This is a genomic window from Micromonospora sp. NPDC050686, assembly GCF_040654475.1.
Taxonomy (GTDB): domain Bacteria; phylum Actinomycetota; class Actinomycetes; order Mycobacteriales; family Micromonosporaceae; genus Micromonospora.
The window spans coordinates 1-115,343 of record NZ_JBFAID010000009.1 but is presented as its reverse complement, the minus strand read 5'-3'; the positions used below and the strand labels follow the sequence as shown (position 1 = coordinate 115,343).

Annotated in this window: 88 protein-coding genes, 2 pseudogenes and 1 riboswitch (1 of these 91 running past the window's edge); of the genes and pseudogenes, 36 read left to right on the top strand and 54 right to left on the bottom strand. The window is 73.3% G+C overall.

The window, feature by feature from the left end; all coding sequences use genetic code 11:
- The 5 genes from AB0H57_RS10150 to AB0H57_RS10130 form a co-directional block, all read right to left on the bottom strand.
- Positions 1-1,000: the start of a ThuA domain-containing protein gene (locus tag AB0H57_RS10150; RefSeq protein ID WP_357504679.1), read on the bottom strand. The gene continues 3,047 nt to the left of window position 1, outside the view; 1,000 of the gene's 4,047 nt are visible here — the first part of the coding sequence; its start codon is at positions 998-1,000; its stop codon lies beyond the left edge, outside the window.
- Positions 1,001-1,087: 87 nt separating this feature from the next.
- Positions 1,088-2,284: a multicopper oxidase domain-containing protein gene (locus tag AB0H57_RS10145; RefSeq protein WP_357504677.1), complete on the bottom strand. Its 1,197-nt coding sequence runs from the start codon at positions 2,282-2,284 to the stop codon at positions 1,088-1,090.
- Entirely contained in the window at positions 2,281-3,246 is a 966-nt protein-coding gene (locus tag AB0H57_RS10140; protein WP_357504675.1) for a sugar phosphate isomerase/epimerase, read from the bottom strand. The genes AB0H57_RS10145 and AB0H57_RS10140 overlap by 4 nt, the downstream gene beginning before the upstream one ends.
- Positions 3,247-3,266: 20 nt before the next feature.
- Positions 3,267-6,386 carry a family 16 glycoside hydrolase gene (locus AB0H57_RS10135; protein ID WP_357504673.1) on the bottom strand — a complete coding sequence of 1,040 codons (3,120 nt, stop codon included), beginning with the start codon at positions 6,384-6,386 and terminating at the stop codon, positions 3,267-3,269.
- A gap of 769 nt (positions 6,387-7,155) precedes the next feature.
- The gene (locus AB0H57_RS10130; protein WP_357504671.1) at positions 7,156-7,593 is read right to left on the bottom strand and encodes a VOC family protein; all 438 of its coding nucleotides are present in this window, start codon (positions 7,591-7,593) and stop codon (positions 7,156-7,158) included.
- Positions 7,594-7,737: 144 nt separating this feature from the next.
- On the opposite strand from AB0H57_RS10130, the gene AB0H57_RS10125 reads away from it, so the two are divergent.
- Positions 7,738-8,691 carry a YafY family protein gene (locus AB0H57_RS10125; protein WP_357504669.1) on the top strand — a complete coding sequence of 318 codons (954 nt, stop codon included), beginning with the start codon at positions 7,738-7,740 and terminating at the stop codon, positions 8,689-8,691.
- A gap of 22 nt (positions 8,692-8,713) precedes the next feature.
- On the opposite strand, the gene AB0H57_RS10120 is transcribed toward AB0H57_RS10125, so the two are convergent.
- From AB0H57_RS10120 to AB0H57_RS10105, 4 genes are all read right to left on the bottom strand, one after another.
- Positions 8,714-9,385, bottom strand: a complete 672-nt coding sequence (locus AB0H57_RS10120; protein ID WP_357504667.1) for a hypothetical protein — start codon at positions 9,383-9,385, stop codon at positions 8,714-8,716.
- 39 nt (positions 9,386-9,424) lie between these two features.
- Positions 9,425-10,009, bottom strand: coding sequence for a TlpA disulfide reductase family protein (locus AB0H57_RS10115; RefSeq protein WP_357504665.1), 585 nt, complete (start codon positions 10,007-10,009; stop codon positions 9,425-9,427).
- Positions 10,006-10,440: a hypothetical protein gene (locus AB0H57_RS10110; RefSeq protein WP_357504663.1), complete on the bottom strand. Its 435-nt coding sequence runs from the start codon at positions 10,438-10,440 to the stop codon at positions 10,006-10,008. The genes AB0H57_RS10115 and AB0H57_RS10110 overlap by 4 nt, the downstream gene beginning before the upstream one ends.
- A gap of 72 nt (positions 10,441-10,512) precedes the next feature.
- Positions 10,513-12,567: a M6 family metalloprotease domain-containing protein gene (locus AB0H57_RS10105; RefSeq protein ID WP_357504661.1), complete on the bottom strand. Its 2,055-nt coding sequence runs from the start codon at positions 12,565-12,567 to the stop codon at positions 10,513-10,515.
- Between the two features lie 293 nt (positions 12,568-12,860).
- On the opposite strand from AB0H57_RS10105, the gene AB0H57_RS10100 reads away from it, so the two are divergent.
- Positions 12,861-14,096 carry a helix-turn-helix domain-containing protein gene (locus AB0H57_RS10100; RefSeq protein WP_357504659.1) on the top strand — a complete coding sequence of 412 codons (1,236 nt, stop codon included), beginning with the start codon at positions 12,861-12,863 and terminating at the stop codon, positions 14,094-14,096.
- 40 nt (positions 14,097-14,136) lie between these two features.
- Here the strand turns inward: AB0H57_RS10100 and AB0H57_RS10095 are convergent, their stop codons facing one another.
- Positions 14,137-16,056: a Xaa-Pro dipeptidyl-peptidase gene (locus AB0H57_RS10095; RefSeq protein WP_357504657.1), complete on the bottom strand. Its 1,920-nt coding sequence runs from the start codon at positions 16,054-16,056 to the stop codon at positions 14,137-14,139.
- Positions 16,057-16,440: 384 nt separating this feature from the next.
- Between AB0H57_RS10095 and AB0H57_RS10090 the strand changes: the two genes are divergently transcribed.
- Positions 16,441-18,888 carry a M14 family metallopeptidase gene (locus tag AB0H57_RS10090; protein WP_357504655.1) on the top strand — a complete coding sequence of 816 codons (2,448 nt, stop codon included), beginning with the start codon at positions 16,441-16,443 and terminating at the stop codon, positions 18,886-18,888.
- Positions 18,889-18,930: 42 nt separating this feature from the next.
- Here AB0H57_RS10090 and AB0H57_RS10085 read toward each other — a convergent pair whose 3' ends face one another.
- Positions 18,931-19,857: an ion transporter gene (locus tag AB0H57_RS10085; protein WP_357504653.1), complete on the bottom strand. Its 927-nt coding sequence runs from the start codon at positions 19,855-19,857 to the stop codon at positions 18,931-18,933.
- Positions 19,858-20,108: 251 nt separating this feature from the next.
- On the bottom strand, positions 20,109-20,885 hold the full coding sequence (locus AB0H57_RS10080) for a nucleotidyltransferase domain-containing protein (protein WP_357504651.1): 777 nt from the start codon (positions 20,883-20,885) through the stop codon (positions 20,109-20,111).
- 152 nt (positions 20,886-21,037) lie between these two features.
- Here AB0H57_RS10080 and AB0H57_RS10075 point away from each other — a divergent pair, with 152 nt between their 5' ends.
- From AB0H57_RS10075 to AB0H57_RS10060, 4 genes are all read left to right on the top strand, one after another.
- Positions 21,038-22,456 (top strand): hypothetical protein, encoded by a 1,419-nt coding sequence (locus tag AB0H57_RS10075; RefSeq protein ID WP_357504649.1) that lies wholly within the window; start codon positions 21,038-21,040, stop codon positions 22,454-22,456.
- Between the two features lie 161 nt (positions 22,457-22,617).
- The gene (locus AB0H57_RS10070) at positions 22,618-23,247 is read left to right on the top strand and encodes a hypothetical protein (RefSeq protein WP_357504648.1); all 630 of its coding nucleotides are present in this window, start codon (positions 22,618-22,620) and stop codon (positions 23,245-23,247) included.
- A 33-nt stretch (positions 23,248-23,280) separates the two neighbouring features.
- On the top strand, positions 23,281-23,589 hold the full coding sequence (locus AB0H57_RS10065; protein ID WP_357504646.1) for a hypothetical protein: 309 nt from the start codon (positions 23,281-23,283) through the stop codon (positions 23,587-23,589).
- The gene (locus AB0H57_RS10060; RefSeq protein WP_357504644.1) at positions 23,582-24,820 is read left to right on the top strand and encodes a styrene monooxygenase/indole monooxygenase family protein; all 1,239 of its coding nucleotides are present in this window, start codon (positions 23,582-23,584) and stop codon (positions 24,818-24,820) included. Before AB0H57_RS10065 ends, AB0H57_RS10060 begins: the two co-directional genes overlap by 8 nt.
- A gap of 40 nt (positions 24,821-24,860) precedes the next feature.
- Here AB0H57_RS10060 and AB0H57_RS10055 read toward each other — a convergent pair whose 3' ends face one another.
- Positions 24,861-25,559 (bottom strand): DUF998 domain-containing protein, encoded by a 699-nt coding sequence (locus AB0H57_RS10055; RefSeq protein ID WP_357504642.1) that lies wholly within the window; start codon positions 25,557-25,559, stop codon positions 24,861-24,863.
- 214 nt (positions 25,560-25,773) lie between these two features.
- On the opposite strand from AB0H57_RS10055, the gene AB0H57_RS10050 reads away from it, so the two are divergent.
- Positions 25,774-26,535, top strand: a complete 762-nt coding sequence (locus AB0H57_RS10050) for a L,D-transpeptidase family protein (RefSeq protein ID WP_357504640.1) — start codon at positions 25,774-25,776, stop codon at positions 26,533-26,535.
- Positions 26,536-26,667: 132 nt separating this feature from the next.
- On the opposite strand, the gene AB0H57_RS10045 is transcribed toward AB0H57_RS10050, so the two are convergent.
- The 4 genes from AB0H57_RS10045 to htpG all read right to left on the bottom strand — a co-directional run bounded on the left by AB0H57_RS10045 (position 26,668) and on the right by htpG (position 32,207).
- The gene (locus AB0H57_RS10045) at positions 26,668-27,390 is read right to left on the bottom strand and encodes a transglycosylase family protein (RefSeq protein WP_357504638.1); all 723 of its coding nucleotides are present in this window, start codon (positions 27,388-27,390) and stop codon (positions 26,668-26,670) included.
- Positions 27,391-27,562, bottom strand: a riboswitch (cyclic di-AMP (ydaO/yuaA leader). It lies immediately after the preceding gene.
- Between the two features lie 467 nt (positions 27,563-28,029).
- Positions 28,030-28,563 carry a toll/interleukin-1 receptor domain-containing protein gene (locus tag AB0H57_RS10040; RefSeq protein WP_357504636.1) on the bottom strand — a complete coding sequence of 178 codons (534 nt, stop codon included), beginning with the start codon at positions 28,561-28,563 and terminating at the stop codon, positions 28,030-28,032.
- A 250-nt stretch (positions 28,564-28,813) separates the two neighbouring features.
- Positions 28,814-30,076, bottom strand: a complete 1,263-nt coding sequence (locus AB0H57_RS10035) for a helix-turn-helix transcriptional regulator (RefSeq protein ID WP_357504634.1) — start codon at positions 30,074-30,076, stop codon at positions 28,814-28,816.
- Between the two features lie 229 nt (positions 30,077-30,305).
- Positions 30,306-32,207 carry a molecular chaperone HtpG gene (gene htpG, locus AB0H57_RS10030; RefSeq protein ID WP_357504632.1) on the bottom strand — a complete coding sequence of 634 codons (1,902 nt, stop codon included), beginning with the start codon at positions 32,205-32,207 and terminating at the stop codon, positions 30,306-30,308.
- Between the two features lie 194 nt (positions 32,208-32,401).
- On the opposite strand from htpG, the gene AB0H57_RS10025 reads away from it, so the two are divergent.
- The 4 genes from AB0H57_RS10025 (at position 32,402) to AB0H57_RS10010 (ending at position 39,897) form a co-directional block, all read left to right on the top strand.
- Positions 32,402-33,400 carry a hypothetical protein gene (locus tag AB0H57_RS10025; protein WP_357504630.1) on the top strand — a complete coding sequence of 333 codons (999 nt, stop codon included), beginning with the start codon at positions 32,402-32,404 and terminating at the stop codon, positions 33,398-33,400.
- Positions 33,387-36,218, top strand: coding sequence for a TIR domain-containing protein (locus AB0H57_RS10020; protein WP_357504628.1), 2,832 nt, complete (start codon positions 33,387-33,389; stop codon positions 36,216-36,218). The genes AB0H57_RS10025 and AB0H57_RS10020 overlap by 14 nt, the downstream gene beginning before the upstream one ends.
- A gap of 34 nt (positions 36,219-36,252) precedes the next feature.
- On the top strand, positions 36,253-39,078 hold the full coding sequence (locus AB0H57_RS10015; protein WP_357504626.1) for a TIR domain-containing protein: 2,826 nt from the start codon (positions 36,253-36,255) through the stop codon (positions 39,076-39,078).
- 114 nt (positions 39,079-39,192) lie between these two features.
- The gene (locus AB0H57_RS10010) at positions 39,193-39,897 is read left to right on the top strand and encodes a hypothetical protein (protein WP_357504624.1); all 705 of its coding nucleotides are present in this window, start codon (positions 39,193-39,195) and stop codon (positions 39,895-39,897) included.
- Between the two features lie 23 nt (positions 39,898-39,920).
- Here AB0H57_RS10010 and AB0H57_RS10005 read toward each other — a convergent pair whose 3' ends face one another.
- The 3 genes from AB0H57_RS10005 to AB0H57_RS09995 all read right to left on the bottom strand — a co-directional run bounded on the left by AB0H57_RS10005 (position 39,921) and on the right by AB0H57_RS09995 (position 42,912).
- Positions 39,921-40,724 carry an SAM-dependent methyltransferase gene (locus tag AB0H57_RS10005; RefSeq protein ID WP_357504623.1) on the bottom strand — a complete coding sequence of 268 codons (804 nt, stop codon included), beginning with the start codon at positions 40,722-40,724 and terminating at the stop codon, positions 39,921-39,923.
- 107 nt (positions 40,725-40,831) lie between these two features.
- The gene (locus AB0H57_RS10000) at positions 40,832-41,674 is read right to left on the bottom strand and encodes a hypothetical protein (protein ID WP_357504621.1); all 843 of its coding nucleotides are present in this window, start codon (positions 41,672-41,674) and stop codon (positions 40,832-40,834) included.
- A 14-nt stretch (positions 41,675-41,688) separates the two neighbouring features.
- On the bottom strand, positions 41,689-42,912 hold the full coding sequence (locus AB0H57_RS09995) for a TIR domain-containing protein (RefSeq protein WP_357504619.1): 1,224 nt from the start codon (positions 42,910-42,912) through the stop codon (positions 41,689-41,691).
- Between the two features lie 175 nt (positions 42,913-43,087).
- Between AB0H57_RS09995 and smpB the strand changes: the two genes are divergently transcribed.
- The 8 genes from smpB (at position 43,088) to AB0H57_RS09955 (ending at position 51,838) form a co-directional block, all read left to right on the top strand.
- Positions 43,088-43,579, top strand: coding sequence for an SsrA-binding protein SmpB (gene smpB, locus AB0H57_RS09990; RefSeq protein WP_357504617.1), 492 nt, complete (start codon positions 43,088-43,090; stop codon positions 43,577-43,579).
- A gap of 33 nt (positions 43,580-43,612) precedes the next feature.
- Positions 43,613-44,056 (top strand): helix-turn-helix transcriptional regulator, encoded by a 444-nt coding sequence (locus tag AB0H57_RS09985; RefSeq protein WP_357504615.1) that lies wholly within the window; start codon positions 43,613-43,615, stop codon positions 44,054-44,056.
- A 5-nt stretch (positions 44,057-44,061) separates the two neighbouring features.
- Positions 44,062-44,472 carry a VOC family protein gene (locus AB0H57_RS09980; protein ID WP_357504613.1) on the top strand — a complete coding sequence of 137 codons (411 nt, stop codon included), beginning with the start codon at positions 44,062-44,064 and terminating at the stop codon, positions 44,470-44,472.
- A 160-nt stretch (positions 44,473-44,632) separates the two neighbouring features.
- Complete coding sequence (locus AB0H57_RS09975) at positions 44,633-45,187, top strand: sigma-70 family RNA polymerase sigma factor (RefSeq protein ID WP_357504611.1); 555 nt, start codon at positions 44,633-44,635, stop codon at positions 45,185-45,187.
- A 67-nt stretch (positions 45,188-45,254) separates the two neighbouring features.
- Complete coding sequence (locus tag AB0H57_RS09970; protein WP_357504609.1) at positions 45,255-46,007, top strand: zf-HC2 domain-containing protein; 753 nt, start codon at positions 45,255-45,257, stop codon at positions 46,005-46,007.
- 180 nt (positions 46,008-46,187) lie between these two features.
- Positions 46,188-47,423, top strand: a complete 1,236-nt coding sequence (locus AB0H57_RS09965; RefSeq protein ID WP_357504607.1) for a family 16 glycosylhydrolase — start codon at positions 46,188-46,190, stop codon at positions 47,421-47,423.
- A 243-nt stretch (positions 47,424-47,666) separates the two neighbouring features.
- Positions 47,667-48,083: a hypothetical protein gene (locus AB0H57_RS09960; protein WP_357504605.1), complete on the top strand. Its 417-nt coding sequence runs from the start codon at positions 47,667-47,669 to the stop codon at positions 48,081-48,083.
- A complete protein-coding gene (locus AB0H57_RS09955; RefSeq protein ID WP_357504603.1) occupies positions 48,080-51,838 on the top strand; it encodes a hypothetical protein in 3,759 nt (1,252 codons plus the stop codon). The genes AB0H57_RS09960 and AB0H57_RS09955 overlap by 4 nt, the downstream gene beginning before the upstream one ends.
- Before the next feature lie 75 nt (positions 51,839-51,913).
- On the opposite strand, the gene AB0H57_RS09950 is transcribed toward AB0H57_RS09955, so the two are convergent.
- Complete coding sequence (locus tag AB0H57_RS09950) at positions 51,914-61,576, bottom strand: calcium-binding protein (protein WP_357504601.1); 9,663 nt, start codon at positions 61,574-61,576, stop codon at positions 51,914-51,916.
- A 354-nt stretch (positions 61,577-61,930) separates the two neighbouring features.
- Between AB0H57_RS09950 and AB0H57_RS09945 the strand changes: the two genes are divergently transcribed.
- Positions 61,931-63,760, top strand: a complete 1,830-nt coding sequence (locus AB0H57_RS09945) for a M14 family zinc carboxypeptidase (RefSeq protein WP_357504704.1) — start codon at positions 61,931-61,933, stop codon at positions 63,758-63,760.
- 31 nt (positions 63,761-63,791) lie between these two features.
- Here the strand turns inward: AB0H57_RS09945 and AB0H57_RS09940 are convergent, their stop codons facing one another.
- Complete coding sequence (locus AB0H57_RS09940) at positions 63,792-64,835, bottom strand: hypothetical protein (RefSeq protein ID WP_357504599.1); 1,044 nt, start codon at positions 64,833-64,835, stop codon at positions 63,792-63,794.
- Positions 64,836-65,117: 282 nt separating this feature from the next.
- On the opposite strand from AB0H57_RS09940, the gene AB0H57_RS09935 reads away from it, so the two are divergent.
- The 4 genes from AB0H57_RS09935 (at position 65,118) to AB0H57_RS09920 (ending at position 68,780) form a co-directional block, all read left to right on the top strand.
- The gene (locus AB0H57_RS09935; RefSeq protein ID WP_357504597.1) at positions 65,118-65,678 is read left to right on the top strand and encodes a hypothetical protein; all 561 of its coding nucleotides are present in this window, start codon (positions 65,118-65,120) and stop codon (positions 65,676-65,678) included.
- Between the two features lie 91 nt (positions 65,679-65,769).
- A complete protein-coding gene (locus AB0H57_RS09930; RefSeq protein ID WP_357504595.1) occupies positions 65,770-66,447 on the top strand; it encodes a response regulator transcription factor in 678 nt (225 codons plus the stop codon).
- 9 nt (positions 66,448-66,456) lie between these two features.
- Positions 66,457-67,854 carry a HAMP domain-containing sensor histidine kinase gene (locus tag AB0H57_RS09925; protein ID WP_357504593.1) on the top strand — a complete coding sequence of 466 codons (1,398 nt, stop codon included), beginning with the start codon at positions 66,457-66,459 and terminating at the stop codon, positions 67,852-67,854.
- Positions 67,851-68,780: a Gmad2 immunoglobulin-like domain-containing protein gene (locus AB0H57_RS09920; RefSeq protein ID WP_357504591.1), complete on the top strand. Its 930-nt coding sequence runs from the start codon at positions 67,851-67,853 to the stop codon at positions 68,778-68,780. Before AB0H57_RS09925 ends, AB0H57_RS09920 begins: the two co-directional genes overlap by 4 nt.
- Here the strand turns inward: AB0H57_RS09920 and AB0H57_RS09915 are convergent.
- From AB0H57_RS09915 to AB0H57_RS09900, 4 genes and pseudogenes are all read right to left on the bottom strand, one after another.
- A complete protein-coding gene (locus tag AB0H57_RS09915; RefSeq protein WP_357504589.1) occupies positions 68,761-69,522 on the bottom strand; it encodes a hypothetical protein in 762 nt (253 codons plus the stop codon). The two genes, AB0H57_RS09920 and AB0H57_RS09915, sit on opposite strands and share 20 nt — an antisense overlap.
- A gap of 9 nt (positions 69,523-69,531) precedes the next feature.
- Complete coding sequence (locus AB0H57_RS09910; RefSeq protein WP_357504586.1) at positions 69,532-69,744, bottom strand: hypothetical protein; 213 nt, start codon at positions 69,742-69,744, stop codon at positions 69,532-69,534.
- 106 nt (positions 69,745-69,850) lie between these two features.
- A complete protein-coding gene (locus AB0H57_RS09905) occupies positions 69,851-70,141 on the bottom strand; it encodes a hypothetical protein (protein ID WP_357504584.1) in 291 nt (96 codons plus the stop codon).
- Positions 70,138-70,455, bottom strand: a pseudogene (locus AB0H57_RS09900) (hypothetical protein); the annotation flags it as partial. The gene AB0H57_RS09905 and the pseudogene AB0H57_RS09900, both read right to left, overlap by 4 nt.
- A 313-nt stretch (positions 70,456-70,768) precedes the next feature.
- On the opposite strand from AB0H57_RS09900, the gene AB0H57_RS09895 reads away from it, so the two are divergent.
- Positions 70,769-71,011 carry a GntR family transcriptional regulator gene (locus AB0H57_RS09895; RefSeq protein WP_357504702.1) on the top strand — a complete coding sequence of 81 codons (243 nt, stop codon included), beginning with the start codon at positions 70,769-70,771 and terminating at the stop codon, positions 71,009-71,011.
- A gap of 266 nt (positions 71,012-71,277) precedes the next feature.
- Here AB0H57_RS09895 and AB0H57_RS09890 read toward each other — a convergent pair whose 3' ends face one another.
- The 5 genes from AB0H57_RS09890 to AB0H57_RS09870 all read right to left on the bottom strand — a co-directional run bounded on the left by AB0H57_RS09890 (position 71,278) and on the right by AB0H57_RS09870 (position 76,088).
- Complete coding sequence (locus tag AB0H57_RS09890; protein ID WP_357504582.1) at positions 71,278-71,808, bottom strand: hypothetical protein; 531 nt, start codon at positions 71,806-71,808, stop codon at positions 71,278-71,280.
- Between the two features lie 95 nt (positions 71,809-71,903).
- Complete coding sequence (locus AB0H57_RS09885; protein WP_357504581.1) at positions 71,904-72,233, bottom strand: hypothetical protein; 330 nt, start codon at positions 72,231-72,233, stop codon at positions 71,904-71,906.
- Positions 72,234-72,374: 141 nt separating this feature from the next.
- Positions 72,375-72,755 (bottom strand): hypothetical protein, encoded by a 381-nt coding sequence (locus tag AB0H57_RS09880; protein ID WP_357504579.1) that lies wholly within the window; start codon positions 72,753-72,755, stop codon positions 72,375-72,377.
- Positions 72,756-73,586: 831 nt separating this feature from the next.
- Positions 73,587-75,386 carry a gamma-glutamyltransferase gene (gene ggt, locus AB0H57_RS09875; RefSeq protein ID WP_357504576.1) on the bottom strand — a complete coding sequence of 600 codons (1,800 nt, stop codon included), beginning with the start codon at positions 75,384-75,386 and terminating at the stop codon, positions 73,587-73,589.
- Positions 75,387-75,566: 180 nt separating this feature from the next.
- A complete protein-coding gene (locus AB0H57_RS09870) occupies positions 75,567-76,088 on the bottom strand; it encodes a MarR family transcriptional regulator (RefSeq protein ID WP_357504574.1) in 522 nt (173 codons plus the stop codon).
- 5 nt (positions 76,089-76,093) lie between these two features.
- Between AB0H57_RS09870 and AB0H57_RS09865 the strand changes: the two genes are divergently transcribed.
- On the top strand, positions 76,094-77,314 hold the full coding sequence (locus tag AB0H57_RS09865) for an MFS transporter (protein WP_357504572.1): 1,221 nt from the start codon (positions 76,094-76,096) through the stop codon (positions 77,312-77,314).
- Between the two features lie 113 nt (positions 77,315-77,427).
- On the top strand, positions 77,428-78,210 hold the full coding sequence (locus AB0H57_RS09860; protein ID WP_357504570.1) for an alpha/beta hydrolase: 783 nt from the start codon (positions 77,428-77,430) through the stop codon (positions 78,208-78,210).
- On the opposite strand, the gene AB0H57_RS09855 is transcribed toward AB0H57_RS09860, so the two are convergent.
- Positions 78,207-79,895 (bottom strand): family 10 glycosylhydrolase, encoded by a 1,689-nt coding sequence (locus tag AB0H57_RS09855; RefSeq protein WP_357504568.1) that lies wholly within the window; start codon positions 79,893-79,895, stop codon positions 78,207-78,209. The two genes, AB0H57_RS09860 and AB0H57_RS09855, sit on opposite strands and share 4 nt — an antisense overlap.
- Positions 79,896-80,195: 300 nt before the next feature.
- Positions 80,196-82,679 carry a M14 family metallopeptidase gene (locus AB0H57_RS09850; RefSeq protein WP_357504566.1) on the bottom strand — a complete coding sequence of 828 codons (2,484 nt, stop codon included), beginning with the start codon at positions 82,677-82,679 and terminating at the stop codon, positions 80,196-80,198.
- 177 nt (positions 82,680-82,856) lie between these two features.
- Here AB0H57_RS09850 and AB0H57_RS09845 point away from each other — a divergent pair, with 177 nt between their 5' ends.
- A complete protein-coding gene (locus AB0H57_RS09845) occupies positions 82,857-84,536 on the top strand; it encodes a Na+/H+ antiporter (protein ID WP_357504564.1) in 1,680 nt (559 codons plus the stop codon).
- Between the two features lie 100 nt (positions 84,537-84,636).
- On the opposite strand, the gene AB0H57_RS09840 is transcribed toward AB0H57_RS09845, so the two are convergent.
- The 3 genes from AB0H57_RS09840 to AB0H57_RS09830 form a co-directional block, all read right to left on the bottom strand.
- Positions 84,637-85,389 carry an rRNA methyltransferase gene (locus tag AB0H57_RS09840; RefSeq protein ID WP_357504562.1) on the bottom strand — a complete coding sequence of 251 codons (753 nt, stop codon included), beginning with the start codon at positions 85,387-85,389 and terminating at the stop codon, positions 84,637-84,639.
- Positions 85,390-85,462: 73 nt separating this feature from the next.
- On the bottom strand, positions 85,463-86,290 hold the full coding sequence (locus tag AB0H57_RS09835) for an RNA methyltransferase (RefSeq protein WP_357504561.1): 828 nt from the start codon (positions 86,288-86,290) through the stop codon (positions 85,463-85,465).
- Positions 86,291-86,576: 286 nt separating this feature from the next.
- Positions 86,577-87,776 (bottom strand): RtcB family protein, encoded by a 1,200-nt coding sequence (locus tag AB0H57_RS09830; protein ID WP_357504559.1) that lies wholly within the window; start codon positions 87,774-87,776, stop codon positions 86,577-86,579.
- A gap of 406 nt (positions 87,777-88,182) precedes the next feature.
- Between AB0H57_RS09830 and AB0H57_RS09825 the strand changes: the two genes are divergently transcribed.
- Together AB0H57_RS09825 and AB0H57_RS09820 are read left to right on the top strand one after the other, a co-directional pair.
- Entirely contained in the window at positions 88,183-88,881 is a 699-nt protein-coding gene (locus AB0H57_RS09825) for a DUF2975 domain-containing protein (protein WP_357504557.1), read from the top strand.
- The gene (locus AB0H57_RS09820; protein ID WP_357504555.1) at positions 88,881-89,120 is read left to right on the top strand and encodes a helix-turn-helix transcriptional regulator; all 240 of its coding nucleotides are present in this window, start codon (positions 88,881-88,883) and stop codon (positions 89,118-89,120) included. The genes AB0H57_RS09825 and AB0H57_RS09820 overlap by 1 nt, the downstream gene beginning before the upstream one ends.
- Positions 89,121-89,407: 287 nt before the next feature.
- On the opposite strand, the gene AB0H57_RS09815 is transcribed toward AB0H57_RS09820, so the two are convergent.
- A complete protein-coding gene (locus tag AB0H57_RS09815) occupies positions 89,408-94,858 on the bottom strand; it encodes a biotin carboxylase N-terminal domain-containing protein (protein WP_357504553.1) in 5,451 nt (1,816 codons plus the stop codon).
- Positions 94,859-95,188: 330 nt separating this feature from the next.
- Here AB0H57_RS09815 and AB0H57_RS09810 point away from each other — a divergent pair, with 330 nt between their 5' ends.
- Positions 95,189-95,725 (top strand): DUF6058 family natural product biosynthesis protein, encoded by a 537-nt coding sequence (locus AB0H57_RS09810; protein WP_357504551.1) that lies wholly within the window; start codon positions 95,189-95,191, stop codon positions 95,723-95,725.
- Here the strand turns inward: AB0H57_RS09810 and AB0H57_RS09805 are convergent.
- Both AB0H57_RS09805 and AB0H57_RS09800 read right to left on the bottom strand, forming a co-directional pair.
- Complete coding sequence (locus AB0H57_RS09805; protein WP_357504549.1) at positions 95,707-96,624, bottom strand: M56 family metallopeptidase; 918 nt, start codon at positions 96,622-96,624, stop codon at positions 95,707-95,709. The genes AB0H57_RS09810 and AB0H57_RS09805 overlap by 19 nt on opposite strands.
- On the bottom strand, positions 96,621-96,992 hold the full coding sequence (locus tag AB0H57_RS09800; RefSeq protein ID WP_357504547.1) for a BlaI/MecI/CopY family transcriptional regulator: 372 nt from the start codon (positions 96,990-96,992) through the stop codon (positions 96,621-96,623). The genes AB0H57_RS09805 and AB0H57_RS09800 overlap by 4 nt, the downstream gene beginning before the upstream one ends.
- 84 nt (positions 96,993-97,076) lie before the next feature.
- On the opposite strand from AB0H57_RS09800, the gene AB0H57_RS09795 reads away from it, so the two are divergent.
- Positions 97,077-97,676 carry a phosphatase PAP2 family protein gene (locus AB0H57_RS09795; protein WP_357504545.1) on the top strand — a complete coding sequence of 200 codons (600 nt, stop codon included), beginning with the start codon at positions 97,077-97,079 and terminating at the stop codon, positions 97,674-97,676.
- A gap of 125 nt (positions 97,677-97,801) precedes the next feature.
- Here AB0H57_RS09795 and AB0H57_RS09790 read toward each other — a convergent pair whose 3' ends face one another.
- On the bottom strand, positions 97,802-98,173 hold the full coding sequence (locus AB0H57_RS09790) for a hypothetical protein (protein WP_357504543.1): 372 nt from the start codon (positions 98,171-98,173) through the stop codon (positions 97,802-97,804).
- 175 nt (positions 98,174-98,348) lie between these two features.
- On the opposite strand from AB0H57_RS09790, the gene AB0H57_RS09785 reads away from it, so the two are divergent.
- Together AB0H57_RS09785 and AB0H57_RS09780 are read left to right on the top strand one after the other, a co-directional pair.
- A complete protein-coding gene (locus tag AB0H57_RS09785) occupies positions 98,349-99,122 on the top strand; it encodes an alpha/beta hydrolase family protein (protein ID WP_357504541.1) in 774 nt (257 codons plus the stop codon).
- The gene (locus AB0H57_RS09780; RefSeq protein ID WP_357504700.1) at positions 99,038-99,646 is read left to right on the top strand and encodes a VTT domain-containing protein; all 609 of its coding nucleotides are present in this window, start codon (positions 99,038-99,040) and stop codon (positions 99,644-99,646) included. The genes AB0H57_RS09785 and AB0H57_RS09780 overlap by 85 nt, the downstream gene beginning before the upstream one ends.
- 27 nt (positions 99,647-99,673) lie before the next feature.
- On the opposite strand, the gene AB0H57_RS09775 is transcribed toward AB0H57_RS09780, so the two are convergent.
- Positions 99,674-100,510: a M15 family metallopeptidase gene (locus tag AB0H57_RS09775; protein ID WP_357504539.1), complete on the bottom strand. Its 837-nt coding sequence runs from the start codon at positions 100,508-100,510 to the stop codon at positions 99,674-99,676.
- Between the two features lie 65 nt (positions 100,511-100,575).
- Positions 100,576-101,541: an acetylxylan esterase gene (locus AB0H57_RS09770; RefSeq protein ID WP_357504537.1), complete on the bottom strand. Its 966-nt coding sequence runs from the start codon at positions 101,539-101,541 to the stop codon at positions 100,576-100,578.
- Positions 101,542-101,946: 405 nt separating this feature from the next.
- Here AB0H57_RS09770 and AB0H57_RS09765 point away from each other — a divergent pair, with 405 nt between their 5' ends.
- A complete protein-coding gene (locus AB0H57_RS09765) occupies positions 101,947-102,972 on the top strand; it encodes a LacI family DNA-binding transcriptional regulator (RefSeq protein ID WP_357504535.1) in 1,026 nt (341 codons plus the stop codon).
- A gap of 8 nt (positions 102,973-102,980) precedes the next feature.
- Here the strand turns inward: AB0H57_RS09765 and AB0H57_RS09760 are convergent, their stop codons facing one another.
- The 12 genes and pseudogenes from AB0H57_RS09760 to AB0H57_RS09705 form a co-directional block, all read right to left on the bottom strand.
- Complete coding sequence (locus tag AB0H57_RS09760; RefSeq protein ID WP_357504533.1) at positions 102,981-104,225, bottom strand: D-alanyl-D-alanine carboxypeptidase; 1,245 nt, start codon at positions 104,223-104,225, stop codon at positions 102,981-102,983.
- Between the two features lie 76 nt (positions 104,226-104,301).
- Positions 104,302-105,150 (bottom strand): DMT family transporter, encoded by an 849-nt coding sequence (locus AB0H57_RS09755; RefSeq protein ID WP_357504531.1) that lies wholly within the window; start codon positions 105,148-105,150, stop codon positions 104,302-104,304.
- A complete protein-coding gene (locus tag AB0H57_RS09750; RefSeq protein WP_357504529.1) occupies positions 105,147-105,914 on the bottom strand; it encodes a polysaccharide deacetylase family protein in 768 nt (255 codons plus the stop codon). The genes AB0H57_RS09755 and AB0H57_RS09750 overlap by 4 nt, the downstream gene beginning before the upstream one ends.
- On the bottom strand, positions 105,911-107,149 hold the full coding sequence (locus AB0H57_RS09745; protein WP_357504527.1) for a glycosyltransferase: 1,239 nt from the start codon (positions 107,147-107,149) through the stop codon (positions 105,911-105,913). Before AB0H57_RS09745 ends, AB0H57_RS09750 begins: the two co-directional genes overlap by 4 nt.
- 56 nt (positions 107,150-107,205) lie before the next feature.
- The gene (locus AB0H57_RS09740) at positions 107,206-109,551 is read right to left on the bottom strand and encodes a flippase-like domain-containing protein (RefSeq protein WP_357504525.1); all 2,346 of its coding nucleotides are present in this window, start codon (positions 109,549-109,551) and stop codon (positions 107,206-107,208) included.
- 186 nt (positions 109,552-109,737) lie between these two features.
- Positions 109,738-111,021: a D-alanyl-D-alanine carboxypeptidase gene (locus tag AB0H57_RS09735; RefSeq protein WP_357504523.1), complete on the bottom strand. Its 1,284-nt coding sequence runs from the start codon at positions 111,019-111,021 to the stop codon at positions 109,738-109,740.
- A 63-nt stretch (positions 111,022-111,084) separates the two neighbouring features.
- On the bottom strand, positions 111,085-111,396 hold the full coding sequence (locus AB0H57_RS09730) for a hypothetical protein (RefSeq protein ID WP_357504521.1): 312 nt from the start codon (positions 111,394-111,396) through the stop codon (positions 111,085-111,087).
- A gap of 13 nt (positions 111,397-111,409) precedes the next feature.
- A complete protein-coding gene (locus AB0H57_RS09725) occupies positions 111,410-112,438 on the bottom strand; it encodes an SPFH domain-containing protein (protein WP_357504519.1) in 1,029 nt (342 codons plus the stop codon).
- A gap of 91 nt (positions 112,439-112,529) precedes the next feature.
- Entirely contained in the window at positions 112,530-113,948 is a 1,419-nt protein-coding gene (locus AB0H57_RS09720; protein WP_357504517.1) for a hypothetical protein, read from the bottom strand.
- Complete coding sequence (locus AB0H57_RS09715; protein WP_357504515.1) at positions 113,948-114,457, bottom strand: SigE family RNA polymerase sigma factor; 510 nt, start codon at positions 114,455-114,457, stop codon at positions 113,948-113,950. The genes AB0H57_RS09720 and AB0H57_RS09715 overlap by 1 nt, the downstream gene beginning before the upstream one ends.
- 87 nt (positions 114,458-114,544) lie before the next feature.
- Positions 114,545-114,979: a protein-tyrosine phosphatase family protein gene (locus AB0H57_RS09710; protein ID WP_357504513.1), complete on the bottom strand. Its 435-nt coding sequence runs from the start codon at positions 114,977-114,979 to the stop codon at positions 114,545-114,547.
- 79 nt (positions 114,980-115,058) lie between these two features.
- Positions 115,059-115,343, bottom strand: a pseudogene (locus AB0H57_RS09705) (hypothetical protein); the annotation flags it as partial.

The window sequence follows — 115,343 nt, the reverse complement described above, 5'->3', positions numbered from 1 at the left end:
CCTCCTGCACGGTGGTGTCCGGGGCGGGGCCGGCGTCCGGGCCGATCAGCCACAGCTCGGCCAACTGCACCAGCGGCTCCCCGCCGTTGGCGGTGACGTTGAGCCGGTAGTGCTGGTACGCCTTGGTGTTGGTGAAGTTGTACTGCTTGGTCTGGAACCGCTGCGGGAAGCTCTCGTTGCTGCGGGTGTCCAGGTCGGTCCAGGTGACGCCGTCCTCGGAACCCTGCAGGGTCCAGTTCTTCGGGTCCCGACCGGGGAAGTCGTTGGCCGAGGTCAGCGCGTACCGGGAGACCACGACGGGCTTGGCCAGCTTCGCGGCCAGCCAGCCGGTCGGGTTGAAGGTCAGCCACTTGGTGCTGGTCGACCCGTCGATCGCCTTCGCGGCGGTCTCGTTCGGCGGGTTCTCCGCGCTGGCGGTCGCCGACACGGCCTTCTCGGCGTTCGGCAGACTGGTGGCCGGCCGGGCGCCGATCAGGCCGGTGAACCAGGAGGAGCTTGGCTGGGCGCGCGCGGCGTCGTGCACGCCGACGAAGCCGCCGCCGCCCTTGACGTACGCCTGGAACGCGGCCTCCTGGGCGTCGTTCAGCGTGACGCCGTTGGCGGAGAGGAACACCACGCCCCGGTAGCGGGCCAGGTTGCCGAAGGTGAACGCGCCCGGGTCGGCGGAGACGTCGACGGTGAAGCCGTGCTCCGTACCCAGGTCCTTGATCGCGGCGGCGGCGCGGGTGACCGGGTCGTCCTGCTTGTCGACCGGGCCGTGGAAGACCAGCACCTTCACCGCGGCGGGTGCGGGCGCGGCGGGTGCCTTCTGCTCGGTGGGGGTGGCGGCCTGCGCGGGCAGGGCGAGCACGCCGAGCGCCAGTGCGGCGCTGAAGGTCAGCGCGCCGACCCGACGTCGGGTCGAGGCGCCGCGGGTGGGGGGTGGTGTCGGGGACTCCGTCCGGGTGTCGCCCAGGAGGGCGGCCCATCGGGAGATCCGGGAATGGCGTCTGGGTGCCATCTCGACTCCTCTGCTGCTGGTGTGAGGCGGGTGGTGCGGTCCCGGGTCCCGTGGCCGCCGGCGTCACCGGCGGCCACGGGTCAGGCGTCAGTTGTGCTGGTGGGCGCCGGCGGCGTTGCCGTTGCCCGCCGCCGCGCCGGTCATCGCGGCGTGGTCGTGGCCGCCGGGCGGCATCTGCCCGTTCTCGTCGAGGACGTGCAGCATGGTCGACATGCCGCCGTCGGAGTGGAACTGCATGTGGCAGTGCAGCATCCAGTGGCCGGGGCCGACCGAGTCGCCGGCGACGATCTGCACGCCGAACGAGTCGCCGGGGCCGAGGGTCTTGTTGTCGATGGTGGGCACCTCGTCGGCGAACGGTTGCCCGTTGCTCACCGTCCCGGTGCGGGTGTCCGCCCAGGAGTGTCCGTGCACGTGGAAGGTGTGCATGTCGTTGCCGGTGCCCACCACGATGAACTCGACCCGCTCCCCCTTCTTGGCCACCAGGCAGCTCGGGCCGGGCTGCGGGTTGGTGGCGTCGCAGGTGTCGGCGGCCGCGCCGCGGCGCAGGTTGATGCTCTGCCGGTCACCGAAGACGACCGTGTAGGTGCGGTCCGGCTTCGGGTCGCCCGCCCGGCGCACGACCAGGCCGCCGAAGAGGCCGGCATTGAGGCCCTGGGTGCCGTGCGGGCCACCCACCACGTGGTCGTGGTACCACCAGTAGCCGGCGGTGCCCGGGCTGCCGGTCTTCTTGTCCCGCGGCTTGGCGTACCAGGTGTAGGTGCGCGACTGGCCCGGCGGTACGAACGAGCCGCTCTGCACGGTGCCGTCCGAGGTCTGGGTGTATTTCACCCCGTGCACGTGCAGCGAGACGCCCAGCGGATGCTCGGGGTTGGTCCGCAGCTGGGCGAGGGTCTCCGCCGACACCTGGTTGTGCAGGGTGATCTGCAGACATTCCCCCTCCATCATCTCCATCGTCGGGCCCGGATAGGAGGCGGTCTGCGGGGTCAGGCCGTAGCCGAGGCGGATCTGGGTGCCGTCCTTCGGCAGCTCCACCGCGTACAGCTGAAGGCTGCGGTCCGGCTTGGCGCAGCCCTCCGGCTTGTCGGGGAAGAACATGCCCGCCGCCTTGTTCGCGACGGCGAAGCCGCCGGCCCCGACCAGGGTGAGCAGCACGGTCGCCAGGACCACGAGCATCCGCCGGGGGCCGCGCCGGGTCCGCGGAGCGGCCGGTGCGACCGACTCCGCCGGCTCGGCCGGCCGCTGCTCCGCGTCCGGTACGGTCTCCGGCAGCCGCCAGGCGCTCATCGGGCACCCCGCAGCTCACGCATCCGCTGGTAGCTGCGGTCGGCCGCGCCCAGCGAGCCGGGCGGGTCAGGCTGGGTGCCGGGGGCACGGTCCATCTCCCACAGGTACTCGAACCGGCCGCCGCCCTTGAGCTCGGTGAAGAACTCGGCGAACGGGATCTCGCCCTGACCGAACTCCACGTCGACGTAGGAGTTGCCCTGCTGCGGGTCGGGCAGCGGGACGCCGTCCTTCACGTGGAACAGCGGGAACCGGTGCGGCTGGGCGTTGACGTAGTCCACCGGCCGGAAACCCGGATACTTCCGGGCCCCGCCGTACGCCCACAGGATGTCCATCTCCAGGAACACGTACCGGGGGTCGGTGAGCTCCAGGAACAGGTCGTACAGCCGCACGTCGGGCCGGTCGGTGGCGAAGCTGAACTCGATGGTGTGGTTGTGCTGGTACAGCTTGATGCCGCGGGCGGCCGCGGCCTCGCCCCAGGCGTTGAACTCCGCCGCCGCCCGCTGGTAGCCGGCGATGGTCCGGTCCCCGGTGGGGGCCGAGGCGGTGCCGATGGCCGGCATGCCCAGGGTCTCGGCGACGTCGAGTTCCCAGTCCAGGTTGGTGCGGAAGTCGCCCAGGCCGCGGTGGCTGCCGGCCGCCTTGAGGCCGTTGTCGTCGAGCAGCCGGCGGATCTGCTCCGGGCTGATCGCGCCGACGCTGCCCTGGGTGTAGCCGGCGAACTCCACCTCCCGGTAGCCGATGCGGGACAGCTCCTCGAAGACCGCCGCGAAGCCCAGTTGGGAGATCTTGTCGCGGACGCTGTAGAGCTGGATGCCCAGGTGTCCCTGCGGGATCAGCCGGCCGCTGTTGTCGCCGGCCGCGGCGGCCGGCAGCGCGCCGGTGAGGGCGGCCGCCCCGACCGCGACGGTGGACCCGGCGAGGCCGCGCAGCAGCGCCCGACGGTCGATCCTCTGCTTTGCCATGATGATGGTCTCCTTGCTGCTCAGCTGGCCGGGGTCAGCGGCGCGACGCGGACGTTGCGGAAGCTGACGAGGTCCGCGGTGCCGTGGTTCTGCAGGCCGAGGTAGCCGGTGGCGTGCTGCCGTCCCGCGCCGCCCGGGTCGTCGGCCCGGGGCGGGCTGAACACGGCGTCCGGCGTGTTGCGGTACTCGTTGATCAGCTCGCCGTTGCGGTACAGCTGGTAGTGCTGCCCGACCACGCGGATCTCGTAGTCGTTCCAGACACCCTTCGGGGCCACCCGGGCGCCGGCCAGGTCGACCCGGTCGAAGCCGTACACCGAGCCGCTCTTGTACTGGTCGCCGTCGGGGCTGTCGTAGATCTGCAGCTCGTGGCCGTACTTGATGGCCACCCACTCCGGGCGGGACTCCTGCGGGTGGTGGCGCGGGTCGGGGAAGCGGACGAAGACGCCACTGTTGGCCCGCCCGGCGCCCGGCGCGTCGTCGCGCCACTGCAACTTCAGCGAGAAGTCGCCGTACGCCTTGGTGGGCAACCACAGCATGCCCAGGCCGGGCACGGCGCGGCTGCTGATCGAGCCGTCGGCGTTGCGGGTGAAGCCACCCGCGCCGACCTGCTGCCACTTGGCGAACGACCCCGCCGAGGAGTCCAGGATCGGCTGGTAGCCGTTCTTCTCGTCGGGCTTGCCGACGCCCGAGCGGGCCGCGGCGCTGGCCAGCTTGCCGTGCTCGGCATGGGTGATGGCGCCCAGGTGGTGCAGGTGCTCGGCGACCTCGTTGACGTGCTTGACGAACTGGCCGTGGTTGGGCCAAACCTGCTCGTCCCGGATCAGGTTGTTGATGGTGCAGTCGCCGTCGACCTTGCGGTTGGGCACCCCGCTGTCGACCGTGCCGAACCACACCGTGGCCCGGGTGTCCGGCACGGCGCAGGCCGGGTCGGGCCCGCTGGCGACCACGGTGAACGCGACCGACCCGGCGGTGGAGGTGTTGCCCGCCTTGTCGGTGGCCCGGTAGCTCAGCGTGTGCTGGCCGGCCCGGTTGACCGTCACCGGCCCGGTGTACGCGGTCCACGCCCCGCCGTCGAGGGCGTACTCGATCCGGTCGACGCCGGAACCGGTGTCGGTGGCGGTGACCGTCACCGTGGCCGAGCCGAGGTAGGCGCCGTCGTCGTCGCGCTGGCCGGAGATGGTGGCGGCGGCGGTCGGCGGCGTGGTGTCCGGGGCGGGCGGGTCGACCACGGTGAAGGTCACCTGCTGCGGGGTCGAGGTGTTGCCCGCCTTGTCGGTGGCCCGGTAGCTGACCGTGTGCTGGCCGACCTGGTTGACCGTCACCGGCGCGGTGTAGGTGGCGTAGGGCTGCCCGTCGAGCGAGTATTCGATCTTGTCGACGCCGGAGCCGCTGTCGGTGGCGGTGACCGTCACCGTCGCCCCACCCAGGTACGCGCCGTTGCCGTCGCGCTGCCCGGTCACCGCCGCCGAGGCGGTCGGCGGGGTGGTGTCCGTCGGCGCCGGCTCGACCACCGTGAACGACACCTGCTGTGCCGTCGAGGTGTTGCCCGCCTTGTCGGTGGCCCGGTAGCCGACCGTGTGCTGGCCGGCCCGGTTGACCGTCACCGGCGCGGTGTACGTGGTCCAGGCCCCGCCGTCCAGCTGGTACTCGATCCGGTCGACGCCGGACTGCGTGTCGGTGGCGGACAGGGTCACCGTCGCCGACCCGACGTACGCGCCGGTGCCGTCGCGCTGTCCGGTCACCGCGGCCGATGCGGTCGGCGGGGTGGTGTCCGTCGGCGCCGGCTCGACCACCCGGAACGACACCTGCTGCGGCGTCGAGGTGTTGCCCGCCTTGTCGGTGGCCCGGTAGCTCAGCGTGTGCTGGCCGGGCTGGTTCACCACGACGGGCGTGGAGTAGGCGGCGTAGGGCTGCCCGTCGAGGGAGTACTCGATCCGGTCGACGCCCGAGCCGCTGTCGGTGGCCGAGAGGGTGACGGTCGCCCGGCTCAGGTAGTTGCCGTCGGCGTCCTTCTCCCCGGTCACGGTCGCCGAGGCGGTCGGCGGGGTGGTGTCCGTCGGCGCCGGCTCCACCACCCGGAACGACACCTGCTGCGGCGTGGAGGTGTTGCCCGCCTTGTCGGTGGCCCGGTAGCTGACCGTGTGCTGGCCGGGGGCCGTCACGCTGATCGGCGCGGTGTAGGTGGCGTACCCGCCGCCGTCGACGGAGTACTCGACCCTGTCGACGCCGGACTCGGTGTCGGTGGCCGACAGGGTGACGGTCGCGCTGCCCACGTACGCGCCGCTGCCGTCCTGCTGGCCGGTCACCGCCGCGGTCACCGTCGGCGGCGTGGTGTCCGTCGGCGCCGGCTCCACCACCCGGAACGACACCTGCTGCGCGGCCGAGGTGTTGCCCGCCTTGTCGGTGGCCCGGTAGCTCAACGTGTGCTGGCCGGCCTGGTTGACCGTCACCGGGGCGGAGTAGACGCCCCAGGCACCGCCGTCGAGGGAGTACTCGACCTTGTCGACGCCGGAGCCGCTGTCGGTGGCCGACAGGGTCACCGTCGCGGCGCCCACGTAGTTGCCGTCGGCGTCCCGGTCCCCGGTCACGGTGGCCGACGCGGTCGGCGGGGTGGTGTCCGAGCTGCCGCCGGAGACGACCAGCAGGCCGGTCATCTGCCCGTGGCCCGGGATGGCGCAGAAGTAGCGGTAGGTGCCCGGTGAGAGGGTGACGTCCACCGTCCACCGACCCCCGTTGGCGTCGGTCGGGTCGGCCAGGATGTTCACGTCGACGTCGCTGTTGTAGCGAGGATCGCCGGTGTCGAAGGTCAGGGTGTGCTGCATGCCGCTGTTGTTGCCGCTCGCCCTGCTGTTCTCGAAGACCAGGGTGGTCGGCCCGGCGACCGCGGTCGTCGGAGCGGACAGGTACGAGGTGAAGCTGTCACCGGCGGTCCAGGTGAGCACCTGGGCCTGGGCCTGGGCGGCCGGGACGGCGGCGGTGGCCCGGTCCGGATCGGCCGGGCGCGCGTTCGCCGGCACCCCGGTCAGCGCGGCGGTGACGAACAGCAACAGCGCCGTGGCGACCGCGGCCAGCGGGCGCCGTCGGCGCGCTGCCGGCGGGCGGGCCACCGGCGGCCGCACGGGTGGTGAAAAGCCGTTCATGGGGTCCCTTTCACGGTCCGATGAGGACGTCGGCGCAGCGCACAGCGCCACGTCGGTGAGTGGTGTGAGCGGGACCGGCGCCTCCTCCAGGGCGCGCGGTCTCCTCGGCCGTGGTGAGGCGCCACGGCCGACGGACGGGTGATTCAGCTGATCGGGGACCGACGCGCCGGCTGGCGGGCGCGCGGCGTCTGGACGCGTTGCCGCGTCGGAGCTGAAGGAAGGCCGGGACGGGGGTACCGGTCGACCCGGGTGGCGGGGTCGCCACCCGTCGGGCCGCCAAGTCACAACGTCGGTCGGGGGCTCGTCGCCGGCTGTGCCGTCCGGCCCGATCGCGACGTCGGGCGGGTTGCGCCGCCCGGTGCCTCGATCGGAAGCTACCTACGCTGTCACTTCATCTCGACGAAACATATCGACAGATCCGAACACTACTAACCTTCCCGGAGCGTGTCCAGACCTTTCGTCGGTCACTATCGGACTTTCCTCTGAGTAAACAAAAGTCGGAACGTTTGATCCGGAAGCTCCTCTTTACCTGGGCCGTGAGCAGGGGTAAGGTCCCGTCCCCGCTTCCACAGTGGCGGTGGCCAGGCTGGCCGGCACGGCCGAACACCGCCTGCGCCGGATGATCTCCTCCCTGGCCGGCCGCAGCTGTCGAAGTACGTGCGCCGACGCCGCATCGACGTCGTCCGGAGCGAGGACGACCAGCGGGAGCACCGCGACCGCGACCGATCGGGCGGGCCGGCTGAGGTCAGCCGGCCCGCCGCGGCGGTGTTCAGTCGAGGCAGAATTCGTTGCCCTCGGGGTCGGCCAGCACGATGTGCCCGGCCTCCAGGGGCGGGGCGGGCTCGTGGCGGCTGAGCCGGGCGGCACCGCGGGCCACCAGCCGCGCGGCCTCGGCCTCCAGCGCCGTCAGCCGGGCGTCGCCCTGCAGCCCGGGGGCCGCTCGCACGTCCAGGTGCACCCGGTTCTTGGCCTGCTTGCCCTCCGGCACCCGCTGGAAGAACAGCCGCGGCCCGCGGCCCTCCGGGTCCACCACCGCCGAGGCGTCGTTGCGCCGCTCCGGTGGCACGCCCATCGCCTCCAGCGCCTGATCCCACGTCTCGAAGCCCGGCGGCGGATCCTGCACCCGGTAGCCGAGCGCATCGGCCCAGAACGCCGCCAACCCCGCCGGGTCGGCGCAGTCGAAGGTGACCTGCACGTCGCGTGCCATCTCAGCTCACCTCCCGTCGGAACTGGTCGCGGGCCTGCCGGGGACGGTGGCGGAGCTCGGGGCTCCGGATCTGGCTGGTCATGTCGGTCAGCCTCTCGCGGATCGCGGACAGGATCGTTCCTCGATTCGTGCAACGATCGGCGGGTGACCGTGGAGGCGACGACCGAACGGGTGCTGCGGCTGCTGGCGCTGTTGCCGCGGCGACCGTCCTGGACCGCCGCCGACCTCGCCGCCGAGCTGCGGGTCACCGACCGCTCGGTACGCCGCGACGTGGAGCGGCTGCGCGCGCTCGGCTACCCCGTGCACGCCACGTCGGGCGTCGGCGGCGGCTACCGGCTCGGCGCGGGCGCCCGGCTGCCGCCGCTGCTGCTCGACGACGAGGAGGCGATCGCCACGGCGGTCTCCCTGCGGCTGGCGGCCGGCGGCACGGTCGCCGGTGCGGGCGAGGCCGCGCTGCGCGCGCTCACCAAGCTCGACCAGGTGCTGCCGGCCCGGCTGCGCGCCGAGGTACGCGCCGTGCACGACGCCACGGACACCCTGGCCGGCCCCGGGATCGAGATCGACGCGGAGCTGCTGGTGACCCTCGCGCGGGCCTGCCGCGACGCCGTACGGGTGCGGTTCCGCTACGCCGGGCGCGACGGCGACCCGGGTGAGCGCACCACCGAACCGGTGCGGATGGTCACCACCGGCCGCCGCTGGTACCTGATGGCCTGGGACGTCGACCGCGCCGGCTGGCGTACCTTCCGGCTGGACCGGATGCGCGAGGTGGTGACCACGACCTGGCGCTTCCGGGCCCGGGAGCATCCGGACCCGGCCGGCTACGTGCAGCGGTCCGTCGCCGAGGCGCCGTACCGGTATCTCGCCCGGGTACGGGTGCACGCCCGGCCCGAGCGGGTACGGGAGCTGGTGCCGCCCCAGGTGGGGCGCATCGAGGACGACCGCGACGGGTGGTGCGTGCTCGTCGTCGGCGGGGACGATCTGGAGTGGCTCGCCGGGCACGTGGCCCGGCTGGGCTTCGAGGCGCAGGTGCTGGAGCCGGCGGAGCTGCGGGCGGCGGCCGCGCGGCTCGCCGGCCGGCTCAGCGCGCTGGCCGGCTGAGCGTACCGTCGGGCCGGGCGGCTCACCCCATCGCTTCGGCGTACTCGGCGTCGGTGGCGCCACGCCACCGGCCCGTGGCCGGATCCTCCACCAGCCACGGCTGGTGCAGCCGGCCGTCCACCCACCGCCCGAACCACTCCGCGACGTCCATCTGCTGGCGGAACAGCGGCGACACGCCCTTCGGAGCCGGGTTCGGGTCGGCGCCCCACACCTGGCCGTCGGCGAGGTCCAGCAGCGAGGTGACGCCGCAGCCCCAGTCGCACAGGGACAGCGGGATCCGGGGCCCGTCGCCCGCCTCCGGGCCGGCCGGCGCGGGCAGCACCCCGGCCGGGTTGCCGTGGCCGCCACGCAGGCCGATCAGGCCGGCACCGGGGCCGAAGCCTCCGTTGCCCAGGTCGAGGTAGAGCCGGCGCAGCAGCGGCGGCAGCGCGACGCCGGCCGCCGTCTCGGCCTCCTCGACCGCGGCGAGGGGCGCCGGGGTGAGCGGCGGCAGCGGGTCGAGCCAGCCGCGGGCGAGGGCCTCGGCGTACTCCGGGGTGCCCCGCGAGTAGGTCCGGCGGCGCACCCCCTGCTCGGCCCGGGACAGCGGCCCGAGGTCGAGGCCGACCCCGACCCGGCCCGGGCGGTCGTCCAGGTACTCCCCCGCGGTCACCAACCGCGCCAGTGCCGCGAAGACCTCGTCGTCGCCGTACATGGCAAGGGATTGTGCAGGACGGGTCGGACACCCGGCGGCTCAGGGGGCCAGCACCAGTTCCTTCAGCCGGGCGTCGAGGGTCGGCGCGTCCACCCCGCCGGTGAAGCCGCGCAGCAGCTTGCCGCCCTTGCCGACCAGCACCACCGCCGGTGGCTCGCGGACGGCGTAGGCGAGGGCGACCCGGCCGTCGTCGTCGAGCAGCACCGGGTACTCCACCCGGTGCGCCCGCAGGTAGCGCTGCACGTCTTCGGGCTTGTCCTGCCCGGCCACGCCGACGAAGACCACCCGGTCGCCATGGTCGCGGGCGAGCTGGCTGAGCGCGTCCTGCCGCTGCTCGCAGACGCCGCACCAGGAGGTGAAGAAGACCAGCACGACCGGCCGGTCGGCCCACAGTTGGGCGAGGTCGACGGTGCTGCCGTCGGTGAGCCGGCCGGTGACCCCGGGCGCGCCGGGGGCCCCGGGCGGCGCCGGCCGCAGGGCCAGGCCGGCCGGCGCCGGGCCGGGCAGCGCCGCCGCCCCGCCGGCCACCGGCTCGGGCCGCGCCGGTTCGTCTCGCGCCGCGGAACAGCCGGTGGCCGCCAGCACCGCGGCCACCGCGAGGGCGGCCAGGCGTACGCCCCTCACGACGGCACCACCGCGACCAGCGCCGGCCCCTCGCTGTCGTTGGGGGTCAGCGCGACCGCCGGCCGGTCGTCGACCACCAACCGGTACGCGTCCCGCCGTGCCACCTGCACCGGCACCCGGAACTCGCAGTACGTCGGCACCTTCGCCACCTCCAGGTCCTCCTCGAACGTGGGCACCGACCGTCCCGTGGACAGCGCGCCCTCGGCGAGGGTGTGCCCGTCGGCGTCCACCACCCGGAACGGCGCCCGGTTGTGGAAGTGGGTGTACGGGCCGGTGCCGGCGCAGTCGACGCCGACCGGCCGGATGTTGATGTCGCGGACCAGCACCCGCACGGTCATCGCCGAGCGGGCCTCCTCCTCGTCACCGCCGCATCCGGCCAGCGCACCGGCCAGCAGCACCGGCGCGCACAGCGCCGCCAGCAGCCGTCTCATCTCGTCCTCCGCTGGATGGCCGGGGCCGGGGCGGTGCGTCCGGCACCGCCCCGGCCACGGGGTAGCCGTGCTCTACAGCAGCGCGCGGGGCCGCTCGACCCGGCACTGGCTGGTCACGGTCTTGGACGGGTCGCTCTCCGAGGTGGCGGTGAGCGTCACCAGGGTGGTCGCCGCCGCGTCGGCGGTGGCGCCCACCGACACGTCCACCGAGGTGGACTTGCCGAACTCGGCGGTGGCCAGCTCGTTGGGCAGCTGCACCTTCCACCCGGCGGCGCCGACGCTGGCCGACAGCCGGTAGACGTCGGACGTGAGGTGACCGCTGACGTCCTCCGGGTGCTGGGCGTCGGAGGCGACGTAGCTACCGGTGTTGGTCAGGTCGAAGGTGCAGGTCGCGCCCCCGCGGGCCGGCTGGCCCCGGGTGATCAGCTGCCCCTTGGACAGGGCCACGCCGTGCTGGCTGGGCCCGGCGCCGTCCAGCGACCGCACCGCCACCGTGTACGACAGCACGCCGTCGCCGTCGCGGCGCAGGTTGAGCACGTAGAAGTGCAGCCGGTTGGCCTCGTCGACGAACTCGTACTCGCTGCCGGAGTCGGCGCCGGCGTGGAACAGCGCGTCGGACAGCTGCCGGTAGTCACCCATGGTGATCTTCTGCGGGGTGCCGTCCGGCCGGTAGAAGTCGACCATGTCGATGTCCTGCGGGTTGGCGTCGACCACCCACTGGAACGGCGCGCTGTCGGCGTTCTTGGTCTTGCTGATCAGCACGCCGCTGTCCGGGGTGAACGAGTCGGCGCCCATCCGGTCCACGACCTCGACCGTGTAGTTGTTGAACCGGCCACCGTCGCAGAGCGGGTCGGTGCTGGTGCTGCAGGCCGGCGAGCGGTCCGCGTTCATCGCGATGTTGAGGCCGGTCAGGCCGCCCTGTCCGGCGTCCACCGCGCGGGCGGTGATGTCGGCGACGACCAGCCCGGAGGCGGCCAGCTCCTCCCGGGACAGCCGCAGCACGTGCTCCTCACCGATCAGCTTGATCTTCATCTTGTCACGCAGGGTGTGCAGGGAGCCCAGTGAGCCGCCGTTGACCGGGGGGATCTGCCAGCGGGTGTGCGGACCGCCCGGGCCGTTGAACGACCCGCGCGACATCATGCTCCAGATGCCGGTGTACGCGCGCCGCAGCGGCACCCCGTACGGGTTGTTGTAGTTGTCGCCGATGCTGAGCAGGTGGCTCAGCTCGTGGGCGTACACGCCCATTCCGGAACTCTCCGCCTGGGTGGAGGAGCCGCCGCCGGCGTTCGGCCAGATCGTTGCCGCGGCCTTCCACGAGGTCCAGTCGACGTAGCGGGTCTTCGCCCAGTTCGGCAGGTTCGGGTCCGGCGGGCCCCACGCGTCGGGCACGTCCTCCTTGTTCTGGAACATCATCTGCCCGAACTCCTGCCAGGTCGACGACTCGTCCTGGCCGGCGGAGAGGATGAACACCAGCTCGAAGGAGTTGGCCACCTCTTCGCCCACGGCCGCGCGCCAGGCGCCCAGGCCGTCGGTGCGGATGTTGCGGGCGCAGGCCTCACCGGTCGGGCAGGCGCCCGGGTTGAAGCCGTTGTCGATGCCGTACTGGTACGACTTCGACGGCATCCGGAACGGGCCGAACCCGGTCAGGTCGACGCCGTAGCGGCCGCCCGAGTCCTCCATCCAGTACTCGTGCAGGGTGTGGCCCCGGTTCAGCCCACCCGGCTTGTTGAGGAAGTCGGTGTAGAACCCGGCGACGTTCTCGCGCGGGATGTTGGCCGCGCTGGCCTGCGGGTTGCCGAACACCGACGACCCGGCCGGCTTGGTGATCTCGAACGGCTGGTCGGTGTAGTCCAGGGTGACCAGCGCGATCTTGAAGTTGCGGACCGAGCCCTTCACCGCCGGGTCGGCCCAGTTGGTGTTCGGGACGGCACGGTAGTCGTCCCAGGTCATCGTGTCGGGGTTCTGCCAGTTCTGCGGGTCGAGCGCCTGGAACGGTGCGCGTGCGCCGGACGCCTCGTCGGGGGCGGCGGCGGCCGGACCGGCCGCCGCGGACGCGACCAGTGCGGTGGCGAGCGCGGTGGCCAGCACGGATCGCCGCACCGCACGTCTGGTGGGCAGAAGGTGCATCGAGTCACCTCTCAGGGTGGATGGAGGGGGTGGGAGAGCGGCCGGCCACGGCGTGCCTCCGTGCGTGATCACTCCCCGGGACGAATCTAGGAGCGGGCCCCGCGCCGGTCACCGTGCAGATGTCGGCACGTCCACCGGCGGTTTTCGACACGTGCAGGAGGGCATATCCACCCGGAGGACGGTTGCGCGCCGCCCCGAGGTCAGCAGAAGGTAAGCCAACGGTCCTGCCGAACCCCGCGCGCCGGACCCGATCTTCAGGTGTCGTGGGGACACCGGGATGACCGGGAGAGCAAGTGCAGACAGAGTTGCAACACATCGTCGACACCATGGCGGCCCGGGTGGGCCGGCCCGCGTTGATCGAGGACCGCCGGCAACGGGTCGTCGTCTACAGCGAACACACCGGCCTGATCGACGACGTCCGGCGGACCTCGATCCTGCGCCGGCACACCACGCCGGAGGTCATCGCCTGGTTCCGGGACGTGGGGATCATGGACGCCCGCGGGCCGGTCCGCACCCCCGCCTCCCCCGAGCTGGACCTGCTGCCCCGGGTCTGCGTGCCGATCCGGCACCAGGACCTGCTGCTCGGCTTCGTCTGGTTCATCGACCACACCGGCGACATGAGCGACGCGGACATCGTCACCGTCACCGAGGCGATGCCCGACCTGTCGCTGGCGCTGTACCGGGAGAACCTGCTCGGCGAGTTGACCTCGCAGCGGGAGGCGGAGGCGGCGCGTACCCTGCTCGCCGACGCCCCGGAGACCCGCTGCGAGGCGGTCCGGTCGCTGCTCAGCGACGGGGTCATCGCCGGTGACGGCGAGGTGACCGCCCTGGTCGCGACGCTGGTCGGCACCCGCGAGGAGCCGGTCGACGAGCCGGCCCGCATCGCGCTGGAGCACACCCTGGTCGCCACCCGCCGCTGGGTGGGGCCGCGGGAGGCGCTGCATCTGGTGCGGCACGACCACGGCGTGCTGCTGCTGTGCTGCGGGCGCGGTGGCGGCGGCGGCCGGGTCACCACGGAGGCCGCCGCCCGGCACCTCGGGCAGACGCTGCGCAGCGCCAGCCAGGGCCTGTCGTCGGTGTCGCGCACCGTGGTCGGCATCGGCGAGCCGCGCCCCCGGCTGTACGACACCGTCTCCTCCTACGAGGAGGCGTTGCAGGCGGCCCGGGTGGGCGCCCGGCTGCCCGCCCTCGGCCCGCTGGTGTCCTGGGCCGATCTGGGCATCTACCGGGTGCTGTCCCGGATGGACACCCGGGAGCTGGGGGCCGCGGCGGTGCATCCGGGGTTGGCCGGGCTGTTCGCCGAGGAGGCCAGCCAGGTGCTGCTGGAGACCCTGGAGACCTACCTGGACCTGGCCGGTAACGCGCACGCCACGGCGAAAAAGTTGCGGCTGCACCGCACCACCCTCTACTACCGGCTGCAACGCATCGAGCAGCTCGCCGAGACCGACCTGAAGGACGGCAACGAGCGGCTCTGCCTGCATCTGGCGTTGAAACTGGCCCGGCTCAACGGCGACCGGCCGGACCGCTGACCGGCGGGGGCGCCTGCGATCAGGCGCCCCCGCCGTCCGCCTACAGGCCGGCCGCGACGGCCGCGCCGCGACCGCCGACGATCGGCAGCTCGATGCGGCTACGGTCGAAGTGGACCGTGATGTCGGCGCGGGTCTGCTTGGCCCGGCTGCTGTAGCCGGAGTACGAGCCGAGCAGCACCACACCGATCTGGTGACCGGCCTCGAAGACGTAGTCCTCCGGCATCAGCCGCACGTCGACCTCGTTCTTCGCCCCCGGGACCAGTGGCGTCGACACGCTCAGCGAGTCGAGGTTGAGCCCGTCGACGATGCCCTTGGTGACCAGTTCCTGCGGGTTGCTGGCGACGTTCTTCGCGACCTGCTTGTAGCAGGCCTCCTCGGCGTGCCCGCCCCAGTTGGCCGACGCGCCCCAGCAGTCCTCGGTGGTGAGGGTGCGGACACCGTCACCGGTGGTGCTGAACCGCTCCCGGGTGCCGTAGTCGACCAGCAGGCCGGCGAAGCTGGTGTCCTCCCCGTTCACCGTCGCGTTGATCTTCACGTACGGGGTGCCGGAGATGTGCAGCGGGGCCGTCAGCGGCTGCGACAGGTACACCAGCCGGTTGGCCTTGTTCGCCAGCGGGTCCGACGGGTGCCGGATCGCGTTGGTCTGGGTCATCGTGGGGGTGTCCTGGAAGGTCTCCGCCGCCTTGCCGGCGAACGGCTTCACCGACATCCCGCCGGCCACCGCGCCCTTGGCCGGCTGCAGCCAGACCTGGGTGGGCTGGGTGTGCGGCAGCGGCCACGACTTCGCGGTCTCCCACACGTCGGGCAGCCGCTCGATGTCGGCCATCGGCTCGCTCATGATGCCGTTGTCGATGCCCTGCAACCAGAAATCGAACCAGCGGTGCAGGGTGTTCACCCACTCGGCCCGTCGGAAGTCGAACGGGTCGATGTGCCCGGTGCCGGTCAGCCACAGCTTGCGCGGCACGTTCCGCTGGGCCAGCGCCTCCCACCACTTGCTGAAGTGGTCGGCGCGCACGTTGTCGTCGTTGATCCCGTGAACGACGAACACGCTGGCCTTGACCTGGTCGGCGTGCGGCACGTAGTCCCGCTCCGCCCAGAAGTCGTTGTAGTCGCCGGTGACGTCGTCGCCGTCCACGCCCAGCCGCGCCCGCACCGGGGCGCAGTACGCCCGCCGGTCCGGGTTGGTGACCGTGTTCGACAGGCTGCCCGAGTAGTTGTTCGCCCGGGTGACCAGGCCGTTGCTGCGGGAGTAGTCGTACCAGCTGGAGATCGCCGAGATCGGCACGATGGTGGACAGCCCGTCCACTCCGCTGGCCGCGGCGGCGTTGGCCAGCGTGCCGTCGTACGACTTGCCGATCATCCCGGTCTTGCCGTTGTGCCAGCCCGCGACGACCTCCTGGCCGGCGGCGTCGAAGCCCTTGCGGCGGCCGTTGAGCCAGTCGATGGCCGTCGGCGCGCTGATGTTGTCCGCCCGGCCACCGGTCACCGGGCAACCGGTCGAATTGTTCGTGCCGATCATGTCGAGCAGCACCACCGCGTAACCGCGGGGAACGAAATAATTGTCGTAGTACAACGGCCATTTGTCGTTCAGGCCGTCCCCGTCGACGTCCGCCTTGCATTCGGTCTCGTTGCCCCGGCAGACCGTCGAGTAGTACGGGCTGGCGTCCATCACCACCGGCACCCGCAACCCCTGGTCGCTGGCCGCCGGACGGATGATGTCCATGGCCACCTTGTCGAGAGCCCCGTCGCCGTCGGTGTCGACGTCGGACGTGACGAACACCCGCTGGCGGACGGCGTCGGCGTAGCCGAACACCGGCTGCGTCACCCCGTCGGCCACCACCACCGAGGTCGGCGCCCCGCTGGTCGTGGGCTGCGCCAGCGCGCCGGTCGCCGGCACTCCGGCGACCAGGGTCGCCGCGGCCACGATCGCCGCTCGCCAGCCCATCCTCGATCCGTGCATGTGTTGCTCCTCCTCCCCGCACCGGTACTGAACCAGCACGCCCCGGCGCTGACCGGGAGGAACGTGCGGCACCGGCGCGGCAGTTGGAGATGAACCTATGAACCGGATCGGGAGCGGTCATCGGACACCTGTTTCAGATGCGGGCCGCCCGCTCCTACGCCTGTCGCAACCGGTCGGAAACCCGCCTCAGCAGGCCGTTCGCTCATTGACAGCGCTGACGACGCCGGTAAAGGATGTGCGCACCCCGGCGCTTTCCGCGGCCCGGAATTGCGTTTGAGCGCCAATTCGCGGCCGCTATTCGCCACCTCACCGGCCACCGGGTACACCGCAACCCCGATGGTGCCCTGCCACCCCTTCGCGTCCACGTCCTCAGAAAGGGCCACCATGCGCGCTCCCCATCTGCCCGACCGGCGCTGGCGGCGGCGGCTACCCGCCGTCGCCGCCGCCGCCGTCTCCACCGTCCTGCTGGTCTCCCCCGCGTCCGCCGTCGCGCTGCCGGACGTGGTGCCGGCCGGCGCCGCCGACGTGGCGGCCGACCTCGGCCGCACCGCCGACGAGCAGGCCAGCGTGGTGGAGGTCCTGCTCGCCGACACCGCCGAACTGGACCGGCTCGTCGCCACCGGCGTCGACCTGGACCACGAGGTGTCCCGGACCGAGAACGGCATCGTCGCCCACGCCGTGGTGACCCCGAACGAGGTGGCCAACCTCAAGGCCAAGGGCTACCGGCTCGGCGAGACCCTGTTCAGCCCGGAGGACTCCACCGACCGGGTCGCCGAGCGCGACGCGACCATCAGCGAGCACGTCGCGGAGAACCGGGCGTTCACCGCCACCCTGGCGGCGGACCCGGCCGCCAGCGACGTGAGGATCACCCGCGCCGACTACTACACCTCTGGCACCAACCAGATCCTCTCCGTCGAGGCGAAGTGGGCGCAGGGCCAGACCTCCACCAGCGCGCTCACCGTGCAGCGCGACAGCGGCCCGGGCACCGCCATCGGCTCCGGCGGCTCACAGAACATCAGCCGCTTCGTCGACGCCGGCGTCTACCTCTACCACCGCGGCGCCGCCACGGTCACCGCCCGCCCGGACCGGATCCAGATCACCAGCCCCACCGGCGACGTCGCCACCGCCACCGTCAAGGAGTGGCTGCCGATCCCCGAGGAGAACCCCGAGGGCGCCGGCTACCAGAAGGACTTCATCACCAGCTACCTCACCCCCACCGAGCTGTACAACCGGATCAAGCAGCTCGCCGCCGCCTATCCCGACCTCGCCGAGATCGTCGAGCTGCCGTACCAGACCACCGGCTACCGGCGTAAGGCCCAGGCCGTCCTCGGCACCGCCAACGCCAGCCGCGTCGCCGTCGACTCGCGGGCCTGGGGACACCAGGGCGGCAACGACATCGCCGTCACCCTCGCCAACCCGGGCGCGGCCGACCGGCCGCTGAGCGTCACCGTCACCGGCACCGACATTCGCGTCGACCTGGCCACCAACGCCGCCGGCACGGTGACCAGCACCGCCGCCCAGGTCGTCGCCGCGCTCAACGCGCAGGCCGGCACGCTCGTGCAGGCCTACACCTACCGCGGCAACACCGGCACCGGCGTGGTCGCGCCCGCCGCGCGCACCCCGCTCACCGACGGACTGCGGGCGCCGGCCAGCGTCTCCCGCGACCCCCACCCGGTGTACGCGATCCGCATCGGCAAGGTCCGCGACGGCTCGAAGCCCGGCGTCCTGGCCTACGCGCAGGAGCACGCCCGGGAGTGGGTGCCGCCGCTGGTCACCATCGAGACCGCCGAGCGGCTGCTGCGCAACTACGCCCACGACGGCCGCACCAAGCAGCTGCTCAACAACCTCGACATCTGGATCGCCCCGTCGGTCAACCCCGACGGCGGGCACTACTCCTTCTACGACTTCAACTCCCAGCGGCGGAACATGACCAACCACTGCCCGCTGACCGGGTCGGCCGACGCGCTGGCCCGCAACTCGTGGGGGGTGGACAACAACCGCAACTACACCGAGTACAGCCTCTTCGACGGGTACTCCGGCGCGTCCAGCAGCTGCACCAGCGACACCTACGCCGGCCCCAGCGAGCTGTCCGAGCCGGAGAACAGGAACATCGACTGGCTGGCCAGCCGAGGCAACATCAAGTTCTCGATGAACCTGCACTCATCCGGCAACTACTTCATGTGGTCGCCGGGGGCGTACGCGCTGCCCGACCGGATCTCCGCCCCGCGCCCGACGCTGGCCCAGGAGTCGTTCTTCTGGGGCGCGTCGTCCCGGATCCTCACCGCGATCAAGCGGCACCGGAACATGGCCGTCACCCCGGCCCGCACCGGCCCGATCTCCGACGTGCTCTACTCGGCGGCCGGCAACTCCGGTGACATGCTCTGGTACAAGTACGGCATCTACGCCTGGAACTTCGAGGTCGGCACCTCCTTCCAGCCCGGCTGGGACGAGGCGCACGCCGAGACGATGGAGTTCGCCAACGGCCTCGTCGAACTGCTGCGGGTGGCCAAGGACTTCGCCGACGACAAGCAGCGCCCCGAGAGCACCCTCGTCGTACGGCCCAGCTCCAGCCCGGGCAACGTGAACGTGAGCTTCGAGACCACCGAGGCCGCCGCCGTCTTCTACACCCTCGACGGCGTCGCGCCCAGCTACTCGTCCACCCTCTACGCGTCCGCCGGGATCCGCGAGGGCGGCGAGACGCTGACCGTCCCGGCCGGCACCACCGTCCACTGGTTCTCGGTGGACGCCGCCGGCAACGTCGAGAACAACTACACCCCGAACGGCACCGCCAAGAACTACCGCAAGGGCAAGGCCGTCCTGGCCACCGGCTGACGACCGGCCGGGGGTGCGGCGTCCACGCCGCACCCCCGGCGCTCAGCCGCGATCGGCCATCCGCCGCTGCCCGTCCTCCCGGCCGATCCGCAGCTCCCGCTCCAGCTCCCCGACCACCGCCCGCAGGTCGTCCAGTCGCTGGCTGATCGCGATCCGGTCCAGCTCGTCCGGCACCCCGTCGCCGTCGACGTCGTAGTCCGGCGCCAGCCCCTCGGTCATCTCCAGCCGGCGGGCCTCCTCCATCGAGTTGACGATGACCGCGATCAGGATGTTCAGCAGCAGGTTCACCGTGATCAGCACGTAGCTGACGTAGTAGACGAGGGTCCACGCCGACACCGCCAGCCCCTGCTCGATCAGGTCCGGCAGCGTCTCCAGCGACAGCAGCACGAACAGCGTCAACAGCGACCGGCCGATGTCGCCGTACTCCTCCGGATAGATCTCCCCGAAGATCAGCCAGCCGGCCATGCCGTAGACGTAGAGCGTCACCATCGCCAGCGCCAGGAACCCGCCGACGCCGGGCAGGCTGCGCCACAACGCCGCGACGATCGTGCGCAACCCCGGTGAGAAGCGCACCAGCCGCAGCACCCGGGCCACCCGGATCACCCGCAGCAACGCCGAGTCGCCGTGCAACGCCGGCAGGAAGATCGCCGCGGTCACCACCAGGTCGAACACGTTCCACCCGTGGCGGAAGAAGTCCTGCGGCCGTCGCCCGTACGCCAGCACCCGGATCGCGATCTCCACCACGAACATGGTCCGGAACGCCCATTCCAGCCACCGCAGCACCGACCCCGCCGCACCCAGGTGCGGATACGTCTCCAGGCCCAGCACCGCCGCGTTCGCGCCGATCAGCACGATGATGGCGATCTCGAACGGACGCGACCGCGCCAGCCGCGCGCAGAACGCGGCCGGCCCGCGCGGTCGCGGGCCACCCGACCCACCCCGCTGGTCCGGCACGACCGAGCCGCTCACCACGCGGCGAACCTCGCCGGGCCGGACGCGGCGCCGGGCCCGGCGGCCGGAGGGACAGGGCGGGGCGGGGGTCCGGCGAGCATGCGGCTCAGCCTAACCAGGGCGCGGCCCGGCTCAGGTCCGGAAGCCGCCCCGGATCGACATCGGACGGCGGCGCCGGCGATCAGGCGGCCTCGTCCGGCGCGGCATCGAGCGGCAGAACCGCTGACGAGAGATGCCAGCTCCCGCCGGGGCGGCCCGACCCGGACGCCTCAGCCCGGGAACTCGACGATCTCGTCACGGACCTGTCGTTGGAACGCGCGCGCCTCCGGCCCGGTCGGTGGCGTCCCACCGGTCCGGGCGGCGATGGCCCGGTCGATCAGGTCGGCGGCGTAGCCGCGTTCGGCGAGCCGCCGGCCGGCGGCCACCTTGGACAGCCAGGCCCCGTCGCGCACCCGGACCAGGGAGCGGCAGGCGCCGAGGACCGCGTCCTCCGCGCCCGGGGCGGGCGCGTCACCCGGCGGGGTCGGTCGGGCCAGCCACCAGGTGAGCGCGTCGACCAGCAGGCGGCGCAGGTCGTCGGGGGCGAGGTCGGCGAAGACCGCCGGGGCCGGGGGCCCGGTGAGGGTACGCCCCACCGCGTGCAGGATGCTGCGGTCGAGGCCGTACCAGAACAGGCCGTCCTCGGCGGGCCGGTCGGCGGCGGCGAGGGTCTGCCGGAAGGGCATCGTGGCCCCGCTGTTCAGTTCCAGCTCGAAGCCGGGCTCGGCAGTGCCGGACCGGGCGACGTCGCGGCGGTAGACGACGAGTTCCAGCCCGCGCGCAGGGCACGGCAGCGCCTCGTGCCGCAGGCGGCCCACCAGGCCCCGCTTCTCGGCGTCGGTGAGCGACCGGGCGCAGACCAGCGCGACGTCGACGTCGCTGCGTCCCGGCTGGTACGCGTCCAGGCCGACCGAGCCGGCCGCGTACGCCCCGACGAGGTCGCCGCCGAGGACGTCCCGGGCCGCGCCGACGAGTTCGTCGAGGTAGCGCCGCACGTCGGAGTCCATGCCACATGATGACGCCCGGGGCACGGCGCGTGGTGCTCAGGGCCGGTCGACGGCGGTGGACGATCCGCCCGGCGCGGGACTGTGCGCGGGCGGTGACCCTGGGTACAGTGAGATCCTCTTCGTGCGGCGATGACGGCCCGGGAGGTGGGGCGATGCGGGGCGGTGGGTGGTCGGCGCCACTCGTGCTGCGGGCCGCCCTCCTGGTCGCCGGTGCCGCAGTCGCGTGGAGCGCATACGACGCCGTGGCGGACGACGCCGCCCGCGCCGACGACACCCCGGTCAGCGCGGTCCTGGGTGGACTGACCGACCGGGCCACCCGGCTGGTCACCGCGCCGCTGGCCCGGCCCGTGCTGCCGGACGACGCGCCGGCCGCCGGGCCACGGCGGGGCGAGCCGGCCGGGAGCGAGACGGGATCGACAGCGCCGCCCACCCGACCGGCCCGAGCCCTCGGGGAGCGCGCCACGGCGGCGAAGCCCTCGGCGGGCCGCTCCCCCGGTCCGCGCCTGGCCGGCCACCGGCTGCCGGCTCCGGCCGGCGAGGCACGCGACCAGCGCCGTTCCCGCGCGTCGACGGCCGGCGCCGCCCATCGGCGGCCCGCGGCCTGCTCCGCCGACGACGGCGCCGGACAGCAGGCGACCTCGACCGGCGGGGCGTCGCCGGGGGCCGCGGTCCGGCTGCCGCAGGCCCGGGCAGCGGTCACCGGCGCCGCCGGAAGGCTACTCACACCGCTGGCCGCTGCCGTGCCTGACGTGCTGGGACCGATGACGGCCAGCGTGCCGGAGGCGACGACGCCGGTCCGTCCGGCGGTGGTCGAGCCGGTCGCCCGGGTCGCCGATCCGGTGGTGGAGCCGGTCACCGGCATCGTCGACCGGACGGCCGGCCCGGTCACCCGCTCCGTCGAACCCGTCCTCGCGCCCGTCACCGCCATCGTCGACCCCGTCCTCGCGCCCGTCACCGCCATCGTCGACCCCGTCCTCGCGCCCGTCACCGCCATCGTCGACCCCGTCCTCGCGCCCGTCAGCGGCATCGTGGACCCCGTCCTCGGGCCAATCCTCGGTGTCGTCGACCCCGGGGACCGGCCGATCGCGCCCGCGCCGCCCACAATGCCCGTCCCCTCGGCGCCCGTCCCGTCGGCGCCGGCCGTCGGGCCGCAGGCCGGTCCGGGCCTGGTCACCGAGCTGCCCGGCAGCGTGCCGGCACCGGCCGGGGTCCACGCGCCGGCCGGCGCCGTCCCGGCCGCGCCGCCCGCCGACGGGCAACCGGGTAGCCGGCTGACCAGCGCCGTGGCCCGATCCGACCTGAACGCGGCCGGGGCCGCAAGCGCCGAGCGGCAGCCCGCCGGGCAGCGCCGCGCCGCCGGCAACCCGCCCTCCCCTGGCCCGGCGCGGGGCTCGACCGCGCCGGGCGGCGGTGAGAGCAGTGCCGGCGCCGGTGGCGCCGGCCACGGCAGCCCGGCCGACGCGGCGACGCTCCCGTGGTCCGCGCCGGTGCTGCCGGCCGGAGGATGCTGGCGGTCCGGTCGTGACCTGAGGTCCGCACCCTGGCCGCAGCCCGGCACCAGACCCGCCTGAGGACCGTCCTCGACCGCCGCGCCCGGGCCCGGCCCGCGCCGGTGGTCCACCACGTACGCGCCTGACGCGCCGGCCGCCCCAAGGACGCCGGTGCCCCGGCGTCGGCCGTTGACGCCGCTCGCCGCCCTGCCGCTGCCTCCGTGAAGTGATGAGGACCTGCCATGACATCCGTACCGTGTCTCGTGCGTGCCCGTTGGACCGACCTCGACCAGATCACCGGCCTGATCGCCGACACCACACTGCTGACCCCGTCCGCGACGTGGCTGGTGCCCGCACCGGACCGGCGGCGGACGGTGCTCGCCGCCGTCGCCCGGATCTGGGCCGAGCACGCGCTGCTCTTCGGCGAGGTGCACCTGCTTCCGGACGGCACGGGCGCCGCCGTCTGGATGCACCGCTACCGTCCGCTGCCGCTGCCGGTCGACTTCCTGGCCCGCCTCACGACCACGTGCGGCGACCATGTCGAGCGTTTCCGCCTGCTCGACGGCGTCCTGTCCCTGCACCGTCCGGTGACCGCCCACAATCACCTGGCGTTCCTGGCCGTGCCGTCGCCGCCCGGCCGGTCGATTCGCATCGGGCAGTTGCTCGCCGGCAGTCACCGTCGGATGGCCACCCTCGGGCTGCCGATGTACGCGGAGACCTGCGACGAGGCGCTGCTGGCCCGCTACCACCGGCACGGCTACGCGGTCGGCGGGTCCTTCCGGCTGCCGGACGGGTCGGTGCTGTGGCAGTTGTGGCGGCGGGCGGGGGCGGGCGGCCCGGCCGGCGACGTCCGCCGGCCACAGCGGCGGTGACGCCGTCCAGGACGGTGCGCAGAGCCGGCGCTGGTGCTGGCCGTCACCCGGCACCTAGAGGGTTCCTTCCCGGCGGTCAGCTACTTCGAGCACGACGTCGACCTGCCGTTCGTGGTCTGCGTGAACCTTTTCGACGGGGTGCTCACCCACCCACTGGAGGACGTACGCGCGGCCCTCGCGTTGTCCGCGGACGTCCCGGTGACCGCCTGCGACGCCCGCGACCCGGCGTCGGTGACCCGGACGCTGCTGGTGGCCGTCGAGCACACCATGGCACGCACCGGCGGCCCCGCTCCCCTCGCGCCCGACCCGCGACAGTCCAACCAGTGGAGACACCATGCGTAGAGTCCTGATCGTCGGCGCCGGGCAGTCCGGCCTGCAACTCGGGTTGAGCCTGCTCGCCGAGGGCTACCAGGTGACCCTCATGTCGGCCCGCACCCCGGACGAGATCCGGCGCGGCTGGGTGATGAGCACCCAGGCGATGTTCGCCGAGGCCCTGCGCACCGAACGCCGGTACGGGCTCGACCTGTGGCAGGACCAGGCGCCGGACATCCACGCGCTGCACGTGTCGCTGTCCGCGCCCCCGGGCGAGCGCGCCCTGCGCATCCCCTGCCCGCTGGACGAGCCGGCGCAGAGCACCGACCAGCGGCTGAAGATGGCGGCCTGGCTGGAGCTGTTCGAGGAACGCGGCGGCACCATCCACTACCAGGGAGTGACCACCGCCGACCTGGACGGCCTGACCCGGCTCGGCCGCTACGACCTGACGATCGTCGCAGCCGGCAAGGGCGACCTGGTGGGCGTGTTCGCCCGCGACCCGCAGCGGTCCGTGCACACCACCCCACAACGGGGTCTGGCCGTGGCGTACGTGCACGGGATGGCGCCGGATCCGCTGCTGCCGGTGCCGCACGTCAGCTTCAACGCCGTACCCGGGCTGGGCGAGCTGTTCGTCATCCCGGCGCTGACCCTGTCCGGGCCGTGCGAGATCCTGTTCTGGGAGGCGGTGCCGGACGGCCCGCTGGACCTGTGGCGGGACCGGCTCGACCCGGCCGACCACCTCAAGGCCACCCTCGACCTGGCCCGCCGCTACACCCCGTGGATCTACGAGCGGTGTCGGGAGGTGGAACTCACCGACGCCCGGGCCACCCTGTCCGGCCGGTACACGCCGACGGTGCGCCTGCCGGTGGCCGAGCTGCCGTCGGGCGGCGCGGTGCTCGGCATGGCCGACGTGGTGGTCGCCAACGATCCCGTCACCGGCCAGGGCAGCAACACCGCCGCCAAGTGCGCGGCGGCGTACCTGCGGTCGATCCTGGAGCACGGCGACCGGCCGTTCGACCGGGAGTGGATGACCCGGACCTTCGAGCGGTTCTGGTTCGACACCGGCCGGGCGGTCACCGCCTGGACCAACGCGATGCTGCAACCGCTGCCGCCGCACGTGCAGCAGGTGCTGGGCGCGGCGGCCGGCAACCCGACGATCGCCCGGCGCTTCGCCAACGGGTTCAGCGATCCCACCGACTTCGACGACTGGTTCATGTCCCCCGACCGGGCCGAACGCTACCTCGCCGAGGTCGCCGGCTGAGCACCGCGCGTACGGTGCCGTGGCCGGGTGGACCGGCCGGTCACGGCACCGGGCGGCCCTCGGTGGGCACCCGCGCGGCCGGCACGGCGGTCGGGTCCACGACGCCGACGGCGTCCCGGACGATCGCCTGTCCCTTCGCCAGCCAGGCGACGCCGAAGGCGAGCACGGCGACGATCTCGCACCACAGCAGCGGCCGCACCGCGTCCCGGGTGGCGGCCGGCAGGGCGTTGCTGGCCAGCGCCAGCCCGACGGCGACGAGGATGACCACCCCGCAGCCGCGGTAGAGCGGGTCGCGGCCCGGTTTCTCGGCGGCCAGCCGGGGCCGGCTCGGACCGCTGCGGGCGAACAGGAAGCAGAACGCGGCCAGCAGCAGGAACAACGCGGCGGCGAAGACCTGGTGCAGCCGGCCGATCAGTCGGTCGGTGGCGTCCGCGCCGGCGGTGGCGGCGGGCAGCAGCGCCACCAGGATGGACAGCGCCCCGGCGATCGTGCTGAGCACGTCGTCGATCCGGGCGTAGCGGTAGCAGAGGAGGAAGACGCCGATGGCGCACATGCTGCCGACCAGGACGTCCCGCACACCGGTGTGGTAGTAGGCGCTGATCGAGTCGAGCAGCACCAGCCGCCCGGCGCGTACGGCCTCGCCGGCGATCAGCAGGAACGGCAGGGCGATGCCGAGCACGCCGACGCCGAGGCGCAGCCGGCGCACGGTGAGCGCATCCTGTGACGGCCTCACGGGCATGACGACTCCTCCCGGCCGGCCGGTTCGTCCGGCCCATCCTCCCGGCCGGCCGGCTCGTCCGGCACAGTCCGACCGAAGTTGGACAGATCCACGATAACGGTTCGAGAGTGGACCCCACGGTCTTGCCCCGCCGGACTACGGTTGAAACCGGGCTCCGATAATCTCCCGGGCGACCGTCGTCCGGGTGTGTCCACCACGGGGTAAGGAGATCGACATGTCGCCCCCCACCACCCGCACCCGCCGGGCCGCAGCGCTGGTCGCGCTCGCGGTCGCCGGGAGCATGTTCGTGCCGATCGGCGCCGCCCAGGCGGCGCCCCGCGAGCAGTCGCCGGCCGCCCGGCAGCTGACCGCGCCGGTCACCACCGGTGTCGTCACGACGGTCAACGCCAGTGCCACCCTGGCGCTGGCGCAGCCCACCCTCAAGCAGGGTGCCCGCGGCACCGCGGTGACCAGCCTGCAACGCCGGCTGGTGGCGCTGCACTACGACGTCGGCGCGGTCGACGGTGTCTTCGGGTCGTCGACGTTCCACGCGGTGGTCGCCTTCCAGAAGGTGAACGGCCTGTCGCGCGACGGCATCGTCGGGCCCAGGACCTGGGCGGCGCTGAGCAAGCCGGTGGTCCCGAAGCCGCGATACAAGCACTCCGGCCTCTCGCTGGAGGCGAACCTGTCCAAGCAGGTGCTGTACCTGGCCCGCAACGGGCAGGTGATCCGGATCCTGGACGCCTCCGGCGGCAAGGCCAGCACCCCGACCGTCCGGGGGAACTACAAGATCACCCGACGGATCGACGGTTGGCGGCAGAGCGACCTCGGGTTGCTGTGGCGGCCGAACTACTTCTACCGGGGCTACGCCATCCACGGCGCCACCTCGGTGCCGGCCTACCCGGCCAGCCACGGCTGCGTACGGGTGACGGTGCCGGCGATGAACCGGCTCTGGGGCACGATCAAGGTCGGCCTGCCGGTGCACGTCTACGCCTGAGCGCCAACTGCGACGAACGCCCGGCCGGGAAACCCCGGCCGGGCGTTCGTCGTCGTGCCCGCCCCGCACGGCGTGAGCCGTACGCGACGCCGGCCGGCCCCCGAACCGGGGAGCCGGGCCGAGCCGACAAGATCAGAGGCTGAGCCGCTGCCCCGGGAAGATCAGGTCCGGGCTGCCGCCGATGACGCGCTTGTTGCGCTCGTACAGCGCCTGCCAGCCACCCGCCAGGTCGCGGGCCGTCGCGATCTGCGACAGGGTGTCACCCGGCTTGACCAGGTAGTTGCCGCCGGTCGACATGGACCGAGCCGGCGCCGAGCGCCGCTCGGTGCCGCGCAAGGCACGCTGCTCGCCGCGGTCCTGACGTGAGGACCTCTTCTCGGTGCGGTGCTCGGACTTGCGCTCGGACTTCTGCGCCGACCTGCGCTCCGACTTGGTCTCGGAACGATTGTCGGACTTCGCCGAGTAGCTCTTCGTCGAGCCGCCCTTCTTGCCGCACGTCGGCCAGGCGCCGATGCCCTGACCCTTCAGCACCTTCTCGGCGACGGCGATCTGCTCGCTGCGGCTGGCCAGGTCGGCCCGCGCCGCGTACTTCTGACCGCCGTAGCCGTTCCAGGTGCTGCGGGAGAACTGCAGGCCACCGTAGTAGCCGTTCCCGGTGTTGATCTTCCAGTTGCCGCCGGACTCGCACTGGGCGATCGCGTCCCAGTTGACGCTGGCCGCCTGCGCCGCGGTGGCCGGTCCGAACAGTGCCATGGCGCCGGTCACCGCACCTGTGGCGAGCGCCCCCACGGCGACCCGGCCGGTGACCTGACGCGTGTTGGCCCGACGGTGACGGGCCTGGTATTCAGTTGCCATCTGTCGTTTCCTCCACGCCGACGAGGTGAGCTGTCGGGTTCGGGCCGAGGAGCCCGGCCGCCACAGGCGGCTTCACCCCGAGGTGCCGTGCACCGGAGAACGTTGGGTCCCCCGCTCCATGCCTGAGGTCCAGGTACCGACGGCCGGCGGCAGGATTGGGCGTTACCGACCGTGGTGTCCGCGAGGAGCGGACCCATCCGACGTTAGGAACGGTTGGTGCCGATTGCCCACTTCTTGTGAAGTTCTTCACCCGGAAGGGCGATCGGGCGCTTCCCGGGTTGCGCCGGTGCGCAAAGGGTGGATGATGCCGCACCCCTGGCGTCCTTCCTGGACGGTGAACACCTGCGGTGAGCTGGGCGGATGCGGTCGGCCACGAGGCGGAGGGCGGCGTCGCCGTCCACCTGGCGCACCGGCCGGCGCGCCTTCCCCGCCGCACCGGCACGTTCCTCCGGGCGCCGGGACCGGAGGGCCGCCTCGCGCCGCCCTCACCACCGCCGCCCGGCCGGAAGGGTCACTGTCCGTAGGCGACTACGGAGTCGCTCTCGCCTTTGCGGTGACGGCTCTGCTGGTGTCCGGAATGGATCCTGGCGACGCAGTTCCCCCGGTGCGCCGCAACCGGCGCCCGCCAGCAGCCGCCGGTCAGGGGGCGGGGTGCGCGGCGCCGCGCAGCACCGCCGCCGGCACCTGCGGAGAACGCCGTACGGCGAGGTCGGCCGGCAGCAGGGCGGACACCTCGGCGACCAGGGCGTCCAGGTCCGGGCCGGCGGAGTGGCTGCGCACCCGCACCCCGGCCCGCTCGCACAGCCCGCGGATGTCCTCCGGCACCGCCGGCGGGTCGGGCAGCGGGGTGTCCCCCAGTAGCACGGGGACCACCGGGATCTCCCAGCGCAGCGCCCGGCGGATCTCTCGGCGCACGTAGTCGCGCGGGTCGTCCAGCCGGCGCCTGCCCTGGTCGTCGAGCACGCTGAGCCAGTACGGGCCGATCAACGTCAGCAGCACGTGGCTGCCCTGGAGCCGGGTCCACAACTCCGGCGGGAAGGCGGTGCCCGGGCGTACCGACCGGTGGTCCCTGAAGACGTGCCGGGCCCCGAAATCGGCGCGCAGCCGCTCGTCGATGAGGTCGGCGCCGAACATCGCGTCGTGCGTCCGATAATTGACAAAGATTCCTGTCATCTGACAGCTCCCGCCTTCACAGACGCGTTCCCTCCGGACCGATAATGGTCATCGGGAAACGTGAGCCGCATTCATCGGACCGCGCTGCTCACGTTCTCGAGAAGTACCGGCGGAAAACGCCCGTCGCTGGCAGGATATCCCTCTCCCCCGGTCACCGCGGGCGGACCGACAGAAATCAGCACACGGGAGACTGCCGACCGGGTAGCGGCGTAGTGCTCGCCCTCCCGGTGCACCAGGGCCCGCCACCAGGTCAGCGCGCGGGCGCCACCCGCAGGGCGGTGGTCAGCGCCGGCATCAACTGCCGGACGGCCTCGTCGTCGCGCCAGCGCCGCACCACCCGATTCAGTTGGCGCAGGTCGTAGCGGGCGGTGGCGGAGTCCACCGACCGCACCGTCTCCAGCGCCGGGCCGACCACCGCGGCGGCCCGGTCCAGCTGCCGCTGACCGGCCAGGGCCAGCGCCAGCCGGGCCGCGTACCGGGCACGGGCGCGCTGCGCGGTGGGCGGCAGCAGGTCCAGTTCGGCGCCGAGGATCGCCGCCGACTCGTCCAGCCGGCCCAGGTCGTGCAGGCTCCACGCGGTGACGAAGCGCATCGGATCGGGCGCGCTGGTGCTGCCCAGCACGGGCTCGTCGTCGTCCCCGACCGCCTCGGCCAGCAGGTCGGCCGCCTCGGCCAGCGCCCGCCGGCAGCCGGCCTCGTCGCCCATCAGGGCGTACCCCTGGGCCTCCCGCTGCGCGGCCAGGCCGCGGGTCCGCGCGCCGCACCGGGCCGCCCGGGCCTCCTGGGCCAGCTGCGCCGCACCCAGCGCGTCGTCCCGGTACAGGCAGAGCTCGGCCCGCCGGACCAGGGCGTACGCGCGCAGCTCGTCGTTGCCGCCGGCCACCGCCAGCTCTACGGCGTGGTCGGTCCACCACGCCGCCGCCGCGTCGTTGCCCCGCTCCTGTGCCATCCAACCGGTGTACTCGGCGATTCGGGCGGCCAGCCGCAACGCCTGCTGGCGCACCGGCGGGCGGGACGCCTCGGATAGCTCGCGCAGGAAGCCGGTGGTCGAGACGAGCATCGGGCCGAGCGCCGCGGGCCGGCTGGTCTGGCCGAGCAGGCGCAGCTGGTCGAACCAGGCCCGCACCAGCGGCAGCGCGGCCCCGGCCTCGCCCGTGCGGTCACCGGACGAGGGGCTGGGGCCGACGCCGGTGAGCCCGGCCAGCAGGTACGCCGACACCCCGGCGGGGCTGAACGCCGCCGCATCCGTACCGTCCACCGCCACCGTCCACGCCTGTGCGGGCGGCGGGGCGGACGCCCGCGGGCCCGGCCGACCGGGAACGAGCCGCGTCAGGGCGCCATCGGCGGCCAGCGCGACGTCGCAACTGCGCGCCAGCGGGCCGCTGGGCCGCTTCGCGCCTGACTCGATCTTGCTCAGGTGCGATTTGCTGTACCGCACCCGCTGGGCCAGATCGGTCAGCGACAGCCCGGCCGTCTCCCGGCGCCGACGCAACTCGGTGCCGAAATCATCCATCGTCCAGGCCCCCTCGTCACGCCACCGGCCACCGTTTCCCACGTCCGGCCGGAAATGGCGCGGACAACCGCCGTCGGCGAATGCGAAACAGTGACCAGGATCGTTGACGGAAAAACACAATAGGGCTGTCGGCTTCACGACGCACTGCCCGGAATTCGATCACGACCGGCCGGACGACCGGTGCCGGGTGGCCGGCAGGCGCGCCGCGCCGGCCACCCGGACGGTGCCGTCAGAGCGTACGGGCGAGCCGATCGGCCAGCAGTCGGGTGAAGCGGGACGGGTCGGCCAGCTCCCCACCCTCGGCGAGCAGCGCCAGCCCGTAGAGCAGCTCGGCGCTCTCGGTCAACTGCGTTCGGTCGCCGTCGGAGTCGTACGCCTCGCGCAGCCCGGTCACCAGCGGGTGCCCCGGGTTGAGCTCCAGGATCCGCTTGACCTGCGGCACCTCGTGCCCCATCGCCCGGTACATCTTCTCCAGCGTCGGCGTCATGTCGTGCGCGTCGCCGACCACGCAGGCCGGCGAGGTGGTCAGCCGGGTGGAGAGGCGCACCTCCTTGACCGAGTCCTGCAGCGCGGTGCCCATCCAGTCGAGCAGGTCGGCGTACTGCTTGCGGTCCGCCTCCTGCTGCTCCTTCTCCTCGCCGGTGTCCAGGTCGACCTGGCCCTTGGCGATGGAGCGCAGCTGCCGGCCGTCGACCTGGCCGACCCGCTCCACCCACACCTCGTCCACCGGGTCGGTGAGCAGCAGCACCTCGTACCCCTTGGCCCGGAACGCCTCCAGGTGCGGCGAGTTCTCCAGCATGGTCCGGGACTCGCCGGTGGCGTAGTAGATCTCGCTCTGCCCGTCCTTCAGCCGCTCCAGGTAGCCGGCGAGGGTGGTCAGCTGCTCGGGGTCGTGGGTGGAGGCGACCGAGACGACGTCGAGGATCGCGGACTGGTTGTCCGGGTCGTCGATCAGTCCCTCCTTGACGACCGAGCCGAACTCCTTCCAGAACGTCAGGTAGCGGTCGGCGTCCCGCTCCCGCATCTCCTTGACGGTGGCCAGCACCTTCTTGACCAGCCGGCGGCGCACCACCCGGATCTGCCGGTCCTGCTGGAGGATCTCCCGGGAGATGTTCAGCGAAAGGTCGTGGGCGTCCACCACACCCTTGACGAAGCGCAGGTAGTTGGGCATCAACGCCTCGCAGTCCTCCATGATGAAGACCCGCTTGACGTAGAGCTGCACGCCGCGGCGCCCCTGCGGGGAGAACAGGTCCAGCGGGGCGTGCGAGGGCAGGAACAGCAGCGCCTCGTACTCGAAGGTCCCCTCGCCCCGCATGTGGATGGTCTCCAGCGGGTCCGCCCAGTCATGGCTGACGTGCTTGTAGAACTCCTGGTACTCGGCCTCGTCGACCTCGCTGCGCGGCCGCGCCCACAGCGCCTTCATCGAGTTGAGGGTCTGCGTCTCGGTGCTGGTCGCGCCGTCCTCCCCCGGCCGTTCCACCGTCATCCGGATCGGCCAGGCGATGAAGTCCGAGTATCGCTTGACGATCTCCCGGATCTTCCAGTCCGAGGCGTAGTCGTGCAAGTTGTCCTCGGCGTCCTCCGGCTTCAGGTGCACGGTCACCGACGTGCCTTGCGGCGCGTCGTCGACCGCCTCGACCGTGTACGTGCCCTCGCCGGTGGACTCCCACCGGGTGCCGCTGGACTGCCCGGCCCGCCGGGTCAGCAGCACGACCCGGTCGGCGACCATGAACGTGGCGTAGAAGCCCACCCCGAACTGGCCGATCAGCTCCTGCGACGCGCCGGCGTCCTGCGACTCGCGCAGCTTGCGCAGCAACTCCGCGGTGCCCGACTTGGCGATCGTGCCGATCAGCGACACCACGTCCTCGCGGGACATGCCGATGCCGTTGTCCCGCACGGTCAGGGTGCGGGCCTCCCGGTCGACATCGATGGCGATGTGCAGGTCGGAGACGTCCGCGTCGAGATCCTTGTCGACCATCGACTCCAGACGCAGCTTGTCCAGCGCGTCGGAGGCGTTCGAGACGAGTTCCCGCAGGAAGACGTCCTTGTTCGAATAGATCGAGTGCACCATCAGCTGCAACAGCTGACGGGCCTCGGCCTGGAACTCCAGCGTCTCGCTCCGGTTGCTCACCGCGACCTCCCTGTTACGTGCAGACTCGCGGAAAGGATACGAGCCGGGGGTTGGTGCTCGTGCACGGCCATCGGTTCGGCCACTCCTCGCCGACTGTCGGATATCCGAGTCCCGCCGACGGTACCGCCTGGGTTCACCCGCTGGTGGAATGGCGGGCACAAACATCCCGGAACCCCTCGACGACGGGATCCCACATGCCGGTACCCCGACGATCCGCACGGCTTGCGACGGCTGCGGCCACTCTGCTGGTCCTTCTGGCGCCCAGCGCTGCTTGCGCCGCACAACCGCCACCCGCACCCTCGTCGTCCAGCGCCACCGAAGCCAGCACGGATTGCCTCGACCGGGCCAGCTTCGAACAGGTCGCAAGTCGCCTGGCACCTCACATCTTCGAAGGCTCCGATGTCATGGTGCGCGTCAGGGACGGCCGGGTGAGCTGCGCATCGGGCTGGGCATACGCGAACGTCACCTACGTCTACCCGGACCGTACAGTCAGCGCCGAGGCCGGCCGAAGGGGCTGGCTGGTACTCCGCCGGGTCGACGACGAATGGCAGTGGACCGTCGATGACTACTGGCAGCAGTTCGGTGACAGCGGTGCCCTCTGCGCCCGCCTGCCTGACCGATTGCGGGCCAACGTCGCCTGCCCGAGCCCCTCCGCGGCCACAGAAGCCTCGTGCGACTCATCGACTCTCGACCGACGTAGCGTCACGGAGGCGGCCGCCGCCGGTTGGGTCGGTGCGTGCATACCTGGCGACTTCTGTGAGATCGACGGGATGGTGCGCCTGACAGGACCGGAGACGGTCACCGAGTCGCAGGGCTGGGGCGAGGTGCACATCATGGTCGGCCACACTGTCCGTGGCGACATCAACGGGGACCGGGCGGAGGAGGCCGCGGTCATGCTGGACTGCAACAACGGCGGCGGCACTGCGGCAGGCCAGCTGGCCTTCGCGTACGTGGTCTTCGACGGTTCCGACAGGGGCCTCGAGGTGCTAGGCGTGGTTACCCCCCGCAAGCAGGAAGACGGCGTGCATCCGACCCTTTTTCAGCAGGTGACCCTCAGGCCAGGCAGAGTGACCGTACGGGAACTTTGGTACCGGAGCAGCGATGCGACCTGCTGTCCGTCAGGCACCGCCACGACCGTTTGGCGGCTCAGCAACGGAAGTCTGAGTCCCGGGATGCCCAATGTCACCGGGTGACGCGCCGGCGCCGTCACCGGTCCTGCCACGGCGGCCGGGGCCGGACAGCTACGACGTCTTCATCTCGTACTGCCACAAGCCTGATGGCCGAGTGGTGAAGGCACTGCGCGGCAGCCTCGAACAGTTCAACAACCCCTGGTACCGCCGGCGGCGTTGGCGGGTGTTCCATGACGCCTCCAGCCTCTCCGCCAATCCTGACCTGTGGAATTCAATCTTGCGAGCTCTACGCGGCTCCACCTGGCTGCTGGTCGTCCTCAGCCCGGAGGCCGCTCGTTCGCCCTGGATCGAAAAGGAGGTCGCCTGGTGGCTGGCGGAAAAGCCGGATCCGTTGGCCTCATTGATGATCGCGATCACGGACGGCGATCCTCCGTGGAACGGCCAGACACCGGTAGATCCGGCGCAGCAGGTCCTGCCACCGTCGTTGACCGACGCTTATCCCTCACCGCCACGCTGGGTCGACCTGAGAGAGCTACGCCGCTCCCTGGACGCCCGGCAGCCGCGCCGGCGGCGGAGGCAGGCGCTGACCGCCGCAGCGGCGGACTTCGCCGCCGCCGTCCTAGGCAAGCCCAAGGACCTGCTGTACGGCGAGGCGACCCGCCGCTACCGCCGCAACATCAGGGCCGCTGTCATCGCGGTCGTCATCTCCTCGCTCACCGCCGTCAGCGCCGCTGCCGGATTCCTCAACGCCCGCCAGCAACAGCACCGCGCGGAGGCGCAGAACCGCCTCGCAGTGTCCCGACAGCTGATCGCCGAGTCCGCCGCACTGCAGGGAGCACAACCCGGCCTGGCACGTCAGCTGGTCGCGGCAGCGTGGCAGATCAACCCCACCGACCAAGCATGGGGAACCCTGCTGGGCAGCCCCGTAATGCCAGGTATGTGGCAGCTGCCCGACGACGTGGACGCCCTTGCCCATCGTCCAGACGGTCGGATCCTGGCGGTGGCGAGCGGCACGAGCATCTCGCTGATCGACGTGACCACCGACATCATCGTCGGCCGGCTGCCGGCCCTCTCAGGCGAGGTGACCAGCGTGGCGGTCGACCGCGAAGGCCGACTCTTCGCGGGCAGCGGCGACGGAACGGTCGAGGTTTGGGAGATCCGCGACGCAGCCGCCCCACGACAGCTCGCCCGAACGCGTAGCGGCACCTCCGTAGCTCAGCTCAGCCTCAGCGCCGACGGACGAACCCTCGCCACCGTGGAGGCCGGACAGACCGTACGGCTGTTCGCCTTCGACGAGCGGGCCGGCCTGCGGCCCGTGATCACGCTTGCCGGAGCGGGTACAACCGGGCTCCCGTCCGTCGCTCTCAGCAAGGATGGTCGCTCCCTCGCCGCTGCCGACGAGAACTTCGGTATCCGCCGCTGGGACCTGGCCGACCCTCGCCGGCCCCGTCGACTGTCCAACCTCAAGGGCCACACCAACCCGGTTGGTGTCCTTTCCTTCAACCCCGACGGCACCATGCTCGTCTCCGGCGGTGACGACGACACGGTCCGGCTGTGGGCAGTCGCGGACCCCGACCGCCCGCAACCGCTGCCTACCCTCATCGGGCACACCAGCTCAGTGCAGGCGCTCTCCTTCACCGCAGACGGGCACCGTCTTGCCTCTGCGGACTTCACGGGAGCGGTGCGGATCTGGGAGACCAGCGACCCGCTCCGCCCGTCGCTGGTCACGGAACTCTCCGGCCACACCGACTTCGTCAACACCGTGGACTTCGCCCCGGACGGCCGGACGCTGGTGACCGGCAGCAGCGACTCCACGGCACGACGCTGGCAGGTGGGCCAACCGGGTTCTTCCGTGCCCCGTGCCACCCTTCCCGCGGGGCCGTCTAAGGTTCTCGTGTTCACCCCCAGCGGATTGATGGCCGGGTCACAGGCGCGGCTCTGGGATTTCACCGACGTCGTACATCCTCACAGCTTCGCGCCCCATTTCACCGGCTGGCCCCGACCCGATGTGGCAGCGGTCTCCCACGACAGCAAGGTGCTCGCCGCCCCCGCCGGAGAAGAAGGCGTAGCCTTCTGGGACTTCGCCGCTCCGGAAAAAACCCGCCCTGTCGGCCGGCTTCCGCTGGCGCTGGGCACCGCCGACAGTCTGGCCTTCGCCCCCTCGGGTCGCACGCTCGCGGTGGCTGGCGCCGAGGCCGGGCTCCTGCTCACCGAGGTGCGTGATCCGGCGCACTCTGGACCGGTCCGCACAGTGCCGCTGGAGCCCCCTAAAGACGGGCCGGCGAAACCTGGCGACGTGGCCTTCAGTCGGGACGGCACAGAGTTGGCGATCGTACGCCACACCGGGCTCGAGGTCTGGAACGTACGCGACTGGAAGCGGACGAAACCCAGCCGGGTTGCTGTGGAGGGCGAGACCGGCCAGGTTGGCGCCGTCGCATTCGATCCCACGACTTCCCGCATGGCTACGGCCGACTCCGACGGACTGATCCGGATCTGGACCGAGACAGAAAAGGTCTGGCGGCAGACCGCCGCGTTCAACGGTCACCGGGATGGCGGAAGCGCCCTAACCTTCTCCCCCGACGGTCGGCTTCTCGTGTCCGGTGGCGCAGACAGAGCCGTACGCCTCTGGCGTACACCGCCGGACGGGTCGCCCTCCCCTCTGACGACGTTCACAGGTCACCAGGCGACCGTCTGGGCGTTGGCGGTCAGCGCCGACGGTCACCAACTCGCCTCGGCCGACCTCAATGGAGAAGTCCGAATCTGGGACCTCGATCCCACCGCCCTGCTTCGTACCCTTTGCCGCTACAGCGGCCCGCGAATAACGCGGGACCAGTGGGTGGCCTATGTCGGCGACATCCCCTACCGGCCGCCCTGCCCTTGACCACCCGTCGCACCGGCCGCAAAGGAGTCACGCCGTGCGAGCTGCACCGGAGTACGATGCGTTCATCTCCTACAGCCACGCGCAGGATCGGATGATCGCCCGGGCCCTGCACTCAGCGCTGCATTCGTTCGCCCGTCCGTGGTACCGGGTTCGGGCTTTGCATATCTTTCGCGACGAACACGACCTTGGCGCCAGCCCGCACCTCTGGAAAGACATCGAAGCGGCACTAGCCACCTCGTCGTGGTTCGTACTGATGGCCTCCCGCCGGGCGGCGACGTCGCACTGGGTGGAACAGGAGGTCACCTGGTGGCTCAACAACCGTTCACGGAACCGCATCCTGATCGCCCTGACGGACGGCAACCTGGTATGGCCCCGTGACGCCCCCGACTTCGACTGGTCCGTCACCGACAGCCTGCCCGTCGTCCTACGGGGAAAATTTCCCAGTGGCGTACCGCGTTGGATCGACCTTCGCGGCCTGCAGGGAGTCGTGCACCCGTCCGACCAGGAAACCGAGGCGCCGTCGCGGCTCCGCCAGTTGATCCGGCCGCGTCCGAGGGAGCTGCGCCTCGGTGACCTGGTGATCGAGTTCGCTGCGCCTCTGCACGGCAAGTCCAAGGCCGAGATGCACCGGGAGAGCAGGCTCCGCCGCTTCCAGTTTCGCGCCACGGTGGCGGCGACCCTCGCCGTGCTTCTCGGAACGACGACCGTCGCGCTGTGGCAGCGCAACGCGGCTGTCGACCAGACGCGGATCGCCACCGCCCGGCAGTTGGCGGCGAACTCGCTGGCATTGCAGGCTACCCGGCTCGACCTTGCCCAACTGCTCGCCGTCGAGGCGTACCGGATGAACCCGGACCGGCAGACGCGGGCCGCGCTGTTCCAGGCGGTGACGGCCAGCCCACACCTGGTTCGGTACCTGCACGCCGACGACGAGGTGACGACGTCGGTCGGCTCCCGGGACGGTCGGTTCGCGGTGGCCGGCACCCGGAGCGGCAGGGTGCACGTATGGGACATCGGGACAGGAGGGCGGGTCGAGCTACCGCAGCTGGGGCGGCCGGTGAAAGGCCTGTCGGTCAGTGCCGACGGGCAGGTGGTGGCAGCCACCGACGGTGCAACCGCGTACGTCTGGACGCCCGGCGACGGCCGGGCCTCGTTGGCTGGCAGCGCGCCCGCACCTATGCCAACCGGGGTCAACGGCCGGGTGGTCGTCTCGCCGAGCGGTCGTTACGTGACGGTGGGACTGGAACGCGACCAAGGGACTCTCCTGACCACCCTCGACCGTTCGACCGGGCGGCGGACCAGCGCCCGCAGTGACCTGCCATCCGACAACCTGGCCATGGACGGCGAGTCGGAACTACTCATCGTCAACGGCGGGGGACAGTGGGAGCGCCGCGCCGTCCCGCGCCTGACGAAGCGCGCCCATTCGGACAACTTCCTCACTGGAGTGCACGGTCGCCACACGACCGTTTCGGGCAACGGTGCCTGGCTCACCTACACCGCCGGCTCGCCGGTCTTGAACCTCTGGCGCACCGACCGGCCCGTCAACCAGGACCGCCCGGACCTGAGCGGCCTGTCGCACGGCTCACTGCCGCAGGCCATCGCAATCAGCGACAACGGCACCCGGCTGGCCGTCGTGGATGGCGGCACCGTCTATGTGTCCGCCACCGGTCGAGGGGACGACCTCGTGACCAGTCAGCTCGCGATGCCGGGCAACAGCACCACCGTTGCCGGGGGCCTGCGATTCTTCGGTGCCGACGAACGCCTGCTGATGATCACCGGGAAGGACCTGGTCGTGTGGGACCTTCAGCAGATCACTCGGGTCGGCCGACGTACCCCTGTTTTGGCGAAGCTGGGGTGCTCGGCGTGCCCGCCACCACAGCTGGACGTCCGGCCCGACGGCAGCGCGGTGGCCGTGGTCGACGCGGAAGGCAGCCACGTCTCCGTTAGTCCGCTGGAACCGGGTGTCCTGGACACCACGCTCAGTGCCCCCGATCTCACCTTCACTGCGGCCGCGTGGGCTGCGGACGGCCGAAGCCTGTTCGTGAACACGAGTAGTGGTGCGGTGCAGGTCCACGCCGCAGCACCCGGTCTGCCGCTTGTACGGGAGCTGAGCCCGCCCGACGACGGGTCACGACCGCACGCGCTCACGCGTGACCGGCGCGGGCTGCTCTATGTCGATGAAGACGAACCCGGGCGGTTCTGGGTCCGCAACGTGGAAACCGGTGAGATCGACTGGCCGCCGGCGGCTGCCAGGACAGCCGGGAGCGCGGAGGCTGCCTATTCAGGACGTGTAGTCACCAGGTATCTCAAGGACGGAGGCTACGGGGTGCAGGTGATCGATATCGGCATTGGTTCAGCCCATGTGCTGGACACCCAGGACGTCGACCGGGTGGCCAGCAGCGCGGAGCACATCGTCGTCACCCGGACCGACGGCACGCTGGAGGTCTGGGACGCCACGGGACGACGTCGGCTGCGGTCCCTGCACCAGGACAGCAGCTTTCTGCAGCCGGCCGACAGCACGAACCCCGCGACCGCCGCCGGCTATGTGGCACAGCAACGTTCCGACCGGAGCATCGTCGTCACCGACCTCGACGCCGGGGAGCAGGTGGCTAGCCTCACCCTTCCGGAGCGCTACCAGCGGCGTCTCGTCGCGCTCACCTTCACACCCGACGGTCGGAACCTTCTCGCGGTGACCGAGGGCGAGGCGCTTGAGCCGGAGGACGGCCTGGTGGTTCGCTGGAGCCTTTCGCCTGACGCCTGGACGGAAGCGGCGTGTACATCCGCCGGCCGCGATCTGACCGCCGACGAGTGGCGGGGATTCGCCGCCGCCGCCCTAGCAAATAGCCTGTCCTGCCGCCGGTGAACACCGGGCGGCCGAGGTGCGCGAACAGCGCCGCGACCAGTTAGGACCGACACGAGCTATCGACTGCGATACTCAGCCCGGACCGTGGCATCGACGCGAGCAGGGAGCCGGGACGTGGGCGAGGGTTGGGTACGAAGCCGGTGGTCGCGCGGGTTCACCGGCCTGCTGGCCGGCGCCACCGCGGGCTGGCTGATCTACCAGGGCCTCCAGATGGAGGGTCCGGAGCTGTTCATGCTGCTCGGCGCGGCGGCCGGCCTGGTGGGCGGACTGCTCCTGCACGCGTACGCCCGCAGCGTCCGGCTGACCGAGATCACCGTGACCGTCCCGCAGTTCAGCGAGCTGCGTTTCGCCGTCACCCGCGACGGTCAGCAGGTGGCGTGGAAGCTGTTCGTGGAGACGGCCACCCGGGTCTCCACGCAGGCGCTCGGTCCCGGCGACGGGCGGATGCGGGAGGCCCTCACCTCCCTGTACGGGCTCTTCGCGGTCACCCGGGACCTGCTGAAGGAGGCGCATCCGGGGGTGCAGACCGGACCGGAGCCGACGGTGGAGCAGTTGGGCATCGCGATGCTCAACCTGGAGCTGCGGCCCTTTCTGTCCCGCTGGCATCCCGCACTGCGGGCCTGGGAACTCGCCCACCCGGACGCCCCGGAGAGCGAGTGGGCCGACGACGCGGCCTGCCGGGCTGAGCTGGCCCAGGTGCAGCAGCGGCTGGCCGCGTACGTGCAGAGCTTCGGCAGGCTGGCCGGGGTGGCCCGGCCGGAGGTGCTGCTCGGCCCCGCGGCCCGCGAGGACGCCGGACCCGCCCGCCGGCCCGCGTGACACGGGGCCGGCGGGCGCGCCGGTCAGGGCTTGCGGCCGACGCCGCCGTAGCCGTCGACGGTGACGACGGCGCCCTCGGGCCGCCACTGGGTGAACGGCACCAGCCCCGGCTCGACCATCTCCAGTCCGGCGAAGAACCGGGCGATCCGCTCGGGGCTGCGCAGGTGGTACGGGACCGCGCCACTCTCGTTGTACTGCCGGTGCGACTCGATCACCTCGGGGCTGGTGTCGGTGCCGTCGGAGAGCGCCAGGTAGCTGCCAGACGGCACCGCGTCGAGCAGCCGGCGGACCACCCCGGCCGCCTCGTCGTCGTCGCCGACGTGCCCGAGGACGCCGAAGAACAGCACCGCCACCGGCTGGTCGAGGTCGAGGTGCGCCCTGGCCTGCCGCAGGATCGCCTCGGGGTCGCGCAGGTCGGCGTGCAGGTAGTGGGTGAGGCCCTCGGGCGCGCCGACCAGCAGGGCCCGGGCGTGGGCGAGCACCATCGGGTCGTTGTCGACGTACACGACGTGGCTGTCCGGCCGGACCCGCTGCGCCACCTGGTGGGTGTTGTCGGCGGTGGGCAGGCCGGTGCCCACGTCGAGGAACTGGCGGATGCCGGCGTCCCCGGCGAGGTACCGCACCGCCCGGGACAGGAACGCCCGGGACTGGCGGGCCGTTTCGATCATCGCTGGGAACACGGCGCGCACCTGCTCGCCGGCGAGGCGGTCCACCTCGAAGTTGTCCTTTCCGCCCAGCCAGTAGTTCCAGATCCGGGCGGAGTGCGGCACGCTGGTGTCGATGGCCGGCTCCGAGCCGGCGACGGAGGTAGCGGTACGGTCTGCCACGGGGCATCCTTCCGGGTGGCATGGCGTTCACAAGGGACGGTCCATGTTCGCACGCGCAACCTGGGGGCGCGTACCCCCGTCCGGTCGGTCCGCTCTCCCGCCCGGCTTCAGCGGCGGCCGGCGTTGAGCCGGCCGAGCCCGAGGCCGACCAGCCCGGCGATCTCGCCCGGCCGATGGGTCTCGCTCAGCCGCCGGTTCTCCTCGGCGCTCAGGCCGTTCTCCGCCAGCCCGGCGGACCGGTCGGCGAGCCGGGCGAGCGCGTCCCGGTAACCCGGGTCGGGCGGCCCGGCCTGCTCGGCCGCCGGGAGGAAGTCCGGGTCGCCGACGCCGACGGTGCGGGCGACGTCCCAGGTGGCGCCGCCGAAGCCGCCGGCGAGGTAGAGCGGGGTGCGGTGCTCCACCGCCAGCAGCGTCTCCTCGAACAGGCCCGGCATCCGGCCGGTGAACCCGGCCCGCCGGCCACCGATGACCACCTGGCCGTCAACCCGCCGGGCCAGCCAGGCCCGCATGGCGGTGAGCGCCGGCGCCCGCTCCGACTCGTCCACCGGCGCGGGATCATCGCCCCGGCCCTGCGCCGGATCCACCTCGTTGCCCGCTGGGTCCAGGCAGACGACGGTGGCGTGCAGGGCGGCGTCGCGGCACAGCCGGCGCAACTCGGGCAGGGGCAGCCGGCGGTGGTTCTGCCAGGCGAGGCAGATCAGCAACGGCGGCTCGTCGAGCGGCCCGTAGCGCTGCACCTCCCGCAGCAGGAAGCTGGTGTGCCCGTCCGGCTGGAGGTGGCCGCCGTACGCCAGCGTCCCCCCGCCGACCAGCACGGTCCGGGCGATCTCGGCCAGCGCCAGGCGGAAGTGGTCGGGCAGCAGGCCGAGCCGGCCCAGGTCGGGGCTGTCGGACGCGGAGAGCCCGACCCGCACGCCGGTCAGTGAGTCCCGGGGCAACAAGCCGGTCATCCAAGCCTCCATCGTCAGCCGAGCCGCGCGTCGAGCATCCGCGGGGTCAGCAGATCGACACCGCCGTCGAAGCCGGCGGCCCAGGCCATCTGATCGAGGACGAGGCTCTCCTGCGGCCCGAGCGGCGGTTCCGGGTGCAGTACCCGGACGGTAGCACCGGCCGGCGTCGGCCGCCCGGAGCGCACGCGGTGCAACCAGTCGGCGAACGTGGCGGCCTCCGGGGAGCGGGGCGCCCACCAGTCCACCATCAGATCCGGCCAGTGTCGCTGCGCGATCCGGCGCTGCCGCTGCCACAGCGCGCTGCTGAGGCACTCGTCGACCAACTTGCGCAGGCCGCGCCGGATGCCGGTGTCCGGCTGGTCCGGGGCGAGCCGAACCCGCGGCACGTGGTCCATCAAAAAGGAGCCGCGGTCGTCGCTCACCCGCAGGTCGTCGAGGACGACGATGGGCACCCCGGCGCACTTGGCCAGGTGCACCTCCTCCTGGCACCACTTGCGGGCCGAGTAGTGGTCCCCGCGTACGGCGAGCAGGGCGCTACGGCGGGCGTTGTCGCGCAGCACCCGCGCCCACCGCGACCCGGCCTGGATGCTGTGGGCGTCGAAGAACTGGTCCAGGCGCGTGCCGGCGATCATGTCGCAGACCCGCCGTACGACGTTTGTCGCCCGCTGCTCGTCGTCCGGGTCGGCGTGCCGGCTGTGGCTGACGAAGACCGTCAGGGCCCGGTCGCCGGCGCCCCGCACCAGCTGGGCGAGGGTCTGGCTCAGGTCGCGGCACCGGCGCTGCGCCGGCGACTCGCCGGGGAGCCCCGCGGTGTCCAGGCGTTGGTAGCCGTCGAGGAGCGCGCCGAGACGGGTGCGGTGGACCGCGCCCTCGGTCAGCACCACCGGGTAGATGCCGACATGTGCGGGGTCGGCCCGCTGTCCGTCGACGAGGGCCGTCAGGTAGTCGCGCCACGGCGCGTCCCCGCCCTGGCAGGCTCTGGCCAGTGCCGTGCCGAGCAGCGGCACCACGGCGACGAAGGCGGCCGGCGGCGAGCTGCCCGGGCGCGGGTCGGCCGGCAGCGGGACCGGTCGCGGCACGTCGTCGCTGCCGCGCCACCCTTGCGACCGGACGAACACCGACACCGCCCCGCCGATCAGGCCGGTGAACGCGTCCCCCTGGAAGTGATCCACGATCTGGTGGGCGATCTCCTCGCCATCGGTGTCGCCGTGGTGCCAGACGACGTAGATCTCGAGCACGGGCGGCAGCATGGCTCCTGTCTATCCGATGTGGACGGCACGCGGCCAGCCCGGCGCACGTTCTTCGATCCGTTCGGCCGGCCCGGGTCGACCTGTCGGGCCGACCCGCCAGCGCCCGGGGTCGCGGGTCCCGGCGGGTATCCTGCTCGGGGTCGGCCGAGCGGGGAGGTGGCAGGTGACCAGGGAGACCGGGCGCAGGCTCATCGCCTCGAACAAGAAGGCACGGCACGACTACACCATCCTCAAGACGTACGAGGCGGGGCTGGTGCTGGCCGGCACCGAGGTGAAGTCGCTGCGCGAGGGGCGGGTGTCGCTGGTCGACGCGTTCGCCCAGGAACACGACCGCGAGCTGATGCTGCACGGGCTGCACATCGCCGAGTACGGCTTCGGCACCTGGACGAACCACGCCCCGCGCCGCACCCGCAAGCTGCTGCTGCGGCGGGTGGAGATCGACCGGATTCTGGACCGGCTGCGCGAGGGCGGGCTGACCCTGGTGCCGCTGTCGATGTACTTCGCCAACGGGTGGGCCAAGGTCGAGCTGGGCCTGGCCCGGGGCAAAAGGTCGTACGACAAGCGGCAGACCCTGGCCGAGCGGGACGCCAACCGGGAGATCGCCCGGGAGTTGGGCCGACGGCTCAAGGGCCGGCCGGACCGGGCGGGTCGTTAGCCGCCGGGGCCGGTCACCGGGCAGACTGGCAGGGTGACCGGCAGTCCTGATCCGCGCCTGCGCGAACTCGTCCTGCTGCGCCGCGTCCGGGACCGGATCGACCGCGACTACGCGCAGCCGCTGGACGTGGAGGCGCTGGCCCGTGGGGTGCACCTGTCGGCGGGCCACCTGAGCCGGCAGTTCCGGGCCGCCTACGGCGAGTCGCCCTACAGCTATCTGATGACCCGGCGGATCGAGCGGGCGATGCACCTGCTGCGCCGGGGCGACCGGTCGGTCACGGAGGTCTGCTTCGCGGTGGGTTGTTCGTCGCTGGGGACGTTCAGCACCCGCTTCTCGGAGCTGGTCGGGATGTCGCCGAGCGCCTACCGGCGGGCGGCCGGTGGGGACGGCGTGGGCATCCCGGGTTGCCTCGCCAAGCAGGTGATGCGACCGGTCAGGAATCGAGAAGCCGGCGCCGGTCGTGCCGGCCTAGCGTGATCGGCATGAGCCTGATCATTCACCAGACGTTCCTGCCGGCCGACGATCCCGACGCGTCCCTCGCCTTCTACCGGGAGGTGTTGGGTTTCGAGGTGCGCAACGACGTGGCGTACGGGGGCAAGCGCTGGATCACGGTCGGGCCGGCGGACCAGCCGCAGACGTCGGTCGTGCTCGAGCCGCCGGCCATGGACCCGGGTCTGACCGAGGACGAGCGCCGTACCATCGCCGAGCTGATGGCCAAGGGCAGCTACGCGCGGATCGTGCTGGGCGCCGCGGATCTGGACGGCACGTTCGAGCGGGTGCAGGCCAGCGGCGCCGACGTCGTCCAGGAGCCGATTGACCAGCCGTACGGCATCCGTGACTGCGCGTTCCGCGACCCCGCGGGCAATCTGGTCCGCATCAACCAGCTCGGCTGAGCCGAAACGCCGGGCCGCGCCGGCCCTGACGAGGTGGGTGGGCGGCGGCGCCTGCGGTAGGCTTCCGCCCATTCACTACTACGGCTTGTCGTCGTCGCATCCGGCTGCGCCGGATCATGATGCGTCGGCGTCGCCGGGCGGCCTGACCGGGAGGTACCCGATGGCGGAGGACGACGCGGAGATCACCGCTTGGGCGGTGGCCGCCGGTCGGGGAGACCGGGAGGCCGCCGCCCGTTTCGTCCGGGCCACCCAGCACCAGGTCCGGCGGTTCCTCGCCGCCCTGATCTCCCCGGCGGAGGCGGACGACCTCGCCCAGGAGACCCTGCTGCGGGCGATGCGGTCGCTGCCGTCGTTCGCCGGCCGGTCCTCGGCCCGCACCTGGCTGCTCACGATCGCCCGGCGGGTGGCGGTGGACCACATCCGGGCGGCGTCGGCTCGCCCCCGGACGGTGCCGATGCCGGACGCGTACGACCGGGCCGACACCACGGGCGGCTTCGACCGGCAGGTGGTGCTGGAGCAGGTGATCGCGACGTTGCCGGCGGAGCGGCGGGAGGCGTTCGTGGCCACCCAGGTTCTCGGCCTGTCCTACGCCGAGGCGGCCCAGGTGTGCGGCTGTCCGGTCGGCACCATCCGTTCCCGGGTGGCCCGCGCCCGCGAGGATCTGGTCGCCGCGCTGGGCGGCGGCGCCGAACGCCGCGACGGGGCCGTCGGATGAGCCCGCTCGCCCGCGTTGACCTGGCGATCCCGGGAACCATCGGCGCGGCCGGGCCGACTATTCGGGCATGAGGTGCGAGCAGTGGCGTGAGGTGTTGTCGGCGCAGCTGGACGGCGAGGAGACCGCTGCCGAGCAGGCGGCGGCCGAGGCTCACCTGTCCGGCTGCCCGGCCTGCCGGGCCTGGTTGGACGCGGCCGCCGCGGTGACCAGGCGCACCCGGCTCGCGGTCAGTGTGCCGGGGCCGGACCTCACCGACGCGGTCCTGGGCGCGCTGCCGGCGCCACGCCGGCGGTCGGGCCGACTGGTGCTGTCGCTGCGGGCGGCGTTGAGCCTGGTCGGTGCGGCGCAGCTCACGCTCGGGCTGGTGCAGATCGGGCGCGGCGTCGCCGCCCCGCACACCCACCTGGTCGACGGTCTCGGCGCCGCGGGGCACCTGTGGCACGAGTCGGCGGCGTGGAACGTGGCGGTCGGGGCGGGCTTCCTGTTCGTGGCGACCCGGCGTACCCGGCCGACCGGTCTGCTGCCGATGTTGAGCGCGTTCGTCGCGACGCTGGTGCTGCTGTCGGTCAACGACCTGCTGACCGGGTCGGTGGACACCACCCGGCTGGTCAGTCACGGATTCCTGCTGGCCGGGTACGGGATCGTGGTGGCCCTGTCCCGGCCCGGGCTGCGGCCCGACGGGCCGACGCGGGGCGACCGCGCCGATCGGACCCGGTGGCGGCTGCCCGCCCAGGACGAGCCGGCCGCGCCGCCCGCGCTGCGCATCGTGCCGCCGCCGTACGCCGGATCCGCGCACCACCGGGACCGGACGGCCGCCTGACGCGTACGTGCTGGCGCGGTCAGCCGGTCGGCGCGGCGCGCCCTGCCCGAGAGCGCTCTCTTGACACTCGATCGCCGCCTTCGTACATTGACCGTAATCGATTAGTACGGTTTGTTTACCGTTCGGTCGGGCCCGTTCCTCCGGCCGCCGGTGACCACCCCGCAAGCCAAGGGAGGAAGCGTGCGCACCATCCGCACCATCGCCGCGCTGGCGCTGGCCGCCGTCGGCCTGTCGATCGCCCTCACCGCCACCACCGACGCACCGGCCGTCGCCGGCCCCGGCGCGGTCACCTGGTCCGACGAGTTCAACGGCGCCGCCGGCACCCCACCGGACCCCGCGAAGTGGCGCTACGACACCGGCGGCGGGGGCTGGGGCAACAACGAACTGCAGTACTACACCACCAGCACCCGCAACGCCGCCCTCGACGGCAACGGCAACCTGGTGATCACCGCCCGCAAGGAGAACCCAGGCGGCTACAACTGCTGGTACGGCAGCTGCCAGTACACCTCGGCCCGGCTGCTGACCAGTGGCACGTTCGCCCAGGCGTACGGGCGGTTCGAGGCGCGCATCAAGATCCTCCGCGGGCAGGGGCTCTGGCCGGCGTTCTGGATGCTCGGCAACGACATCGGCAGCAACCCGTGGCCCAACAGCGGCGAGATCGACATCATGGAGAACGTGGGCTCCGCGCCGTCCACCGTGTGGGGCACCCTGCACGGCCCGGGCTACTCCGGCGGCAGCGGCCTGAGCGGGTCCACCTCGCTGCCCGGCGGCCAGGCCCTCGCCGACGCCTTCCACACCTTCACCGTGGACTGGGCACCCGACTCCGTCACCTGGTATCTCGACGGCGTGGCGTACTCCCGCAAGACCCCGGCCGACGCGGGCGGCAACCGGTGGGTCTTCGACCACCCGTTTTTCATGATCATGAACGTCGCGGTCGGCGGCAACTGGCCCGGCTCGCCGAACGCCAGCACGACCTTCCCGCAGACCATGGTCGTCGACTACGTCCGGGTGCAGGCCTGGGACACCGGCAGCGGCGGCACCGGCGCACCGATCGTCGGCTACGGCAACAAGTGCGTGGACGTCGCCGGCGCGAACCCCGCCAACGGCACCGCCGTGCAGCTCTGGACCTGCAACGGCACCGCCGCCCAGCGGTGGACCTGGGCCGCCGACGGCTCGGTGCGCGCCCTCGGCAAGTGCCTGGACGTCACCGCCGCCTCCACCGCCAACGGCGCCAAGGTGCAGCTCTACGACTGCAACGGCACCGGCGCCCAACGGTGGGTGTTCGGCTCCGCCGGTGACATCGTCAACCCGCAGTCCAACAAGTGCCTGGACGCCACCGGGGTCAGCTCCGCCGACGGCACCCGGTTGCAGATCTGGGACTGCACCGGCGGCGCGAACCAGAAGTGGCGTCGCTGACGCACCGCAGGTCGGGCCCGACCCACTTCCCCACCGAGGCAAGATCACCCCGCGCTGCGCAAGAACCAGGCTGGGTCGTACTTGAAGGACACCGCCTCGTCGGCCGGAGCGCCCAGCGGCGACCGGGGCCAACTCTGGCCCCGGCCGTCACGACCCCGTCACACCTCCACCGCAGCGCACTCCCGGTCGGGGTGACCGTCTACTGTGTGGTGGGTTGGTGACGGTGTGGTGGGGAGCGACGGCATGGATCCGATCGTGGTGGCCGCCGGTACGGCGCTGGTGTCCGCGATGGCCACCGACGTGTGGCAGCAGGCGCGCGGGCAACTGGTCGCCCTGTGGCGGCGGGCCCGCCCCGAGCAGGCCGAGGTGATCGAGGGCGAGCTGGCGGACGTACGCGACGACGTGCTCGCCGCCCGGCAGGCCGGCGACGCGGAGACCGAGCCCGCGCTGGCCCGGGCGTGGCAGCTGCGCCTGCACCGGCTGCTCGGCGACGACCCGGCGCTCGCCGCCGAACTGCGCCGGGTGCTCGACGAGACGCTGACCCCGGCGCTGCCCGCCGACGAGCGCGCCCGGATCGACTCGGTCGTGCTGAACGCCCACGCCACCGGGCACGCCCGCATCTACCAGGCCGGCCGGGACCAGCACCTCACCGAGCGGTGAGCGCGGAGCAGGGCGACCAGGTCGGCCTGTCCGCCGACGCCCGCGACCACGCCCGGGTCTACCAGGCCGGCCGGGACCTGTACGTCAACCACGCCGTTCCGGCCCGCTCCGGCTATCTCCAGCAGGTCCGCCGGCTGGCCCCGGAGGTGCTCCGCGACCGGGACGCCGAGCTGGCGGAGCTGGCCGCCTTCTGCACCGCGCCCGACGGCCCCGCGTACGCCTGGTGGCGGGCCGGGCCGTGGGCCGGCAAGTCCGCGCTGATGTCCTGGTTCGTGCTGCACCCGCCGCCCGGCGTGCGCGTGGTGTCGTTCTTCGTCACCGCCCGCTTTGCCGGCAGCAGCGACCGGGGCGCCTTCCTGGACAACCTGTCGGTGCAGCTGGCCGAGCTGCTGGCCGAGCCGGCGCCCACCGGCCTGCCGGAGGCGGTCCGGGAGGGCTACCTGCTCGACCTGCTGGACCGGGCGGCCGGCTGGTGCGCCGATCGCGGCGAGCGGCTGGTGCTGCTGGTCGACGGCCTGGACGAGGACCGGGGCGTCTGCGTCGGCCCGGACGCGCACAGCATCGCCGCCCTGCTGCCCGACCGGCCCGGGCACGGCATGCGGGTGCTGGTGGCGGGCCGGCCCAACCCGCCCATTCCCACCGACGTGCCGCACCGGCATCCGCTGCGCGACCCCGCGGTGGTCCGCACCCTGGCGGTCTCCCCGCACGCCCAGGCCGTGCGGCACGACGCCAACGGGGAACTGCGCCGCCTGCTCGACGGCACCGACCTGCAACGGGACCTGCTCGGCCTGCTCACCGCCGCGGTCGGCGGGCTCAGCGGCGCGGATCTGACCGAGCTGACCGGCGCCGACCAGTGGCAGGTGGAGGAGCACCTGCACACCGTCTCCGGCCGGACCTTCCTCACCCAGGCCAGCCGGTGGCGGCCGGAGGACGGCCCCCAGGTGTACGTGCTGGGGCACGAGGAGTTGCAGCAGAGCGCCCGGCACTACCTGGGCCCGGCCCGGCTGGCCGGCTACCGGCGGCGGTTGCACGACTGGGCGGACGGCTACCGGCGGCGCGGCTGGCCGGAGGGGACGCCGGAATACCTGCTGCGCGGCTGGTTCCGGCTGTTGCGCGACACCGGCGAGGTGGACCGGATGGTGGCCTGCGGCACCGACCAGGTGCGGCACGACCGGATGCTCGACCTGTCCGGCGGCGACGTGACCGCGCTGGAGGAGATCAGGACGGCGCAGGACGCGGTGCTTGCGGCGGGCGAGCCGGACCTGGTGACCTTGGCCCGGCTCGCTGTGCACGCCCGGCAGCTCGACCAGCGCAACACGCGGATCCCACGTGAGCTGCCCGCAGTGTGGGTTGCGCTCGGCCACCCGGCCCGCGCCGACGCCCTCGCCCGGTCCATCGGCGACGAGTCCCGCCGCAACGCGGCGCTGCGCGAGATCGCGACGACGTTCTCCCGCGGCGGTGACACCGGGCAGGCCGAGAAGGCCGCACTGGCGATCGCCGACGAGCACACTCGGAGCCGAGCGCTGTGGTTCCTGGCCGGGGACCTCGTCGACGCGGGACGGTTCGACCGGGCCGCGTCGATCGCTGACGCGATCCCGCAGGCCACGGAGCGAGCGCGCAGCTTCGCGTCCATCGCCGACGCGCGGCTGCGGTCCGGTGACCCCGCCGGCGGGATGGCCGCCGCCGGCCGGGCTGAGGAGGCCGCACTGCGGATCGACGAGCCGGGCGAACAGGCCCGGGCTCTGGCCGACCTGGCCCTGCTGGTGGCCGGTCAGGGCGGCGCCGCCCGCGCCGGCGACCTGGTCCGGCGTGCGGAGGTCGCCGCCGACCGGGTGGCCAAGGCCGACGAGCGGGTGTGGATCCTGGTCCGGCTGGCCTCGCGGTGGCTGGAGTCGGGCGACGTCGAGCGGGCCCGCCGGGTCGCCGACCAGGCCGCCGCGACCGCCCTGTCGACCACCGCGACGGAGCGGCGGCGGACCGACTTCGCCGCCTTGGCCGCGGTGCTGCTGGCGCTGGGCGACGGCCGGCAGGTGGACGCCGTGGTCCGGCTGGTCAGCGAGGCCGGCCAGCCCGCGGAGACCGCCAGGCTGGTGCCCGTCCTGGCAAAGGCGGGCGACTGGACCCGGGCCACGGCGATCGCCGAGTCGATCATGGAGGACGCCGCCAGGGTGACTGCCTTCACCGCGCTGGCCGGGGTGGCCGACATGGCCGGCGACGCTGCCGGCGCACGGCACTGGCTGCACCGGGCGGAGGCGGTGGCCCGGCCCCTCGGTGACCCGCATCGCGGCCCAGTGGCCCTGGTGGCGTTGGCCCGGGAGCTGGCCCGGCAGGGTGATCACGTCCGGGCGGGTGTTCTGGCCGAGGCGATCGCCGACGCCGTCCAACGGGTGGAGACACTGTGTCTGGTGGCCCGACTGGCCGGCGGCGCGGGACAGGGCGACGCCGCCCGAAGCCTCGCCGCCCGCGCGGCGGCGGTGAGCGAGACCGTCGACGGTGACCCTTCGGCCCGAGGACGGATCAAGGCCGAGGTGGTGTCGGCGGCGATCAGCGCCGGTGACTCGGACAGCGCCACGGCGATCGCCCGGACGATCGGCGATCCGGGCGCCCGGGCCGACGCCCTCACCCGGGTCGCCGCCGCCCTCGTCCGCTCCGGCGACGCCGGTGGCGCCCGCCGGCTCGCGCACCTGGCCGAAGCGGCGTACCGGTCGGCCGGTGGACCGCAGGACGGTACGTCGGCGCGCATGGCCCGGGTGACCGGGCTGGCCGCGTCCGGCGCGGTCGAGGCGGCCGAAGCAGCCGCCGACTCCCTCGTCGACCCCGACGAGCGGGCCTGGGCCCTGTACGCCCTGGCCCGGTGGCTGGGGTCCGCCACTGGCGAGCCCGCGCCGGCGCTGATCGAACGCGCCCGCACCGCCGCGCGCGCCATCGACCGGGAGGACCGGCGGAGCCGGATCCTGCTGAACCTGTCGGAGCTGGCGCGAAATCGTCCGCTGCCGGCCGCGTCGTCCACCCGGGCCGTGCACATCTGGCTACCCAGCATGCGCCAACTGTCGGCGCGGGTGGAAAAGCTGGTCGCGGCCGGCGATCTGGCCGGCGCCCGGCAGAGCGTCCGGCAGGCCGAGCCGTGGGCCCGGGCTCTCCCCGACCCCGACGAGCGGCAGCACGCCATCGGCGTACTGACCCGGCTGCACGGGCTGGCCGGCGACATCGACAGCGCCGAGGCGCTGTCCCGTGGGATCGAGCGGCGCTACGACCGGGTCGACGCGCTCACCGGCCTGGCCCTGGCCGTGGCGGCCGCCGGCGATCCGGGGCGCGCCGAGGCGATGGCCCGCCGCAACCTCGAACCGTCCGACCAGGCTCACGTGCTCACCGAACTGGCCAAGGTCGTCGCGGTGACCGGCCCGCCGGAGCACGCGGAGGCGCTGACCCGGTCCATCCCGGACGGACGTCGGCGCGATGTCGGGCTGACGGGTGTGGCTGAGGTGCTGGCCCGGGCGGGACACCTGGATCGGGCGGAGGCGGTGGCCCGGTCCATCGTCGGCCCGTTCGAGCAGGCGAAGGCCCTCACCGCCGTCGCCGAGCACGCCGATCCCGGGCGGGCCCGCCGGCTGGTCGCGCTGGCGCTGCGGCTGGGCGACTGGTTCATCCCGCTGGAGCTGCTGCCCCGTGTCGACCCGGCGGCCTGCCTCGCCGTCGCCGACGAGTACTTCCGGCTCAACCCGGACCAGGCGGCGTCGAGCAGCCCGGCCGGGTGACCGACCACCGGCTCCGGGTGTCGAGCGGGCATGCCGGGGCCCGGCTCCCGTACGGAAGCCGGGCCCCGGCGTGGATCAGTCGGTGCAGGACGGCTGGTCGAAGTGCCCCGGGGTGCTCGGGAACGCCGCCCCCGCCCCCTGGTCCTTGTTGTCCCGCGGATACACGTAGGACAGCTCCAGGAAGGCCGAGGTGCCCGAGGTGGTCACGTCGGTGGCGTCACGTCCCGCCCCGGTGGCCCAGGCCAGCCGGGTCAGGAAGTCCTGCAAGGCCGGGCTGTGCTGGCGGACGTCGTTGAACCCGCCGTAGGCGGCGTTGCAGTGGGTGAACAGGTTGTAGGCGCCGTTCCAGTCGAAGAGCCGGTCGCCGTTGTTCGGCCCGTTCGCCGTCACGTCACCCTGTAGCACGTCCCGGTCCCAGCCGCCGTAGATCCAGTCGGTGCCGTGGTGGTGCTGGTTGTCGGCCGCGACGTCGTTGTCCAGGCCGGTCATCTCGAACCACCGGCACGGGTCGATCGTGCCGGCGGCGGTGTCGACCGGCCAGGCGCCGGCCGCGCAGTTGCCCGGGTAGGCGCCGCGCGGGCGGAAGTCCAGCAGGTCGGCGCCGAGCACCGCGGTCACCGCCGGGCCGCTGGTCGACCCGGCACCGCCGAACAGGTGGTCGACGTACTGGTCGTGGTCGCCCCGGGCCGCGGCGTTGAACACGCCGTTGACCAGGCACTGCGGGTTGGCGGCGTCGAGCACCGGGTCACAGCCCTTGCCGCCCCACAGCACGTCCGAGCCCTCGCCGCCGAACACCTCGTCGCCGCCACTGTCACCGTTGGCCACGTCCTCGCCGAAGCCGCCGTGGATGTTGTCCGCGCCGGCGCCGCCGCGGATCAGGTCGCCCGCCCCGGCGGTCAGCCCGGCGTGCGGCATCGGAGCCGAGGTGGAGCCGCCGATCCAGGCGTCGCCGTCGGTGTCGTGCAGCAGGTCCACCCGCCGGTCATAGCCGCCGGGCCGGAAGCCGGTGAACGTCTCCTGCGGCACCGAGGACAGCGTCCTGGTGAAGCCCAGCGCCGCCACGTCGTCGGCGTTGAGGTACTGGTTCATCACGCCGCCCCGGTCACCGAGGATGGCGTCGCGGCCGTCGTCGCCGTACAGGGTGTCGGCGCCGAGTTCACCGAGGAGGTCGTCGTCGCCAGCGCCGCCCCGGATCAGGTCGTCGCCGTCCTGACCCCAGACGCCGTCGTTGCCGGCGTCACCGTAGAGCTGGTCATTGCCGTAGGCGCCGGCCGGCTCGCAGGTGGACTGGGCGGTGGTGCAGAACCGGGTGGACGGGCCCGGCAGCGCCGGGTCGTGGGTCCGGACCACCGTGGCGTCGGCCGGCACCGCGCCGGTCGGGTACCGCTCGGTGTAGACCCGCTCGACCTGCTTGCCGTCGACGGTGCGCACGGTCCGCAGCAGCGAGCCGTTGTCGCCGAGGATCACGTCGTCGCCGCCGTTGCCCTCCACCACGTCAGCGGTGTCCCGGAAGCCGGCGGCCGCGCTGCCGCCGATCAGGTCGTCCTGCCCGTCCGGCGCGCCGGCGCCGACCAGGTCGGCCGCGCCGGACGGGGTGCCGGGCCAGCCGGGGTCGGGCAGCGGGGCGACGGTGGACCGGCCGGCCGCGCCGAGCGGGTCGTCCCCGCGCAGCGTGTCCGCGCCGCCGTTGCCCTCCAGGTAGTCGCCGTCCCCGTCACCGGTCAGCGCGTCGTCGCCGTCCTGACCCCAGAGGGCGTCGACACCGTCGCCGCCGCTGATCCGGTCGGCGCCGTACCGGTTGGCGGTGGCCGCCGCCCGGTCCAGCAGCACCACGATCCGCGGGCCGAACGCCGTGCCGTCGGCCGCCGCCCGGACGGTGACCGGGCTCGGCTGCTCGCCGGGCAGCGGGCGCAGCACCGCGCCGTTGTCGCCGATGACCGCGTCGGAGCCCGGCCCACCGAAGATCGCGTCGGCGGTGTCCGGCTGGCCGGTGGTGGCCGCCCCGGTCCCGTCGTACGCGGTGCTGGAGCCGCCGACCAGGTCGTCGTCGCCGGCGTTGCCCTCGACCCAGTCGGAGTCGGGACCACCCTCGGCGAAGTCCGCCCCGCCGTCGCCGCGGATCCGGTCCGGGCCGCCCTGACCGAAGATCACGTCACCGGCGTCCCCACCGGAGATCAGGTCGGCGCCGCTGGTGCCGGCCGCCGGGGAGAACCCGAGGTCGAGCAGGGTGACCTTGCGGGCCGGCCCGGCTCGGCCCTGGGTGACCCGGGTGGCGTCGGTGGTGGCCGGGGTGAACCGGGCGTTGTCCCCGGCGATCAGGTCCGGGTCGGCGTCGCCGCGGAGCTGGTCGCCGGAGTCCGGCCGGCCGGTCCCGGCGGTCGGCTCCTGGGAGGAGCCGCCGATGATCTCGTCCCGGCCGAGGTCGCCGTGGATCAGGTCGGCGCCGTTGTTGCCCTCGAGCTGGTCGTCCCCGCCGTCACCGTTGATCCGGTCGTCGCCGAGACCGCCGTAGGCCACGTCGTCGTCGCCACCGGCGGAGATCACGTCCCCAGCGCCGGCGCCGGGCACGTCGCCGGCCAGGTCCAGCGGGTACGGCCCGACGTCACCGATGCGCGGCGTGCCGTTGTCTCCGACGATCCGGTCGGCGTCCTCCTCGCCGTAGAGGAAGTCCCGTCCGTCGGCGCGGCCGGCGGCGCGCCCGCCGCCGTAGAGCACGTCGCCGCCGGTGCCGCCGAAGACCTGGTCGCTGCCCTCGTTGCCCTCGGCGGTGTCGGCGCCGGGGCCGCCGAAGAGCCCGTCGTCGCCGGTGTTGCCGAAGAGCAGGTCGTCACCGTCGTCGCCGAGCAGTTGGTCCACCCCGGCACCGCCCCAGGCCCGGTCGGCGTCGCCGCCCAGGTGCAGGGTGTCGTTGCCGAGCTGACCGCAGGCCCGGTCGGCGCCGGCGCCGAGGTCCGCCCGGTCGTCGCCGCTGCCGGCCGAGACCACCTCGACCCCGGCCCCGCCGAGGATGAGGTCGGCCGCGCCCTGGTCGGCGGGGGTCGGCTGGGCGTCGGCGAGGACGGCGTCGGCGCAGGTCTCCGCCGGCAGGTGCCGGTCGCCGAAGATCGTCGCCCCGCCGTCGCCGCCGATCAGGTGGTCGCTGCCGAGGCCGCCGACGAGCAGCTTGGGCTGCGACTGGGTGTTCGCCGGCAGCGGCTGGTGGGTGACCTCGCGGAACGGGCCGTACCCGTCGGAGGCGCCGGGCCGCCCGACCGACGACGGTTCGGCGATCACGTAGTCGTCGCCGGGGCCACCGAAGATCTCGTCGGTGCCGTACCCGCCGACGAGCACGTCCTCGCCGCCGTAGCCGTACAGGTGGCCGGTCTGGCCGTTGGCCGAGCGCGACACGACCAGGTCGGTGCCGGCGCTGCCGTGCACGGTGTCCGCGCCGGCGCCGGTGTCGACCTGGTTGACCAGGCCCACGTCGCCGGAACCGGGCTGGTCGGCGTCGGCCGGCACGCTGGTGTCGTACGTGTGGATGGTGTCGTCGTTGCGCCCGCCGTTGATGGTGTCCCCACCCGGCCCACCGACCAGTTTGTTCTTGCCGTTGGGCCGGTCGTCCACGACCACGCCGAGCACGTCGTCACCGCCGTTGCCGTAGACGGTGCTGGCGCCGTGCCCGACGGTGACGTGGTCGGCCACGCCGGCGGCGGCCCCGGTCGGGGCGGTCAGGGTGGTCCAGTCGATCACGTCGGTCAGGTCGACGGGGCCGGCGCCGGTCTTCACCGTGACGTCCCGGTTGCCGCCGCCGAGGCCGCTGTCGCCGGCCACCACGTTGTCGCCGTCGCCGGTGGTGACGGTGTCCTGGCCGGGGCCGCCGGCGACCCGGCTGACGGTGCCGGCCATCTCGGTGGTGACGATCACGTCGTCGCCGCCGCGGCCGTCCACCCAGGCCGGTCCGGTGCCGGTGCGGATCTGGTCCCGGCCGTCGGAGCCGACGACCACCGCCTCCTGGTCGAACTGGGAGACCTTCGTGCCGTCGCCGCCGGTGTCACCGTCGCCGAGCAGCAGCACCGACATCGAGGTCTTGGCCGCGTCGGCGACCTGGTAGCCACGACCGTCCACCACCACCCGCCTGAGGCCGGGGTCGAGGAACTCCTGCTTGCGGCCGAGCGCCTCGACCGCGAAGCCGTCGAAGCCGGCGTCGCCGCGGGCGTAGTGCAGCGCGTACACCTTGATCACGTCACCGGCGTAGGTGGGCGTGGTGTTGTCCCACGCCGAGTCGCCGCGCTGCCCCTCCTTGCCGAACTTGCCGGCGAAGACCACCAGGGTGTCCCCCACCGTGCCACCGAGCTCCGGTGGCTTCGGTTTGCAGTCCGGTTGGGCGCGGAAGTCCAGCAGGGTGGCGTCGACCAGGGTGAAGTCGAACGTCTTGGAGAACAGGAACAGGTCGATGGTGATGTAGACCTTGAGGAACACCGACAGCTGGCCGCTGGTGGTGAACAGGCAGATCGGGTTGACCAGCAGCGCCTGGAGGAACTCGCTGGTGCGGAACTTGCCGTCGTTGTTCGGGTCGTTCCAGCTGAACCCGACGGTCAGCCGGATGCCGCCCTGGATGCCGGCCTTGACGATCAGCAGGCTGACCTCCGCCCCGGCGGCGATCTCACCGCGCAGGGTGACCACCGGGACGGCCTTGCCGCTGCTGTCGGCGGTCTTGAAGTACAGGCCGTCGAGGAGGCTGACGGCGTCCACCGAGGTGCCGTCGTTGGCGGCCTCGATGGCGTGCCGGATGCCGGCGGTGTCGAGCCCGGCGATGAACCGGGCGGTCACCGAGGCGCTGCCGGCCAGCGTGATCATGACCGGCGGCGGCGCGTACACCGGGCCGAACGACTGCCGCCAGCTGAAGCCGAGGGTCAACGGGCCGGAGTCGAAGCTGACCAGTTCGACGTCCTGTCCCATCAGCAGCCCGAACAGCGAGCCCGGGTTGTCGAAGATCGGGAAGCTGAAGCCGGTCTTCTCGGCGGTCGACTTGGTCTCGCCGGCCTTCGGGTTGAACAGCTTGTCCCCGTCGCTTCCGGCGGCGTTGTCGATGGCGTCCTTGACGTCCTTGGCGTCCTTCGGCTTGGTGACGGCGGGGTTCTGGTCGATCAGGCTCTCGGCCGAGGCCGGGGAGGCCTCCGTGGTGAGCGCCTTGTCGGCCTTGAGCATGAACTGGCCGAGCGGGATGGAGCAGCCGCTGTCGCAGTCCAGGTCCTTGTTCACGAAGTTGATCACTTCGCGGACGGTGTCGATGAACTTGAGGTCCGAGCCGCCGTTGAGGGTGCTGAACTCTTGGGCCAGCCAGACCAGGGTGATGTCGGGCCCGCCGGTGGCCTTCGACAGGTCGGACAGCACCGGGATCGGCGCGTACAGCGTGTCGATGACCGGCTGCAGCGGGCCGGTGACGGTCTTGATCTTGTCGACGACCGGCTTGAGGATCTTGTCGAAGAACGCGCCGGCGTCCAGTTCGATGTCGGTGAAGGCGACCCGCAGCGGGCTGGCGACACCGTTGCCGGAGGCGGTGAGCGCACCCCGCTTGTGCGTCAGTTCCCAGCTGAGCCCGAAGCGGGCGCTGACCCCCGGCAGCGCCGAGCCGACCTCGTTGCCGGTGTTCAACACCGCCGACAGCTGCCAGTCGATGTCGACCTTCGCGGTGAGGTCGGTGGCGAGCAGCGAGCCGAGGTCACCGAACTCGGCGAGGGTGAGCCGGGCGTCCGGGTCCGCGGCGCAGTCCGCGGCCACCGCCGGGTCGAAGCAGCTCTTCTCCTCCGGCGAACCCTTCAGGTCGATGCCGAAGTACGCCCGCACCAGCGGGTCGCTCTTCTTCTTGGTGGCGTTGACCTGGATGAAGGCGAGTTGCGCGGCGAGGTCGCCGGTCATGTCGAAGTTCGCGCCGATCTGCACCTCGGGCGAGGTGTCCCCGTCGTGGGTGGGGACGTAGAAGCCGACCTCCCGGTCCAGGACCAGGTCCAGGTGCAGCTTCCAGCCGAGCCGGGCCTGGATGCCGTCGGTGGCGCCCTTCTTGGCCTTCAGCGACAGGCCGGGGATGCCCAGGTCCAGCGGCAAGTCCAGCTTCTGGCACTCGTTGGCCCCGGCGTCGGCGCAGCCGTTGGCCGCGGTCGGGTTCCCTTTCGCGGTGGTGAGCTTGATCCGGGTCGACTGGAAGTCCTCCGGCTGGCAGGGCACGGTCACCCCGTCGCGGCAGCCGACCACCGCGCTCACGCCCGGGTCCAGATCCTTGAGTACGTCGTTGAGCGCGGTCTGCATGCCGGCGCTGTCCAGCGTGGCGTTGGCCAGCACCGGCCCGATGGCGGCCTTGACGTCCGCCCGCAGTTGGGCGATGAACTTCTGGCCCTGGGCCAGGTCGTCGCCGACCAGCGGCAGTTTGCCGTCGAAGCTGGCCAGCCGCAGCGCCTCTTCCACCTTGGCCAGGTAGCCGTCGATGCCGACGTTGAAGTCGGTGAGCTTCATGGCCAGGTTGGCGAAGCAGGAGTCCAGGTTCGGCGGGTTCGCGTGGGGGTTGAGGTCCAGCCCCATCGTGAAGGTGAACAGGTTGGTGGCGTCGTCCGGTTCGCAGTTGTTGATGAACAGCGGGGCGCGGGCGCAGATCGGTACGTTCGCGCCGCCCACCCCGCCGCCACAGTCGACGCCGGCGGTGCTGAACTGCGGGGTCAACCCGAGCAGGCCGCTGATCGGCCCGTCCTCGGTCAGCCCGCCCAGCCCGACGCTCAGGTTGGCCTGCACGGTGGCCGGGTCGGTGTCCTTCTTGCCGAGGTCGAGGGCGAGTGGGCCGACCCGGGCGGCGATCGCCCCGTTGGTGATGCCGCCGGAGACGGTGACCCCGGCCGACGAGGTGTGGTCGAGTTTCGGCGCGGCGTCCAGGCTCAGCGGCAGCAGCAGGCCGAGCTTGGCGTTCGCGCTGACGTCGAGGGCGAAGGTGCCCGAGCTGTCCAGGCTGACCAGGTCCCGGCCGCCGCCCCAACCCAGGTTGATCGGCCCGCCGGTGTGGAACTTCCGCTTCCAGTCCAGCCCGAGCCGCAGGTACGGCCCACCCTCGCGCTGGTCGACGGTGAAGCCGACCCCGCTGCCCGTGCCGATGGCGTTGTTCAGCACGTCCAGGGCGTCCTGGAGGTTGTCCGGCGGGGCGGCGAGCAGCTTGTCCAGCGCGTCGGCGAGTTCCGGCCGCAGGGCGTACGCGGTGCCGTCGGTCGGCCTCGGGGTGCCGGCCGCGTCGATGCGCAGCGTCCGCGGGTCCACCTGCTCCAGCACCCGGTACGCCTGGCTGCCGATGACGATGGTCCGCCCGTTCAGCCGGTCGGTGAACGGGGCCTTGTCCGCGGTGCGGGTCTCGTCTTTGAGCAGGAAGTTCGCCCCGTCGGGCTGGTACTTCACGGCGCCGCCGACGCCACTCTCGTCGGCGCCGAGCAGCTGCCGGGCGGAGCGGCCGAGCAGCGGGATCTTGGTGTTCAGCGGGCCGCTGCCGGTGTCGGGCTGGGACAGCGCGGCGTTGACCAGCCGCAGCGCCTCCACCACGACCGCGAACAGCGCCTTCGGGTCGTTCGGGTCGAAGTCGACGGCGATGAGCCCGGTCAGCCCGGAGGTGTTGACCACCGGCTGCTGGCCGGCGATCCAGCTGACGTCGACGCCGACGCCCTGGCCGAGTGCGCCGGTGTCGCCGGGCACGCTGACCTTGACCCGGCCGGTGGTCTTCACCGACGACGAAACGGCCAGCAGGTCGCCCGGGGCGGTCTTCAGCCGGTCGAAGAGGGCGCCGAGGCTGACGTCCTCGGCCTTCTTGAACGTCACCTGGAGCATCCGCTGGCCGGCGGTGGCGGGGCCGACGGTCAGGTCGCCGCCGAGCTTGACCTTGAGGAAGCCGGCGTTGGCGTAGAAGTCAACCCCGGTGGTGATCGGGAAGTCGGCGGTGAACAGCGGCACCGACGGGTCGGTACGCAGCAGCACCCGGTCGGCGTTGGCCTTCGGGCTGCCCAGGTCCTTCAGGTTGAGCACCACGGTGATCGCGGCGCTGTAGCGCGGCTTGACCTTGGCGAGGCTGGCCTGGGCGTTGGCCACCCGCAGACCGACCTTCTTGTCGTCGTCGACGGTGTCGGTGAACGCGCTGGCCAGCTCGACGGCGCCGGTGTTCGGGCTGGAGCCGCTGATCACCCAGACGCTGTCGTTGCCGGGCTGTCCGCCGATCCAGGGCTGGGCCAGGGTGATCGAGTTGGCGGTGTTGGACTGCACGGTGCCGGCGGAGGTGCCGGCGACCACCCGCTGCCCGACCAGCGCGCCCGGGGCGAACCGGTCGCCGCTGACGCTGAAACCGTCCGCGGTGAACGTGGCGCCGCGTCCGGATGTCGAGGCCGCGCCCGGGTCCAGCGGCACCTCCACGGTGGACTCCCGCTCCAGCTTGAGCCGGAACGCCAGCTTGTCGCCGGCGAAGGAGAGGCTGTCCACCGGCAGGCCCTCGGCGGAGAGCAGGGCGACCAGTTCCTGGATGGAGGAGAACTTGGGCTGGCCGGCCAGCGCCGCGTCGTCGTGCTCCGGGTCGAACTCCGGGTCGTCGGGGCGCGGGTGGACGTGCTTCTTGAGGAAGGCCTTCAGCTTCTCGCTGACCTGGACCGCGTCGGCGAAGGTGCCCTTGAGGAAGGGCAGGTTGAGGTTGCCGGCGGGGCCGCTCTGCTGCACCCCGCTGAGCAGGGTGACGAGCTGGGCCAGACCGGAGGCCAGTTCGAGGGGGCTCATGGTGCGGAACTTGGCGATCGTCTCGTCGAGGCCGGTGACGCTCACCGTGGGTGCGCCCTGGGTGATGTCCGGCCACTGCACGGTCACCGTGGCGGCGACCGCGGGCAGCGCGAACGGCGTGCCGGAGGTCGCCGCGCCCAGCTTGATCACGCCGTTGACCGAGCCGGGGCCCGGCTCGGTCTCGGTGTCGGAGATCCGGCCGCCGCCGGAGCTGTCGAGGGCCACCTGCACCAGGCCGGCCAGCGAACCGGACTTGCCCAGCTCGCCGGTGCCCGGGCCGCTGGCGGTGTCGAAGGCGAGCCGGCCGTCGCCGTCGGGGTCGGTCAGGGTGACCTTGACGTGGGTCCGCGCGGTCAGCGTGCTGCCGGCGGTGAGCGTCACGCCGAGGATGCCGAACGCGGCGGAGGCCTTGTCCAGGTCGGCGCGCAGCCGGGCGGCGGCGTCGATGTCGATGCGCGGGGTGTCCCCGTCGCGCACCAGGTAGGTCTCCCCGGCGGCGGTGTGCCGGGCCCGCAGGTGCAGGGTGGCCCAGCCGGTGACGGTCACCGCCTTGTCCAGGGTGACCCCGCCGACGGTGAGGTCCTTGTCGGCGACCTCCTTCTTCGTGGTCAGCAGGACGTCCAGCAGGTGGTCGCCGCCGCTGGCGGTGACCTGGCTGGTCAGCCGGGTGCCGCCGCCCAGGTCCACGTCGTCGCGGTTGAGGCCGCCGGCGAGCGCGTCGGAGGCCTTGCCGGCCAGTTTGTCCGCCTCCACCAGCGCGCCGGGGCTGACCCCGAGCAGCGGCAGCGGTTGGGCCAGCAGACCCACCCGGGACAGGCCGCCCTCGGTCCAGGTGGCCGTGTCGGCCATCAGTTTCTTGAGCGCGGTCTCCCACGCCTCGTCGGCGTGGGCGGGCGCCGCCGTCCACACCAGAGCCATCGCGGCGGTCATCACCACAGTGATCGCCGCCGCGAGCAGTCTCCGTAGGGCCACCATGGAGCCACCTCGTTCCTCGGATGGCCGTCACCGACGGCGCGGCGACAGCACATCGGGCACTCAGGCAACTCTCAACAAGTGTGTCGCCATCGTGACAGTGCGTCAGGACGAACGGTCGACCCTGGTCGCCGCTACGGGCGAACAGACTGGTCCGGGCGGATTCCCGTGTCGGCCGCCTGGCGCCCAGCCCCACCCACCACGCCCTCCCGGGAGGCTCCCGTGCCCCGTCGGATCCCCACCCTCTGCGCCGCCCTGGTCACCGCGGTCGCCCTGCTGGCCACCGCCACCGCCGCCGCCGGCGCGTCCGCCGCACCGGCCGCCGGCCCGGGCGCCGCCGCGCAGGCGGACCCGGGCGTGGCGGCGCTCTACCGGGTCACCCATCTCAAGCGCAAGGCCGACATCGACGCGGTGGCCCGCACCGGCGCCGCCATCGAGCACGTCGAACACGGCGAGCTGACGGTGAGCGCCACCCCCGCCGAGGTACGCGCCATCACCCGCCTCGGCCTGCGCACGGTCCCGCTGGCCGGCACGCCGGAGCTGGGGACGCTGGACTTCCCGGCCGCCGACGCCGCGTACCACAACCACGCGGAGACCCTGGCCGCCGTGGACGCCATCGTCGCCGCCCACCCCGGCATCGCCCGCAAGCAGGTCATCGGCACCTCGTACGAGGGCAGGGCGATCGTGGCGTTGAAGATCTCCGACAACGTGGGCACCGACGAGAGCGAGCCGGAGGTGCTGTTCACCGCCAACCAGCACGCCCGCGAACACCTCACCGTCGAGCAGGCCCTCTTCGTCGCCGACCTGCTCACCGGCCAGTACGGCACGGACGCCCGGATCACCAGGCTGGTGGACAGCCGGGAATTCTGGATCGTGCCGATGGTCAACCCGGACGGCGTCGAGTACGACGTGGCCACCGGCGTCTACCAGAGCTGGCGCAAGAACCGGCAGCCCAACACCGGCTCCAAGTACGTCGGCACCGACCTCAACCGCAACTGGGGCTACAAGTGGGGCTGCTGCGCCGGCTCGTCGACGTACCCGTCGTCGGACACCTTCCGCGGCTCGGCCGCCTTCTCCGCCCCGGAGACCCGGGCGGTACGGGACTTCGTGCTCGGCCGTCGGGTCGGCGGCGTGCAGCAGATCAAGGCCGCCATCGACTTCCACGCCTTCTCCGAGCTGGTGCTCTGGCCCTTCGGCTACACCACCAGCGACGTGGCCCCCGGGATGACCGCCGACCAGAACCTGATGTTCACGACCATCGGGCAGCAGCTGGCCGCGACCAACGGCTACACCCCCGAACAGGCCAGCGACCTCTACCTCACCGACGGGACGATCAACGACTGGCTCTGGGGCGACCAGGGCGTCGTCAACTTCACCTTCGAGCTCTACCCCACCGACGACGCGATCAACTTCTACCCGCCCGCCTCGGTCATCCCCGCGCAGACCGCCCGCAACCGGGAGGCCGTGCTGATGTTCTCCGAGTACGCCGACTGCCCGTACCGGGCGATCGGCAAGGCGTCCACGTACTGTCCCGCCGCCGACGACTTCAGCATGGCCACCAGCCCGAGCACCGGCTCGGTCACCGCGGGCGGCTCGGTGACCACCACCGTCACCACCACGGTCACCGCCGGCAGCGCCCAGTCGGTCACGCTGAGCGCCGGCGGTCTGCCGCCGGGCGCCAGCGCGATCTTCTTCCCGCCGACGATCACCGCCGGGCAGAGCGCCACGATGACCGTCACCGCCGGGGCGAGCACCGCGCCGGCCAGCTACGCGGTCACCGTCACCGGCACCGGCAGTGGCGTCACCCGGTCCACCAGGTACGCCCTGGACGTCGACGGCCGCCCCGGCTGCTCGGCGAGCAACGACACCGACCTGGCCATTCCCGAGCTGGCCACCGTCGCCAGCCCGGTCACCGTCACCGGTTGCGGCGGCAACGCCGGCGCGGCCAGCAGCGTCGAGGTGCACATCGTCCACCCGTACATCGGTGACCTGATGGTCAGCCTGGTCGCCCCCGACGGCACGGAGTACGTGCTGCACAACCGCGCTGGCGGCGGCGCCGACAACATCGACAAGACCTTCCCGGTCGACCTGTCGAGCGAGGGCGCCAACGGCACCTGGTATCTCAAGATGTCCGACGCGGCCACCGGCGACACCGGCTACCTGGACCGCTGGAAGCTGTCGCTGTGAGGGGCAAGGAGGGGCCCTTCCTGGCAGCTGCTCACCGGCGACCCGTGGTGGCGCGGGGCGCTGGCCCCGCACCCCCGCCCGGCGGGCGCATCGGGCAGTGCGGCCGGGTGAGCCGCTCGTACCCAAGCAGCGCGCCGGCGAGCGTCACGCCCCAGGCGAGGAAGACCACCTCCGTGCCGGCCACCGCCCACGCCTGCCCCAGCTGCGCCCAGCTGGTCCGGCCGCCGACCAGCGCCGCGCCCATCATCCAGACGCCGAGCGCGCCGTAGGCGGTCAGCGCCACGGCGACCGTCGACGCCGGGCCGAGCACCAGCGGCCGGGGCACCGGCCGGCCGGCCCAGGGCGTCCAGTGCGGGAACCGCTGCCCCCAGCGGTGGGCCAGGCCGACGGTGAGCAGACCGCCGAGCGCCGGGGCGCCGGTGATCGCCGCCCCGAGCGCCGGGGACAGCTCCCGTTGGGCGTTGGCGAGCACCTCCGCCGGGATGCCGAGCGGGACGTCCCACCACCAGAGCAGGTGCGGCAGGGTGAAGCCGAGCAGTGGCAGCGCGGCGGCCGCGTACGCCCAGCCGCGCAGCGACGCCGGGACCGGCTGCGGCCCGGCGGGGCGCGGGTGACCGCACGCCTGGCGCCGGCCGGCGATCGCGACCCGCGCGAAGAGCAGGCCCCCAGCGAACAGGACCAGCCGGTTGCCCACGTCCCGCCAGTCGGTCGGATACCCGGCCGCCGCTGCGGGCAGCTCGAAGAGCAGGTGCGCGGGGAAGGCCAGCACCACCAGCGCCAGCGCCGCCGCCCCGGCCGGCCACGGCACGGCCCGCCCTCGCCGGCGCGCCGCCAGCGCGGCCACACCCAGCAGGAGTACGCAGAGAGCGACCGCGCCCCAGCCGGCGACGAACGGCAGGGCCGGCACGTCGGCGGCGCCGCAGCCGGTGGCGAGCTCCGCCCGGCCCGGTGGCCGGGTCCGGTCGCAGGCGGTCCAGCCCCAGCGCCCACCCGCCGCCCAGTAGAGCCGGAGCAGACCGTAGCCGGTGGCGAAGCCGAGCGCGGCGTGCGCGGGTCGGCGGTGTTCCGTCAGCATGCCTCCACGCTTCCCGCCCCGATGGCGGTCCGTCCTGACCCGACAGCGGGACCCACCTCCCCGCCGGGAGGGACCCGGTTCGACCCACGGAACAGTTTCGCCGACTGGCCGCCTCCAGCGGCAGCATCAACCTGCTGGTCACGGCCGCTGAGGACTCTGTTACTCCCGTGTTACGCCACGGCGAACCTGCTGCCGTACGGCCGGCGCAGGGTCGAGCCGGAGCCACCGAGGACGGCCGGAGTCGGCCGGTCGGGAGTGGCCCGACGACGAGGGGGCACGACGATGAGGATCAGACGGGCACTGGTGGCGGTTGCGGTGCTGATCGCCGGGCTGGTGGCAGCCGGCGGCGCGACGACCGCGTCGGCGGCGGCGCCGTACTGCGGGATCACCTGGGGCAGCGGGGCGAAGACGGCCGGCACGCTCAGCGGCGCCCCGTTGATCAACGTCCGGGCCGGGCGGCACGACTGCTGGGACCGGGTGGTGTTCGAGTTCAACGGCCCGGTGACCGGTTATTCGGTCTCCTACGGCGAGACGTACACCGACGGGGCGGGACAGCCGATGTCGCCGTACACGGCGGGCGGCGCGCTGCTGAGCGTGTCGCTGCGGGCCCCGGCGTACGACGGGTCGCACGGCGCGACGGTGCCGTACCGGGTCGGCGACCACCCGGTCAACGCCTTCGGCTACCGGACGCTGCGCGACGTGGTGTTCGGGGGCAGCTTCGAGGGCTACACCACGTTCGCCGTGGGCGTGCGGGCGCAGCTGCCGTTCCGGGTGTTCGTGCTCGCCGGGCCGGGCAGCCACAGCCGGATCGTGCTGGACGTCGCCCACCGGTGGCAGGCGTGAGACCGGCGCCGGTGCCGAGGGGCCGCGCGGCCCCTCGGCACCGGCCGTTCCGGCAGGTCCGCCCCGGTGCCGACGGACCTACCCTTGGGTGATGGAGGGCCGCGTGCTGGTCGTCGAGGACGACGCCTCCATCCGGGAGGCGACCGCCCTCGGGCTGCGCCGGGCCGGTTTCCGGGTCGGCACCGCCGCCGACGGGCGGGCGGCGCTGGCCGCGTGGCGGGCCGGGCCGGTCGACCTGATCGTGCTCGACGTGATGCTGCCCGGGCTGGACGGGTTCGAGGTGTTGCGGGAGATCCGGCGCGGCAGCCAGGTGCCGGTGCTGATGCTCACCGCCCGCACCGACACCGTCGACGTGGTGGTGGGCCTGGAGTGCGGGGCCGACGACTACCTGCGCAAACCGTTCGACCTGCCGGAGCTGGTGGCCCGGGTGCGGGCGGTGCTGCGCCGGGCCACCGCCCCGGCTGAGGAGACCACGCTGTTGGTGGGGCGGCTGGAGGTCGACCCGGCCCGGTTCACCGCCCGCAAGGACGGCCGGGAGCTGGCCCTGACCGCGACCGAGTTTCGGCTGCTGCTGGAGCTGGCCCGCCACCCGGGGCGGGTGTTCACCCGCGAGGTGCTGCTGGACCGGGTGTGGCAGCACTCCCAGGTGTTCGACACCCGGCTGGTGGACGTGGCGGTGCAGCGGCTGCGGGCCAAGGTGGAGGACGACCCCGCCCACCCGGGTCTCATCCGGACCGTGCGCGGCGCCGGCTACAAACTCTCACCCTGAGGACCGCCGATGGCCGCGTACGCCGTCTCCCCGGGTCGCCTGCGACGGCGGCTGGTGGTGGCGTTCGTGCTGGTCGCCGGGGTGTCCGCCGGGGTCCTGGCCGGCGGGTCGTACCTGCTGCTGCGGCAGGCCCGGCTGGACGGCTCGGTGCAGCGGGCCGCCGCGGACGCCCGCTACGAGCTGGTGCTGGCCGCGCAGTTCCTGCCGCTGACCGACGCCCGCCGGGCCGACCTGCTGACCAGCTTCGAGGGCAGCGGCCGGCACGTGCTGCTGGTCGACGCCGACGCCCGGGCCGCCGACCCGGAGCTGACCCCGGCGCCCGGGTCCACGTTGCGGTCCGCCGTCGCCGCCGGGCACCTGGCGTACGAGCGCCGCGCCGACGCCGGCCGGCACCTGCTCCTGGTCGGTGGGCGGATCCCCGGCTCCACGGCCGAGCTGTACGTGGTGACCGACGAGGACGGCATCGTCGCCGACCTCGACCAGCTGCGCACCGCGCTCGCCGCCGGCTGGGTCGCCGTGCTGCTGCTGGCCGCCGCCGTCGGGCACACCCTGGCCCGGCGCACCCTGGAACCGGTCGGCCGGGCCAGCCGGGCCGCCCGGGCGGTCGCCGAGGGCCTGCTCGACACCCGGCTACCGGTACGCGGCCGGGACGAGTTCAGCGACTGGGCCGCCGCGTTCAACGAGATGGCCGAGGCGTTGCAGGGCAAGATCGACGCGCTGTCCCGGGCGCAGGCCCGGGAGCGGCGGTTCACCGCCGACGTCGCGCACGAGCTGCGTACCCCGGTGACCGCGCTGGTGGTCGCGGCCTCGCTGCTGCGCGAGCACCTGGACGGGCTGCCGGCCGACGCCCGGCGCGGCGCCGAGCTGCTGGTCACCGACGTGGTCCGGCTGCGCCGGCTGGTGGAGGAGCTGATGGAGATCTCCCGGCTGGACGCCGGCCGGGAGGTGGTAGAGCCCCGGCCGGTGGACGTGCCGGCGCTGCTGCGCGCGGTCGTCGCGGCCCGGGGCTGGCGCGACCGGGTGACCGTCACCGGCGATGGCCGCCGGTTCCTGGCGCGCACCGACCCCCGGCGGCTGGAGCGGGTGCTGGCGAACCTGGTCGGCAACGCCGTCGAGCACGGCACCGGCCGGCGGCGGGCGGCGGTGGCCCGGGAGGGCCCGACGCTGCTGGTGACGGTGACCGACGAGGGGCCGGGCATCCCCGCCGACCACCTGCCGCACCTGTTCGACCGCTTCTACAAGGTCGACTCGGCCCGCTCCGGCCCGGGCAGCGGGCTGGGCCTGGCCATCGCTCGGGAGAACGCCCGGCTGCTCGGCGCCCGGCTGGCGGTGGCCAGCGAGGTCGGCGCGGGCACCGAGTTCCGCCTGGAACTGCCCGTCGAGCCCGCCCACGGAGGTGCCGGATGAGACGATTCCTCGCCCCGCTGCTGGCCGCCACGCTGCTCGCGGCGGGCTGCGCCGACGCCCGCTCCGGCACGCTCGGGCCGGCCCCGACGCTCCCCGCGCCGGCCAGCACCACTGCCCCGGCCACGCCGGCCGCCGCACCGACCCCGGACATCGCACCGACGCCGACGACGTCCGCCCCGGCCCCGCCGCCCCCGGCGTCCACGACGGCGGCCGAGCCGACGCCCACCGGCGGCGTCACCGTGCAGTTGTGGTTCGTGCGCCACGGGCGGATCGTCCCCACCGCGCGCACCCGGCCGGCGACGGCCGCCACGTCCCGGCTGGCGCTGACCGAACTCGCCGCCGGGCCGTCGCCGGCCGAGGCGGCCACCGGGATGACCACCCTGCTTTCCACCGGCGGGCAGATCGTCCGGATCACCGAGGGCACCGCCACGGTCGCCGTCCCCGCCGGCTTCGACCAGGGCGAGGCGCCGACGGTACGGCTGCGCCGGGCGCAACTGGTGTGGACGCTGACCCAGTTCCCCACCGTGCGGCGGGTCGACCTCGGCGACGGCGTGCCGGCGACCCGGGCCGACTACGCCGCGCTGCTGCCCCCGATCCTGGTCACCGGGCCGCTCGTCGGGCAGCGGGTGGCCACCCCGGTCACCGTCACCGGCACCGCGCAGGTCTTCGAGGCCACGGTCAGCGTCCGGGTCCTCGACCGCGACGGCCGGGAGGTCGGCACCGGCTTCACCACCGCCACCTGCGGCACCGGCTGCCGCGGCGACTACCGGGCAACCGTCCGGTACCGGCTGGCCGTCGCCGGTCCCGGCACGATCGAGGTGTACGAGGTGTCCGCGCGCGACGGCTCCCGGGTGAACGTGGTGGCGGTGCCGGTCGTGCTCGCCGCGTCGACCGGAGACCCGGCCGTCAGCGCCACCGGGCGGTGATCTCCGGTGCCACCGGCCGGTCGGCCCGGCCGATGCGCAGCTCCTCGAAGATCGTGTCCCGGGCGGCCCGCTCGACCTCCGCGTCCAGGTCGATGCCGAGCTCCGCCGAGGCGTCGTGCGCCGCCCCGATGAGCACGAGCTCCACGCCCGGATGGTCGAGGAACCGGGGCGGATCGACGGGTGCGAAACGCCGGGTGTGGAAGCGTTCCTGGAGGTCGGCGGGGAGCCGCGCCTTGCCGCGGCCCGGCAGACCCACTCCCGGCGGAGACGGCGCCTCAGGATTCTTCACCGTCACGATGTAGCTGGCCTCCGGCTCGATGTCCAGCTCACGCTGCGGCGGGCCGGGCCGCCGGGGCAGCTCCAACTGGTACGCCAGGTGGGTGTGGTCGTCGTGCCGGGTGACGCAGTACGCCCCCTCGGCCACCGGCCGGGGCGCCTGCTGCAGCCGCTCACCCCGGGTCTTCGTGACGTACCGGGACGGGCGCAGCGCCTCAGACAGCTGCTCGGGCCGGTCGACGACCGACTCGACGAACGCCCAGTACCGGGCGTGCTCGCTGATCTCGGGCAGATGCTTGCGGCCCACCACGAGCAGCCGCAGGCGCCGCCGCCCACGCCAGGGGTGCAGCACCACCAGCAGCCGCTGCACCTCGGCCAGCGAACCGACGTGCTCCTCCCCCACCCGGGGGCGGTAGAGGAAGTAGATGTCCCCGTCCTCCAGCACCTCGGCCATCCGCCGACTCACCCGCCCCGGCTACGGAATGCCGAGGTCCGGCGCCTCGTAGAGCCAGCCGTCCCCGCCCGACTCCAGGCCGACCCGGCGGTAGCTGAACGTCTCCACGCCCTCGTGCGGCCCGTGCAACTTCAGCTCGTACGTGGGCGGCGGGTCGTCGGCGTTCGGCACGTCCCAGACGAGCCGCTGCCCGTCGTACGGTCCGCCACGCAGGCGCAGGTTCACCTCGGCCATGGCCCGACGCTAACCGAGCCCGGGCGCGGGTGTGGCCGCCTCGGGCAAGCGTCCGCCCATCGGAGTGAACTCTCGGCGGGGCGGTTGGATCGGGTGTCGTTCGAGGTCATCCGGCCTGCTGGCGCTCGTTCCGGTCCGGTTCGGCTGGCGCGGTACTCCGCTGCTGCGCTGCTGGCTGCTGCCTGGTCCACCCGATGAAGCGGCGGTGCAGCGCGCCGGCCGGCGCCCACGACATGTCCTCGGTGGCTTGGACGAGGTAGGAACCGAGGTAGAGGGCAAGTGACACCGGAGCGTCGGCGTACTCGGCCCGTAGTTCTCGTTTTCGGGTGGGGCAGGGCCAGGGGAGGTCGCAGCCGCCGCAGCTCCAGATCGGCAGGACCGGACCGTGGGTGGTCATCGCACACCGCCGAGGAAGCGGGCGGTGATCGTCCGGGCCTGCCGGCTGGTCGCCCAGTCCACCTGCCAGCACGGGTACGGGGCCAGCCGTGACCACCACGCTCGGCAGCCGACGCACATGCCATCGACCCCACGGACGTGCACCGCGATGATCGCCCGCTCCTGTCCCTCGCTCACCTCTCCCCCTCCCCCGGCCAGTGGCCACGATTGATCGGAATTCGATGCCGGCCGCGACAGGGCAACTCGGCTCCGCACCGGCAGACCCGCCGCCACCGCCGCCAGCACCACACCGGCCGGTGCCGCCGCGCGAGGGTCATCGCGACGGCGACCAGATACTCCTCGTACGAGACCCGCCCCATCACATCTCCTCTTGAGTGGTCACCGCCGGCAGTCCGACCCGCCGTCCCACTCGGGAGATCACCCAGGAGGCAGGGTCGCCGGAGGTTGCCGGCCGGACAGCATGTTCAGTGGCGCGACCTCGCTTCGCGCCAAGGCCCTTGGTGGTGCTGTTACGCGAGCCCGGCTGCCTTGCAGGCTTGCCATCACGGTAACCCGACCTGTCTTACCTGTCCATAGAACGTACAGCATAGACAGGTCGACTCGGCTGGACAGGTGGAAGCCTGTGGGCATGATCGACCCTTGGCCGCCACGCTCATTCGCTGAACAAGTGGCCGACGCACTCAGGGCGAAGATCGAAAGCGGGGAGTGGCCACCCGGGCACAAACTCCCCGGTGAGGTGACGCTCGCGCAGACCTACGACGTCGCGCGCGGCACCGTGCGGGCCGCACTCGACGCGCTCCGCGAGGAAGGCCGGGTGGTGACCTTCACCGGGCGCGGAACGTTCGTCACACCGCCCGGGACCCCGGAGTAGCCGACACCGCCCTCGCCAGCCGGCCCCACCCCGACGCGCGCAGCACTTGGCCACGCGGCACCGCCGCGTCCGCCGTCCATATGGGTCACCGGCTGCCAGCCATCGCCCGGTCGGCCGCCAGCCATGCCACGTCCGGCTCACCGAGCTTCACCAACACCGAGGCGGTGTCGCTGGGCTCGGTGAGTCATCCACGGTGCCCGTCAACGTCCATCCGAGTACATGGAATCGTCACCCAGACAGTCACTCAATCGGCTGACCACTCCGGGCTAAAGGAGCACCTCTTGCTTTAAAAACGCCCGGACATCATCGCCGCGGGCGACGGCGAAGAAGTCTCTACTGAACATGCGCAAGCGCTCGTAGGTGGTCAACAGCTCTGAACGAACCGCGGGCACCGACTCCGGACGGATATGGGGCCATTCCTCGCCGGAGAGGTGGACCCCAACTCCCACCTGCCCTCGACCACCCACGCCGTAGAACCGCAGTCCCACGAGTTCCTGCTCAAGCTCACCAGCGTTGTTCGGGTTCACGAAACCGCCTGCGAGCGTCAGGCCGCCAACCGGCAGCGGAAAGGCTTCCAGGGAAGCTGCAAACTCGGCCAGACGCAGCGCGTCGAAATAAGCCGCCCCGCGCCCCGCGTATCCGTTCGAGCGCGCGGACACACGGAGCTGTCCCGTTCCGTCGTCGTCGGCGACGAACTCCAACGAGACGAAGTCGCTCTCCTCTGGCCTTGCCTCCATAGGTCGATCATGACCGATGAGCCGTGCATCCGGGTAGCCGGCGCGGTTCGTCCACGTCATTCGGCGGACGATAGTCCGCAGCTTGCCGACCCGCCCGCGCCGTCCGACGGGTTGCCCGTCACCGTTGCTCTCGACAGCAACAGGGCCATCACCGCTTAATGCTGGTCGGCCGTCGGCGCTTGCTGCTTGAGGAACTCGCCGAAGAGCCGGCAGAGGTTCGAGACAGCCCGCTTGTGGTCGTCATCGCTGGCAAGACGGTCCTCGATGGCGCCGTCACCGAAAGTCTCCGCTAGCACCAGAGACCAAAAAGCGGAACTGCTGCCACGGTGGCCGGCGGACATCCACTCCTGAAACGCCGCCAGCTCGCCCCGGCCACGCGCGAGGTCAAATCCCACCAGCGCCGAGAACGCTCGCTCATACCTTGGCCGCCCGACGCACAGACCTAGCCCGTGATCCACATGCCAGAGGAACTCGTCCCAGCCCACAGGGGCATTGTTTCAAGCCATGAACGGTTCAGCGTGAAGGAATAGTCAGCGGTGGCTGAGCTGCGCCGGCGTCTCGGGCGAGCTGACCAAACAGTCCGCGAGCGCCCACCGGCCTACTTGCTCATACTCGTCGTCACCCAACTAGTCACCCAGTGGCACCGTGGTTCTGCAGTCCTTGCGCAAACCGGTGACCTCGTCGCCTTGCGAGTCATAGATGACCAAGCCGTGCCGCTCGACCAAGTGACACACAGCGTCCACCGCCTCACTGCCCCTGGGCGAGTGGCTGATGCTCATGTTCACATGGTCGATGCCCACAGCGAGGGGTGCCGACATCCAGGGTGACTCAGTCTCGTACGGCGGATGATCCGGGAACCGCACCCGCAGGTCCTCGTAGAAGGCGACGATGCGCAGATCAACCTCCCCGTCTCTGTGCGTTAGGCCGGTGCAGTGATCGACCATCTCGCGCACCACGTGGAGTGAAGGAGCGGGTTCGGCCGCCAGGACCAGGAGATCAAAGCTCACGTCGGCGATCGTCCCCCACGACGCAGGCCACGTCGAGTAACACCTCACCGTCAGTTTGGAAGGCGCCCCGCATCGACCTGGCAGGCGGATCGGTTCATGGGCGGAGAAGCCGTGCCGCTGGTCGCGAATGGCGGAGCAACGACTTTGAGGCCGCGCCACTTGCCGCTGTTGGCCCGTTGTCGACCGCCGCATCGGGCCCGTGTCCGTCCTGCGCCGGCCCGGCCGGCGCTTGCAGAGCTCGCCGCTCTATCAGCCGCTAAACACGCCGGCTTCGTTGCACTGGCTTGATCACGTCTCGCCGGAGTCCTCGCATCAGGGCTCGATGGCGGCTGGTCCCCCCGCGCGGCATCAACCGGTCGATCCGCAGCTTGATCACGCCTGTCCAACAGAGACCCACTCCGAGGACGACCGTCAGTGCCGCCATGGCGAACAACGCCATTGTCACCGGCAGGGAGCGAACGAGCGCTGACACGAGGACCAACAGACCGAAGACCAGCCCCATGGCGAGGCAACGGTATCCCCATACCAGGCTGCGGTAGCCGCCCCTGCGTTGAATCCGCGCTACGGCCGCGTCGAGATCATTCGCCGCCATTGTCACCGTCCTCAATCTGGGCGCCCAATGTGCCATCCAACCGTCGGCCCCGGTGGAAGGTTGGCACGCTGGCGTACCGAGAACGGTGACACCCACTCGCCAGCCGTCCAGAGGGGACAGACCTCGCCATCGGTGGCACGGCCTGCTCACCGGGTCCCGGGCCCGTCCTGACGGGCCCGGGACGCGGCGACTCTCGTCGTGCTGCTCTACCTGCGCAGCCGCCGCTGGCCCGGGACGGGTCAGGGGCGGCCCCAGCGGCCGACCACGGCCGCCGCGCCGCCGCCCCGGCGTACCGGTTCGGCGGCGGCGAGCAGCCGGCCGTCCGGCAGGAACTCGATGCCGGTGGCGGCACCGATCTCCGCGGTCGAGGCGAACGTGTGGCCGGGTGGGAGGCCCCCCGCGTACGCGGTGATGAACGCCGGTTCGGCCTGGGTGCTGGCGCCGTTGCGCTGCGACGCGCGCGGCGCGGCCAGCGCCTGCGGCAGGGTCATGCCCAGGTCGATCCGGTTGACCAGCATCTGCAGCACGGTGGTGATGATGGTGGCGCCGCCGGGGGTGCCGACGGCCAGGAACGGCCGGCCGTCGGCCAGCACGATCGTCGGCGCCATGGAACTGCGCGGGCGCTTGCCCGGCCCGGGCAGGTTCGGGTCGGGGGCGGTGCCCTGGGTGGGCGCGAAGTTGAAGTCGGTCAGCTCGTTGTTGAGCAGGAACCCGCGACCGGGTACGACCATCGCGTTGCCGCCGGTCGCCTCGATCGTGAGGGTGTACTCCACCACATTGCCCCAGCGGTCGGCGACGGTGAGGTTGGTGGTGCTCTTGCGGTCGTCGCGCACGTCCGCGGCCGGCGCCGCCGCGCAGCCGCCGTACGCGCCGTCCGGGACGCCGGGCGCGACCGGCTTGGGCAGCGCCGCCGTGGCGTTGATCAGGCAGGCGCGCTCACCGGCGTAGCCGTCGCTGAGCAGTTCGCGCAGCAGGTCGCGCGGGGTGTGGTCGCCGACGTACCGGTTGCGGTCGGCGAACGCCAGGGCGCTGGCCTCCAGGTAGTGGTGCATCGCCTGGGCCGCGGTCATCGACCGCAGGTCGTAGCGTTCCAGGATGTTGAGCGCCTCGCCCACGACGGTGCCGCCGCTGGACGGGGTGGACATGCCGTACACCTGAAGGCCGCGGTAGTCCGAGCGGGTCGGCTCCGGGAAGCGGGTGCGGTAGGCGGCGAGGTCCGCGGTGGTCATCGTGGCGGGGCGGATCGGGTACGGCCACGACTCGGTCGGCTGTGCCGCGACCGGCGGGCGCTGCACGGTGGCGGTGACGTCCTGGCCGATCTCGCCCCGGTAGAACGCGTCGGTGCCCCGCTTGGCGATCAGCCGGTACGTCGCGGCCAGGTCGGGGTTGCGGAAGGTGCTGCCGACCGCCGGTGGCCGCCCACCGGGCAGGTACAGCGCGCGGGTCGAGGTGAACTGCGCGAACGCCGCCTGGTTGGCGGCGATCTGACTGGCGAAGGTGTCGTCGACGGGGAAGCCGTGCTCGGCGACCTGGGCGGCGGGGCGCAGCAGTTGGGCCAGCGACCGGGTGCCCCAGCGGTCCAGGGCGTCCCGCCAGGTGGCCAGGGTGCCGGGCACGCCCACCGACAGGCCGCTGATCCGGGCCTCGTCGAACCGGTACGGCTGGCCGGTGGCCGGGTCGACGAAACTGGTCTCGGTCATCGCGGCCGGGGCCGCCTCCCGGCCGTCGATGGTGTGCACCCGTCTGGTCTTCGCGTCGTAGTAGACGAGGAAGCCGCCGCCGCCGACGCCGGCCGAGAACGGTTCGGTGACGCCGAGGGTCGCCGCCGCGGCCACCGCCGCGTCGACGGCGTTGCCGCCGCGCCGCAGCACGTCCAGCCCGGCGGCGGTGGCGGTGGGGTCGACCGTGGAGACCGCGCCGCCGTACCCGAGCGCGGTCGGCTGCTTCGGCGGCTCGGCCGGCTTCGCCTGCACGGGCGCGGCGGCGCCGGCCACGAGGACGGCGACGGTCGCGGTGACGAATAGAGCCCGAGGTCTCATGTGGTCTCCCTAGATCGACACGGGTGAGCCTCCTGCCTACTCCGGTGGCCGGGTTCCGGCAACCCGGGCGGTCGGCCCCTGTCGCGCCGATCTTCGCCCCGCCGTTCGGATCGATGTCACGAACGCTCGAGAAGGTTGGCGGCATGCGAATTGTTCGGTTCCGGGGATTGTCCGCCCTGGTCAGGGTCGAGAGTGATCGAGGTAACCGGCGTGCACCGGGCACTCGTCGCACCGGCGGCGGTCGCAGAGGCGGCAGAGCCGGGCCAGCGCCTTGTCGTCGTCCACCTCGGCACGCAGGACGGTCCGGGCGATGTCGGCGAGGTGGGCGCGCTGCCGGTCGGACAGGTGCCGGAGCACCTGCGCCAGGGCCTGCTGGCGGGCGTGCAGGATCTGCCCGGCGGCGCGGGTGCCGGCGGGGGTGAGGTGCAGGGCCCGGCTGCGCGCGTCGGCGCCCGGGCGGCGGTCGACCCAGCCGAGGCCGACGAGCCGTCGCACCAGGTGGGCCGTGCCCGGCTGGGACAGGCGCAGCACCTGGCCCAGCCACTCGGCGGTGACGCCGGGCTGGTCCTTGAGCACGACGAGCGCCTCGGCGAGCGCACCGCCGGCGCCGGCCGGCGCGACGACCGCCTCGCGCATCCGCTCCCCGACGTGCAGGGCCAGGGCGCCGAGCAGGTTTGCCGCGTCGTCGCCAGGTAAATTCATAACCTGTGAATGTACCTCGTCGAGCGCTCGGCGTCATCGCGACGATGAACGCGGCACAACTGCCGGTCGCCATGCGGCAGCTCCTCGTCGTGCTCCTCGGCCACCACAACACCGGCAGCTTCGCCGCCGCCGGCCTGGCCAGCGCCGCCTGCGGCCTCGGCCTGGCGCTGTCCGCACCGGTGTCCGGCCGACTGCTCGGCCGGTTCGGCGATCCACCGGTGCTGCGGGCCTTCGGCGCCGCGCACCTGTGCGCCCTGCTCGGTCTGGCCGTCACCACCGATGCGCGGGTCTTCGTGGCCCTCGCGGCGGTCGCGGGACTCGCCACCCCGCCGGTGGTCAGCAGCGGCCGGGCCCTGCTGCCGGCCCTGGTGGGCCCCGCCGCCCTCAGCCGCGCGTACGCCGTCAACGCCGTCGGTCAGGAGCTGCTCTACGTCGGCGGGCCGCTGGTGGTGACGCTCAGCCTCGCCGTCACCGGCCCGAGCGGCGCGCTGCTGGCCTTCGCCGGCGTCGGCACCGCCGCCCTGGTCGCCAACACCGTCCTCATCCCGCGCCGCGCGCGCCTCGCCGCGCACCGGCGCACTCCCCTGCCCGCGTCCGGCCGGGTCGCCGTACGGACCCTGACCAGCGTCCACTTCGCCTACATGACCTGCATGGGGGCGATGTGGGTGCTGCTGCCGGCGTTCGCCGCCGCGGCCGGGCGGGCGAACCAGGCGGGCCTGCTGGTCGCAGTCTGGTCGGCGGGCAGCCTGGCCGGCGGGCTGCTGCTGGCCGCCGCCGGCCGGGGTCGGCGGCTCAGCCGCGCCTACCTGGTCCTGATCGGCGCGCTGGCCGCGACGGCGACGGGGTTGCTCCTGCCACACACCGTCGTCCAGATGGCAGTCGCGGTGGCCCTCTTCGGGCTGCCGCTGGCGCCCTGGCTGGCCGTGTCCGACGAGCTGATCGCCCGCGTCGCGCCGCACCCGCACACCGCCGAGGCGTACGGCTGGTTGCTGACGGCCGGGCAGCTCGGCGTCGCCACCGGCGCGACCACCAGCGGCCTGGTCAACGACCACTTCGGCACCCGGACCGCGCTGCTCGTCGTGCCCCTCTCGCTGGCCGCGGCCACCGGCGTGGCCCTGCTGCGTCGCCGGACCCTGGCCGTCGGCGCGGAGCCGACGGACGGCCCGGGGCGGGCCGCCGCGACCGCGCCCGCCCCGGCCGGAAGCGGCCGGGCGTCCCCTGGTTGAGCACCGACGCTGATCCGACACGCGCTTCCGTTCGCCCCGGACGCGGGCTACGGTCGCTCTCACCTCGGCCTCCGCTTGGGGCGCCAGCGTATGCCTTACGAAAGGATTCGGTGATGACGAGCAGCCACACCAGCATCGACGGCGGCCCGGTCAGTGTCGGGCACGGCCCCCGACGGGTGCTGGCCCTGCACGGATGGTTCGGGTCGGCGCGCGGCTGGGGCTGGCTGCCCGAGCTGATCGACGGCGAGCGCTTCACCTGGGCCTTCCTGGACTACCGGGGATACGGCGCGCGGGCCGGGGTGGCCGGCGAGCACAGCATCGCCGAGATCGCCCGCGACGCGCTGGACCTCGCCGACTCCCTCGGCTGGGACACCTTCTCGGTGGTCGGGCACTCCATGGGCGGCAGCGCCGCACAGCGGGTGCTCGCCGACGCGCCCGGCCGGGTGGAACGCCTCGTCGGCATCAGCCCGGTCCCGGCCGGTGGGGTGCCGTTCGACCTGCAGCGCTGGGCGCTGTTCGACGGGGCGGCCGGCAACCCGGAGAACCGGCGCACCATCATCGACCTCACCACCGGCAATCGGCTGTCCGGGCGCTGGCTGGACGAGATGGTCCGGTTCTCCCTCGAACACTCCACCCGGGAGGCGTTCGGCGCGTACCTGAGCGCCTGGGCGCGCACCGACTTCACTGACGAGGTGAAGGGCAACCCGGTGCCGGCGCTCGCCGTCGTCGGCGAGCACGACCCGGCGCTGGGCGCCGACACGATGCGCGGGACCTGGCTGGGCCACTACCCGAACGCCCGGCTGGAGGTGCTCGCCAACGCCGGGCACTACGCGATGTACGAGACGCCGGTGCGGCTGGTCACCGTGCTGGAGGAGTTCCTGGGGCAGCACAGTTAGCTCGCGGCGAGGGACACCGGCGCGCTGAGCGGGCCCTCGTTGCCGCTGCGGTCGAGACCGGAGACGCAGTAGGACACCGGTCGGTCGGTGGGGGCGCCCCGGTCGGTCCAGGTGCCGGCGCGGGTGGTGCCGACCAGCCGGGCGGCGTCCCCATCCACCCGGTAGACGGCGAAACTCGTCGCGGCGTCCCCGCGCCAGGTCACCTCGACACCGCCGGCGTCCGCCCGCCGTACGCCGGTGAGCGCGGGTGCTCCCGGCGGGGCCGCCGGGAGCTGCGCCATCGTCGGCAGCAGCGCCGGGCCGCCGTAGTGCGCCGCGCTGTACCGGCTGACCGCGCCGAGCTTGTCGTCGCGCACCTGCCGGGCGCTGAAGTGCACGCTCCCGCTGACCTGGTGCCGGCGGTTGAGGGCGAGCTGGCGGTCCAACTCGGCCGGGTCGCGCCAGGCGCCCCGCTCGCCCACCCGGTAGTCGGCCTGGCCGATGTAGAGCTGCACCCGGGTGCCCCGCACCATGGCCGCCCACCAGGGCAGCAGCTTGGCGTAGTCGGCCTTGTCGAAGCCGATGTGCCAGTACAGCTGCGGCACGACGTAGTCCAGCCACTGCTCCCGGACCCAGCGGCGGGTGTCGGCGTAGATGTCGTCGTAGCTCTGCAGGCCGGCCGTCGCCGAGCCGGCCGGGTCGGTGCGCTTGTTGCGCCAGATGCCGAACGGGCTGATGCCGAACTTCACCCAGGGCTTGAGCGCCTTGATCCGTTCGCTCATCTCCCGGACCAGCGTGTTGACGTTCTCCCGCCGCCAGGCGTGCCGGTCGGTGAAGTCCCGGCCGTACCGGGCGAACGCCGCGCCGTCCGGGAAGTCCTGCCCGGCCTCGGGGTACGGGTAGAAGAAGTCGTCGAAGTGCACCCCGTCGACGTCGTACTTCTCGACGGCCTCCAGCATGGCGTCCTCGACGAACGCGCGCGCCTCGGGGATGCCGGGGTTGAAGTACAGCCGGCTGCCGGGCCGGTTGGCGCTGGGATAGGTGACCGCCCACTCGGGGTGCTGGCGCAGCGGGTGCGTCGGCGCGAGCCGGTCCATTCTGGGGCCGGGCCCGCCGACGGTGGCCGGCTGCCCGCCCCGGTACGGGTTGAACCAGGCGTGGAACTCCAGGTTGCGGGCGTGCGCCTCGCTGATCATGAACTCCATCGGGTCCCAGCCGGGGTCACGGCCGTCCTGCCGGCCGGTGAGCCACTGCGACCACGGGGCGTACTTCGAGGGCCAGAGCGCGTCGCCGCTGGGACGCACGTGCACGAAGACCGCGTTGTGGTTGCGCCGCACGGCCAGGTCCAGCCAGCCGCGGAACTCCGCGCGTACCGTCTCGGCCGGCAGGCCGGGCCGGCTCGGCCAGTCGATGTTGTTCACCGTCGTGATCCACATGCCACGCAGCTCGCGCGGCGCCCGCGCCGCCCGGCCGGCGCACGAGCCGACCTGGCCCGCGCCGGCCTCGGGCGCCACGCGCACGGCGGCGGTCCCGGCGCCGTCGCCGCGCCCGCGCAGCGACCAGGCGCCGGCCGCGACCGCCACCGCGAGCAGCACGACTACCGCGACGGCTCCCTGGGTACGCCGGCGAACGCCCCGCCTGCTGCTGCGCCGGCCCGGCGGCCGGTCCGATCCGGGCGCGGCGGGGTGCGGGTCGGCGACGGGCATCTGGCCAGTCTGCCCAGCTGACGTCGCGACCGCACGGCGGGGGTGGTTATTTAACGATCAGCTAAGGCGTTTTCCGGCTCGTCGGGCGAGACCCAGCTCAGCCGGCGCCGCGCGTGCACGTCGGTGCGGGCCAACGCCGCCAGTTCGGCCCGGCGCCCGGTGCGGGCCAACAGGTCCAGGTGCCACAGGTGTGCGTTGTGGCGCGCGTGGAAGGGATGCTGGCGAAGCCGCACTGGCGTTGAACGGCACCGCCTCGCCGACGCACCGGAGCGCGCCGACGAGGCGGTGTCGTGCCGGGCGTTACCGCTGGGCGATGGTGACCGTCGCCGTACGGTAGTTGTTGCGGGTGTCGTTGTTCCTCGGGTCGTAGTTCTGCTCGATGTTGCCGGCCGTGTCGACCGAGAACCAGCGGAAGGTCGTCGTCTCGGTCACGTGGAAGACCTGCCCCGGCTCGCGGAACTCGGTGGCGGCGTAGCGCGGCGACTCCATGGTGGGCCGGCTGCCGTCGGTCGTGTAGTAGATGGTGGCCGGCTCGCTGGTCTCGAAGCGCACGTCGACCGGCCCGGAGTGCGTCCCGCCGCCGGGGACCAGCCGGGACGTCGGCTTCTTGTTGTCCTTGCCCCAGTCCGCGGCGATCCGGAACATCTCCATGATGCCGTTGGCGTACTCCATCGTCTCGGCGTGGCCGCTGACCAGCTCGGGGTTGCCCTCCCAGGCCGGCTGGAAGGAGCCGCCCTGCCAGTTGCCGGTGGCCGGGTTGTAGATCGAGCCGCCGACCTCCCAACCGAAGGCGTAGATGCCGTAGGTGTGGTAGAGGTCCTCGCGCACGTTGCCCGCCGAGGAGTAGAGGACGTCCGACGAACCGCCGACGTTCTCCGGCGTGACGACGGTCTGCCGGTGCGCCTTGACCTGGGACAGGATTCGGGCCGCCGACTGCCAGTAGAACGCCTCGTCACCCAGCGGCGGGCGGGGCGTGGTGATCCGCCCGTCCGCGATGTAGGCGCCGGGCTGCCAGAACAGCTGGCCGCCGTTGGAGTGCACCGACATCATGAACTTGATGTTCGAGTACTTCTCGACGAGCCAGACGATGTTCTTCGACTCGGGCTCGGACAGCTTCTCCGGCCCCTGGTAGGTGTCGCTGACGCAGCTGTTCGAACCGCCGGCGTAGCCGTCCTGGGCCGACCCGACCCGGTAGTTGCGGTTCAGGTCGACGCCCCAGGAGTTGCGCCGGGCCGGATCGGCGTTGTCGTCCGGGCAGTGGTTGGTCAGGTTCCGGCGCTGCGAGGCGAAGTTGTAGAAGCTGTAGTTCGCCCCGTCCGGGTTGTTGGACAGGATGAAGAAGATGTCGGTGTTGTTGACGATCTTCTTCGTCTCCCAGTCGGACGTGTAGTTGTGCACCAGACGCTCGGCCGTCTCCAGCGACGTCGTCGCGGGCACCCACTCGCGGGCGTGGTCCTGCGCCTGGATCAGCACGCCCGGGTTCCGGCCGTCGCGGTGCTTGCCGATGCGCAGCACGGGGATCGTGGCGGGGCCGCGCGGCACCTCACCCTCCGGCGCGCCGACGCGCTTCTGGTCGAGGAAGTCGGTCAGCGCGACCGGGCCGGGCGTCGCCGCGACGACGCCGGTGCCGGTGTTGGTGCGGTACGGGTGCGCCCGGTCGATCAGCCCCGCCGACCGGGTACGCAGTGCCGTCGCCACCTCGGCCGCCGTGCTGGCCGGCGCACCGGAGGCGTTCTTGGCGAGCAGGACGCGGACGGCCTTGCCGCTCACCTCGACCGCGAGCGGGAGGTTCGCCCCCGGCCGGTCCACGAACTCGACGGTGACGTCGTTGCCGCCCTCGTGGCCCCAGGCCGCCGAGCTGACCACGACCGCGGCCTGCCCGGTGCCGCCGATGGTGGCCTGCGCCTTGCGCTGGTAGCCGTTGGTGCGGTTCGGCAGGTAGACGATCTCGGCGATGTCCGGGTACTGCCGGGCGATCTCCTCGGCCCGCGCGAAGAGCTGCTGCGGGTGCCGGTAGCTGTCGACGAAGTTCCACTTGTAGGCCGGGTTCGCGGTCAGCGGCGGCGCGCCGTCCTCCAGCCAGTTGGAGACGTAGCCGGTGGCCACCCCGCCGGTGGAGCTGGTCACCCGGATCTGGTTCGGGCGGGTGCCGAGCTTGTACAGGTTCCGGTGGAACATGTACTGCCCGGAGTCGACGAACCGGCTCATCGTGCGGGCCGAGCCGAATGCGGTGCCCGGGCCGGAGTCGTTCTCCAGCTGCATCCCGACGACCGGGCTCGTCTGCTGCCCCTCGGTGGTGCGCGCCTCGACGTAGAGGAAGCCCTGGCCCTTGGTGGTGAACCAGTCGGCGCGGGCGATGCGTACCGTCTCCTGGTGGGTGAGCGGCTGGACGGACCGGGCGGCGAACGCCGCAGCGGGTGCCTCGACCTCCTCGCCCCAGGCGAAGCCCTCGTCGTCGGCGAGGATCTTGACGCCCATCGCCTCGAGTTCGGCGGTCTGCTCGGCGGTCACCACCGCCTCGCCCTCGATGCCCGCCGGGACGCGCCGCAGGCCGTGCTCCAGGTCGAAGCCGGCGGCGACGACCTTGTCCAGCATGTCGGCGCCGGTCAGCTGGATGCGGACCAGGCTGACCGCCCCCGGGTCCTCCAGCTGCGATCGCGCCGAACTGGTCGTGGCGCTCGAGCCGCCGGGCTCCGCCCCGGCCGGCGCGGTGGCGATGAGGACGCTGCCCACCAGGGCGGGCAACGCGACCAGCGCGATGCGCCGTCGTCGTGTACTTCGCATGCTCCCCTCCTTCTGCTTGTGGCGGTCTGCCGTGGTGCTCTCCGCTCAGGTGTCCGGAGGGTATCGGCGTGGATGCGTCCGGATGGGCATTGACGTGCACAGTTGATGCAATCTTGAGCTTCGCCCGGGGACTGGCCGTCGCAAGATCACTCCACCGGCGGCGGATAGGCTCGCCCGGTGAGTCTCCAGGCGATGTTGTTGTTCGTACTCGCCGCCGTCGCGGTGATCGTCGCCGTACGGTGGGTAGCGGCGCGCACCGGCCTGCCGGCGGCGGCGCTGCTGCCGCTGATCGGCATCGGGTACGCGCTGCTGCCCGGGCCCAACATCAGCCTGGACCCCGAATTCGTGCTGTTGGTGGTCTTGCCACCGCTGCTCTACAGCGCGGCGCTGGACTCGTCGTTGCTGGGCATCCGCCGCAACCTGCGCATCGTGGTCAGCCTGTCCGTGGTGCTGGTCCTGCTCACCGCCGTGCTGGTGGGAATCGGCTTCCACCTGTTCGTCGCCGGGGCGACGCTGGCCGCCGGGATCGCGGTCGGCGCCGCGGTCGCGCCACCCGACCCGGTGGCCGCGCTCGCGGTGGGCCGACGGGTCAACCTGCCGCCGAAGCTGGTCACGATCATTCAGGGTGAGGGGCTGCTCAACGACGCCACGGCGCTGACGATCCTCAGCGTCGCCGTCGCGGCGGCGGTCGGCGGGGAGTTCTCCTACCCGTCGGCCGCGGGGACGTTCGTAGTCGTCGCGGCGGGCGGGGTCGCCGTGGGCGCGGCCGTCGCCTGGGCCGTACGGCTGGCCCGGCCGCTCACCACGGACCCGCTGCTGGCCAACGCCGTCTCCCTCGCGACACCGTTCCTGGCCTACCTGTTGGGCGAGGAGCTGCACGTCTCCGGCGTGCTCGCCGTGGTGACCGCCGGGCTGATCGTCGGCCACTACTCGCCCCGGCTCTCCTCCGGCGCCAGCCGGTTGCAGGCCAGCGCGGTGTGGCGCCTGGTCGACTTCCTCCTCGAAGGGTTCGTCTTCCTGCTGATCGGCCAACAGCTTCCCGCCGTGGTCGGCGGCCTGCGCGAGTACGACACGTCGACCGTCGTCATCGCGGTCGCGGTGTCGGTCGGCGTGGTGCTGCTGCTGCGCCCGGCGTGGCTGGTGCTGACCCAGTCGCTGCCCCGGTCGTTGCACACCCGGCTCGGCGGCGCGTCCGACCCCGACGACCTCGACGAGGCCGGCGAGGCGCGGCAGGCCGCGTGGGCCGAGCGCAACGCCCGCCGGCTCACCGCCCGGGAGGTGACGGCGCTGAGCTGGTCCGGCACGCGCGGGGTCATCAGCCTGGCCGCGATCTTCACCCTGCCGTTGACGACCGACAGCGGTGCCCCCTTCCCCGACCGCAACCTCCTGCTGTTCTGCACGTTCGTGGTGGTGCTGGTGACCCTCGTCGGGCAGGGCCTGACGTTCGCCCCGCTGGTGCGGGCGCTGGGCCTGCGCGCCGACGCGGCCGACCAGGCCCGGGTGCGCAACGAGGCCCGCTCGGCGGCCGTCGAGGCGGCCCTGGCCCGCCTCGACGAACTGGTCGCCGACGAGCCGGACCAGGCCCCGGCCGTCGACACCACCCGCGCCCAGCTGCGGGCCCGCCTGGCCCGCTACCGTGGCCGGCTGGACCTGCTCCAGCAGGCCGAGTCGACCGAGGTGCCCACCTCACCCGAGTACGAGTCGGCGTTGCGCATCCGCCGGGCCGCGATCGACGCCCAGCGGGAGGAACTGCTGCGCTGGCGGGACGCCGGCCGGCTGCCCGACGAGGGGCTGCGCATCCTGGAACGGGAACTCGACCACGAGGAGCTGCTGCTGCCCAACCGCGGCGGGCGCTGACGCCGGTCGCGCCTATGCTGCCGGGATGAGCGGTCAACCGGAGCGGACGGATGACCGACGTCTGCATCCGGCGATCAGCGCCGTTCCTCCCGGTGCTTTCCTACCGGCGCCCGCCGTTCACCTGGCTCGCCTTCAGCAGGGCAACCGCCCGTGTCCCGATCTTGAACTTGTGGATTGGTCGGACATCGTCATCGAGCGGCACCCGCCTTCCCCGCGCGGCGATGACGATCACCGCGTCGGCCGGCAGCACTGACGCGACGGCTCGCACCATTCCAGCCGTACCTGACTTGGCGTCCGTCCCGTGCCATTCGGTTTGCTCGCCGTACGGAACGTCGGTGATGACGAGGTGAGGAGTACGTCCGTCGAGGACCGCACCGAGCTGAGCGGGGTCGAACGCGTCCGCCACCCGCGCGACGCTCGCGACGTCCCCGCCGTCGTCGGCGAGCCGCTGGCGGAGGCGGCCGGCCGCCTCGGCCGCTTCCTTGTGTGAGGACTTGCCGTACCTGTCCGCCAGCTCGGCGAGCTTCGCTTCTCGGGCGCTCAGCCCCGCTCGGCTGAGCAGCATCAGGTTTCGCCCGGCCAGGGCTACCGCGCCGCCATCGATGTCCGAAGCGATCACCTCGTTCACCTTCTGGCGATGCAGGAACGCCAGCACGGTGGACAGATAGCCGCTTCCGCAGCACGGATCCCAAATCGTCACCGGCTCGTGCCGCCTGAGGGCGGCCAGGCCGCGAAGGAACATCTCCGAGCCCAACCGGACGGGGAAAGCCGGGTGTCCCGGAGCCGAGTGGAGGACGGCGCCGCTCGCGAGATCCGCGTAGTTGCGTCCAGTCGTCTCAAACCGGTAGCCCATCCTGTGCCTCTCGTGGAAAACCCCTGGGCCGGTTCACACCTGGGTGCTGCCGGCGACAGCCATCGTGGTTCTCTTATGGGCGCTCCTTGACAGCCCTTTGGCGGGCCGCTTCGTACAGAACAATGGACCCGGCTGTGGCGGCGTTCAGCGAACTGGCCATGCCCGCCATGGGTATCCGGATCAGGTGGTCGCAGGCGTCACGCCAGGCCGAGCTGAGCCCGGTCGTCTCGTTTCCCACCAGCATCAGAGTCGGCTGGCTGAAGTCGTACTCCGCTGCCTGAACCTCACCGTCCTCGTCGGTCCCCACCACGCGTACGCCGACGCCGGCCGCTCGGATCGCCGTGACCCAGTCGAGGACCGGCCGATGTGACGGCACACGGACCACGGGAACCGAGAACAGCGAGCCCGTGCTGGCCCGTACCGACTTGGGGTCATAGACGTCGGCGGCGTGGCCGGTGACGATGGCGCCGCTCGCGCCGAAGGCGTCCGCCGACCGGATCAGCGTCCCGATGTTCCCGGGGCTGGTAGGCCGGTCGAACACGACCGCGAGCAGGTTGGGGCTCGTCGGGATCCGACGGAGGTCGTCGTCGGGCAACGCCACGATGGCAAGCAGTTCCGGAGCGACCTCCGTCTTGCCGCCCAACTCGGACATCAACTCGCCAGCCACGGCAATCTTGGTCGCGCGGGTCGCATCGAGGGTCTCGTGCGCCCAGGTCGACAGGTGCGCATCCGCGTTGTACAGAACCTGACGGACCTGCCAGCCAAGTTGGATCGCCATCGTGATGGGTCGGACGCCCTGAACGAGGAACTCGCCGTTGCGCTGGCGCTTGGTGCGATTGCCCAACAGCGCCTCCCATTGCTGGAACCGTGCATTGCGAGTCGTCACCCGTAGGACTGCCACCGACCCCGCCTCCCTCGCGTCTGGCCGTTCATTGTTCGGCACGCCACGAGTTGGCCACACACCCGGGCCTGAACGGGTGAGCGTCGGCCGCCCTGGCCGGTCGATGCGGGCCACCGGCTGCCAGAACAGACGAATGGCGCACCAGAACTCACAAAGCGTACTTGGATGGGCACCGTACCCGAGCACCTCGCCGGGGCCTGACAGGTCGTCCTGTCCTCGGCGGCGGAAGCCGACGGACAGCCGACGTGGTCCCGCCGGCGCCCGCCCCCCACGGGCGCCGGCGGGGTCACCCCTTGACGCATACCACCTGCTTGAGGTGGGCGACCACCTCGACCAGGTCCTCCTGCCGCGCCATCACCTCGGTGATGTCCTTGTACGCGCCGGGGATCTCGTCGACCACCCCGGCGTCCTTGCGGCACTCCACCCCGGCGGTCTGCGCGGCCAGGTCGGCGGTGCTGTACGTCCGCTTCGCCTGCCCCCGCGACATCCGCCGCCCCGCGCCGTGCGAGGCCGAGTGGTACGCGTCCGGGTTGCCCCGGCCGCGCACGACGTACGAGCCGGTGCCCATCGAGCCGGGGATGATGCCCAGGTCATCCTTGCCGGCCCGGATCGCCCCCTTCCGGGTCACCAGCAGCTCCACCCCGTCGTAGGTCTCCTCCGAAACGTAGTTGTGGTGGCAGGAGATCGGCTCGTCGTACGCCACCTGCGGGAACTGGTCCCGGACCACGCCGCAGAGCAGGGCGAGCATCACCGCCCGGTTGCGCCGGGCGTACTCCTGCGCCCACCACAGGTCCCGGCGGTAGGCGTCCATCTCCGGCGTGCCGGCGAGGAACACGGCGAGGTCCCGGTCGGGCAGGCCAACGTTGTGCGGCAGCCCGCGGGCCACCGCCATGTGCCGCTCGGCCAGCTCCTTGCCGATGTTGCGGGACCCGGAGTGCAGCATCAGCCACACCCGCCCGGCGTCCGGGCCGCCCTGCTCCAGGCAGACCTCGATGAAGTGGTTGCCGCCGCCGAGGGTGCCCAGCTGGTGCCGGGCCCGGCTCTCCAGCTGCGCCACCCGCCGGTCCAGGTCGTCGAAGCCGGTCCAGAAGGCGTCCCAGCCGCGCTGCTCCAGGCCCCGGATCCGGCGCGGGTCGACCGGGTCGTCGTGCTTGGCGAAGCCGACCGGAATGGCCGCCTCGATCGCCGTACGCAGCGACTTCAGGTCGTCGGGCAGGTCGCCGGCGGTGAGCGAGGTGCGGACGGCGGACATGCCGCAGCCGATGTCCACACCCACCGCGGCGGGCGACACCGCCTGCCGCATCGCGATCACCGAGCCGACCGTGGCACCCTTGCCGAAGTGCACGTCGGGCATGACCGCCACGCCCTGCACCCAGGGCAGCGCACCGATGTTGCGCAGCTGCCGGGCCGCCTGCTCCTCGATCGTGTACGGGTCGGTCCAGACCCGCACCGGCGCACGGGTGCCGGCCAGCGGGGTGTAACCCATCGTTGTCTCCTCGGTTCGGGGGATGGTGGAGCGGGGAAAGCTGCGCGGGGAACCCGGTGACGAAAAAGCCGCCCGGTCCCCTGCGGTGGGGTGGGCGGCTGCGCGCGGATCGCGCTCGGCGCTAGTCGCGCCACCACCCTGGCCGTCGGTACCACCGGCGGCCTTGGCCGCCCCGGGTGCGCTCGCCGGCGCACGCCAGGCCATCGCCGCGCGGCAAGGACCGCGTGGGTTCGGTGCTGGTGCGCTGCGCCACGGCATGCTCCCTTGGGGACTGGCTCGTCGAACTTGCGCAACGGTATGCCGGCCGCCGGGTCATCGCAATCGATATTGGCGCACTCCTTGACGTATCGACTTTCGTTATGCACGCTACGCGGACACATAACGGAATACGATATGGGGGTGAGCGGTGAACGCGTCCGTGAAGGTGAGCGTCCGGCTGCTCATCGGGCTGATCGGCGCGGCCGCCGCGGCCGTGCTCGTCTTCGGCGTGTGGCCGACCGTGCTCGGCCCGTCCGGCCTGGAACTTGGCCGGGGCCTGGCCCCGATGCCGGCGCCCCAGCCCGTGCAGACCGTGGCCGTGCTGCCCGACGACGGGTTCGCCGCCCGGTGGCAGGCCGCGGCTCCCGACACCCACCAGGTCTTCCCCTGGCAGGACACCTCCGACGGCACCCGGGACGCGATCACCGGGCTGCCGCCGGTCGAGCTGGCGACACCGTCGATGGTGTTGTCGATCCTGGAACCCAGCTGGCTCGACCGGCTCAGCCTCGCCGGGCCTGAACTCGCCGCGCAGGCGTTGATCCTGGCCGTGCTGTGGCTGCTGCGGCGGATCGTCCGCACCGTGCCGGCCGCCGAGGTGTTCGCCGACGCCAACGCCCGGCGGATCGTCCTCATCGGCCTGCTGGTGGCCGTCGGCGGCAGCGCCGTCCAACTGCTCGGCTACGCCGCCGACAGGGCCGTCGTCGCCCGGTCCGCCGCCGCGGGCGTCGTCGATGCCGCCTTCTCCTTCTCCTTCGTGCCACTGGCGATCGGGGCGATCGTCCTGTTGCTGGCCGAGGTGTTCCGGCAGGGCGTACGGCTGCGAGCCGACGTCGACGGGCTGGTGTGATGGCCCCGGCGCCGGAGGAGCCCGGTCACCGGGTCACGGTCCGCCTCGACCGGCTGCTCGCTGCCCGCGGCCTGACCCTGGTCGAGCTCTCCGAGCAGGTCGGCGTGAGCGTGGTCAACCTCTCCGTGCTGAAGAACGGCCGCGCTCGGGCGATCAGGTTCTCCACCCTCACCGCCATCTGCGAGGCCCTGGGCTGCACGCCCGGCGACCTGCTGGAGGTCGAGCCCCGCGACGGCTGACGCCCGCCGCTCACCTCCGCAGGCGCCGATCACCCGGGTCCGCCGAGCCGTCGTCGCCGTGGCCGACCTCGCATAGCTGGGTGAGGCCGCGGACGGCTGGTGGCAGGCGGCGAGATCAGGTGGAGGCCCGTCAGCTCAGCCGGCGAAGTCCCTCGGAGATGGCCGTGCGGCGCCAGGACGCGCCGGAGCCGGGCTGCCCTGCCCCGCCCGACAGGGCGCTGGCCCGGTGGGAACACCACCGGGCCAGCGCCACTGTCACGCGGACGCCGCGCGGGCGTCCGGCCGGGTCACACCTTTTCCAGGCCGCGTTCGACGGCGGCGATGATCTGCGGGCGCAGTTCCTCCGGCCGGATGATGGCGTCCACCGAGCCCACCTCGACCGCGCGCTGGATGCTGTGCACGGCGTCGAACTCGGCGGCCACCTCGCCCAGCTTCTCCGCCCGGACGTTCGCCCGGACGTCCATGAGCTGGGTGACCAGCGCCGCCCGCTCCGCGCCGGTCGCCGCGTTGACCCGGGCCTGGAGGTCGGCCACCCGCGGGTCCTTGGCGGTACGCGCGTTGACGTCGCCGGCGAACACCACGGCCGCGGCGGGCGCCCCGCCGATGACGGAGGCGAACGAGCCCTCCACGGCGAGCACCGTCATGTTCGGGTTGAGCGCCTTGGAGAAGACCACGAACGCGCCGCCGTGATAGCGCGAGACCACGCAGAACACGATCGGGCCGTCGAAGTTGACGATGGCCCGGCCGATCTCCGCGCCGTACTCCAGTTGGAGCTGGCGCATCGACTCCGGCGAGCCGTCGAAGCCGGACAGGTTCGCCAGCACGACCAGCGGCCGGTTCCCACTGGCGGCGTTGATCGCCCGCGCGGCCTTCTTCGACGAGCGCGGGAACAGGGTGCCGGCCGTGTAGGTGTCCGGGCCGTCGGTGGGCGGGAACCCGCGCCGCGGCACCGACCGGGACTCGATGCCGAGCAGGCACACCGGCAGGCCGCCGAGGTGTACGTCCTGCACGACGGCGGTCTCCGCGTCGGCCATGCCCGCCCAGCGCTCCAGGACCGGGTGGTCCTGGTCGGCCAGGGCCCGCATCAGCGTACGGATGTCGAAGGCCTTCTTCCGGTCCGGGTTGCGCTCCCGGGAGAAGATCTCGCCGACGGTGGTGAAGTCGCTGTCCGGCACGGCGTGCGGGTAGCCGGAGATGTCCCGGTCGGCCGGGTCGGCGGTGACCGCCCGGCGCGGCCGGGTCTCGCCCGGCGCGACGTAGGTGTGGTCGTGGTGGGCCATCAGCACGTCGCGGGCGGCCGGCAGGTCCGGCGCCCAGTACTGCGCCTGACCGTTGGGGCCCATCACCCGGTCGTACCCGCCGATGCCGAAGTTGTCCTCGGCCGACACGCCGCCGGAGAAGTCCAGCGACTGCTTGCCGGTCAGCACCATCGCCGAGTCCGGGGTCATCACCAGGATGCCCTTGGTGTGCATGAGCATGGTGGCTTCGGCGTTCCAGTACGGCTGGGCGCCGACGGTGATCCCGGCGACCACGATGTTGATCTCGCCGCCGGCCTGGGTGAACTGCACGATCCGCTTGAGCGCGGCGGCCACCCAGTCCATGTTCTCGGTGCCCGAGCTCATCGAGATCCGCGCGCCCGCCGACAGCGCGAACCAGTCGATCGGAACCCGCATCCGCTCGGCCAGGTCGAGCGCGGCGATGACCCGCGCGCACTCCGGCTCGGCCAGCGCGCCCAGCGCCCTGGTCGGGTCGCCGAGCAGCACCACCCGGGTGACCCCCTCGGGATAGCGCTCGGTCGGGGTGCTCACCACCCCGGCGACGATGCCCGCGGTGTTGCGCCCCTTCGGCCGCTCGACCGGCACCAGCGCGCCGCTGCCGTCCAGGTCGTACTCGGTGAAGGTGCCCTGCGGGCCGGCCAGCATCCCGGTCAGCTCGTACGGGTAGGTGGTGCCGCGCCGCCGCGCCGAGAGCACCTTCTGCCGGTAGTCGTCGAGCGGCTGGATCGGCTCGGCCGTCGGCGCGTCGACCGAGATGCGCATGCCCGCGTCGTAGGAGACCCGGACCGCGATGTCGGTCAGCGCGCCGGTGGCGGCGTCGCGCTGCCGGCCGAGGAACAGCACCTCTTCCAGGCCCGCGCCGGACGTGGTGGGCAGCACCCGCTGGGCCACCGCGTTCAGGTCCTCGATGCTCAGGTCGTTCGGCGGCCAGACGTAGATGGTGATCCGGTTGGTGTCGAACCGCTTGCGCGCCGGCCGCTGCGCCTGGACCTTGCGGATCGCGTCGAGACACGCGTCGAGGGCGCCCTCGACGGCGGGCAGCGCGAGGATCCGGCCCTCGGCGTCGCGCAGCGGGGTCAGGTCGCGGACCTGGGCCATCGCGGCGAGCCGCTCGTCGGCCGGGTTGTCCGGGGCGACGCAGTGGAAGAGGTACACCTCCTCGTCCGCCGACGGCAGCCGGGTCAGGTCGAAGTGGCGCAGTCGCGGCAGTTGCAGCCGCTGGGCGATCAGCGGGTGCAGCCCGCGGATGACCCGGTCCTCGCCCTGGCCGGGGCGGAAGGTGAAGTGGTGGTGCACCTCGGCGCCGGTGCGGCCGGCGACCGTCACCGTCACCCGCTGGAGCGCGTCCAGCAGCCCGGCGCGGTCGATGACCTCCCGCAGGGTGCCGGCCATCGCGTCCACGTCGGGCTGGTCGCTCCAGGTCAGGTAGACGTCGGCGACCGTGTCCGGGGCGGCCAGCCCGGCGACCTTGTCCAGCGCCGCGGGCAGCTCCGCGAAGTCGGTGGCGGCGGCGATCAGCCGGACCCGCTCGCCGTCGCGGTCGTACTCGGCGGTGAAGAACGTGTGCCCCGCGACCTCGACGCACCGCGCGTCGCTCGCGCCGCGGTTGCCGTAGTAGCGGCGGCTGAGCACCTCCAGCATCGGGCCGTGGTCGGCGCCGGGCTTGCCGATGCGCTGGCCGAGCAGCCGCACCAGCGGCTCGGGCGAGGCGACCATGGTGGCGATCCGCTCGGCCCGGTCGGCCGCCTCGGGGTGCCGGTCGAGGTGACGCAGGTGACCGCGGACCGCCGCGTACACCTCGGCCCGCTTGCGGCGCAGCATCGGCTGGGCCGCCCAGCGGAACACGATGCTGCGGGCCAGGTCGCTGACCACCGGGAACCGCAGCTGGGTGGCGGAGATCAGGTGCTCCAGCGCCTGCCCGACCAGCTCGCGCAGCCCGTCGCCGGGCAGCGGCTCGGTCAGCCACCGCTGCAGGAACGTGACGATCACCGAGACGTCGGCCGACGCCCGCTGCTGGGCGAGGAAGATCCGGAACACGGCGTCCTCCAGCGCGGGGGTGCGCTCGAAGTCGTCGACGCCGTAATGGTGCAGCACCCGGGCGAGCCGGTGGCGGAAGGTGTCGGGCAGCCCGGCCCGGTCGACGTCGAGGCTCTGCAGGTAGGTGTGGAAGTACTCGCGGGGGCTGTGCACCCGGGTGTCGGTGCCGCTCTCCTCGCCGGCCGGCCGGTTGCGGCTCAGCTCGGACAGGTCGGCGAAGACCTGCAGCAGCTCGACCTCCTGGTCGAGCGGGCGGTGGCTGAGCTCGGCCCGGGCGGCCAGGTAGTCGGCCAGCACCCGCCGGCCGTCGCGCGGGTCCGGGTCGTAGCCGAGCAGCAGGCTGCGCAGGTCGGCGATGCCCCGGGCCACCCGGGCCTCGGCGCTCGGGCCGGCCGGCTCGACCGGCAGCTCCAGGTCGGCGGCCTCGGCCTGCACGGCCGGGCCGGCGGCGTCGTCGCCGACCGGGTCCAGGCGCAGCAGCGGCGCGCCGGTCTCCACCTGGCTGCCGACGGAGACCAGGCACTCCCGCAGCTTCGCCTTGAACGGCGCGCGCAGCACCGTCTCCATCTTCATGCTCTCCAGGACGAGCACGGGCGCACCCGCCTCGACCTCGTCGCCCACCCCGAGCGGGGTGGCGACCACCAGCGCGGGCGCCGGCGAGCGCAGCACGCCACCCTCGTCGCGGCTGACCCGGTGGGTGATGCCGTCCACCTCGACCAGGTGGACCGGCCCGTGGGTGTGGGTGACCAGCCGGAACCGCCGGCCGTTGACCACGATCCGGCCGGTGTGCTCGTCGAACCGCTCCAGCTCGGCGTCGACCGTGGTGGTCTCGCCGATGCCGATCCGGAACCGGCGCGGCCCGGTCTGCGCGACACTCACCCGGTAGCCGGCGCCGCGCAGCTTCAGGTCGATCGGCCGACCGCTGGCGTGCTGCACCTGCGGGCGCCCGCCGTGCGCGGTGGAGAGCAGCCGCTGCCGCTCCACGAGCGCCTCGTCCTCGTACGCCTCGATCGCGGCCGCGGCCAGCGCGACGCCGGAGTGGCGGGTGGAGACCAGGCGGCCCTGCGCGCGGACCCGGTCGATCCAGCCGGTGTCCGCGCTGGCGTCGATGACCTCGGGCTGGTCGAGCAGGTCGAGCAGGAAGCTCTTGTTGGTGGCGCCACCCTCGATGACCACGGTGGTCTCGGCGACCGCGCGGCGCAGCCGGCCGAGCGCCTCGTCGCGGGTACGCCCGTAGGCGATGATCTTGGCGATCATCGAGTCGAAGTCGGCGGGGATCACGTCGCCCTCGCTGACGCCGGTGTCCACCCGCACGCCCGGGCCGCTGGGCAGCACCAGCCGTACGATCCGGCCCGGCGCGGGCGCGAAGTCCCGGTCCGGGTCCTCGGCGTTGAGCCGGGCCTCGACCGCGTGCCCGGCCTCGGCCGGGATCCGGTCGGCGAGCCGGCCCCCGCCGGCCACGTGGATCTGGGCCTTGACCAGGTCGAAGTCGGTGGTGGCCTCGGTGATCGGGTGCTCCACCTGGAGCCGGGTGTTGACCTCCAGGAAGGCGAACAGCCGATCGCCCGGGTGGTAGAGGAATTCGACGGTGCCCGCGCCCCGGTAGTCCACGGCCAGCGCGAGCCGCTCGGCCGCCGCCTTCAGCTCGGCGACCTGCTCTCCGGCGAGCACCGGCGAGGCCGACTCCTCGATCACCTTCTGGTTGCGCCGCTGCACCGAGCAGTCCCGTACGCCCAGCGCCCACGCCGTGCCCTGACCGTCGGCGATCACCTGCACCTCGACGTGCCGCGCGCCGGTGACCAGCCGTTCCAGGAACACCACGCCGCTGCCGAACGCGCGCTCGGCCTCCAGGCTGGTGCGCTCGTACGCCTCGGTCAGCTCGTCGTCGCTGCGCACGACCCGGATGCCTCGGCCGCCGCCGCCCGCGGTCGCCTTGAGCATCAGCGGGTAGCCGATCTCGGCCGCCGCCCGCTTCGCCGCGGCCAGGCTCTCCACCGCGCCCCGGCTCCACGGCGCCACCGGGACGCCGACCTCCTCGGCGATCAGCTTGGCGCCGATCTTGTCACCGAGCGTCCGCATCGCCTCGGCGCTGGGGCCGATGAAGGTGACGCCGATCTTCTCGCACAGCTCGGCGAAGGACGGGTCCTCGGCGACGAAGCCCCACCCCACCCACGCCGCGTCCGCGCCCGTCTCGACCAGCGCCCGTTCGAGGACGCGATGGTCCAGGTACGGTCGCGCCGACGCCGGCCCCAGGCAGTACCCGTGGTCCGCCTCGCGGACGAAGGTGGCCCGGCGCTCGGCTTCGGTGTAGAGCGCGATGGTCTCGATCGGCGGGGCACCGGACTCGGCGTTGAGCTCGCGGACGGCGTGGATCAGCCGCATGGCGGCCTCACCCCGGTTGACGATGGCGATGCGGCTGATCACCGAGCAAGCCTCCCAATGGTGCGTTCACAGCAGAACGGGGACGCCCGGGCCGGGGTCCCCGTCCTACACCTTCACCCCTACCGGCCGGTAGGGAAACCGCCGGACCCGCCACCCCGGGAGCGGGAAAGTTGTGGACACCCGACCAACGTAAGACCCGCGGGCGCATTCGCGGTGGCCCGGGTCACAGCCGTCGCCGCCGGCCGGCACCCTTCGGCCTGGGGCGAAAGATCGTCGGCCTAGCCTGCTGCCAAGGATCGAGGCTGGGAGGAGCACGTGGAGCTGCGGGAAAGCGTCGCAGAGCGGTTTCGAGCGGTCAACGGGGACCATCCGATGACGGCGGCGGACGACGCGTACGTCAATGGGCAGTTCGTGGTCCTGGCGGAGCTGTGCGCAGCGCACGGCCGGGACGCCGACGACGTACGCCGGATGATGCTGGACCGGCGGCTGCCGCTACCCGGCTACCTCCGCTCGGACGGCACGGAGATGGTCCCGGCTGACCTGTTCGCCCTGGCCGAGCGGGCCGGCGGCCCGGACCGGCTGGCGGCCTGGTTCACCGGGCACTGGGCGGACCCGACGGTCGGCGCGGCCGAGTGGGACGCCTACCTCAGCGGCCGGTACGTCTGCCTGCACTCCGTCTCGCCGGAGACGATCCGGCGCAAGGACGAGCTGACCGCGGCCATCCGGTCCGCCCCGGACGAACCGGACGCCGGATCGGCCGCCTGGTCGGCGCGGCTGCACGCGCTGGTCGACGAACTGGACGCGCTGGAGCCGGCATTCACCGGGTACGACCGGCTCCGGTTCGGCGGCCCGACGTCCCGGGACACGTACGTCGATGCGGTGCGAAACCGCTATCCCCGCTCTGTGTGAGCGGTGCGGGCCTGCTCGAACAGGTGCTCGCCCTGGTGTTGGACGGTCGCCCCGCCGAGCGCCAGCACGGTGAGGACGACCGCGAGCACGGCGAGCGCCGGGCCACGGCGGGTGACGGGCGGGTCGAGCAGGGCGCGGACCCGGTCGGGCACGTCACCGCCGGTGGCGGCGGGCAGCGGACCGGCGGCGTACCGCCGGCGGGCCAGCGCGGCGCGGGCCAGGGCCCGGGCGACCAGCCGCCGGTCCCCCAGCCGCGCCGCGGCGTCCTCGTCGGCCCACCGCTCGATCGCGTTGCGCAGCCGGCGGGCGGTGGGCCCCAGCACCGGGTTGGCGCTGGCGGCCAGGTCGACCGCGGCGGCCCACCAGGCGTGCCGGTGGGACAGGTGGGAAGCCTCGTGGGCGAGCAGGGCGGCCCGCTCGTCGGCGGCCAGCGCGCGCAGCATGCCCCGGGTGACCACGATCCGGCCGGCCGCCTCCGGGGTGGTGAAGGCGTCGGGGACGTCGCTGTCGAGCACCACCAGGGCGCCCGGCGCGCCGAGTCGCCCGCAGTCGCGGTGCGCGGCGCGTAGCGCCCGGACCCGCCGGCCGAGGAAGACGGCGGTGTGGGCGGCGGCAAGCGCGAGCCCGAGCAGGGCGGCGGCCGGGACCGGCCAGGGCAGCGGAGCCTGCGACCGCAGCGCCTGGGCGGACCAGGCGCCGACGGCGGCGACCTCGGCGTCCTGGCCGATCCAGGTGAAGGCGGTGACGGCCGCCGCGAACCACAGGGTCGCGGTGACCGCCAGGCCGGTCGGGGCGAGCAGGCGTACGGCCAGGGCCGGGCGCAGCGTATGGCTGAGCCACGGCCCGCAACCGGCGTACGCCAGGGTCGCGGCCAGCACCACCAGCAGCGAGATGATCATGTCTGGTCCGGCTCGGCGCGCTGAAGCAGGGCGACCAGGAGCGCCTCGTCCTCGGGGGTGAGGGCGCCGACGAACCGGGTCAGCACGGCCGAGCGGTCGCTGTCGTCGTCGAGCAGGCGGCGCATCTGGTGCGCGACCACCTGGGCCCGATCGCGTACCGCCTGGTAGGCGTAGGCGCGGCCGGCCGGGCGACGGGTCACCCGACCCTTGTCGTGCAGGCGGGCCAGCACCGTGGTGACGGTGTTGTAGGCCAGGCCGGCGTCGAGACGCTCGCGCACGTCGGCCGGGGTGAGCGGGGCGTCCGCGGCGGCGAGCACCGCGAGGATCTCGTGCTCGAGGTCGCCGTGCCCGCGGCGTCGGTTCTTCACCCGTCCCCCAGTAACTACAAATATTGTCGGAGTAGGCTGTTGACTACAAACATTGTAGGACTCATTCGACAACGGGGAGCGGCCATGGACGCCAGGCTGTTCGACGGGATCAACCAGTTCGCGGTGGCCACCCCCTGGCTGCACGCCGCGCTGACCGGCTACGCCAGCTACGGCGTGCTGCTCTTCGCAGCCCTCATGCTGGCCGGCTGGTGGTACGCCCGCGGCACCGGTGACCCGCGGCGAATGGCGGCCGCATTGCTGGCACCGGTGGCCACCGGCCTCGCCATCGCGGTCAACCAGCCACTCGTCGCCCTGTTCCACGAGCCCCGCCCGTACACCGCCCACCCCGGGATCCTCGTGCTGGCCACCCGCAGCACCGACTTCTCCTTCCCCTCCGACCACTCGGTGATGGCGGGCGCGGCGGCCGCCGCCCTGTGGTTCGTCTCCCGGCGCCTCGGTCTGGTCACCACGGTCGCCGCCCTGCTGATGGGCTTCTCGCGGGTGTACATCGCCGCCCACTACCCGCACGACGTCCTCGCCGGCCTGGCCGTCGGCGCCGCGGTGGCGATCATCGTGGTGCCGCTGGCCCGGCCGCTCGCCACCCGCCTCGTCGACGTGGTGGGCCGCACCCCGATGCGCCCGCTCGTCGTCGCCGGCCCCCCGCTGCCGGCCGGCCGCCCCTGAGCGGCGGCCTCACCGGCCCCGCCCCACGCCGCTGACCCGGCGGGCCAGCGCCAGCAGGCCGGCCGTCACCGGCGCCATCCGTACCTTCCTGGCCGCCGACCCCGGCGACCCCGACCGGACGCGGGTCAGTCCTTCTTGCGCTTCATGAACGGGAAGCGGGCGGCCAACTCGGCCAGCTCGACCCCGCCGCACCACGCCTCGGCCAGCTGCACGATGGGCAGCAGGTCGCAGGCGTCACCGTGGGCGCGCACCCGGCCCGCCTCGGAGATGTCCACCATGAAGTAGCGGGCCTCCCGGGCCAGCCCGACCCGGACCAGGCCCCGGTCACAGGAGATCTCGGCGTGGGTGTAGTGGGCCCGTCCCGTCTCCGGCGCGCTCAGCCGGCCGATGGACAGCCCGTGCCGGGCGGCGCAGTCGGCCAGTGCGGCGGCGAGCCCGTCATGCTCGACCAGGTCCGGATAGAGCCGGACACCCAGCGCGGCTGACGCGTCGCTCATGACTGCCTCCCACTTCCTTGTGACAGAGACCAGCTGCACGCAGGTTACGGGGATGTTTCCGACGCGCCTCGTCATCCTGTCCCCCACCACCGCCCCGGGGCAATAGGAACAGTCGTTTCGGCCCTGGTCGGGCGAGAACCCCTCGCGCGCCGAGATCTCGGTAGGGTCGGGCCTTATGGCGCGGATCCGGTGTGACTTCTTCTCCGAGGCCCTCGGCATGGGCACCTCGATGACGGTGCTGCTGCCCGAGCGGGCCGCCACCCAGATCGGCCTGGCCGGCAGCCCGCCGGCCGGCGACCCGCCGGTGCTCTACCTGCTGCACGGCCTCACCGACGACGACACCATCTGGACCCGGCGCACCGCCATCGAGCGCTACGTGGCCCCGCTGGGCCTGGCCGTCGTCATGCCGAACGCGGGGCGCAGCTTCTACACCGACGAGGCGCACGGCAACCGGTACTGGCGGTTCCTCACCGACGAGCTGCCCCGGGTGTGCCACTCCTTCTTCCGGCTGTCCGACCGGCGGGAGGACACCTTCGTCGCCGGCCTGTCGATGGGCGGATACGGCGCGGTCAAATGGGCGCTGCGCGACCCGGGCCGGTTCGCCGCCGCGGCCAGCCTCTCCGGCGCGCTCGACGTGACCCACCGGCGCGAGCACCCGACCAACCCGCTCGACCCGGCCGTCTGGCACACCGTCTTCGGCGATCGGCCGGCGCCTGAGGACGAGGACACGGTGGCCCTCGTCGAGCGGGCCGGCGACGACCTGCCCGCGCTCTACCTCGCCTGCGGCACCGAGGACTTCCTGTACGAGGACAACCGCCGGTTCGTCGCGGCGGCCAAGCGCCGGGGCGTACCCCTCACGGTCGACTGGTCCCCCGGCGCCCACGACTGGGAGTACTGGGACGCCAAGATCCGCGACGTGCTGGCCTGGCTGCCGCTGAAGCGGCGCTGAGCGCGGCCCGGCCGGCGGGGGTAACCGGCCGGGCCGCGCCGGCGGCGACCGGTCAGCCGCGGGTCAACACGACCTTCAGCGCGGCGGTCTCCGCCGGCCGGGCGAAGACGTCGTACGTGGGCTACCTGTTCGGCAGGCGGGTCGGGCCGGCGCTGTTCCGCCGCCCCGACTCCCGGCTGTTCCGGCAGCAGCACGTGGCCCGGGCCAACCGGTTCTTCGCCCGGCACGGCGCCCGCTCGCTGGTGCTGGCCCGCTTCGTGCCGGTGGTACGCACGTTCACCCCGATCGTCGCCGGGGTCAGCCGGATGCGGTACCGGACGTTCTTCGCGTACAACGTCGTGGGTGGGCTGCTCTGGGGCGTCGGGGTCACCGTGCTGGGCTTCTTCCTCGGCCGGATCGCGTTCGTCCGGGCCAACATCGAGTTCATCCTGATCGGCATCGTGGTGGTCTCGGTGCTGCCGATCGCGGTGCAGCTGCTGCGCTCCCGCCACCGCGCCGCCGCGCGTCAGCAGGGCGTGCGTTAACCGGGAGCCCCGCCTCTACCGAATGCGTCAACAAGGGCCCCCTCCTTCGCACCGGGCGATGGGGAAGTTGAAGTAGCGGTGGGGGTACGGCTCGTCGACCAGCCGGTAGTGCCACCACTCGCGGGGGTAGTTCTCGAACCCCTGCGCCGTCATCAGCCGCCTGAGCACCTCCCGGTTCTCCCGCGCGGTCCCGGTGACCCGGGCGTCGGCGGTGTGCGCGCGGGGGTCGAAGCAGTCGAACCCGGTGCCCATGTCCACCGAGTCGTCTCCGAAGCGCTCGCCGGCCGGCGCGGTGCAGGCCACCAGCGGCTGCCCGGGGGTGTACCCGGGCTGCGCCGGCGTCGGCACCGGGACCAGCGTCAGGTCGACGGTGCTGCCCCGGCTGTGCGCGGTGGGCGCGCCGAGGTATCCGTCGGCGAAGAGCCGCGACTTCGGCACGTCCGGATAGAACTCGGCCTTCATCTGCTGCTCGCCGGGCCGCCGCGCCCAGCTGACGAAGTCGTCCACAGCGCGCTGCGGGCGGTAGCAGTCGTACACCTTCAGGCTGCGGCCGGCGGCGAGCGCGGTGGCCTGCACCCGGCGCAGCGCGTCGGCGGCGGCCCGGGTGAGCAGGCACAGCGGTTCGCGGTAGCCGGCGATCGGCCGGCCGACGAAGTTGTGCGCGGTGGCGTAGCGGATGTCGGCCCGGATGCTCGGGTCGACGTCGGTGAGGACGACGAAGTCCGCCGGTGGGCGGGGGCCGGTGGTGGTGGCGGTCGGTGCCGGTGGGGGCGGCGCGGGTCGCTGGCAGCCGGCGGTGAGCGCCGCGGCGACCACGGCCACCGCCGTCAGCCGCCGGACGGTGCTGGCCGGCCCGAACCTCACGCCGTCCTGTCTACCGGACCCGGTGCCGGGCCGACGGCGCATCGGCGACGGCCGGCCGCGCCCGATCAGCCGCCGAGGGTACGGCGGAGGAACTCCACCGCCGCCGCGTCGTCGTCGATCCCGCCCGCCTCGTGGCCGTTGTACCGCCACACCGACAGCTCGGCCCGGCCCCGGTACTCGTTGACCGCGGCGTAGACCGTCGACGGCGGCACGATCTCGTCCATCAGCGCCACCGAGAACCGGGCCGGCGCGGTGGCCCGCCGGGCGAAGGCCACCCCGTCGACGTAGCCGACGGTGTGCAGCACCTGCTCCTCGCGGTCCCGGTGCACGGCCAGGTAGTCGCGGATCTCCCGGTACGGGTGGGCGTCGGTGACCAGCACCGCCCGCGGGATGTCGCAGAGGAACGGCACGTGCGACACCAGCGCGCGTACCCGCGGCACCAGGGCGGCGACGGCGAGCGCCATGCCGCCGCCCTGGCTCTGGCCGAGCACCGCGATCCGGTCGGGGTCGACCATGGGCAGGTCGCACGCCGCGTCCACGGCGCGTACCGCGTCGGTGTACAGCCGGCGGTAGTAGTAGCGGCGCGGGTCGTCGATGCCCCGGGTGACCACGCCGGGCACCTCCGGGCCGGCCGCCGCCGGGTCGGGGGTGTCCCCGCGGCTCCAGCCCGAGCCCTGCCCGCGGGTGTCCAGTTGGAGGTGGGCGAAGCCGGCGGAGGCCCAGAGCAGGTTCTCCAGCGGGTGGCCGCGGCCACCGCCGTAGCCGACGTACTGCACCACCGTGGGCAGCGGCCGGTCGGCCCCGGCGGGCCGGCGCAACCAGGCCCGCACCGGTTGCCCGGCGAAGCCGGGGAGGGTCACGTCGGACACCTCGACGGTGCTCAGCGGGCTGGTCACCGGCGTCACCGCGACGGGGACGTCGCAGGCTCGGGCGTCGGCGAGGGTGTCGGCCCAGAACTGGTCGAAGTCCGCCGGTTCACGCAGCCCGCTGCGGTAGTCGCGCAGCTGCTCCTCGGGCAGGTCGGTGTGCACGCCTCAGGCCGCCGCGAGGTCGCGGCCCGGGTGCGGGCGCCGGGTGGGTCCGCTCATCGTCGTACCTTTCGCTCGCCGGTGGGTGCGGCCGGAGCTGTTCCGGAAGTAGCCCGGGGCGCAGCCGCCGGCGCCTGGCCGCGGGTCGCGGCCTGGCGGGGCGGGAGGTACGCCTGGGTCGCGCCGGTCGCCCTCTCGACGCTGAGGAGAAGCGGGCGTCCGGCGAACCGGACCGCCGGAAAGTCACCGGCTCGTTTCCGAAACGTTTCCGCAATTTGCGGGAACGCTAGAACCCGTTCCGACCTGTCGTCAACCCCCGCCGGTGGGGCAAGATTGGCCGTGGCACGCGCACGCCGCCGGGCCCCGGCAGGGATGCGGCCGACGGGCACGGCCGCAGGAGGAGACACCGTGAAGGCGGACGACGAACGCAGGGTGACCATCACCGCGATCGCGCGGGAGGCCGGCGTCTCCGTGCCCACCGTGTCCCGGGTGCTCAACGGGCGCTCCGACGTTGCGCCGGGCACCCGCGAGCGGGTCGAGGAACTGCTGCGGCACCACGGGTACCGGCGGCGCGGCAACCGCACGGTCACCCGCGCCAACCTGATCGACCTGGTCTTCAACGACCTGGACAGCCCGTGGGCGGTGGAGATCATCCGCGGGGTGGAGGACGTCGCGCACCGCGCCGGGGCGGGCACCGTCGTCTCGGCCATCCACCGCGAGTCCACCTCGACCCGACAGTGGCTGCAGAACCTGCGGGCGCGGGCCACCGACGGGGTCATCTTCGTGACCTCGCAGCTGAGCCAGCCGGTGCACGCCCAGCTGCGCCGGTTCAACGTGCCGGTGGTGGTGGTCGACCCGGCCGGCGTACCGGCCACCGACGTGCCGAGCGTCGGCGCGACCAACTGGGCCGGCGGCCTCGCCGCGACCGAGCACCTGCTCGGGCTCGGCCACCGCCGGATCGGCTTCGTCGCCGGTCCCGCCAACCTGCTGTGCAGCCGGGCGCGACTGGACGGCTACCGGGCCGGGCTGGAGGCCGCCGGCGTACCGCTGGACGACCGGCTGGTCCAACCCGGCGACTTCTACCACGCCTCCGGCTTCGCCGCCGGGTCCGCGCTGCTCGACCTCGACGACCCGCCGACCGCCATCTTCGCCGCCAGCGACCAGATGGCCTTCGGCGTGTACGAGGCGGTGCGCCGGCGCGGTTCGCGGGTCGCCGACGACGTCAGCGTGGTCGGGTTCGACGACCTGCCGGAGGCCCGCTGGGCGTCACCGCCGCTGACCACGGTCCGCCAGCCACTGGCCGAGATGGGGCGGCTCGCCGCCCGTACCGTGCTGCGGCTGGCCCAGGGCGAGCAGATCGAGTCCCCCCGGGTGGAGCTGGCCACCGAGCTGGTGGTGCGGGACAGCTCCGCCGCCATCCCCCGCCCCCGGTAACACCCGCGTCAGCGGCCGACGCCGGAGCGGGCGCGCAGCAGGTGCCGCCGCCGGCGCGCCACCAGCACCGCGCCGCCGGCCACCAGCAGCACCGCCGCCGCGACCGACACCGCGGTGGGCGGCCGGGCCGTCCCGGTGGCCGACGCGCCCCGCAACCCGGCGCCCCCGGCCAGCGCGGACGCCCCGGCGCTCGGCGCAACCAGCGACCTGCCGGCGCCCGGCCGGACCAGCTCACCGACCGCCGCGTCCCGGGGCAGCCCGAACCCCCAGTCCAGCAGCGCCGCGCCCTGCTGCCAGCCGCGCTGGCTGGACACCTCGGCACCGAGCACGGTCACCACCAGCCGCCGGCCGCCGCGTTCGGCCGCGCCCACGTACGTGTGCCGGGCCAGGTCGGTGAAGCCGGTCTTGCCGCCCAGCGCGCCCGGATAGCTGGTCAGCAGCTGGTTGTCGTTCTGGATCTCGAACGGCTTCCGCCGCAGCGCCGGCTGTCCCGGCACCACCGCGGTACGGGTCGCCGTGTACCGCCGGAAGGCCGGCTCGGCGAAGCAGGCCCGGGCGATCAACGCCAGGTCGTACGCGCTGGTGAACTGGCCCGGCCCGTCCAGCCCCGACGGCGTCACCGCGTGCGTCTGGTACGCCCCGAGTTCCCGGGCCTTCTCGTTCATCTCCCGGACCCCGCCGGCGACCGATCCCCCGCCGAGCCGGGCCAGCACGTTCGCCGCCTCGTTGCCGGACCTGAGCAGCAGGCCCAGCCAGATCGTCTCGATCGGGTACCGGCCCCCCTCGGCCAGCCCGACCGCGGAGCTGCCCGGCTCGATGTCCAGGTCCCCGTGGGTGACGGTGACGACCCGGTGCGGGTCCAGCTTCGGCAGCATCGTGGCCGCCAGCAGCAGCTTCTGCACGCTGGCCGGGGTGGCGTACTCGTGCGGGCCGCAGCCGCCGAGCACCGCGCCGCTGTCCAGGTCGGCGACCACCCAGGCGGTGGCGGCGACCGCCGGTGGCGCGGGCGCCTGCCGCGGCACCACCAGCCCGGCGGTGTCCAGCGGGGCCCCACCGACCGCCCGGGCGGCCGGGTCGGCCGGCGGGGGAGGCTGCGGCGGGCGGGTCGCCGGGGCGGGCACGTTCGGGCAGGGCGGCGCTCCCCCGGGCAGCCGGGCGGGCGGGCCGACCCGGGCCTTCGCCACGGCCGGCGCCGGCCCGGTCAGCACCGGCAGGAGCAGGGCGGCGGCCAGCACCGCGGGCAGGCCTCTCATGTCCACGGACGCTAGCCACGCCGACCCGATCGGGTCAGGTGCTCGGCCATTCGCGTCCGGCGGGCCGGGTTGCCGGCTACGATTCCCCGCCGCGCGACCCGCTGCCGGCCAGCCAGACGCCCGCCGCGATGGCGGCGACGGCCGCCACCACCAGCGGGGTCCGCGCACCGCCGAGGGAGAGCGTCTCCCGGAACACGGTCACCCCGATGACGACCCCGGTCACCGGCTCGGTGAGGGTGAGAGCGGTCAGCGGTGCCGCGATCCGGCCGCTCTGGAACGCGCTCTGGTTGACCTGCACCCCGACCACGGCGACCACGATCAGGGCGGCCAACCGCCAGTCGGTCAGCAACGCCAGCAGGTCGCCGTGGAACCGGGTCGCCACCGCCTTCAGCAGGGCCGCGGCCATCCCGTAGAGGACACCGGCGGCCACCCCGAGCAACGCCCCCCGGGTCGCCCCGGTGGCCGCCCGGGCCAGCAGGAGACAACCGGCCACCGCGCCGGCCACCGCGCCGCCCGCCCACCCCCAGGCGGCGGGCGCCGGGTCGTCGATCCCCGCCCTCGGGTCGGTGGCCACCAGGAAGCCGGCCACCCCGAGGATGCCGACCAGCGTCGCCGCGAGGTCGCGGCGCTGCGGTGGCCGCCGGTTCCAGGCCGCCTCCAGCAGGACGGCCATGAACAGCCCGCTGGCCAGCACCGGCTGCACCACGGCCAGCGGCCCGTTGCGCAGGGCCAGCGCCTGGGCCACGGTGCCGGCCACGTCCGGGGCCCAGCCCAACTGCCACAGCCGGGTACGTAGCAGGCGCCAGAGCAGCCGTGGGTCGAGCGCCCGCCGGGTCGGCTGTCGCTTCGCCGCCCGCTGGTGCATGGTGGTGGAGACGGCGTAGCTGAACGCCGCGACGAAGGCGGCCACCACCGCGACCGTCACCGGGCGGCCGCCCGTTGCTCGCCCAGCGGCCCCACCGACCAGCCCTGCCGGCGGCACTCGGCGAGCAGCCGGGGCAGCGCCCCGAGGCTGGACCGCCAGGCGCCCGGCGCGGAGGTGCAGTCCGAGTCGTGCAGCAGGACGGTGCCGCCGGAGCCCAGCCCGGCCCGGACGGTGTCGTAGACGGTGGCGCTGGTGGCGGTCCGGGTCCAGTCCCGGCCCCAGCAGGTCCACAGCACCGGACGCAGGTCCAGCCGGCGCGCGGCGAACAGGGCGGAGCCGGTGAGCACCCCGTACGGCGGGCGGAAGTAGCGGGGCGCGCGGCCGGTGACCCGGGTGACCAGGTCCCGGGTGCGGACCAGGTCCCGCCAGGTGGCCACCGGCCCGCGCAGCAGCAGGTTGTGGTGGTCCCAGCCGTGCACGGCGACCTCGTGCCCGGCGTCGGCGATCCGCCGGCCGAGCTGCGGCGAGCGGTCCAGCATCGAGCCGAGCACGAAGAAGGTCGCCCGGACGGAGTGCTCGGCGAGCACGGCCAGGAACCAGGGGGTCGACTCGGGGTCCGGCCCGTCGTCGAAGGTCAGCGCCACCCGGCCCGCCCCGACCCCGCCGTTGAGACCGGGCAGGCAGCACGCCCGCACGCCCGGCAGGGCGGTGAGCGCCGGGGCGGCCTGCGCCGCGGCCAGCGTGGCGGCGACCGTCCGCAGCGCCGGGGCCGCCCGGCGGAGCCGGGCCGCCCAGGCGCGGGTCACGTCGACGCGGGCCGTCACCGGCGGCCGGTCCGGGTCAGGGTCGCCGACTGGGCGACGGCGATCAGCACGGCCGTCGCGTCGCCGACGAAGTCGCCGATCGAGGTGACCAGGGTGCGTACCCGGCCCGCCGGCAGCGCCCCGACGACCGGCGCCGCGGACGCGGCCCGCGCGACCAACTGGGCCGGATCGGTCGAGGACGCCCAGTCACCACCGGCGGTCCGCTCCCCGTCGCCGGCACCGGCCGGCGGATCGCCGTCGAGGGCGGCGAGCGTGTCGAATGCCGGGCGCAGGTGGCGCGCCGAGGGCACCCAGCGGGTCAGCCCGGACCGGGCCAGCACGGCGGCGTTGGCCCGGCCGTGCCCGGCGATCGGCCGGTACGTCACCACCGGCACGCCGCTGGCCAGCGCCTCCTGGCAGGTCAGTCCGCCGGCGTTCTCCACCACCACGTCGACCGCGCGCATCAGCGTGGGCATGTCGTCGACCCAGCCGAGCACGTGCTCGTGGGCCTGGGACAGCCGCTCCCGCAACGCCTCGTTGCGACCGCAGACCACCACCGGCCGCACGCAGCCGGTGGCGGCGACCTCGGCCACCGTCGTCTCCACGTCCCCGGCGCCCCAGGCGCCCGCCACGATCAGGGCCAGCCGCTCGTGTCGGGGCAGCCCGAACCGGGCCCGGGCCTCCCGCCGGCCCACCCTGGGCGTCGTGGTGAACGCCGCCGGCACCAGCGGCTGGACCTCCTCGACGGTGACCGGGTGGGTGACCGGCCGCAGCTCGGCGTGGCGCAGCGCGCAGTACACGTCCACGCCCGGCGACACCCAGGTGGGATGTACCACGAAATCGGTCACATAGGTGATCACCGGTACGCCGAGGCGCCGCCGTTCCCGCAGCGGGCCGAGCAGTTGGTTGGCGAACGGGTACGTTGTCACCACCGCGCGGGTGTCCGGCGGGATGCGCCGGCGCATCCGGCGGCGCACCGGCCACAGCAGCACCCGGATCACCGTCACCGACCGGCGGGACCGGCTGGTCACGGTGAACAGCGCCTCGTACCCCCAGGGCAGCCAGCGCAGGATGCCCCGGTACGCCTCCCGGAACGCCCAGCGTACGGGCCGGGGCAGGGTCTCCAGGAGGTTGACCCGGTCCACCAGGAAGCCGCGCTCGCACAGTCGGCGGGCCAGCTCGGCGGCCGCGGTGTCGTGCCCCGCGCCCACGTCGGCCGACACCACGACGACCCGGCCGCGGCTCTCCTCCCTCATCGGGCCGGCTTTCCCATCGACGGATGATCCAATCCGGTCATGGGCCTACGCCGTGTCTAGACCAGGTGGCGGCGGACCAGCATCCGCAGCGCCGCGTAGCCGGGCAGCACCGGGAGCCAGAAGCTGGCCAGCCGGTAGACCAGCACCCCGGCCACCGCCGTGGCGGTCGGCGTACCGGACAGCAGCAGACCGGACACCAGGGCCGCTTCGGTGGCACCGAGCCCACCCGGCGTCGGGGCGGCGGTGGCCACCCCCTCCCCCACGATGCACACCAGCACCACCGGCGGCACCAGCGCCAGCTCCATCGGCAGTCCCACGGCGAGCAGCGAGAACCAGAGGCAGGCGCCGTAGGCGAGGGTGAGCCCCACGCTGGCCGACAGCAGCCGCAGCATTCGCCCGCTGTGCCACAGCGCGCGTACCGCCCCGGCGGCCTGGTGACGGGCGGAGCGCACCCGGGCCCGCAGCCGTGGCACGGCGAGGGCCCCGGCCACCGCCAGCAGCACGGCCACCACCACCAGCAGCACGGTCAGCGCCCGGGCGGTGGCCGCCCCGGTGAGGTGGCGGCCCGCGGTCCGGGCGAAGGGCACCAGCACCGGCAGCAGGATCAGCACCGACAGGATGCCGGCGACCCGGGTCACCGCGACCGCCGTGGCCGCCACCGCCACCGGCAGGCCCCGCTGCCGCAGGTACCGCACGCCGAGCGCGGCGCCGCCGACCGCGCCCGGCGCCAGCCGGTTCGCGAACGACGCGGCCATCTGCACCAGCAGGGTCTCCCGCAGGGGCACCCGCTCCGCGGTGGCCAGCCGCAGGGCGTACGCGCTGAGCGGGTAGGTGGCCGCGGCGGCCAGCAGGGCGGCGGCGGCCCAGCCCGGGGCGGCGTGCGCAAGCGCGTGCACCGCGACCCGCACCTCGGTCAGTTGCGGCAGCAGGAAGTGGACCAGCAGCCCCAGCATCACCAGCAGGAACACGCCGCGCCGGCTGACCCGTACCACCCGGGCGAGCTGCCCCGCACGGTCCGGGCAGCGGCGGGTGATCTCCTCGCGCAGCGCGTCGAGCGCGCCCGGGTGCGCGGCCAGCAGCGTGCGCCCGGCCCGGGACAGCAGGGACCGTTGCAGCCAGGGCAGGCTGTCGGCGACCGGGCCGGCGCCGAGCTGGCCGACCGCGGCGTCCACGGTGGGGCGTACCCCGGCCAGGCAGGCGAGCGTGACCAGCAGCTCCACCAGGTCCCGGGCCTGCTGCTCGGCGGTGGCGTCGTCGGTGCCGAAGCTCAGGTCGACCAGCCAGGCGGTGGCGTCGGCGACCAGGATGTTGGCGGCCCGCAGGTCGCCGTGCGCCAGTCCGGCGCGGTGCAGCGCCGCCACCTGCCGGCAGACGTCCACCAGCGCGTCCGGGCCGAGTTCGCCCGGGCCGAGGCGGTCCAGTGGGCGGGCGTCGACGAACTCCTCCACCAGCAGGGTGTCCCCCGCCGGGTCCGCGGCGGTGGCCACGAAACCGGGCGTACGCACCCCGGCCCGCGCCGCGAGCAGCAGCAGGTACGTCTCGTGCTCGCTCTTCTGCTTCGCCGTCACGTACGGCGGCTCGTCGGCGACGTGCCGGTAGCGCAGCCGGCGGTACAGCTTGTACAGCCAGTCCGCGTCCCGCTGCCGCCCGCCGGTGACCTTGACGAAGAGCCGCCGGCCGTCGGTGGTGCGCACCCGCCAGGGGCGCGACCCGCGCGCGTCGCCGGCGATCGGGGCCGACTCGGCCACCGCGATCCCCCGGCCGGCGAGCACCCGCCGGATCAGCCCGGCGGCCTCCCCCGGACCGACCTCACCGAAGAGCAGCCGGGTCAGGGTGGCCGAGAACCAGCCGACCAGCAGCCCGCCGAGCACGTCGGCCGGCAGGTGCGCCCCGACGTAGACCCGGGCGACGGCGACCGCGCCGATTGCCGACCACACCAGCCAGCGCAGCTGCCGGGGCAGCGCGGGCGCCAGCACGACGCCGAGCGCGGTCGCCACCGCCACGTGCCCGGACGGGTAGCCGTACGCGTCGGGCACGTGGGCGTGCACGCGCACGTCGGCCAGGTATCCGGCCGGCCGGCGCCGGCCCACCACCGCCCGGACCAGCACCGCCAGCCAGTAGCCGAGGTTGCCGGCGACCAGCAGGTCCCGGGCGAGCCGGTACTGTCGCGCGGCGGTCGCCCCGACCGCCGCGACGAACACCGCCGGGTACGAGCCGAGGGCCAGCACCACCCCGAGCAGCGGCATGAGCGGCCCAGGTATCTGGTTGAGCAACGCGAAGAGGTCCCGCTCCCAGCGACCTGGTGGCCGGTGCCGGGCCCAGTGGCTGAGCGCGACGAGCAGGCCGGCGGAGAGCAGCAGACTCGCCACCGTCGCCGGGGTGGGCCGACGGATCCGGGCCACCGGCCTACCCGGCCGGACGCGGGCGACCGGTCCCGCCCGCCGGCCGTGGAGGAGCCATGAGTCGACCTTAGGTGGGCGGCCGCCCCGGAATCCCGGCAACCGGCCAGATCCGGGCCCCGGCCGGCCGGCGGCGCCGTGACCCGCCTGCGGTCAGGGGAAGCCGCGGCGGCGGGCCGTTCCGTGCCGTCAGGCGGCGCGGCGGCGGCCCGGTCCGCGTCGGCGCTTGCCGCGTTCCCGCCGGCCCCGGGCCAGCACCACGATCACCAGGACGAACAGGATCACGCCGGTGGCGGCCGCGGCCGGCCAGTAGCGCCGGGTCCAGTCCTCGGCGGCGCGGTAGGCCGCGACCGGGCCCGGCGTGTCGGCCGGATCCGGCTCGGCCGCCGGCCGCTGCGGCGCGGCGGCCGGCGCGTCCCGCTCGGCCGCCAGCTCCCCCGGGTCGACCAGCCGGCCCACCGAGGCGTCCTTCGGCAGCGAGAACCCCCAGTCCAGCAGGGTCGCGCCCTGCTGCCAGCCGGGCATCGGGTTGCGTTCGGCGTTGAGCAGGGTGACCACCAGCCGCCGGCCGTTGCGCTGTGCGCCACCGACGTACGTGTGCCGGGCCAGCTCCGTGAAGCCGGTCTTGCCGCCGAGCGCGCCGTCGTAGCGGTAGATCAGCTTGTTCTCGTTCTGGATCTGGAAGCCGGGCCTCTTCAACGCCGGCTGCGCCGGGATCTGGGTGCTCTCGGTCAGCGCGTACCGGCGGAAATCGGCGATGGCGAAACAGGCCCGGCCGATCAACGCCAGGTCGTACGCGCTGGTGAACTGCCCCTCGCCGTCCAGCCCCGACGGCGTCGCCGCGTGGGTCTGCAGCGCGCCGAGCTCCTCGGCCTTCGCGTTCATCTGTGCCACGCCGCCGGCGACCGACCCGCCGCCCAGCCGGGCCAGCAGGTTGGCCGCCTCGTTGCCGGAGTTGAGCAGCAGCCCGAGCCACACCGTCTCGACCCGGTACCGGCCGCCCTGGACCAGCCCGACCGCCGAGCTGCCCGGCTCGATGTCCAGGTCCCCCCGGGTGACCGTGACCAGTTGCTTCGGGTCCAGCTTCGGCATCATCGTCGCCGCGAGCAGCAGCTTCTGGGTGCTCGCCGGGATGCCGTACTCGTGCGGGCCGCAGCCGCCGAGCACCGCGCCGGTGTCCAGGTCGGCGACGACCCACGAGGTGGCGCTGACCGCGGGCGGCTTCGGCGCGCCGGGCGGCACGATCAGGCCGGGCGTGGCCAGCTCGTCGCCGCCCACCCGCTGCTCCTCCGGCACCCTGGGCGGAGGTGCGGGCCGCGGCGGCCGCTTCGTGTTCGGCGGTGGCGGGGTGCGCGGGCAGGGCACCGGCGTGCCCGCGGGGGCGGCGGCCGCGCGGGGAGTGGCGGCGGCCGGGACCGGTGTCGCCATCAGTACGGCGGTGGTGACCGCGGCTGCCAGGGCCCGTCCTCTCATGGGTGAGCAGGGTAACCGGGAAGATCCAGGAAGGGGTAACCACCCCGGCGTGGCGGCGCGCCGTCAGCCCGGCAAGGCCGTCCCGCCCGAGTTGAGATGGAACGCCCGCTCCTCGGCGACCTCCCGGGCGTGCAGGAACCGGGTGGTCCACTCCGGATCGCCGGCCGGAATCCGATCCACCACGTGCTCGTCGAGCGGCGCGCCGCCGCGGCGGGGCAGCAGCCCCACCGCGACGACCGTGAACCCGTCCCGCCCGTAGTGCACCACCTGCCAGCGGGCCGAGCGCGCGGACCGCCGGTCCAGCGCCCGGCCCGTCGCGAGCGCCAGCAAGACCACCGCGACGAACAGCGGCAGGATCAGGATGAGCGCCCGCACCGTGCCACCCCTCTCACTTCAGCGGTACGGCGGTGCCGGCGCCCGGGGCGTACGTGGTCACTCCCGGCGGCAGCGCCTTGATGATGTCGATCTGCGCGCACGCCGAACACGCGTCGTAACCCTGCTGGCGGGTCTTGTTCGCGTCCGCCTCGGCCTTGGCCTGAGCCACCTTTGCCTGCGCCTCGCTGACCGCCGCGTACGCCGCCTGCGCCTTGTTGACCGCCTCCTGGACCGCCTGGGGGAGGGTGACCCGGGCCAGGTTGAACTTTATCCCCTCGAAGAATTCACCGCCGAGCATCTCGGCGAGGTCCCGAGGCAGGCTCTCGTTGACCGCCTCCTGGACCTTGGCGATGTTTGTGTTGTTGGCCTGCCCGCCGCCGGCCGGGTCCCCCGGGGCGCCGGTCCCGGTCCGCTGCACGCCGTTCTGCACCAGGGCGCAGCTGGACACCAGCTCGGCGCAGCGGAACTTGCTGATCTGGATGCGCAGATCGTTGTCGATCACCGGCCGGACGATCGCGTCGAGGAAGCTGCTCCACCCCTCGTCCCCGTCGTAGGCGTACCGCAGCGTCCCGTCGACGCCGCGGAACTGCCGGGTGCCGAACTTGGTGTCGAACTGCTTGAGCGCCTCCGGGTCGAGGTTCAACGTGAAGTAGATGGTGCCCTCGATGCCCATCTCCACCCCGTCGGCGGACGGGGTGCGGACCACGTCGACGCCGGTCCGGTCACCCTGCGCGGAGTCCGAGGTGATGGTGTAGAAGCGCTGCTGCGCCGGGTAACGGTGCATGGTCGAGTAGAGCCCGGTCCAGGTCCGCGCCGACCCGGCCGGCACCACCTGGCGGACCCGGTTGTCGTCCAGCCACCCACCGTTGCGGACCACCCCGACCTCGCCGCCGGCGGTCTTGTTGAAGCCACCGAGCAGCGCCGTGGCGGCGACGACCAGCACCACCAGCCCCACCACGGCCGATCCGATGATCGCCAGCACCCGGGACGGGAACTGCGACCGGCCCCCGGCCGGCCTGCGCTGGTACTGCGGCGTGTTCATGTGGCCTCCCCGACGTGGCGGGCGACGCCCGCGCTTCGAGATCAGGTTGACAGCCGCGGTCAACGTGCTCGCCCGGGCACGACGCCGCCCGTCAGCGTGACCGGGTCCGTAGGCGCCAGCGGCGCAGCCCGGAGACGACCACCACCGCCACGACCACGAGCAGCAGGAACTGGCCGATCGGCCACCAGAGCGCCAGCAGCCATCGCAGCGCGCCCTCGACCCGGGACGGCGCCGGGCCGCCGAAGGAGTCCAGCAGCCCCGCCGGCACGTCCACGAACAGGGCGCTGCCCGGCAGGTCGACCAGCCGGTGCCGGGAGCCGTCGCGGCGCAACTCGGTCACCGTCACCGAGCCCACCGCCCACCAGTCGGTCTCTGACCAGCGAGGGTTGTCCGGCTCGCGGGTCAGGCCGGCCTCCGGCTGGTACTCGACGACCACCGCGTCACCGTCGCCCTGCCAGCCGAGCAGCCGGGCCGCCAGGCCACGGGCGGCCGGCAGGCGGGGCCCGTCCACCACCGCGCCGGTCGTCGCGTCCCGCCAGCCGGGCCGGATCGGCCGCCGGGCGAGGCGCCGCTCGTCGCAGGTGGTCCCGTCCTCGCAGTCCCCCATCGTCCACATGGTGAGCCGGGTGCCGTCCGGCGACCAGGCGCCCGGCCCGGCCAGCCGCTCGGCCGGGGTCAGCGCGGCGATCCGGCGTACGGTCATCCCGGCGGTCTCCACGACGTACAGCGCGTCGACCGTGGCCACCGCGAGCCGGGAGCCGTCCGGCGAGAACGCGGCCAGGTTGCCCAGCCGGAACTGCTCCTCGATCCGGGGCAGCGGGCGCACCCGCCCGGTCGCCAGGTCGACCAGGTTCAACCCGCCGAGCCGGGGATCCTCGGTGGTCGGCCGCAGCAGCAGCGAGCGGCCGTCCGGCGACCAGGCCAGCGGGAAACCGCCCGGGTAGGTCCGGTTCTTGCCCGTGCTGAGATCGACCACTGAGGTGACGCCCTGCGGGTCGCCCGGGTCGGCGGGGGTGGGCAGGCCGTCGATGCCCTCCAGCCATGGCATCGCGGCCAGCCGCCGGCCGTCCGGGGACAGCAGCAGGTCCCCCACCCCGGCGCTCGCCTCGCCCACCGTGCGGGCCAGCCGGTACCGCCCGTCCCGCGCGACGAGCAGGCTGCGCCCCTCCCAGTTCCAGATGTCGCTGCCCCGCAGCTCGCGGTCGCCGGAGACCACCAGGGCGGCCGGCCCGGGCGGGTGCTCGACCACCCCGGCCTGACCGGTCACCGGCGGGTACACCCGGGCCGGCACCACGGGTCGGCCGCCGCCGGCCGGGGCGTACCCGTCGGCGTACACCCGGGGCAGCACCACCGGCGCGGCGGCCAGTACCGCTACCACCGCCACCACCGCCGTGGCCACGGCGATCCGGCGGCGCCGCCGCCCCCGCTCCCACAGGTCCGGCGCCAACCGGGCGGGCCGCGAGTCGGCCGCGATCCGGTGCAGCACCTGGCCCAGTCGCCCGTCACTCATCACCGCACCTCCAGCAGCCGCGCCAGTTCGGGCGCGAGCACCCGCAGCCGGGCCAACCCGTCCCGGAGCTGGCTCTTCACCGTGCCGATTCGGCAGCCCAGCGTCTCGGCCACCTGTGCCTCGGACAGGTCCTCGTAGTAGCGCAGCACGATGGCGGCGCGTTGCCGGGGCGCGAGCCGGGCCAGCGCGTCGCGCACCGCGAGATGCACCGCCACCGCGTCGGCCGGGTCCGGCACCGCCCGGTCGGCGGTGTCCAACGGCGACTCGGCGACCCGTCGGGTCCGCCGCCGCCACCAGGAGACGTGCTGGTGATACAACACCCTGCGCACGTACGGGTCGGGGTCGCCGCCGGCCACCACCCGCCGCCACCGCCCCGCCACCCGCAGCAGTGTCTGCTGCACCAGGTCCTCGGCGAGGTGGTGGTCACCGGTGAGCAGGTAGGCGTGGCGGGACAGGGCGGCGCCGCGCTCCCGCGCGTACGCCTCGAACGACTGCCGGTCGGCGTCCACTCGCCACCTCCTCCTCCCCCTGACACGCCGGGACGTGTCCGCGTGGAGGGGTGCCGGCCCCGAATTTCCGGATCGAACGGTCGGCCGTCAGTCGCCGACGCCGGGCGGCTCGCCGGGCAGCGAGCGCAGCCACCACCGCTGCCACGGGGTCTCCACCGCGCGCGGATGGTAGTGCCGCCGGACCCACGGCACGGCCTGCCGCACCGGCAGGCCGTCCAGCACGGCCAGGGCGGCGAGCGCCGTGCCGGTCCGGCCCCTGCCGCCCCGGCAGGCCACCTCCACCCGTTCCCCGGCGTACGCGCGCCGCAGCGCCTCCCGCAGCGCGTCCACCGCGTCGTCCCGGTGCACCGGCACCCAGAAGTCCGGCCACCGCACCCGCCGGTACCGCCACGCCGGCACCGGCCCGTCGACCAGCAGCACCGCGAAATCGGCCGGCGACGCCGGCACGGCGGCGGGTCGACCGCGTACCTGCGCCCCACCGGGCAGCACGACCACCCCGGTACGGTCCGACCACGCAGCCATTACGCCATCATGCCCTGAGCCGGAGACGCCGCTGGCCGGCACCCGTTGTCGGGTGCCGGCCAGCGTTCAGGTGCGGTGGTCAGCTGTTCCAGTGCTGGGTGACGAGGTCGGCGGCCTGCTGTTCCCACTGCGCGTACGCGTCGGGGTAGGCGGACACCTGTACGGTCTGGGCGGCGGCGGTCAGGGGCATGTCCTGCCAGCCGTCGACCTGCTTGAGGCCCTTGAGGAAGGCGAGGGTGGAGTATTCGGGGTCGGTGATCTGCTCCGGGGTGCCCCAACCCGAGCTCGGGCGCTGTTGGAACAGGCCCAGCGAGTCGTGGTCGTTGCGGTCGCCGAGGTGGCCGAGGTTCTCCAGCTTCGACTC

What these genes read in the sequence shown, in the direction of transcription:
- AB0H57_RS10145 (WP_357504677.1), bottom strand. Translation starts at nt 2,284, where the DNA reads ATGAGCGCCTGGCGGCTGCCGGAGACCGTACCGGACGCGGAGCAGCGG.
- AB0H57_RS10140 (WP_357504675.1), bottom strand. Translation starts at nt 3,246, where the DNA reads ATGGCAAAGCAGAGGATCGACCGTCGGGCGCTGCTGCGCGGCCTCGCC.
- AB0H57_RS10135 (WP_357504673.1), bottom strand. Translation starts at nt 6,386, where the DNA reads ATGAACGGCTTTTCACCACCCGTGCGGCCGCCGGTGGCCCGCCCGCCG.
- AB0H57_RS10130 (WP_357504671.1), bottom strand. Translation starts at nt 7,593, where the DNA reads ATGGCACGCGACGTGCAGGTCACCTTCGACTGCGCCGACCCGGCGGGG.
- AB0H57_RS10120 (WP_357504667.1), bottom strand. Translation starts at nt 9,385, where the DNA reads ATGTACGGCGACGACGAGGTCTTCGCGGCACTGGCGCGGTTGGTGACC.
- AB0H57_RS10110 (WP_357504663.1), bottom strand. Translation starts at nt 10,440, where the DNA reads ATGAGACGGCTGCTGGCGGCGCTGTGCGCGCCGGTGCTGCTGGCCGGT.
- AB0H57_RS10105 (WP_357504661.1), bottom strand. Translation starts at nt 12,567, where the DNA reads ATGCACCTTCTGCCCACCAGACGTGCGGTGCGGCGATCCGTGCTGGCC.
- AB0H57_RS10095 (WP_357504657.1), bottom strand. Translation starts at nt 16,056, where the DNA reads ATGCACGGATCGAGGATGGGCTGGCGAGCGGCGATCGTGGCCGCGGCG.
- AB0H57_RS10090 (WP_357504655.1), top strand. Translation starts at nt 16,441, where the DNA reads ATGCGCGCTCCCCATCTGCCCGACCGGCGCTGGCGGCGGCGGCTACCC.
- AB0H57_RS10080 (WP_357504651.1), bottom strand. Translation starts at nt 20,885, where the DNA reads ATGGACTCCGACGTGCGGCGCTACCTCGACGAACTCGTCGGCGCGGCC.
- AB0H57_RS10075 (WP_357504649.1), top strand. Translation starts at nt 21,038, where the DNA reads ATGCGGGGCGGTGGGTGGTCGGCGCCACTCGTGCTGCGGGCCGCCCTC.
- AB0H57_RS10070 (WP_357504648.1), top strand. Translation starts at nt 22,618, where the DNA reads ATGACATCCGTACCGTGTCTCGTGCGTGCCCGTTGGACCGACCTCGAC.
- AB0H57_RS10060 (WP_357504644.1), top strand. Translation starts at nt 23,582, where the DNA reads ATGCGTAGAGTCCTGATCGTCGGCGCCGGGCAGTCCGGCCTGCAACTC.
- AB0H57_RS10055 (WP_357504642.1), bottom strand. Translation starts at nt 25,559, where the DNA reads ATGCCCGTGAGGCCGTCACAGGATGCGCTCACCGTGCGCCGGCTGCGC.
- AB0H57_RS10050 (WP_357504640.1), top strand. Translation starts at nt 25,774, where the DNA reads ATGTCGCCCCCCACCACCCGCACCCGCCGGGCCGCAGCGCTGGTCGCG.
- AB0H57_RS10045 (WP_357504638.1), bottom strand. Translation starts at nt 27,390, where the DNA reads ATGGCAACTGAATACCAGGCCCGTCACCGTCGGGCCAACACGCGTCAG.
- AB0H57_RS10040 (WP_357504636.1), bottom strand. Translation starts at nt 28,563, where the DNA reads ATGACAGGAATCTTTGTCAATTATCGGACGCACGACGCGATGTTCGGC.
- AB0H57_RS10035 (WP_357504634.1), bottom strand. Translation starts at nt 30,076, where the DNA reads ATGGATGATTTCGGCACCGAGTTGCGTCGGCGCCGGGAGACGGCCGGG.
- AB0H57_RS10025 (WP_357504630.1), top strand. Translation starts at nt 32,402, where the DNA reads ATGCCGGTACCCCGACGATCCGCACGGCTTGCGACGGCTGCGGCCACT.
- AB0H57_RS10020 (WP_357504628.1), top strand. Translation starts at nt 33,387, where the DNA reads ATGTCACCGGGTGACGCGCCGGCGCCGTCACCGGTCCTGCCACGGCGG.
- AB0H57_RS10000 (WP_357504621.1), bottom strand. Translation starts at nt 41,674, where the DNA reads ATGACCGGCTTGTTGCCCCGGGACTCACTGACCGGCGTGCGGGTCGGG.
- AB0H57_RS09980 (WP_357504613.1), top strand. Translation starts at nt 44,062, where the DNA reads ATGAGCCTGATCATTCACCAGACGTTCCTGCCGGCCGACGATCCCGAC.
- AB0H57_RS09975 (WP_357504611.1), top strand. Translation starts at nt 44,633, where the DNA reads ATGGCGGAGGACGACGCGGAGATCACCGCTTGGGCGGTGGCCGCCGGT.
- AB0H57_RS09970 (WP_357504609.1), top strand. Translation starts at nt 45,255, where the DNA reads ATGAGGTGCGAGCAGTGGCGTGAGGTGTTGTCGGCGCAGCTGGACGGC.
- AB0H57_RS09960 (WP_357504605.1), top strand. Translation starts at nt 47,667, where the DNA reads ATGGATCCGATCGTGGTGGCCGCCGGTACGGCGCTGGTGTCCGCGATG.
- AB0H57_RS09950 (WP_357504601.1), bottom strand. Translation starts at nt 61,576, where the DNA reads ATGGTGGCCCTACGGAGACTGCTCGCGGCGGCGATCACTGTGGTGATG.
- AB0H57_RS09940 (WP_357504599.1), bottom strand. Translation starts at nt 64,835, where the DNA reads ATGCTGACGGAACACCGCCGACCCGCGCACGCCGCGCTCGGCTTCGCC.
- AB0H57_RS09935 (WP_357504597.1), top strand. Translation starts at nt 65,118, where the DNA reads ATGAGGATCAGACGGGCACTGGTGGCGGTTGCGGTGCTGATCGCCGGG.
- AB0H57_RS09930 (WP_357504595.1), top strand. Translation starts at nt 65,770, where the DNA reads ATGGAGGGCCGCGTGCTGGTCGTCGAGGACGACGCCTCCATCCGGGAG.
- AB0H57_RS09925 (WP_357504593.1), top strand. Translation starts at nt 66,457, where the DNA reads ATGGCCGCGTACGCCGTCTCCCCGGGTCGCCTGCGACGGCGGCTGGTG.
- AB0H57_RS09920 (WP_357504591.1), top strand. Translation starts at nt 67,851, where the DNA reads ATGAGACGATTCCTCGCCCCGCTGCTGGCCGCCACGCTGCTCGCGGCG.
- AB0H57_RS09910 (WP_357504586.1), bottom strand. Translation starts at nt 69,744, where the DNA reads ATGGCCGAGGTGAACCTGCGCCTGCGTGGCGGACCGTACGACGGGCAG.
- AB0H57_RS09905 (WP_357504584.1), bottom strand. Translation starts at nt 70,141, where the DNA reads ATGACCACCCACGGTCCGGTCCTGCCGATCTGGAGCTGCGGCGGCTGC.
- AB0H57_RS09895 (WP_357504702.1), top strand. Translation starts at nt 70,769, where the DNA reads ATGATCGACCCTTGGCCGCCACGCTCATTCGCTGAACAAGTGGCCGAC.
- AB0H57_RS09890 (WP_357504582.1), bottom strand. Translation starts at nt 71,808, where the DNA reads ATGACGTGGACGAACCGCGCCGGCTACCCGGATGCACGGCTCATCGGT.
- ggt (WP_357504576.1), bottom strand. Translation starts at nt 75,386, where the DNA reads ATGAGACCTCGGGCTCTATTCGTCACCGCGACCGTCGCCGTCCTCGTG.
- AB0H57_RS09870 (WP_357504574.1), bottom strand. Translation starts at nt 76,088, where the DNA reads ATGAATTTACCTGGCGACGACGCGGCAAACCTGCTCGGCGCCCTGGCC.
- AB0H57_RS09860 (WP_357504570.1), top strand. Translation starts at nt 77,428, where the DNA reads ATGACGAGCAGCCACACCAGCATCGACGGCGGCCCGGTCAGTGTCGGG.
- AB0H57_RS09855 (WP_357504568.1), bottom strand. Translation starts at nt 79,895, where the DNA reads ATGCCCGTCGCCGACCCGCACCCCGCCGCGCCCGGATCGGACCGGCCG.
- AB0H57_RS09850 (WP_357504566.1), bottom strand. Translation starts at nt 82,679, where the DNA reads ATGCGAAGTACACGACGACGGCGCATCGCGCTGGTCGCGTTGCCCGCC.
- AB0H57_RS09840 (WP_357504562.1), bottom strand. Translation starts at nt 85,389, where the DNA reads ATGGGCTACCGGTTTGAGACGACTGGACGCAACTACGCGGATCTCGCG.
- AB0H57_RS09830 (WP_357504559.1), bottom strand. Translation starts at nt 87,776, where the DNA reads ATGGGTTACACCCCGCTGGCCGGCACCCGTGCGCCGGTGCGGGTCTGG.
- AB0H57_RS09820 (WP_357504555.1), top strand. Translation starts at nt 88,881, where the DNA reads ATGGCCCCGGCGCCGGAGGAGCCCGGTCACCGGGTCACGGTCCGCCTC.
- AB0H57_RS09810 (WP_357504551.1), top strand. Translation starts at nt 95,189, where the DNA reads ATGACGGCGGCGGACGACGCGTACGTCAATGGGCAGTTCGTGGTCCTG.
- AB0H57_RS09805 (WP_357504549.1), bottom strand. Translation starts at nt 96,624, where the DNA reads ATGATCATCTCGCTGCTGGTGGTGCTGGCCGCGACCCTGGCGTACGCC.
- AB0H57_RS09795 (WP_357504545.1), top strand. Translation starts at nt 97,077, where the DNA reads ATGGACGCCAGGCTGTTCGACGGGATCAACCAGTTCGCGGTGGCCACC.
- AB0H57_RS09790 (WP_357504543.1), bottom strand. Translation starts at nt 98,173, where the DNA reads ATGAGCGACGCGTCAGCCGCGCTGGGTGTCCGGCTCTATCCGGACCTG.
- AB0H57_RS09785 (WP_357504541.1), top strand. Translation starts at nt 98,349, where the DNA reads ATGGCGCGGATCCGGTGTGACTTCTTCTCCGAGGCCCTCGGCATGGGC.
- AB0H57_RS09760 (WP_357504533.1), bottom strand. Translation starts at nt 104,225, where the DNA reads ATGAGAGGCCTGCCCGCGGTGCTGGCCGCCGCCCTGCTCCTGCCGGTG.
- AB0H57_RS09745 (WP_357504527.1), bottom strand. Translation starts at nt 107,149, where the DNA reads ATGAGGGAGGAGAGCCGCGGCCGGGTCGTCGTGGTGTCGGCCGACGTG.
- AB0H57_RS09735 (WP_357504523.1), bottom strand. Translation starts at nt 111,021, where the DNA reads ATGAGAGGACGGGCCCTGGCAGCCGCGGTCACCACCGCCGTACTGATG.
- AB0H57_RS09725 (WP_357504519.1), bottom strand. Translation starts at nt 112,438, where the DNA reads ATGAACACGCCGCAGTACCAGCGCAGGCCGGCCGGGGGCCGGTCGCAG.
- AB0H57_RS09720 (WP_357504517.1), bottom strand. Translation starts at nt 113,948, where the DNA reads ATGAGTGACGGGCGACTGGGCCAGGTGCTGCACCGGATCGCGGCCGAC.
- AB0H57_RS09710 (WP_357504513.1), bottom strand. Translation starts at nt 114,979, where the DNA reads ATGGCTGCGTGGTCGGACCGTACCGGGGTGGTCGTGCTGCCCGGTGGG.